Annotated in this window: 95 protein-coding genes and 3 pseudogenes (1 of these 98 running past the window's edge); 65 read left to right on the forward strand and 33 right to left on the reverse strand. The window is 71.4% G+C overall.

Annotation, left to right across the window (positions count from 1 at the left end; translation table 11 throughout):
* The first annotated feature begins 224 nt into the window (after nt 1–224).
* Both ACFWBB_RS07935 and ACFWBB_RS07940 read left to right on the forward strand, forming a co-directional pair.
* On the forward strand, nt 225–1,148 hold the full coding sequence (locus tag ACFWBB_RS07935; protein ID WP_385268474.1) for a HipA family kinase: 924 nt from the start codon (nt 225–227) through the stop codon (nt 1,146–1,148).
* Nucleotides 1,149–1,198: 50 nt separating this feature from the next.
* Nucleotides 1,199–1,513 carry a SelT/SelW/SelH family protein gene (locus tag ACFWBB_RS07940; protein WP_385268476.1) on the forward strand — a complete coding sequence of 105 codons (315 nt, stop codon included), beginning with the start codon at nt 1,199–1,201 and terminating at the stop codon, nt 1,511–1,513.
* Nucleotides 1,514–1,535: 22 nt separating this feature from the next.
* Here ACFWBB_RS07940 and aceB read toward each other — a convergent pair whose 3' ends face one another.
* Nucleotides 1,536–3,170 carry a malate synthase A gene (gene aceB, locus ACFWBB_RS07945; protein WP_385268270.1) on the reverse strand — a complete coding sequence of 545 codons (1,635 nt, stop codon included), beginning with the start codon at nt 3,168–3,170 and terminating at the stop codon, nt 1,536–1,538.
* Between the two features lie 183 nt (nt 3,171–3,353).
* Nucleotides 3,354–3,965, reverse strand: coding sequence for an NTP transferase domain-containing protein (locus ACFWBB_RS07950; protein WP_385268272.1), 612 nt, complete (start codon nt 3,963–3,965; stop codon nt 3,354–3,356).
* Between the two features lie 191 nt (nt 3,966–4,156).
* Here ACFWBB_RS07950 and ACFWBB_RS07955 point away from each other — a divergent pair, with 191 nt between their 5' ends.
* A complete protein-coding gene (locus tag ACFWBB_RS07955) occupies nt 4,157–4,471 on the forward strand; it encodes a DUF5955 family protein (protein ID WP_385268274.1) in 315 nt (104 codons plus the stop codon).
* A gap of 62 nt (nt 4,472–4,533) precedes the next feature.
* Here ACFWBB_RS07955 and ACFWBB_RS07960 read toward each other — a convergent pair whose 3' ends face one another.
* Complete coding sequence (locus ACFWBB_RS07960) at nt 4,534–5,331, reverse strand: IclR family transcriptional regulator (RefSeq protein WP_385268276.1); 798 nt, start codon at nt 5,329–5,331, stop codon at nt 4,534–4,536.
* 258 nt (nt 5,332–5,589) lie between these two features.
* Here ACFWBB_RS07960 and allB point away from each other — a divergent pair, with 258 nt between their 5' ends.
* The gene (gene allB, locus ACFWBB_RS07965; protein WP_385268278.1) at nt 5,590–6,927 is read left to right on the forward strand and encodes an allantoinase AllB; all 1,338 of its coding nucleotides are present in this window, start codon (nt 5,590–5,592) and stop codon (nt 6,925–6,927) included.
* Between the two features lie 77 nt (nt 6,928–7,004).
* Complete coding sequence (gene alc / locus ACFWBB_RS07970; protein WP_385268280.1) at nt 7,005–8,120, forward strand: allantoicase; 1,116 nt, start codon at nt 7,005–7,007, stop codon at nt 8,118–8,120.
* A gap of 103 nt (nt 8,121–8,223) precedes the next feature.
* Here the strand turns inward: alc and ACFWBB_RS07975 are convergent, their stop codons facing one another.
* Nucleotides 8,224–8,970, reverse strand: a complete 747-nt coding sequence (locus ACFWBB_RS07975; RefSeq protein WP_385268282.1) for an SDR family oxidoreductase — start codon at nt 8,968–8,970, stop codon at nt 8,224–8,226.
* 97 nt (nt 8,971–9,067) lie between these two features.
* On the opposite strand from ACFWBB_RS07975, the gene ACFWBB_RS07980 reads away from it, so the two are divergent.
* Nucleotides 9,068–9,877: an AIM24 family protein gene (locus ACFWBB_RS07980; protein ID WP_385268284.1), complete on the forward strand. Its 810-nt coding sequence runs from the start codon at nt 9,068–9,070 to the stop codon at nt 9,875–9,877.
* Between the two features lie 211 nt (nt 9,878–10,088).
* On the opposite strand, the gene ACFWBB_RS07985 is transcribed toward ACFWBB_RS07980, so the two are convergent.
* Both ACFWBB_RS07985 and ACFWBB_RS07990 read right to left on the reverse strand, forming a co-directional pair.
* Nucleotides 10,089–10,475, reverse strand: coding sequence for a ribonuclease domain-containing protein (locus ACFWBB_RS07985; protein WP_385268286.1), 387 nt, complete (start codon nt 10,473–10,475; stop codon nt 10,089–10,091).
* 110 nt (nt 10,476–10,585) lie between these two features.
* Complete coding sequence (locus tag ACFWBB_RS07990; protein WP_385268288.1) at nt 10,586–10,786, reverse strand: hypothetical protein; 201 nt, start codon at nt 10,784–10,786, stop codon at nt 10,586–10,588.
* Nucleotides 10,787–10,986: 200 nt separating this feature from the next.
* Here ACFWBB_RS07990 and ACFWBB_RS07995 point away from each other — a divergent pair, with 200 nt between their 5' ends.
* From ACFWBB_RS07995 to ACFWBB_RS08005, 3 genes are all read left to right on the forward strand, one after another.
* Nucleotides 10,987–12,249, forward strand: a complete 1,263-nt coding sequence (locus ACFWBB_RS07995; protein ID WP_385268290.1) for a histidine kinase — start codon at nt 10,987–10,989, stop codon at nt 12,247–12,249.
* A 116-nt stretch (nt 12,250–12,365) separates the two neighbouring features.
* Nucleotides 12,366–13,103, forward strand: coding sequence for a response regulator (locus tag ACFWBB_RS08000; RefSeq protein WP_385268293.1), 738 nt, complete (start codon nt 12,366–12,368; stop codon nt 13,101–13,103).
* Nucleotides 13,104–13,169: 66 nt separating this feature from the next.
* Nucleotides 13,170–14,354: a cytochrome P450 gene (locus ACFWBB_RS08005; protein ID WP_385268295.1), complete on the forward strand. Its 1,185-nt coding sequence runs from the start codon at nt 13,170–13,172 to the stop codon at nt 14,352–14,354.
* Between the two features lie 253 nt (nt 14,355–14,607).
* Here ACFWBB_RS08005 and ACFWBB_RS08010 read toward each other — a convergent pair whose 3' ends face one another.
* The gene (locus tag ACFWBB_RS08010; protein ID WP_385268297.1) at nt 14,608–15,624 is read right to left on the reverse strand and encodes a Gfo/Idh/MocA family oxidoreductase; all 1,017 of its coding nucleotides are present in this window, start codon (nt 15,622–15,624) and stop codon (nt 14,608–14,610) included.
* A 129-nt stretch (nt 15,625–15,753) separates the two neighbouring features.
* Between ACFWBB_RS08010 and ACFWBB_RS08015 the strand changes: the two genes are divergently transcribed.
* The 6 genes from ACFWBB_RS08015 (at nt 15,754) to ACFWBB_RS08040 (ending at nt 25,636) form a co-directional block, all read left to right on the forward strand.
* Nucleotides 15,754–16,491: a GntR family transcriptional regulator gene (locus ACFWBB_RS08015; protein WP_385268478.1), complete on the forward strand. Its 738-nt coding sequence runs from the start codon at nt 15,754–15,756 to the stop codon at nt 16,489–16,491.
* Nucleotides 16,492–16,726: 235 nt separating this feature from the next.
* Entirely contained in the window at nt 16,727–17,875 is a 1,149-nt protein-coding gene (locus ACFWBB_RS08020; RefSeq protein ID WP_385268299.1) for an ROK family glucokinase, read from the forward strand.
* A gap of 69 nt (nt 17,876–17,944) precedes the next feature.
* Nucleotides 17,945–18,538, forward strand: coding sequence for a sugar kinase (locus tag ACFWBB_RS08025; RefSeq protein ID WP_385268480.1), 594 nt, complete (start codon nt 17,945–17,947; stop codon nt 18,536–18,538).
* Nucleotides 18,539–18,677: 139 nt separating this feature from the next.
* Nucleotides 18,678–21,512, forward strand: a complete 2,835-nt coding sequence (locus ACFWBB_RS08030) for a DEAD/DEAH box helicase (protein WP_385268482.1) — start codon at nt 18,678–18,680, stop codon at nt 21,510–21,512.
* Nucleotides 21,512–24,055: an SWIM zinc finger family protein gene (locus ACFWBB_RS08035; RefSeq protein ID WP_385268301.1), complete on the forward strand. Its 2,544-nt coding sequence runs from the start codon at nt 21,512–21,514 to the stop codon at nt 24,053–24,055. The genes ACFWBB_RS08030 and ACFWBB_RS08035 overlap by 1 nt, the downstream gene beginning before the upstream one ends.
* A 318-nt stretch (nt 24,056–24,373) precedes the next feature.
* Entirely contained in the window at nt 24,374–25,636 is a 1,263-nt protein-coding gene (locus ACFWBB_RS08040) for a sulfite oxidase (RefSeq protein ID WP_385268303.1), read from the forward strand.
* Nucleotides 25,637–26,325: 689 nt separating this feature from the next.
* Here the strand turns inward: ACFWBB_RS08040 and ACFWBB_RS08045 are convergent.
* Nucleotides 26,326–27,207, reverse strand: a complete 882-nt coding sequence (locus tag ACFWBB_RS08045) for a helix-turn-helix domain-containing protein (protein WP_385268305.1) — start codon at nt 27,205–27,207, stop codon at nt 26,326–26,328.
* 184 nt (nt 27,208–27,391) lie between these two features.
* Here ACFWBB_RS08045 and ACFWBB_RS08050 point away from each other — a divergent pair, with 184 nt between their 5' ends.
* From ACFWBB_RS08050 to ACFWBB_RS08110, 13 genes are all read left to right on the forward strand, one after another.
* On the forward strand, nt 27,392–28,408 hold the full coding sequence (locus tag ACFWBB_RS08050) for a zinc-dependent alcohol dehydrogenase family protein (RefSeq protein WP_385268307.1): 1,017 nt from the start codon (nt 27,392–27,394) through the stop codon (nt 28,406–28,408).
* Nucleotides 28,409–28,460: 52 nt separating this feature from the next.
* On the forward strand, nt 28,461–29,414 hold the full coding sequence (locus ACFWBB_RS08055; RefSeq protein ID WP_385268309.1) for an alpha/beta hydrolase: 954 nt from the start codon (nt 28,461–28,463) through the stop codon (nt 29,412–29,414).
* 488 nt (nt 29,415–29,902) lie between these two features.
* Nucleotides 29,903–30,568 carry an SDR family NAD(P)-dependent oxidoreductase gene (locus tag ACFWBB_RS08060; RefSeq protein WP_385268311.1) on the forward strand — a complete coding sequence of 222 codons (666 nt, stop codon included), beginning with the start codon at nt 29,903–29,905 and terminating at the stop codon, nt 30,566–30,568.
* Nucleotides 30,569–30,763: 195 nt separating this feature from the next.
* Entirely contained in the window at nt 30,764–31,111 is a 348-nt protein-coding gene (locus tag ACFWBB_RS08065; protein WP_385268313.1) for a cyclophilin-like fold protein, read from the forward strand.
* Nucleotides 31,112–31,294: 183 nt separating this feature from the next.
* Nucleotides 31,295–32,551 carry an MFS transporter gene (locus ACFWBB_RS08070; protein ID WP_385268315.1) on the forward strand — a complete coding sequence of 419 codons (1,257 nt, stop codon included), beginning with the start codon at nt 31,295–31,297 and terminating at the stop codon, nt 32,549–32,551.
* A 69-nt stretch (nt 32,552–32,620) separates the two neighbouring features.
* Nucleotides 32,621–33,388, forward strand: coding sequence for an SDR family oxidoreductase (locus ACFWBB_RS08075; protein WP_385268317.1), 768 nt, complete (start codon nt 32,621–32,623; stop codon nt 33,386–33,388).
* Nucleotides 33,389–33,487: 99 nt separating this feature from the next.
* Complete coding sequence (locus ACFWBB_RS08080) at nt 33,488–34,255, forward strand: SDR family NAD(P)-dependent oxidoreductase (RefSeq protein WP_385268319.1); 768 nt, start codon at nt 33,488–33,490, stop codon at nt 34,253–34,255.
* 36 nt (nt 34,256–34,291) lie between these two features.
* Nucleotides 34,292–34,705, forward strand: a complete 414-nt coding sequence (locus tag ACFWBB_RS08085) for a cupin domain-containing protein (RefSeq protein ID WP_385268321.1) — start codon at nt 34,292–34,294, stop codon at nt 34,703–34,705.
* Nucleotides 34,706–35,100: 395 nt separating this feature from the next.
* A complete protein-coding gene (locus ACFWBB_RS08090; protein WP_385268323.1) occupies nt 35,101–35,751 on the forward strand; it encodes a (2Fe-2S)-binding protein in 651 nt (216 codons plus the stop codon).
* A gap of 12 nt (nt 35,752–35,763) precedes the next feature.
* Complete coding sequence (locus ACFWBB_RS08095) at nt 35,764–36,744, forward strand: FAD binding domain-containing protein (RefSeq protein WP_385268325.1); 981 nt, start codon at nt 35,764–35,766, stop codon at nt 36,742–36,744.
* Nucleotides 36,741–38,936 (forward strand): xanthine dehydrogenase family protein molybdopterin-binding subunit, encoded by a 2,196-nt coding sequence (locus ACFWBB_RS08100; protein WP_385268327.1) that lies wholly within the window; start codon nt 36,741–36,743, stop codon nt 38,934–38,936. The genes ACFWBB_RS08095 and ACFWBB_RS08100 overlap by 4 nt, the downstream gene beginning before the upstream one ends.
* Before the next feature lie 160 nt (nt 38,937–39,096).
* Nucleotides 39,097–40,227, forward strand: a complete 1,131-nt coding sequence (locus tag ACFWBB_RS08105) for an XdhC family protein (protein ID WP_385268329.1) — start codon at nt 39,097–39,099, stop codon at nt 40,225–40,227.
* 9 nt (nt 40,228–40,236) lie between these two features.
* A complete protein-coding gene (locus ACFWBB_RS08110; protein ID WP_385268331.1) occupies nt 40,237–40,521 on the forward strand; it encodes a hypothetical protein in 285 nt (94 codons plus the stop codon).
* Between the two features lie 232 nt (nt 40,522–40,753).
* Here the strand turns inward: ACFWBB_RS08110 and ACFWBB_RS08115 are convergent, their stop codons facing one another.
* The 3 genes from ACFWBB_RS08115 to ACFWBB_RS08125 all read right to left on the reverse strand — a co-directional run bounded on the left by ACFWBB_RS08115 (nt 40,754) and on the right by ACFWBB_RS08125 (nt 44,381).
* Nucleotides 40,754–43,066 carry an ABC transporter permease gene (locus ACFWBB_RS08115; RefSeq protein WP_385268333.1) on the reverse strand — a complete coding sequence of 771 codons (2,313 nt, stop codon included), beginning with the start codon at nt 43,064–43,066 and terminating at the stop codon, nt 40,754–40,756.
* Between the two features lie 101 nt (nt 43,067–43,167).
* Nucleotides 43,168–43,860 (reverse strand): ABC transporter ATP-binding protein, encoded by a 693-nt coding sequence (locus ACFWBB_RS08120; protein ID WP_385268335.1) that lies wholly within the window; start codon nt 43,858–43,860, stop codon nt 43,168–43,170.
* Nucleotides 43,857–44,381 carry a PadR family transcriptional regulator gene (locus tag ACFWBB_RS08125; RefSeq protein WP_385268337.1) on the reverse strand — a complete coding sequence of 175 codons (525 nt, stop codon included), beginning with the start codon at nt 44,379–44,381 and terminating at the stop codon, nt 43,857–43,859. The genes ACFWBB_RS08120 and ACFWBB_RS08125 overlap by 4 nt, the downstream gene beginning before the upstream one ends.
* 1,054 nt (nt 44,382–45,435) lie before the next feature.
* Between ACFWBB_RS08125 and ACFWBB_RS08130 the strand changes: the two genes are divergently transcribed.
* From ACFWBB_RS08130 to ACFWBB_RS08140, 3 genes and pseudogenes are all read left to right on the forward strand, one after another.
* Nucleotides 45,436–46,932: an N-acetylmuramoyl-L-alanine amidase gene (locus tag ACFWBB_RS08130; protein WP_385268339.1), complete on the forward strand. Its 1,497-nt coding sequence runs from the start codon at nt 45,436–45,438 to the stop codon at nt 46,930–46,932.
* 83 nt (nt 46,933–47,015) lie between these two features.
* A complete protein-coding gene (locus tag ACFWBB_RS08135; protein WP_385268341.1) occupies nt 47,016–47,225 on the forward strand; it encodes a hypothetical protein in 210 nt (69 codons plus the stop codon).
* A gap of 9 nt (nt 47,226–47,234) precedes the next feature.
* Nucleotides 47,235–47,558, forward strand: a pseudogene (locus ACFWBB_RS08140) (L-dopachrome tautomerase-related protein); the annotation flags it as partial.
* 26 nt (nt 47,559–47,584) lie between these two features.
* Here the strand turns inward: ACFWBB_RS08140 and ACFWBB_RS08145 are convergent.
* Nucleotides 47,585–48,055, reverse strand: a pseudogene (locus tag ACFWBB_RS08145) (MFS transporter); the annotation flags it as partial.
* A gap of 856 nt (nt 48,056–48,911) precedes the next feature.
* On the opposite strand from ACFWBB_RS08145, the gene ACFWBB_RS08150 reads away from it, so the two are divergent.
* Together ACFWBB_RS08150 and ACFWBB_RS08155 are read left to right on the forward strand one after the other, a co-directional pair.
* Complete coding sequence (locus ACFWBB_RS08150) at nt 48,912–49,163, forward strand: hypothetical protein (RefSeq protein WP_385268343.1); 252 nt, start codon at nt 48,912–48,914, stop codon at nt 49,161–49,163.
* A gap of 124 nt (nt 49,164–49,287) precedes the next feature.
* Complete coding sequence (locus ACFWBB_RS08155; protein ID WP_385268345.1) at nt 49,288–49,950, forward strand: TetR family transcriptional regulator; 663 nt, start codon at nt 49,288–49,290, stop codon at nt 49,948–49,950.
* Between the two features lie 48 nt (nt 49,951–49,998).
* Here ACFWBB_RS08155 and ACFWBB_RS08160 read toward each other — a convergent pair whose 3' ends face one another.
* Nucleotides 49,999–50,142, reverse strand: a complete 144-nt coding sequence (locus tag ACFWBB_RS08160; protein WP_385268347.1) for a hypothetical protein — start codon at nt 50,140–50,142, stop codon at nt 49,999–50,001.
* A 628-nt stretch (nt 50,143–50,770) separates the two neighbouring features.
* Here ACFWBB_RS08160 and ACFWBB_RS08165 point away from each other — a divergent pair.
* Nucleotides 50,771–51,754: an aldo/keto reductase gene (locus ACFWBB_RS08165; RefSeq protein WP_385268349.1), complete on the forward strand. Its 984-nt coding sequence runs from the start codon at nt 50,771–50,773 to the stop codon at nt 51,752–51,754.
* A gap of 69 nt (nt 51,755–51,823) precedes the next feature.
* Here the strand turns inward: ACFWBB_RS08165 and ACFWBB_RS08170 are convergent, their stop codons facing one another.
* Nucleotides 51,824–52,015 (reverse strand): helix-turn-helix domain-containing protein, encoded by a 192-nt coding sequence (locus ACFWBB_RS08170; protein ID WP_385268351.1) that lies wholly within the window; start codon nt 52,013–52,015, stop codon nt 51,824–51,826.
* 706 nt (nt 52,016–52,721) lie between these two features.
* On the opposite strand from ACFWBB_RS08170, the gene pcaC reads away from it, so the two are divergent.
* The 5 genes from pcaC (at nt 52,722) to ACFWBB_RS08195 (ending at nt 57,199) form a co-directional block, all read left to right on the forward strand.
* Entirely contained in the window at nt 52,722–54,032 is a 1,311-nt protein-coding gene (gene pcaC / locus ACFWBB_RS08175) for a 4-carboxymuconolactone decarboxylase (protein WP_385268353.1), read from the forward strand.
* Nucleotides 54,033–54,218: 186 nt separating this feature from the next.
* Nucleotides 54,219–54,854: an MBL fold metallo-hydrolase gene (locus ACFWBB_RS08180; protein ID WP_385268484.1), complete on the forward strand. Its 636-nt coding sequence runs from the start codon at nt 54,219–54,221 to the stop codon at nt 54,852–54,854.
* A 38-nt stretch (nt 54,855–54,892) separates the two neighbouring features.
* Nucleotides 54,893–55,678, forward strand: coding sequence for an exodeoxyribonuclease III (locus tag ACFWBB_RS08185; RefSeq protein ID WP_385268355.1), 786 nt, complete (start codon nt 54,893–54,895; stop codon nt 55,676–55,678).
* A gap of 228 nt (nt 55,679–55,906) precedes the next feature.
* Nucleotides 55,907–56,329 carry a DUF6278 family protein gene (locus ACFWBB_RS08190; protein WP_385268357.1) on the forward strand — a complete coding sequence of 141 codons (423 nt, stop codon included), beginning with the start codon at nt 55,907–55,909 and terminating at the stop codon, nt 56,327–56,329.
* Nucleotides 56,330–56,455: 126 nt separating this feature from the next.
* On the forward strand, nt 56,456–57,199 hold the full coding sequence (locus tag ACFWBB_RS08195) for an amino acid ABC transporter ATP-binding protein (RefSeq protein WP_385268359.1): 744 nt from the start codon (nt 56,456–56,458) through the stop codon (nt 57,197–57,199).
* 48 nt (nt 57,200–57,247) lie between these two features.
* On the opposite strand, the gene ACFWBB_RS08200 is transcribed toward ACFWBB_RS08195, so the two are convergent.
* Both ACFWBB_RS08200 and ACFWBB_RS08205 read right to left on the reverse strand, forming a co-directional pair.
* Nucleotides 57,248–58,795, reverse strand: coding sequence for an alpha/beta fold hydrolase (locus ACFWBB_RS08200; protein ID WP_385268486.1), 1,548 nt, complete (start codon nt 58,793–58,795; stop codon nt 57,248–57,250).
* A 98-nt stretch (nt 58,796–58,893) separates the two neighbouring features.
* Nucleotides 58,894–59,640 (reverse strand): hypothetical protein, encoded by a 747-nt coding sequence (locus ACFWBB_RS08205; RefSeq protein WP_385268361.1) that lies wholly within the window; start codon nt 59,638–59,640, stop codon nt 58,894–58,896.
* 143 nt (nt 59,641–59,783) lie between these two features.
* Between ACFWBB_RS08205 and ggt the strand changes: the two genes are divergently transcribed.
* Nucleotides 59,784–61,595 carry a gamma-glutamyltransferase gene (gene ggt, locus ACFWBB_RS08210; protein WP_385268363.1) on the forward strand — a complete coding sequence of 604 codons (1,812 nt, stop codon included), beginning with the start codon at nt 59,784–59,786 and terminating at the stop codon, nt 61,593–61,595.
* Between the two features lie 23 nt (nt 61,596–61,618).
* Here ggt and ACFWBB_RS08215 read toward each other — a convergent pair whose 3' ends face one another.
* On the reverse strand, nt 61,619–64,171 hold the full coding sequence (locus ACFWBB_RS08215; protein WP_385268365.1) for an ATP-dependent Clp protease ATP-binding subunit: 2,553 nt from the start codon (nt 64,169–64,171) through the stop codon (nt 61,619–61,621).
* A gap of 260 nt (nt 64,172–64,431) precedes the next feature.
* Entirely contained in the window at nt 64,432–65,202 is a 771-nt protein-coding gene (map, locus tag ACFWBB_RS08220; RefSeq protein WP_385268367.1) for a type I methionyl aminopeptidase, read from the reverse strand.
* A 32-nt stretch (nt 65,203–65,234) separates the two neighbouring features.
* On the opposite strand from map, the gene ACFWBB_RS08225 reads away from it, so the two are divergent.
* From ACFWBB_RS08225 to ACFWBB_RS08265, 9 genes are all read left to right on the forward strand, one after another.
* Nucleotides 65,235–65,486 carry a helix-turn-helix domain-containing protein gene (locus ACFWBB_RS08225; protein ID WP_385268369.1) on the forward strand — a complete coding sequence of 84 codons (252 nt, stop codon included), beginning with the start codon at nt 65,235–65,237 and terminating at the stop codon, nt 65,484–65,486.
* A gap of 146 nt (nt 65,487–65,632) precedes the next feature.
* Nucleotides 65,633–67,357, forward strand: a complete 1,725-nt coding sequence (locus ACFWBB_RS08230; RefSeq protein ID WP_385268371.1) for a hypothetical protein — start codon at nt 65,633–65,635, stop codon at nt 67,355–67,357.
* A gap of 179 nt (nt 67,358–67,536) precedes the next feature.
* Nucleotides 67,537–68,379, forward strand: a complete 843-nt coding sequence (locus ACFWBB_RS08235; protein WP_385268373.1) for a nitrilase-related carbon-nitrogen hydrolase — start codon at nt 67,537–67,539, stop codon at nt 68,377–68,379.
* Complete coding sequence (locus ACFWBB_RS08240; RefSeq protein ID WP_385268375.1) at nt 68,376–69,659, forward strand: aspartate aminotransferase family protein; 1,284 nt, start codon at nt 68,376–68,378, stop codon at nt 69,657–69,659. Before ACFWBB_RS08235 ends, ACFWBB_RS08240 begins: the two co-directional genes overlap by 4 nt.
* Nucleotides 69,660–69,688: 29 nt before the next feature.
* Nucleotides 69,689–71,272: a PucR family transcriptional regulator gene (locus ACFWBB_RS08245; RefSeq protein ID WP_385268377.1), complete on the forward strand. Its 1,584-nt coding sequence runs from the start codon at nt 69,689–69,691 to the stop codon at nt 71,270–71,272.
* Nucleotides 71,273–71,451: 179 nt separating this feature from the next.
* Nucleotides 71,452–72,294: a nitrilase-related carbon-nitrogen hydrolase gene (locus tag ACFWBB_RS08250; RefSeq protein WP_385268379.1), complete on the forward strand. Its 843-nt coding sequence runs from the start codon at nt 71,452–71,454 to the stop codon at nt 72,292–72,294.
* Between the two features lie 94 nt (nt 72,295–72,388).
* Entirely contained in the window at nt 72,389–73,792 is a 1,404-nt protein-coding gene (gene hydA / locus ACFWBB_RS08255) for a dihydropyrimidinase (RefSeq protein ID WP_385268381.1), read from the forward strand.
* Nucleotides 73,793–73,803: 11 nt separating this feature from the next.
* Nucleotides 73,804–74,823 (forward strand): TIGR03842 family LLM class F420-dependent oxidoreductase, encoded by a 1,020-nt coding sequence (locus ACFWBB_RS08260; protein ID WP_385268383.1) that lies wholly within the window; start codon nt 73,804–73,806, stop codon nt 74,821–74,823.
* A gap of 160 nt (nt 74,824–74,983) precedes the next feature.
* Nucleotides 74,984–76,522 carry an NCS1 family nucleobase:cation symporter-1 gene (locus ACFWBB_RS08265; protein ID WP_385268385.1) on the forward strand — a complete coding sequence of 513 codons (1,539 nt, stop codon included), beginning with the start codon at nt 74,984–74,986 and terminating at the stop codon, nt 76,520–76,522.
* A gap of 109 nt (nt 76,523–76,631) precedes the next feature.
* Here ACFWBB_RS08265 and ACFWBB_RS08270 read toward each other — a convergent pair whose 3' ends face one another.
* Nucleotides 76,632–77,300 carry a hypothetical protein gene (locus ACFWBB_RS08270; protein WP_385268387.1) on the reverse strand — a complete coding sequence of 223 codons (669 nt, stop codon included), beginning with the start codon at nt 77,298–77,300 and terminating at the stop codon, nt 76,632–76,634.
* Between the two features lie 239 nt (nt 77,301–77,539).
* Here ACFWBB_RS08270 and ACFWBB_RS08275 point away from each other — a divergent pair, with 239 nt between their 5' ends.
* The 4 genes from ACFWBB_RS08275 to ACFWBB_RS08290 all read left to right on the forward strand — a co-directional run bounded on the left by ACFWBB_RS08275 (nt 77,540) and on the right by ACFWBB_RS08290 (nt 82,507).
* Nucleotides 77,540–79,366, forward strand: coding sequence for a gamma-glutamyltransferase family protein (locus tag ACFWBB_RS08275; RefSeq protein WP_385268389.1), 1,827 nt, complete (start codon nt 77,540–77,542; stop codon nt 79,364–79,366).
* Nucleotides 79,367–79,466: 100 nt separating this feature from the next.
* Nucleotides 79,467–80,324 (forward strand): inositol monophosphatase family protein, encoded by an 858-nt coding sequence (locus ACFWBB_RS08280; RefSeq protein WP_385268391.1) that lies wholly within the window; start codon nt 79,467–79,469, stop codon nt 80,322–80,324.
* Between the two features lie 225 nt (nt 80,325–80,549).
* Entirely contained in the window at nt 80,550–81,962 is a 1,413-nt protein-coding gene (locus ACFWBB_RS08285) for a phytoene desaturase family protein (RefSeq protein WP_385268393.1), read from the forward strand.
* A gap of 35 nt (nt 81,963–81,997) precedes the next feature.
* Nucleotides 81,998–82,507 (forward strand): O-acetyl-ADP-ribose deacetylase, encoded by a 510-nt coding sequence (locus ACFWBB_RS08290; RefSeq protein ID WP_385268395.1) that lies wholly within the window; start codon nt 81,998–82,000, stop codon nt 82,505–82,507.
* A gap of 90 nt (nt 82,508–82,597) precedes the next feature.
* On the opposite strand, the gene ACFWBB_RS08295 is transcribed toward ACFWBB_RS08290, so the two are convergent.
* Nucleotides 82,598–84,490 (reverse strand): M1 family aminopeptidase, encoded by a 1,893-nt coding sequence (locus ACFWBB_RS08295; protein ID WP_385268397.1) that lies wholly within the window; start codon nt 84,488–84,490, stop codon nt 82,598–82,600.
* 539 nt (nt 84,491–85,029) lie between these two features.
* On the opposite strand from ACFWBB_RS08295, the gene ACFWBB_RS08300 reads away from it, so the two are divergent.
* Both ACFWBB_RS08300 and ACFWBB_RS08305 read left to right on the forward strand, forming a co-directional pair.
* On the forward strand, nt 85,030–89,196 hold the full coding sequence (locus ACFWBB_RS08300; protein ID WP_385268488.1) for a molybdopterin-dependent oxidoreductase: 4,167 nt from the start codon (nt 85,030–85,032) through the stop codon (nt 89,194–89,196).
* 179 nt (nt 89,197–89,375) lie between these two features.
* Nucleotides 89,376–93,308, forward strand: coding sequence for a glycoside hydrolase family 2 TIM barrel-domain containing protein (locus tag ACFWBB_RS08305; protein ID WP_385268399.1), 3,933 nt, complete (start codon nt 89,376–89,378; stop codon nt 93,306–93,308).
* 81 nt (nt 93,309–93,389) lie between these two features.
* Here ACFWBB_RS08305 and ACFWBB_RS08310 read toward each other — a convergent pair whose 3' ends face one another.
* Nucleotides 93,390–93,740 (reverse strand): DUF6980 family protein, encoded by a 351-nt coding sequence (locus ACFWBB_RS08310; RefSeq protein WP_385268401.1) that lies wholly within the window; start codon nt 93,738–93,740, stop codon nt 93,390–93,392.
* A gap of 87 nt (nt 93,741–93,827) precedes the next feature.
* Here ACFWBB_RS08310 and lpdA point away from each other — a divergent pair, with 87 nt between their 5' ends.
* The 8 genes from lpdA to ACFWBB_RS08350 all read left to right on the forward strand — a co-directional run bounded on the left by lpdA (nt 93,828) and on the right by ACFWBB_RS08350 (nt 102,656).
* A complete protein-coding gene (gene lpdA / locus ACFWBB_RS08315; RefSeq protein ID WP_385268403.1) occupies nt 93,828–95,240 on the forward strand; it encodes a dihydrolipoyl dehydrogenase in 1,413 nt (470 codons plus the stop codon).
* A 132-nt stretch (nt 95,241–95,372) separates the two neighbouring features.
* On the forward strand, nt 95,373–96,659 hold the full coding sequence (locus ACFWBB_RS08320) for a hypothetical protein (RefSeq protein WP_385268405.1): 1,287 nt from the start codon (nt 95,373–95,375) through the stop codon (nt 96,657–96,659).
* Entirely contained in the window at nt 96,656–97,138 is a 483-nt protein-coding gene (locus ACFWBB_RS08325; protein ID WP_385268407.1) for a hypothetical protein, read from the forward strand. The genes ACFWBB_RS08320 and ACFWBB_RS08325 overlap by 4 nt, the downstream gene beginning before the upstream one ends.
* Nucleotides 97,139–97,269: 131 nt before the next feature.
* Nucleotides 97,270–98,760, forward strand: a complete 1,491-nt coding sequence (locus ACFWBB_RS08330) for an AlkA N-terminal domain-containing protein (RefSeq protein WP_385268409.1) — start codon at nt 97,270–97,272, stop codon at nt 98,758–98,760.
* A gap of 9 nt (nt 98,761–98,769) precedes the next feature.
* On the forward strand, nt 98,770–99,294 hold the full coding sequence (locus ACFWBB_RS08335) for a methylated-DNA--[protein]-cysteine S-methyltransferase (protein WP_385268411.1): 525 nt from the start codon (nt 98,770–98,772) through the stop codon (nt 99,292–99,294).
* A 178-nt stretch (nt 99,295–99,472) separates the two neighbouring features.
* Complete coding sequence (locus tag ACFWBB_RS08340) at nt 99,473–100,363, forward strand: alkaline phosphatase family protein (protein ID WP_385268413.1); 891 nt, start codon at nt 99,473–99,475, stop codon at nt 100,361–100,363.
* 5 nt (nt 100,364–100,368) lie between these two features.
* Nucleotides 100,369–101,637: an MFS transporter gene (locus ACFWBB_RS08345; RefSeq protein ID WP_385268415.1), complete on the forward strand. Its 1,269-nt coding sequence runs from the start codon at nt 100,369–100,371 to the stop codon at nt 101,635–101,637.
* Nucleotides 101,634–102,656 (forward strand): TolB family protein, encoded by a 1,023-nt coding sequence (locus ACFWBB_RS08350; RefSeq protein WP_385268417.1) that lies wholly within the window; start codon nt 101,634–101,636, stop codon nt 102,654–102,656. The genes ACFWBB_RS08345 and ACFWBB_RS08350 overlap by 4 nt, the downstream gene beginning before the upstream one ends.
* A gap of 43 nt (nt 102,657–102,699) precedes the next feature.
* Here the strand turns inward: ACFWBB_RS08350 and ACFWBB_RS08355 are convergent, their stop codons facing one another.
* From ACFWBB_RS08355 to ACFWBB_RS08365, 3 genes are read right to left on the reverse strand one after another with little or no spacing between them, the layout of a single operon-like run.
* On the reverse strand, nt 102,700–103,434 hold the full coding sequence (locus tag ACFWBB_RS08355) for an NAD-dependent deacetylase (protein WP_385268419.1): 735 nt from the start codon (nt 103,432–103,434) through the stop codon (nt 102,700–102,702).
* Between the two features lie 43 nt (nt 103,435–103,477).
* Nucleotides 103,478–104,644 (reverse strand): RNA polymerase sigma factor, encoded by a 1,167-nt coding sequence (locus ACFWBB_RS08360; RefSeq protein WP_385268490.1) that lies wholly within the window; start codon nt 104,642–104,644, stop codon nt 103,478–103,480.
* Between the two features lie 8 nt (nt 104,645–104,652).
* On the reverse strand, nt 104,653–105,060 hold the full coding sequence (locus ACFWBB_RS08365; protein ID WP_385268421.1) for a YciI family protein: 408 nt from the start codon (nt 105,058–105,060) through the stop codon (nt 104,653–104,655).
* 151 nt (nt 105,061–105,211) lie between these two features.
* On the opposite strand from ACFWBB_RS08365, the pseudogene ACFWBB_RS08370 reads away from it, so the two are divergent.
* A pseudogene (locus ACFWBB_RS08370) lies at nt 105,212–105,283 on the forward strand (DUF2191 domain-containing protein); the annotation flags it as partial.
* Nucleotides 105,284–105,543: 260 nt separating this feature from the next.
* Here ACFWBB_RS08370 and ACFWBB_RS08375 read toward each other — a convergent pair.
* On the reverse strand, nt 105,544–105,873 hold the full coding sequence (locus ACFWBB_RS08375; protein WP_385268423.1) for a hypothetical protein: 330 nt from the start codon (nt 105,871–105,873) through the stop codon (nt 105,544–105,546).
* A gap of 238 nt (nt 105,874–106,111) precedes the next feature.
* Between ACFWBB_RS08375 and ACFWBB_RS08380 the strand changes: the two genes are divergently transcribed.
* The gene (locus ACFWBB_RS08380; RefSeq protein ID WP_385268492.1) at nt 106,112–107,230 is read left to right on the forward strand and encodes a glycerate kinase; all 1,119 of its coding nucleotides are present in this window, start codon (nt 106,112–106,114) and stop codon (nt 107,228–107,230) included.
* A 19-nt stretch (nt 107,231–107,249) separates the two neighbouring features.
* Here the strand turns inward: ACFWBB_RS08380 and ACFWBB_RS08385 are convergent, their stop codons facing one another.
* The 8 genes from ACFWBB_RS08385 to ccrA form a co-directional block, all read right to left on the reverse strand.
* Complete coding sequence (locus tag ACFWBB_RS08385) at nt 107,250–108,476, reverse strand: alpha/beta fold hydrolase (RefSeq protein WP_385268425.1); 1,227 nt, start codon at nt 108,474–108,476, stop codon at nt 107,250–107,252.
* 204 nt (nt 108,477–108,680) lie between these two features.
* Nucleotides 108,681–109,499 carry a CDP-diacylglycerol--serine O-phosphatidyltransferase gene (pssA, locus tag ACFWBB_RS08390; RefSeq protein WP_385268494.1) on the reverse strand — a complete coding sequence of 273 codons (819 nt, stop codon included), beginning with the start codon at nt 109,497–109,499 and terminating at the stop codon, nt 108,681–108,683.
* A gap of 22 nt (nt 109,500–109,521) precedes the next feature.
* A complete protein-coding gene (locus tag ACFWBB_RS08395) occupies nt 109,522–110,178 on the reverse strand; it encodes a phosphatidylserine decarboxylase (RefSeq protein ID WP_383466421.1) in 657 nt (218 codons plus the stop codon).
* 169 nt (nt 110,179–110,347) lie between these two features.
* Nucleotides 110,348–111,553: an acyl-CoA dehydrogenase family protein gene (locus ACFWBB_RS08400; RefSeq protein WP_385268427.1), complete on the reverse strand. Its 1,206-nt coding sequence runs from the start codon at nt 111,551–111,553 to the stop codon at nt 110,348–110,350.
* 2 nt (nt 111,554–111,555) lie between these two features.
* The gene (locus ACFWBB_RS08405; protein ID WP_385268429.1) at nt 111,556–112,068 is read right to left on the reverse strand and encodes a MaoC family dehydratase; all 513 of its coding nucleotides are present in this window, start codon (nt 112,066–112,068) and stop codon (nt 111,556–111,558) included.
* A gap of 14 nt (nt 112,069–112,082) precedes the next feature.
* A complete protein-coding gene (locus ACFWBB_RS08410; RefSeq protein WP_385268431.1) occupies nt 112,083–113,042 on the reverse strand; it encodes an HpcH/HpaI aldolase/citrate lyase family protein in 960 nt (319 codons plus the stop codon).
* Nucleotides 113,039–115,087 (reverse strand): protein meaA, encoded by a 2,049-nt coding sequence (locus ACFWBB_RS08415; RefSeq protein WP_385268433.1) that lies wholly within the window; start codon nt 115,085–115,087, stop codon nt 113,039–113,041. Before ACFWBB_RS08415 ends, ACFWBB_RS08410 begins: the two co-directional genes overlap by 4 nt.
* Before the next feature lie 17 nt (nt 115,088–115,104).
* Nucleotides 115,105–115,343: the 3' end of a crotonyl-CoA carboxylase/reductase gene (gene ccrA, locus ACFWBB_RS08420; RefSeq protein ID WP_385268496.1), read on the reverse strand. It continues 1,099 nt past the right edge of the window; only the last 239 of its 1,338 coding nucleotides appear in the window; the start codon falls outside the window, past its right edge — the gene reads right to left on this strand; its stop codon occupies nt 115,105–115,107.

The raw sequence follows: 115,343 nt of genomic DNA on the forward strand, positions 1-115,343 counted from the left end.
GCGCAAGGCGCTGCTCGGGGCTCTTCATCGGGATCATCCTAGGCGGAGCCTGTGACAAGGGCTCATCGACGGTGTCCGTGAGGGGTACGGGCGTGGTCGTGCCCGTGTTCACCCCGCTCCCCGCCCGAACGCGACGGTGGCTCGGTCACTCCTGGTCGGCTGTCCCGCCTGGTTACTATGTTCACTTCGTGCCGGAGGCTGGAAGCGACAGTGGGGCCTTGGAAATGCTGAGAGAGGTCACCGCAACCCGCTACGTCGAGCCCCTGCGGTCCGGCGGCTCCGTCCCCGGCATCGTCGAGGCCGACGACCTGGGCACCTACGTCGTGAAGTTCACGGGCTCCGCGCAGGGCCGCAAGGCGCTCGTCGCCGAGGTGATCGTCGGTGAGCTGGCACGCGCCCTCGGACTGCGCTTCCCCGAACTGGTCCTCGTGCACTTCGACCCGGCGATCGCGGAGCACGAACCGCACCAGGAGGTACGGGACCTGCACACCGCCAGCGCGGGGCTCAACCTCGGGATGGACTTCCTGCCGGGCGCCGAGGACTTCACCCCGGAGGTCGCCGCGTCCTGGCCGGTGGAGCCGCTGGAGGCCGGGCGGATCGTCTGGCTGGACGCCCTGACCGTGAACGTCGACCGTACGGTCCACAGCTCCAACCTGATGGTCTGGCCGACGTTCGGCACCGTCCCGCCGCGGCTGTGGCTGATCGATCACGGCGCCGCCCTCGTCTTCCACCACCGCTGGGAGGGCGCCGACCCCGGGAAGGCGTACGACTTCCGTCACCACGCGCTCGGGCACTCCGCCCCGGACACCCGAGCCGCCGACGCCGAACTGGCGCCCCTGGTGACCGAGGAGCTGCTGCGCCGGATCGTGGCGGAAGTACCGGACGCCTGGCTGGCCGACGAAGAGGGGTTCGCGTCCCCGGACGCGGTCCGGGAGGCGTATGTGCGGTACCTCCACGCGCGTGTGGAGGCCTCCGCGGCCTGGCTGCCCACCGACTTCCCCGCGCCGGAGGAGCTCGCCGCCGACGAGGCCCGTCGCGCGGCGAGGACGCGGCAAGGACGGCCCGACTGGCTCAAGCGGGTCCCCGACCTGCACGGCAAGCCGGCCGCGGAACAGGATTGGTCGGTACACCTCGGACGAGCGAACTGAGCGACGTGAGCGATGTGGGCGACATGAGTGACCTGAGTGACACGAGCGGCCTGAGTCAGCCGAGTGATTCCAGTGAGCCGGGTCGGTCGAGTCAGCCGAGTCGGCGTGTCGAGATCGAGTACTGCACCCAGTGCCGTTGGCTGCCCCGCGCGGCCTGGCTGGGGCAGGAACTGCTCACGACCTTCGAGACCGAGCTGACGGAGCTGGCCCTCAAACCCGGCAGTGGCGGGGTCTTCGTCGTCCGGGTCGACGACGAGGTGGTCTGGGACCGCCGCGAACAGGGCTTCCCGGAACCGACGGCGGTGAAGAGGCTCGTACGCGACCGAGTGGCCCCGGGAAGGTCCCTGGGCCACTCGGACAGGTGAGCGTTCGGGTCCGGGCCGGCGCTCAGCCCTTGAGCTGCTCGTACGCCGGCAGGGTGAGGAAGTCCGCGTAGTCGTCGTCGAGCGAGACCGTCAGCAGCAGGTCGTGGGCCTGCTGCCAGTGGCCGGCCGCGAAGGCCTCCTCGCCGATCTCCTCGCGGATCGCCGCCAGTTCCCGGGCGGCGACCTCGCGGGCCAGCTCGGGCGTGGCCCTGACCGTGTCGCCGGCGTGCTCGAACTCCACCCCCGCGTTGATCCACTGCCAGATCTGCGAGCGGGAGATCTCGGCGGTGGCCGCGTCCTCCATCAGGTTGAAGATGGCGACCGCGCCGAGGCCGCGCAGCCAGGCCTCGATGTAACGGATGCCGACCTGCACGGCGTTGACCAGGCCCTGGTAGGTCGGCCTGGCCTCCAGCGAGTCGACGGCGATCAGATCGGCCGCCTTGACGTCGACGTCCTCGCGGAGCCGGTCCTTCTGGTTCGGCCGGTCGCCGAGCACGGCGTCGAAGGAGGCCATGGCGATCGGCACCAGGTCCGGATGGGCCACCCACGACCCGTCGAAACCGTCGTTCGCCTCGCGGTCCTTGTCGGCCTTCACCTTCTCGAAGGCGACCTTGTTGACCTCCTCGTCGCGGCGGGACGGGATGAAGGCCGCCATGCCGCCGATGGCGTGCGCGCCGCGCTTGTGACAGGTGCGGACGAGGAGTTCGGTGTACGCCCGCATGAACGGGGCGGTCATGGTGACCGCGTTGCGGTCCGGCAGGACGAACCTGGGCCCGCCGTCACGGAAGTTCTTGACGATGGAGAACAGGTAGTCCCAGCGGCCGGCGTTCAACCCCGAGGCGTGGTCGCGGAGTTCGTAGAGGATCTCCTCCATCTCGTACGCGGCCGTGATCGTCTCGATGAGCACGGTGGCGCGGACGGTGCCCTGTGGGATGCCGACATGATCCTGCGCGAAGACGAACACCTCGTTCCAGAGGCGGGCCTCCAGGTGCGACTCCGTCTTCGGGAGGTAGAAGTACGGGCCCTTGCCGAGGTCGAGGAGGCGCTGGGCGTTGTGGAAGAAGTAGAGGCCGAAGTCGACGAGGGCGCCGGGGACCTGACGGCCGTCCGCGTCGACGAGATGACGCTCGTTCAGATGCCAGCCGCGCGGGCGCATGACGACCGTGGCGAGTTCGCCGTCGGCCTTCAGGGCATACGCCTTGCCGGATCCCGGGTCGGTGAAGTCGATGTTCCGGGTGTAGGCGTCGGCCAGGTTGACCTGACCGAGGACGACGTTCTCCCAGGTCGGCGCCGAGGCGTCCTCGAAGTCCGCGAGCCAGACCCGGGCGCCCGAGTTGAGGGCGTTGACGGTCATCTTGCGGTCGGTCGGGCCGGTGATCTCGACCCTGCGGTCGTTCAGGGCCGCGGGGGAGGGGGCCACCTTCCAGGAGTCGTCCGCGCGGATCGCGGCGGTCTCCGGGAGGAAGTCGAGCGAGGAGGTGCGGGCGATCTCGGCCCGCCGCCGCGCGCGACGGGCCAGGAGCTCGTCACGGCGCGGGGTGAACCGCCGGTGCAGTTCGGCCACGAAGGCGAGCGCCGCCTCGGTGAGGACCTCCTCCTGCCGTGGCAGGGGCTCGGCGTCGACGATGGCCAGCGGGGACGGCGCTGGTGCGGACATGAGCGGTCACTTCCTTCAGCGTTGGCACCGGGTGCCAGTCGAACCGGGTACGGCGGGCGCGGCCCCGGACGGGCCGGGTCCTTCTGAACGGTGGATACTAGTTTCCTCATCGTGGAAGTTCAATGATTTGTTGATGTCGGGACTCTCCGCGTCGAGGCAAGGTGGCGCTCGGTGCCAGGTCCCTCACTCGAGGTGGGCGAGATCCTGCGGGGTGTCGATGTCGAACGGGCGGGCCACGTCCGCGCACTCGACGAGCGTGAGCGCCTCCCCGTGCTCCTTCAGATAGGCACGTGCCCCCCGGTCGCCGGTGGCAGTCACCGCGATGCCCGCCCAGTGGGCGGCCCCGAACAGGACGGGATGGCCCCGTACGCCGTCGTAGGCGGCGCAGACGAGCGAGGACTCGTCCTCGTACGCGGCGAGCACCCGGGCCACGGCCTCCGGCCCGATTCCGGGCTGATCGACGAGGAAGGCCAGCGCGGCACGCGCCCCCGTCCCGGCGAGTGAGCCGAGCCCGGCCCGCAGCGACGTGCCCATGCCCCGCTCCCACTCGGGATTCGTCACGATCACGCACCCCTCCAGCCGCGCCCGCTCCCGTACGGCGTCGGCGGCGGCCCCGAGGACCACGTGCACCCGCGCGCAGCCCGCCGCGCGCAGTACCCCGACCGCGTGTTCGACGAGTGGCCGCCCCCGGTGTTCGAGCAGTGCCTTGGGGTGCCCGCCGAGCCGCCGGCCCCCGCCCGCCGCGAGAAGCAGGCCGACCACCTGGTCCGCGGCCCGTTCTTCCTTTTGCGTCATACGTCCTGCATACCTGACCCGGCGGCGACGGCACGGTTTCCAGGGGCTGAATTTCGGTACGCGCAGTGGCGCACGCCGCATCGGGTGGCGTTTACTGACCCGCGCGTCCTGCGGTGGCCGGTCGGCGCCAAGGGAACGCGGGTCGGGTGAAGCGCGCACTCGCGCTCAGCGGAGCGCGAGGGGGGAGAGCTGTGTTGCGGAGCTTGGGGCAGAGGGCAGTGACCAGCAGCGGCGAGGACCAGAGGGTGGTGGAACTGCGGACCGCGGTGTCCCGGTTACGCCGCGAACTGGCCACGCACCCGGCCGAGTTCCCGGACCGGGTCATCGCCGAGGACGAACTCGCCGCGCTCGCCGCGATGGTGACCCACGGCACCCCCGAAGTCCCCCGGCTGCGCCGGTCGTTGCTGCTGATCGCGGGCGCCATCGGCTCGGTGAGCGCACTGTCCCGGAGCCTGTCGGACGTGCGCCGTGCCGTGGATCTGTTCGGGGATGCGCCCCGCGGTTGAGCGGTGGCCGGGGCCGCGCTCGGACCTGACCCACCGGCCCCGGGCCGGGCCGGGAGGCGGCTCTAGACCGCCGGCCCCGGGGTCGTCAGCGCCTGCGACAGTTCCACCGCCACCTGCTGCAGCACCGGCACGATCCTCTCCGTGGCCGACTCCGTGACGCGGCCCGCCGGGCCGGAGATCGAGATGGCCGCGGCGGTGGGGGAGTCCGGCACCTGCACCGCCAGGCAGCGGACACCGATCTCCTGCTCGTTGTCGTCGACCGCGTAACCGGCGTGCCGCACGTCCGCGAGGGCCGCGAGGAAGCCCTCGGGGGTGGTGATCGTCTTGTCGGTGGCGGCGGGCATGCCGGTGCGGGCGAGCAGGGCGCGCACCTCGGCGTCCGGGAAACCGGCGAGCAGTGCCTTGCCGACGCCCGTGGAGTGCGGCAGGACCCGGCGGCCGACCTCGGTGAACATCCGCATCGAGTGCTTGGACGGCACCTGCGCCACGTACACGATCTCGTCGCCGTCGAGCAGCGCCATGTTCGCCGTCTCGCCGGTCTCCTCGACCAGGCGGGCCAGGTAGGGGCGGGCCCACGTGCCCAGCAGCCGGGCGGCGGATTCGCCGAGCCGGATCAGCCGGGGGCCCAGCGCGTAGCGGCGGTTGGGCTGCTGGCGGACGTAGCCGCAGGCCACCAGGGTGCGCATCAGGCGGTGAATGGTGGGCAGGGGCAGCCCGCTGCTCGCGGACAGCTCGCTCAGACCGACCTCGCCGCCCGCGTCCGCCATCCGCTCGAGCAGATCGAAGGCGCGCTCGAGGGACTGGACCCCTCCGCCGGTGGACTTGGCGGAGTCGGTGGTGCTGGCGCTGGACGTCGGCACGGCGCGTTCCTTTCGAAACTGGCGGGAAGGGCTGAAGCCTACCCGGCGGTCGGTTGACTCCTCGTTTGTGCGTAGCTGCGTTCTGCTGGGCGGAATATTAATTCCATTATATGGAAACGTCTAGGGTGGCGGCAGTGGGTGCATTGAGAGGGGGCGCGCCCTTGACGACGTGGAGGAGGGAGGGAAGACTCCTTCAACAGAACGTTGAATTCCGTTGCGCGGAAGTTTCCGCCAAGTAAACGGAAGAGAGGGGTCCGGGTGTCCGACGCCGAACTGGTGCTGCGCTCGACGCGCGTCATCACTCCCGAAGGGTCACGGCCCGCCGCGGTCGCGGTCGCCGACGGCCGGATCAGGGCCGTCCTGCCCTACGACGCGCCCGTCCCCGAGGGCGCCCGCCTGGAGGACTTCGGCGACGACGTCCTGCTGCCCGGACTGGTCGACACCCACGTCCACGTCAACGACCCCGGTCGCACCCACTGGGAGGGCTTCTGGACCGCCACGCGCGCGGCGGCGGCCGGCGGCATCACCACCCTCGTCGACATGCCCCTCAACTCCCTGCCGCCGACCACGACGGTCGACCACCTCCGGATCAAGCAGGAGGTCGCCGCCGACAAGGCGCACATCGACGTCGGCTTCTGGGGCGGCGCCCTGCCCGGCAACGTCAAGGACCTGCGCCCGCTGCATGATTCCGGCGTCTTCGGGTTCAAGGCGTTCCTCTCCCCCTCGGGCGTGGACGAGTTCCCGCACCTCGACCAGGACCGGCTCGCCCGCTCCCTCGCCGAGATCTCCGGATTCGGCGGCCTGCTGATCGTGCACGCCGAGGACCCCCACCACCTCGACGCCGCCCCCCAGCAGGGCGGCCCCCGGTACGCCGACTTCCTCGCCAGCCGTCCCCGTGACGCCGAGGACACCGCCATCGCGAACCTGATCGCGCAGGCGAAGCGCCTCCACGCGCGCGTGCACGTGCTGCACCTCTCCTCCGGCGACGCGCTGCCGCTGATCGCCGCGGCCAAGGCGGACGGCGTGCGCATCACGGTCGAGACCTGCCCGCACTACCTGACCCTGACCGCCGAGGAAGTCCCCGACGGCGCCAGCGAGTTCAAGTGCTGTCCGCCGATCCGCGAGTCCGCCAACCAGGACCTGCTCTGGCAGGCCCTGGCGGACGGCACGATCGACTGTGTGGTCACCGACCACTCACCGTCCACGGCCGACCTCAAGACGGACGACTTCGCGACGGCGTGGGGCGGCATCTCCGGGCTTCAGCTGAGCCTGGCGGCCGTGTGGACAGAGGCCCGGCGGCGGGGCCACGGACTGGACGACGTCGTCCGGTGGATGTCCACGCGCACGGCCGCCCTGGTGGGCCTCTCCCGCAAGGGCGCGATCGAAGCGGGCCGTGACGCCGACTTCGCCGTCCTCGCCCCCGACGAGACCTTCACCGTCGACCCGTCATCCCTCCAGCACCGCAACCGCGTCACGGCGTACGCCGGCAAGACGCTGCACGGCGTCGTGAAGTCGACCTGGCTGCGCGGCGAACGGATCGTCGCCGACGGCGAGTTCACCGAGCCGAGAGGACGGCTCCTCACCCGCACCCCCTGAGCCGGACGAGCGCCCGAACGCCCTCCTGGTTCCCCCGCACCCGCACCGGCCGACCCCGAAAGGCAGACCAGATCACCGTGACGGCGACAGAGAACTTCACCGGCGACGCGAACCCCTACGGCGGCGGCGACCCGTACGCGGACTACCGCACCGCAGACTTCCCCTTCACCCGGCACGTCAACCTCGCCGACCGGCGGCTCGGAGCCGGCGTCGTCGCCGCCAACGACGAGTTCTTCGCCCAGCGCGAGAACCTGCTGGTGCCCGGGCCCGCCGAGTTCGACCCGGAGCACTTCGGCCACAAGGGCAAGATCATGGACGGCTGGGAGACGCGCCGCCGCCGGGGTGCCTCCGCCGGCCATCCGTGGCCGACCGACGAGGACCACGACTGGGCGCTCGTCCGCCTCGGCGCGCCCGGGGTGATCCGGGGCATCGTCGTCGACACGGCCCACTTCCGCGGCAACTACCCGCAGGCGGTGTCGGTCGAGGGCGCCTCGGTGCCGGGCTCCCCGTCCCCCGGGGAACTCCTCGGCGACCATGTGAAGTGGACGACGCTGGTCCCGCGCACGCCGGTCGGCGGCCACGCGGCGAACGGTTTCGCCGTGTCCGTGGAGCAGCGCTTCACCCACCTGCGGGTCAACCAGCACCCCGACGGCGGCATCGCCCGCCTGCGCGTCCACGGGGAGGTCGTGCCCGATCCGCAGTGGCTGACGGTGCTCGGCACCTTCGACGTCGTCGCCCTGGAGAACGGCGGCCGGGCCGAGGACGCCTCCGACCTCTTCTACTCACCGGCGAGCAACACCATCCAGCCGGGCCGCTCCCGCAAGATGGACGACGGCTGGGAGACCCGGCGCCGCCGCGACCGGGGCAACGACTGGATCCGCTACCGCCTGACGGCCCAGGCGCTGATCCGCGCGCTGGAGATCGACACGGCGTACCTGAAGGGCAACAGCGCCGGCTGGGCCTCGGTGTCGGTCAAGGACGGCGAGAGCGGCGAGTGGACCGAGATCCTCCCGCGCACCCGCCTCCAGCCCGACACCAACCACCGCTTCGTCCTGCCGGCCCCGGCGGTCGGCACCCACGCGCGCGTGGACATCTACCCCGACGGCGGCATCTCCCGCCTCCGCCTGTTCGGCTCCCTCACGGAGGCGGGCACGGCGGCGCTGACCGCCCGCCACCAGGAACTCGGCGGCTGAGCCGGCCGCCGCTCCCGGGCACCCCACGGCGGGGGCGGGGTGTGCCCGGGAGCGGCGAGGGCGGTTCCGCGCTGCCGGAGAGGCCTGGCCCGAGGCCCGAACCTCAGGCCGCGTGCCCGCCGTCCACGGCGAACTCGGCGCCCGTGACGTACGCGGCCCCCGCCAGGTGGGCGACCGTCGCGGCCACCTCCTGCGCCGTGCCGAACCGGCCCAGTGCGGTCATCGTCGCCTGGCCGGCCGCGTGCGGTCCGTCCGCAGGGTTCATGTCCGTGTCGATCGGGCCGGGGTGGACGAGGTTCGCCGTGATCCCGCGCGGGCCCAGTTCCCGGGCGAGAGCCTTGGTCAGACCGATCAGGGCCGCCTTGCTCATCGCGTACAGCGTGCCGCCGGGACCGGGCACCCGCTGGGTCATACAGGTGCCGATGGTGATGATCCGCCCGCCGCCCGCCATCCGCGCGGCGGCCGCCTGCGAGACCAGGAACACCCCGCGCACGTTGACGGCGAGCACCCGGTCGACGTCGGAGAGGGCGAGCCCCTCCAGCGGACCGAGGACGCCGACACCCGCGTTGTTCACCAGCACATCGAGACCGCCCAGCGCCCGGACCGTACGGTCCACCGCCCCGGCCGCCTCCTCCGGGTCCGCCGAGTCCGCGCGCAGGGCCACCGCCCGCCGTCCCAGCGCCTCCACGGTCCTTACGACGTCCTCGGCCGCCTCCTTGCCGTTCACGTATGTCACCGCCACGTCCGCGCCTTCGCCCGCGAGCCGCAGGGCGGTGGCCGCCCCGATGCCACGGCTGCCGCCGGTCACGAGGGCCACCTTGCCGTTCAGTGTCCTGTCGGTCGTTGTCATGGGTCCATCCCAGCGGCCGGCGTCCCGCGGCGCTGGCGGCGAACGGACGTCGACATGCCCCCGGAACTCTTTCCTCCGCCTCCCGCGTTCTCCCTCTGTGACTCTTCAGCAAGAAATCGTCGGCAACGCCATGCAGATGGCGGTCGTCAGCCTGTCTCCCGGCCAGACCGTGTACTGCGAAGCCGGGAAGTTCCTCTTCAAGACGACGAACGTGACCATGGAGACCCGCCTGGGCGGCCCCTCCGGCGGCGGTCAGCAGCCGCAGGGCGGCGGTGGCATGGGTGGCATGCTGCGCCAGGCCATGGGCACGGCCATGCAGGCCGGCCAGCGCGCCCTCGCGGGCGAGTCGCTGGCGTTCCAGTACTTCACCTCCCAGGGCGGCGAGGGCACGGTCGGCTTCGCGGGCGTGCTCCCCGGCGAGATGCGCGCCCTGGAGCTGGACGGCACGCGCGCGTGGTTCGCCGAGAAGGACGCGTTCGTGGCCGCCGAGTCCACCGTCGACTTCGGTATCGCCTTCCAGGGCGGCCGCACCGGCATGAAGGGCGGCGAGGGCTTCGTCCTGGAGAAGTTCACCGGCCGGGGCACGGTGATCATCGCGGGGGCCGGTAACTTCATCGACCTCGACCCGGCCGACTTCGGTGGCCGCATCGAGGTCGACACCGGTTGCGTGGTGGCCTTCGAGGAGGGCATCCGGTACGGCGTCCAGCGGGTCGGCGGCCTCAACCGCCAGGGGATCATGAACGCCGTGTTCGGCGGCGAGGGCCTGTCCCTGGCCACCCTGGAGGGCAGCGGCCGCGTCATCCTCCAGTCCCTCACCATCGAGAGCCTCGCCAACGCCCTGAAGAAGGCACAGGGCGGCGACAAGCAGGGCCCGACCGGCGGCCTCTTCTCGACGAACGCGGGCTGAACAGCTCCAAGTGCAGTGCAGGTAGTGCAGTGCAGTGCACTCCCGGACGACGGTTGGCCGTGCGGGGCGCTACCGCCGACCCGGCCGGACGTGCCTCGCCCCGCGGCCGAAGGCTGTGGGGGGACCGCGGGGCGAGGGTCTCAGGAGCGGTCGAGCGGTCGAGCGGCGAAGCGGCGAAGCGGTTGTGCGGTGAAACGGTCGAAGGTGTCGCTCAGCAGCCGTAGTTGATCAGGTTGAAGGTGACGTAGTGGTCCGCGGTGTAGTAGTCCTCGTCGGTCTTCTTCCCGGTCACGACGCGGCGTGCTCCGCGGGTCGAGGAGCCGGGTGTCTTCACCGTGTACTCGTGGTAGTAGCTGGAGCTCTGGCTGGGCAGGACGCCTTCCCGGTTCTGGAAGACGGCCCCGTCCTGCGAGTACGGGAACGGCCCGCCCTGCTCGATCAGTTCGAGCGTGTCGTACGCCTGGGAGGGCAGTTTCGTGTAGCAGACGCTGCCGACGGCGGCGTGGGCGGTGGTGGCGGAGACGGTACCGCCGACGAGGAGGGCGGTCAGGGCGGCGGCCGAGACGCCGGTACGAGTGATCCGTGGGGGGAATCTCATGAGCTCATGATGACGCGCGTAGACCGTGTCATGTCAATGACAAGGTGACGGAATTTGCCGTCGGGTCCAAGAAGTTCTCACGGTGTTAACCGGAGGTCCGGGACCTCCGCTCAGCCCGGCTTCCGGCTCTCCGCGGCGGCGAACAGGGCGAATGCCGGCACGAGGAGCGCGACGCTCGGGTGCACCTCGTGGCCGTCGAGGAAGCCGAGGCGCTGCACCAGGCCCACGTGCCATCGGGTGAACTCGTGCGGCAGGCCCGGGACGCCCTGCGACAGAGCGAGGAAACCGACTACTCCCAGCAGTTCCCTCACGCCCGGGACTCTCGCCCCGCGGCTGCCCGTGCGCCATCGGCCGCGGGTCGGGACCTGTCCGACGGAAGACTGCGGGCCGGCGGTCCGGCCGCGCCGAAAGTAGGCGGCTGCACGACCTCGGTCGGTTGTTCCCGCGCTGCGGCAGGGAATCCCGTCCACGGAGAGGTGTCGCACCCCTCCGCTGCGTAGATTTGTCGACCATGAGGGCAGACGACAGCGCGGCACCGGTGGCGCCGGGGTTCACCGAACGCCGATGGCTGCTGCCGTCGGCCGTGGTCGCGGAACTCGCCCCGGACACCGACCGCCCCGGCCGGCCGCACCGGCGCACCGCACGTGACTGGGTCGTCGACTTCTGCTGTTTCCTCCTGGCCGTCGCCGTCGGGCTGGCGGTCGCGGACTCCTTCCCCGGCGAACGGGACCTCCCCGACGTCGTCGCCGCCGCCGACCAGCTGCTCGGCGCCCTCGCCTGCGCGGCGGTCTGGCTGCGCAGGCGGTGGCCCCTGGGCCTGGCGATCGCGATGGTCCCCCTCGGCTTCCTGTCGACCACCTCCGCCGGTGCCTGCACGGTCGCCCTCTTCACCCTCGCCGTGCACCGGCCGTTCCGGTACGTGGCCTGGGTGGGCGGCGCCCAGATCGCCGTGATCCCGCTGCTGGCCTGGGCCCGCCCCGACCCCACCCTGGCGTACGGGCCCTCGGTGGCGTGGAGCGTGCTGTTCACCGTCACGGCCATCGGCTGGGGCATGTTCGTACGGTCCAAGCGGCAGCTGATGCTGAGCCTGCGCGATCGCGCCCGGCGCGCCGAGACGGAGGCCCGGCTGCGCGCCGAGCAGGCGCAGCGGCTGGCCCGTGAGGCCATCGCCCGGGAGATGCACGACGTCCTTGCCCACCGGCTGACCCTGCTCAGCGTGCACGCGGGCGGGCTGGAGTTCCGCCCGGACGCACCCCGCGAGGAGATCGCGAGGGCGGCCGGTGTCATCCGCGAGAGTGCCCACGAGGCCCTCCAGGACCTGCGGGAGATCATCGGCGTCCTGCGGGCCGCCGAACCCGACGACGCGGGCCGCCCCCAGCCGACGCTGGCCGCCCTGGACACACTGGTCGCCGAGTCCCGCGAGGCCGGCATGAAGGTCACCCTCGACCAGCGCGTCAGCGACGCCGGAGCCGTCCCCGCGTCCGTCGGCCGCACCGCCTACCGCATCGCCCAGGAGTGCCTCACCAACGCCCGTAAACACGCCCCGGGCGCCGAGGTCGCGGTCACCGTCACCGGCGGCCCCGGCGAGGGACTCGCCGTGACCGTGCGCAGCCCGGCCCCCGAGGGTGACGTACCGCCCGTCCCCGGCTCCGGCCAGGGCCTGATCGGCCTGACCGAACGAGCCACCCTGACCGGAGGCCGGCTGGAGCACGGGACATGGGGGCACGGGGGGTTCGAGGTACGGGCGTGGCTGCCGTGGCCTGCGGCGCCTTGAGGCGGCCGTGCCCGCAGCCGCCGGCCCTGTCCGGGGCGGCACCCGTCCGCCGCCGCTCGGCCGGACTGCCGCGAACCGTGAACTCGGCCGCCCGCAACCGTGATTACGTAAGGCCCATGACTGCGATCAGACTCCTCCTCGTCGATGACGATCCCCTGGTGCGGGCCGGTCTGGCTTTCATGATGGGGGGTGCCGACGACATCGAGATCGTCGGTGAGGCCGCCGACGGCGGCGAGGTCGAGGGGCTCGTGGAGCGCACCCGCCCCGACGTGGTCCTGATGGACATCCGGATGCCGGCCATGGACGGACTCGCCGCCACGGAACGGCTGCGCGGGCGCGCGGACGCCCCGCAGGTCGTGGTGCTCACGACCTTCCACGCCGACGAGCAGGTGCTGCGCGCGCTGCGCGCGGGTGCCGCCGGGTTCGTCCTCAAGGACACCCCGCCCGCCGAGATCCTCGACGCCGTGCGCCGGGTGGCGGCCGGCGATCCCGTCCTGTCGCCCACGGTCACCCGGCAGTTGATGGACCACGCGGCCGGGACGGCGGCCGGGACCGCGGCCGACAGCCGGCGCTCTCACGCGCGCGTGCGCCTCGCGGCCCTGGGGGAGCGCGAACGCGAGGTGGCCGTCGCGGTCGGCCGGGGACTGTCCAACGCGGACATCGCCGCCGATCTGTTCATGAGCGTCGCCACCGTGAAGGCCCATGTCTCCCGGCTCCTGGCCAAGCTCGGCCTCAACAACCGGGTGCAGATCGCCCTGCTGGCCTACGACGCGGGGCTGCTGGAAGACACGGGGGAAGGCACCGGAGGGGCGGAACGGGCGAGCGGCGAAGAGGGGCGGCGCGGCGGGCACTAGGCGGGAGCCCCGCTCGTTGGATGCGTGACGGGATCGTCGCGGGGTGTGACCGGAGGGGGAGAGGCAATGGCCGAGGTGGTCGATCTGGGGGAGTTCGGCGACGGCTTCCGGAGGGACCCGCATCCGGTCTACGCGCGACTGCGCGAGCGCGGCCCGGTGCACCGGGTACGGCTGCCCGCGCCCGACGCGCACCACGAGACCTGGCTCGTCGTGGGTCACGAGGAGGCGCGCGCGGCGCTCACCGATCCCCGGCTGGCCAAGGACTCCGCACGGATCGGCACCACGTTCCTCGACGAACAGCTGATCGGCAGGCATCTCCTGACCGCCGACCCGCCGCAGCACACGCGCCTGCGCGCGCTGGTCTCCCGCGCCTTCACCCTGCGCCGCGTGGAGGAACTGCGGCCGAGGATCCAGCGGATCACCGACGACCTGCTCGACGCGATGCTGCCGCACGGCCGCGCCGACCTCGTGGAATCGCTGGCCTATCCGCTGCCCCTGACGGTCATCTGCGAGCTCCTCGGCGTCCCGGAGACGGACCGCACGGCGTTCCGTGAGCTGTCGGGCGAGGCTGTCGCGCCCACCAGCGCGGAGACCGAGCACGACGCGTTCGTACGGCTCGGCATGTATCTCACCGAGCTGATCGAGGACAAGCGGTGCGCCGGGCCGAGCGGCGACCTGCTGGACGACCTGATCCGCACCACCGGGCAGGACGGCGACCGGCTCTCACCCGGCGAGCTGCGCGGCATGGCGTTCATCCTCCTCGTCGCCGGACACGAGACCACCGTCAACCTGATCGGCAACGCCGTCCACGCCCTGCTCACCCACCCGGATCAGCTGGCCGCCCTGCGTGCCGACATGTCCCTTCTCGACGGCACGATCGAGGAGGCCCTGCGCTACGAGGGGCCGGTGGAGAACGCCACGTTCCGGTTCGCCGCCGAACCGCTGGAGATCGCCGGCGTGTCCGTCGCGCGGGGCGAGCCGGTGATGATCGGCCTGACCGCGGCCGGCCGTGACCCGGCGCGCTATCCGGCCCCCGACGACTTCGACATCCGCCGCGAGAGCCGGGGCCACCTGGGATTCGGTCACGGGGTGCACTACTGCCTGGGCGCCCCGCTGGCCCGCCTGGAGGCACGCACGGCGATACGGTCCCTGCTCGACCGCACCCCTGCCCTGGCTCTCGACGGCCCGCCCGGCGAGTGGCTGCCCGGCCCGCTGATGCGCGGCATGCGCAGCCTCCCGGTGCGCTGGTAGGCACGGCCGCCCGCAACCACCGGCGGACCGGCGGCAGGCAAACACGCGCCCCGGGCGGCGGGCGTTGTGCCGGGTTCCTGTTCCCGGAGTCGGGCGTTGTGCCGGGTGCCTGCTCCGGATCTGGGTGCCTTGCCGGGTGCCCGAGTCGGGGCTTTGCCCGGTGCCTGGCGCCCGAGGTCGGGCGCCGTGCCGGGTGCCTGCCCGGAGCCGGGTACCTTGCCGGGTGCCCGGGCGCCGTCCGCGCAGGCACTGCTCAGCGCGTCTCCGCGGTCGCCGGAATCTCCGTGAGCCACACCGCCCTGCGGTCCCGGCGGGACACCTCACAGGCCTCGGCGATCCGCAGGGCCTGGAGCGCCTGGCGGCCGTCGCAGGGGTTGACCCGCTCGCCCCGCACGACGTCGACGAAGGCGTTCAGCTCCGCCTCGTAGGCAGGCTCGAACCGCTCCAGGAACCCCGTCCACGGTTTGTCCGCGGCCGGTGGACCGGTCGGCTCCGTGGACGCGATCGGGGTGCGGTCGTCCAGGCCCACGACGATCTGGTCGAGCTCCCCGGCCAGCTCCATGCGGACGTCGTAGCCCGCCCCGTTCAGCCGCGTCGCCGTCGCCGTGGCGAGGGTGCCGTCGTCGAGGGTGAGGACCGCGGCCGCCGTGTCCACGTCCCCCGCCTCGCGGAACATCGCGGGCCCGGCGTCGGACCCGGCGGCGTACACCTCCGTCACCTCGCGTCCGGTCACCCAGCGCAGACAGTCGAAGTCGTGGAGAAGTGCGTCCCGGTAGATCCCGCCGGACACCGGCAGCCAGTCGGCGGGCGGCGCCGACTGGTCGGAGGTCAGCGACCGCACGGTGTGCAGACGTCCCAGCCGCCCCGAACGCACGGCTTCCCGGGCCCCGGTGTACCCCGCGTCGAAGCGGCGCTGGAAGCCCATGTGCAGGATCGTTCCGGCGGTCTCCACCTCGGCTATCGCCTGTAAGGTGCCCGCCAGATCCAGGGCGATCGGCTTCTCGCAGAAGACCGGGAGGCCGGAGCGTGCTGCCCGACCGATCAGTTCGGCGTGGGCCGAGGTCGCCGTCGTGATCACCACGGCGTCCACGCCCCAGCGGAAGATCTCGTCCACCCCTGGGGCGGCCGTCTCGCCCAGCCGATACGCGAGCTCCTGAGCCCGTCCGTGGTCCGCGTCCGTCAGGATCAGGGATCCGACCTCGCGGTGACGGCTGAGTGTGTTCGCATGAATGGTGCCTATGCGGCCCGTCCCGATGACCCCGATGCGCATGAAACAAAAGTGACGTCGCAGGCCGCATGCTGTCAATGCGCATGTCCGGACAATCGAACTGCACAACTTCCCGTCAACCGGCCACGGAGCTACGCTCGGCCCGTGCCGAAACCAGAAGTGGACCCGACCGTGCAGCTCGAACTCCGTGTGGACCGAAGCTCGCCGGTGCCGTTGTACTTCCAGCTGGCCCAGCAGTTGGAGGCGGCCATCGAGCACGGAGCGCTCACCCCCGGCAGTCTGCTGGGCAACGAGATCGAGCTCGCGGCACGGCTCGGCCTGTCCCGGCCGACCGTCCGCCAGGCGATCCAGTCGCTCGTCGACAAGGGCCTCCTGGTCCGCCGCCGGGGTGTCGGTACGCAGGTCGTGCACAGCCAGGTCAAGCGCCCGCTGGAGCTCAGCAGCCTCTACGACGACCTGGAGGCCGCAGGCCAGCGTCCGGCGACGACGGTCCTGATCAACACCGTGGTCCCGGCGTCCGCCGAAGTCGCGGCGGCGCTCGCGGTGGCCGAGGGCGGCGACGTCCACCGGGTGGAGCGGCTGCGGCTGGCGCACGGGGAGCCGATGGCGTACCTGTGCAACCACATCCCCTCCGGCCTGCTGGACCTGGACACCGAACAGCTCCAGGCCACCGGCCTGTACCGCCTGATGAGGGCCGCCGGGATCACCCTGCACAGCGCCCGCCAGTCCATCGGCGCCCGCGCCGCCACCACCGCCGAGGCCGAGCGGCTCGCCGAGACGGAGGGCGCCCCGCTGCTGACCATGCAGCGCACCACCTACGACGACACCGGCCGGGCGGTGGAGTTCGGCGACCACATCTACCGGCCGACCCGCTACTCCTTCGAGTTCCAGCTGCTCGTACGTCCCTGAGGGCCGTGCGGACCGGGCGCCGGTCCTGGTCGCATTGTCCGGACAATGTGCTCGCATGTCCGGACAAGGTGAGTGATGGGTGTTCCGGGGTGAGCGACAGGTCTTCCCCGGCCGGGGACGTGCGTTCGCATGCGGACGCGACCGGCCACTACACGCCCGCGTGCGGGCGAGGCCGCGCGCCCCCTCCGCCGCCCGGCTCGGCACCCGGCGGGAGGGTGAGGCAGAATCGGCGACGATGAGCACCTACGGCAACTTCACCGCCCCCATCGGCTCCCGCCGCGCCACCGCACTCCGCACCGTGGGCACGAGGGAGCGCCGTTCGCACCTCACCGCACCCCGAGTGCCGACGGTCGGCATCGACATCGGCGGTACCAAGGTGATGGCGGGGGTCGTCGACGCCGACGGCAACATCCTGGAGAAGGTCCGCACGGAGACCCCGGACAAGTCCAAGAGCCCGAAGGTCGTCGAGGACACCATCGTCGAGCTCGTCCTGGACCTGTCCGACCGCCACGACGTGCACGCGGTCGGCGTCGGCGCGGCCGGCTGGGTGGACGCCGACCGCAACCGCGTCCTGTTCGCGCCCCACCTGTCCTGGCGCAACGAGCCCCTCAGGGACCGTCTGTCCGACCGTCTGGCGGTTCCCGTCCTCGTCGACAATGACGCCAACACCGCCGCCTGGGCCGAGTGGCGCTTCGGCGCGGGCCGCGGTGAGGACCACCTCGTCATGATCACTCTCGGCACCGGCATCGGCGGCGCGATCCTGGAGGACGGCCAGGTCAAGCGTGGCAAGTACGGCGTCGCCGGCGAGTTCGGTCATATGCAGGCGGTGCCCGGCGGCCACCGTTGCCCGTGTGGCAACCGCGGCTGCTGGGAGCAGTACAGCTCGGGCAACGCGCTGGTCCGGGAGGCCCGCGAACTGGCCGCCGCCGACTCCCCGGTCGCCTACGGGATCATCGAGCACGTCAAGGGCAACATCGCCGACATCACCGGCCCGATGATCACCGAGCTGGCCCGCGAGGGCGACGCCATGTGCATCGAGCTGCTCCAGGACATCGGCCAGTGGCTCGGCGTCGGCATCGCCAACCTGGCCGCCGCCCTCGACCCGTCCTGCTTCGTGATCGGCGGCGGCGTCTCGGCCGCCGACGACCTGCTGATCAGCCCCGCGCGCGACGCGTTCAAGCGCCAGCTCACCGGCCGCGGCTACCGCCCCGAGGCCCGCATCGTCCGCGCCCAACTGGGCCCCGAGGCCGGCATGGTCGGCGCCGCCGACCTGGCCCGTCTGGTCGCCCGCCGTTTTCGGCGCGCCAAGCGCCGCCGCGTGGAGCGCTTCGAGCGCTTCGAACGGTTCACGGAGGCGGCCCGCCGGACCCAGGACACGGTATGACCCATGTACCGCCCCGTCGCCAGGACACCGCATGACCGCCGCACCACCCCGCACGACCCGGGACACCGCATGACAGCATCGCTGCCCCGCCAGGCCGCGCCCCCCGACGAGCCGCCCCGCCCGCCGGAGGACCGCCGGCACGTGATCCGCCGCAGGGCGCTCACCCTGCTGATCATCGTGCTGCTCATCGGCGTCCCGGCCGGCTACCTGGTGATCTCCGCCAACCAGAGCCGTGACAGCGGAAAGGACAAGGAGGCCAAGTACTCGGCCACCGGCCTCACCGAGGGCTGGCCCTCGAAGGTCCAGCGCCGCCTGTACCAGGTGCCGATCCCGCACCCCTCGAACCAGGTCGCCTACTACGAGACGAACAACTGGAAGACCAGCCGTCTCTACGCGCAGTTCCAGACCACGCAGGCCGGCCTCGCACAGTTCCTCGCGGAGATCGGCGTCAGCAGGGCCGATCTGAAGAAGGGCGACATCACGATCAGCGCCCGCGACCAGGAGGTCACCGGCTGGAAGTTCACGGGTCCCGGCTCCCGCCCCGGCGACGACTTCGGGATCGTCCACGAACAGAAGAAACCCATGCCGACGCTGGACGTCGTGGTGAACACCGGCAACGCGATCTACCCCTTCGTCTACGTGGTCTCGCGCACGGTCCCCTGACCGGTCCCCGCCCGGTCCCCGCACGGCCGGGACGCGGCGTCCCGGCCGGCCGCCGGAGCCGATTGTCAGACCCCGCCCGTAGAGTCGAAGACGACTGATCCGACACACGGGCGGGAGGTGGACACAAGGCATGAGCGTCATGACCCAGGGCACGGCAGCGGCCGGGCCCGGTTCCGTCTCCGTGCGACTCGCCGCCGTCTTCCTGCCCGCGCCCCTCCCGCGCGAGGGCCGCGTCGCCTTCTGGGACCCGGCGGACGGCGCCCTGCCCGGCGCGGCGGACGCGGAGCGCACCGAGCTCACCGTCGTCCGGCGGCACGGCTCCTCCATCCGCCGCGATCAGGCTCCCGCCCTGTCCCTGCCGCTCGACAAGGCGCTCCCGCTGCTCGTAAGGGCCCGCCGCGACCCCGCCGCCCACCCGGCGACCGCCTGCTGGGGCGCGGCGGCGCTGCACGCGCTGCGGCTCACCGCCCGCGGCCGCCTGCTGCCCGGCCTGACGCCCGCCGGACACGACGCCTGGCGGGCGGGCCCGCTGGACCCGGAGGACATCGCGCACCTGCGCGCGGTCGCCGCCGCGCTCCCGTACGAGGGACACGCGGTACCGCTGCCCGGCGCCGGGCCGCTCCGGCTGCCCCGGCCCGAGGCCCTGATGCGGGCCTTCCTGGACGCCGTGGCGGACACCCTGCCCCGCACCCCGGCCGCGCCGTACGCGTGCGGGAGGCCCTTCGCGGACCGCCGGCCCCAACGGCTGCCCGGCGCGCACGACTGGGCCGCGGAGGTCGCCGCCGGCATGGACGCGGGCGTGCGGGTCTCGCTCCGTCTCGACCTGTCCGCCTACGACATGTTCGACCGGTTCGACGACGGCGAGCGGGCGCGCAGGGCGGGCGCCGCGATCGTCCAGGTGCACAGCCTCGCCGACCCCACCCTGATGACCGACGCGGCGGCCCTGTGGGCGGGCGAGGCGGACGCCGCCTTCGGAGCACGCGCCCGTGTGGACGCGGCCCTCGCCGTACGGCGCGCGGCCCGCGTCTGGCCGCCCCTGGCCCGGCTCGCCGAACAGGACACGCCGGACGTCCTGGCCCTGTCCGAGGACGAGCTGAACGATCTGCTCGGGGTGGCGGCCACCCGTCTCGCGGCGGCCGGGGTCGCCGTGCACTGGCCGAGGGACCTGGCGCAGGACCTCAGCGCGGCCGCGGTGGTGCGGCCCGCGCCCGGCTCGGCGACCGACGGCACCGGCTTCTTCGAGAGCGAGGAACTGCTCCAGTTCCGCTGGCAGCTGGCGCTCGGCGGCGACCCGCTCAGCGAGGCCGAGATGGACACGCTGGCCGAGGCCCACCGCCCGGTGGTCCGGCTCCGCGACCAGTGGGTCCTGGTCGACCCGGCGCTCGTGCGCAAGGCCCGCAAGCGGGAACTGGGCCTGCTGGACCCGGTGGACGCCCTGTCCGTCGCCCTGAGCGGCACCGTGGAGGTCGACGGCGAGAGCGTCGAGGCCGTCCCCGTCGGCGCCCTGGCCGCCCTGCGGGACCGCCTCACCACCGGAGTGCGGCCCGCGCAGCCGCCCGCCGGCCTGGACGCCACCCTGCGCGACTACCAGCTGCGCGGCCTGGCCTGGCTGGACCTCATGACCTCGCTCGGCCTCGGCGGCTGTCTCGCCGACGACATGGGCCTCGGCAAGACGATCACGGTCATCGCCCTGCACCTGAAGCGGGCCCGCACCGAACCGACCCTGGTGGTCTGCCCGGCCTCCCTCCTGGGCAACTGGCAGCGCGAGATCAACCGCTTCGCACCGGGTGTCCCCGTCCGCCGCTTCCACGGCCCCGACCGCAGCCTGGCGGACCTCTCCGGCGGCTTCGTCCTCACCACGTACGGCACGATGCGCTCGGCGGCGACCGCCCTGGCCGGACAGCCCTGGGGGATGGTCGTCGCGGACGAGGCCCAGCACGTGAAGAACCCCTTCTCGGCGACCGCGAAGGCACTGCGCACGATCCCCACCCCCGCGCGCGTGGCCCTGACCGGCACCCCCGTCGAGAACAACCTCTCCGAGCTCTGGGCCCTGCTCGACTGGACGACACCGGGACTCCTCGGCCCCCTGAAGTCCTTCCGCGCCCGGCACGCGCGCGCGGTCGAGAACGGCGAGGACGACTCTGCGGTGGAGCGCCTCGCCCGGCTGGTACGCCCGTTCCTCCTGCGCCGCAAGAAGTCCGACCCCGGCATCGTGCCCGAGCTGCCGCCGAAGACCGAGACCGACCACCCGGTGCCGCTCACCCGTGAACAGGCCGCGCTGTACGAGGCGGTGGTACGGGAGTCCCTGCTGGCCATCGAGACGGCGGACGGCATCGCCCGGCGCGGCCTGGTGCTGAAGCTCCTGGGCGCGCTCAAGCAGATCTGCGACCACCCGGCCCTGTACCTCAAGGAGGAGGCCGCCTCCGTCGGCGACGCCCTGGCCGCCCGCTCCGGCAAACTCGCCCTGCTGGACGAACTGCTGGACACGCTGCTCGCCGAGGACGGCTCCGCCCTCGTCTTCACGCAGTACGTCGGCATGGCCCGCCTCATCACCGCCCACCTCGGCGCCCGCGCGGTCCCGGTCGAGCTGCTGCACGGCGGTACTCCGGTACCGGAGCGGGAGCGGATGGTGGACCGTTTCCAGGACGGCGTGACCCCGGTGCTCGTCCTCTCCCTCAAGGCCGCGGGCACCGGCCTCAACCTCACCCGCGCGGGCCATGTCGTGCACTTCGACCGCTGGTGGAACCCCGCGGTGGAGGAACAGGCCACCGACCGCGCCTACCGCATCGGCCAGACCCAGCCGGTCCAGGTGCACCGGCTCATCACCGAGGGCACGGTCGAGGACCGCATCGCCGAGATGCTCCAGGCGAAGCGCGCCCTTGCCGACGCGATCCTGGGCTCCGGCGAGTCGGCCCTCACCGAACTCACGGACCGTGATCTGTCCGACCTGGTCAGGCTGCGGAGGGAGGCGTGATGGGCGAGACGGAGAAGGACAGGACCGCGACGGAGGACGCCGTCCCGGCCGAGGCACCTCAGGAGGAGGCCACCAGCCCGGCCGACGAGGCACGCCGTGCGCTGCGGGCGGCTCGGGAGCGGTCGCAGGAACAGGAGCCGGCCCGCGAGTCGTCGGAACAGCCCGGATACCCCACCCCCAGACCAGCAGACGCGGCCCGCGCCGCCCTGCGCCGTACGGCGGGCATCGCGCGCACGCCGGGCATCGCGCCCGCGCCGGACCCCACCTCCACGCCGGAATCCGTACCCGAGTCCAACCCGACCCCCATGCCGGGATCCATCCCTGCGCCGGGTTCCGTGCCCGAGGCGGGGTCCGCGCGTACGGCGGGGTCCGCGTCCACGCCGGGCACACAGCCCGTGCCGGACTCCATCCCCACGTCGGGTTCCGTGCCTACGGCGGGCAGCGCGCCCGCGTCAGACTCCACCCCCACGCCGGAACCCGCGTCCACGGCGGACACCGTCACCGTGCCGGACCCCACCGCCGTGGAGCCCGCCCCCGCAGCGTCCGCCGACCCCGCAGGGGCCTCCACACCACGGGAGGACGCCTCATCGGGGGACGCCCCGCCCAAGGACTTCCCACCGGCAGACGCCGAGTCGCTGGCGCCACAGGCCGCTCCCGGCTCGCGGCCCGGGGACATCGCCCGGGAGGCCCTGCGTGCCGCACGCGCGCAGGTGCGGCAGGGCGCGGCCGAAGGCCGGGTGCCGACAGGCCACAAGTCGGCGCGCGGCGGCCACCGCCCCCGCACCGACGCACATCCCCCCGAAGCCCGGCGGCCCAACCGCACACGTGACCCTGTCGCCGAAGAACGGGCGCGAGTCGTAAGGGAGTTGCTCGCGGGCGCCTTCCAAATGCCGTCGGAGGACTCGTCCGAGCCCGAGGCGGCCCCCGGTAACGCGGCGGCACCCGAGGCGGCCCCCGGTAACGCGTCGGCACCCGAGGCGGCCCCCGGTAACGCGTCGGCACCCGAAGCTGCCTCCGGTAACGCGTCGGCACCCGAGGCGGCTTCCCGTGACGCGGTGGAGGCCGAAGCGGCCCCCAGTACCCCCGGTATCGCGGCGGCGCCCGAGGCGGCCGCCCGCAACGCGGCCCCGCCGGCCACTCGTAACGCGGCGGCGACCGAGGCGGCCCCCCGCAACGTGACCGCGCCGGAGGCGAGTTCGACCTCCTCCGTCGCTCCGGGCGGCGCGGCTTCCGCGCATTTCCTGGCTTCCGAACCGCACCACGAACCGCACCACGCCCCCCGTTCCATGGCCGCCCCCGCACGCGACGGCGACCATCGTCGTACCTTTCCCGCCTTCCCCCCGCGCGCCGGCGGGTCGTTCGCCGGGACCTGGTGGGGCAATGCCTGGGTGACCGCTCTCGAGGAGGGTGCCCTCGACCCCCAGCGTCTGGTCCGCGGACGCGGCTACGCGGAGCAGGGAAACGTGGACGCGATCACCGTCACCCCCGGGCTCGTCCTGGCGTACGTGCAGGGCAGCCGCCCGCGCCCCTACCGGGTACAGGTGCGACTGCGCACCCTCGGCAACGAGGACTGGGAGCGTTTCCTGGAGGCGGCTGTCGAGCGCCCCGGGCACATCGCCGCGCTGCTCGACAAGGAGATGCCCGAGTCCCTCGCCGAGTGCGGGGTGCCGCTGCTGCCCGGGCCCGGCGACCTCGAGCCGCAGTGCAGCTGCCCCGACCGCGGTCACCCCTGCAAGCACGCGGCCGCCCTCTGCTACCAGACCGCGCGGCTACTCGACGCCGACCCGTTCGTACTCCTCCTGCTGCGCGGCCGGGGCGAACGCGAGGTGCTCGACGCGCTGTCCCGCCGTAACGCCACCCGTGCGGCCCGTGCCGCACAGGAGCAGGAACCGGAACCCCTGCCGAGCGTGCGGGCCGCCGAAGCCCTCGCCGAACGCCGGCTGCCGCCGCTGCCCGCCCCGTTGCCCGTGCCCCCGCACCCCGAGCAGCCCCCGGCCTACCCGTCCGCTCCGAACGGCCCCGACTCCTTCGCGCTGGACCACCTCGCCACCGACGCGGCCGCCCGCGCCCACGCCCTGCTGGCCACCGGCCACGACGAGATCGGCGAACTGGACCTCTGGCGGGACGCCGTACGGCTGGCCGCGTCCCGCCCCGGTTCCGGACTCACCGTCTCCACCCGCGCCCTCTACGCCGCGCTCGCCTCCGCCGTCGGGCGCACCCCTTCCGAACTGGCACGCGCGGTGGCCGCCTGGCGGCAGGGCGGGCCGGACGGGCTCACCGTCCTGGAGGAGACCTGGGATCCGCCGGCCGGACGCTTCGACCGGGCCCGACCGCTCCTCCTCGCCGCCGACCTGCCCGCCTTCCGCCCGAGCCGCAACCACCTCACCCACCCCCGCGGCCACGTCCAACTCCGCTTCGGCCGCAATGGGTTGTGGTACGCGTACGAGTCGGAACCGGGCCACGACGACTGGTGGCCACGCGGCACCCCGGACCCGGATCCGGTCGGCGCGCTGACCGGCCTGGGCGGCTCGGACGAGTTCTGAACCCAGCCCCGCGACGAACTCTGACCCGGCGTCGCGAAGAGTGCCCCGCCCCGCCCCGCACCGCCCTGATCGCCGCTCGCTGCCCGCCCTACTCCCAACTCGCCCGTTCCACGCCCCCTTTCGCCTGCCGCCTCGTAGCATGGCGCCCGTGACCCTCGATGACCACCGCCCCGCCCCGCGGTACCGCGCGCTGCTCTCGCGCGGCTGTTGTTGATCCTCACCTCACCCCTCTCCGCCCTCCCGCCGTGGACGCGCGGCGCCTTCTGACGCCCTGATCGCGCCCCGGCCCAGGCACCCCGCCCCCGGAAAGGCAGGCCCATGTCCATGTCTCCCACGCCCGAATCCGCCTACGACCGCCGCAGACTGCACCAGTGGCTGGCCGGCGAAGCCCGCGCCGACGGCGTCGCGCGGCGCGATCTGCTCCGCCTCACCGCCGCCGCCGGACTCACCACCACCGCCGTGGCCGCCTTCTCCGCCCAGGCGGCGGCAGCGACGTCGCCCGGCATCGTCAAGGCGCTCCCCGACGACTGGTTCACCATCCGGGGCACCAACGCCGAGACGAAGTTCGCCTCCCTCGCAGACAGCGGCTACCACACCCCTGTCGACCACTTCTTCGTCCGCAACCACACCTCCACCCCCGTCCTCGACGCCGCCGACTGGACCCTCACCGTCCACGGTGACGGCCTCACCCGCCCCACCCCCGTCGCGTTCACCCTCGCCGACCTGAAGAAGCTCCCCGCGGTCACCCGCACGGCGTTCGTCGAGTGCGCGGGCAACGGCCGCAGCTTCTTCACCTCCCAGCAGGACCAGACCGTCGCCGGCACGGCGTGGACGCTGGGCGCGATCGGCATCGCCCGCTGGCGCGGAGCCCGCCTCGCCGACGTCCTGCGACGGGCGGGGCTCGCCCGCGACGCCGTCGACGTGATGCCCCGCGGCCTCGACCCCGACTACGTCACCGCCGACGGCACGAACCTCGGCCGGGTCCGCCGCCCCCTGCCGGTGTCCAAGGCGCTCGACGACGTCCTCCTCGTCTACGAGATGAACGGCGAACCGCTGCCCTACGACCACGGCTTCCCCGTACGCGTCCTGGTCCCGAACTGGATCGGCATCGCGTCGATCAAGTGGGTCGGCGACATCGAGGTGTCCGCGCGACCTCTCTACTCGCCCTGGAACACCGACTTCTACCGGCTGTTCGGCAGTGCCCACCCCGACGGCGGCAGCGCCCCGCTGACGGGGCAGACCGTCAAGAGCGCCTGGGAGCTTCCCTGGGACGCGAGCCTCGAGGCGGGTGTCGCACACCGCCTGACCGGGCGTTCCTGGTCCGGTGCGGGTGGCGTCGTACGCGTCGACGTCAGCACCGACGGAGGCACCCACTGGCGGCGCGCCCGGCTGCACGACGCCCCGCGCCGCGCGGGCTGGGTGCGCTGGTCAACCGACTGGCGCCCGTCGGCCCCGGGCGCGTACACCCTGCTGGCCCGGGCCACCGACAGCGCCGGCCTTACCCAGCCGGACACCACCGTCCCGAACACCCAGGGCTATCTGTTCGACGCCGTCGTCAGGCATCCCGTACGGGCGGTGTGAGGGGAACGGACGAGCGTACGGCAGGACGGTGTTCCGGAGGCCTCTGGGGCGTGCGGGCCGCGTCTGTACGATGCTCGAGGCCGTGGAGCGGCATACGGGGTCCGTCCCGAGGATCTTCGCGATGCCGCCACAACGTGGGAGGGACCGCGCAGCGGTTCCACAACCAGAGGGAGTTCTCGTCCTGCGGCGCGGCCCGCTGGCCCGCGTCGTCCTCTGACGCACACGTCGGCCTTCCTCTGGGCAGAGGGCGTCAGTCGGCCGGTCATGGGGCGATGGCCCAGGTGACGGCTCGACGGCCATGGCCTGTGCCGGGCGCGACTTGCGCGCCAGAGCGTTCGGCGACGTCCAGGTCCGCGTCGGCCGAGTCGGGTACGGGCTGGCGACGTCGGTGCCGCACAGAGCCCGGCGGGGGGCCGGTCCCACAGACGGCACGTGTTCGAGGGGCGCGACCCCGCCAGGAACCAGTGACTGCACGCACACCTGCTGAGTGCGGATGCCGACGACGTCATGCCGACGGTGAGGAGGTCAAGGACTGCGGCTATGCCAGCCTCCGTATTCGGCAAGGGAGAAATTCCTGTCAGGCGACCGGCGCGATCCACAGGCCTGGGCGGCGTGTCGTGTCCTACTTCGAGGGCAACGAGTCGGCCCGCACCCCCGACCTGGTCTCCCGCAGCGGCGGCCCGTCGCGGTCAGCCGACGGGGGAGGAGGCCGGCAGGTCCTGGTCGGCTGCCCAGGAGGCCAGGATGCGCAGCCGTTCGTGGGTGGGGGAGCCGGGGGCGGCGGTCCAGACGGTGAGGTGCTGGTCGGGGTCGGTGCTTGCGGTGAGGGTGTCCCAGTCGAGGACGAGTTCGCCGACGACGGGATGGTTGAGGGTTTTGGTGCCCACGGTGCGGGCGGCGACGTGGTGATCGCCCCACCAGCGGGCGAACTGCTTGTCGCGCAGGGACAGTTCACCCACCAGCTCGATCAGGCGGGGGTCCTCCGGATACTTCGCGGCCTCCATGCGCAGCTGTGCCACGGAGATCTGTGCTGAAGCCTCCCAGTCGGCGTACAGGGTGCGCATCGCCGGATCGGTGAACTGGATCCGGGGATAGTTGCGGTGCTTTTCCGGGACGCGGGAGAAGTCGGTGACCAGAGCGGCGGCCAACGCGTTCCAGGCGAGGATGTCCCCGCGCCTGCCCTGTACGACGGCCGGGGTGGCGGTGAGGTCGTCCAGGACTCGTTGCAGCTGCGGCTGGACCTTCTGCCGACCGCGTCGCCGGGTGCGGCCGGTGGTCTTGCCCGCCAGCTGGAACAGATAGCCCCGCTCGTCGTCATCCAGATGGAGTACGCGGGCGAGAACGTCCAGCACGGGCGCCGACGCCTGCATGCGTCCCTGCTCGAGCCGGGTGTAGTAGTCGGTGCTGATGCTGGCCAGCTGGGCGACTTCCTCGCGGCGCAGTCCGTCCACCCGCCGGGGCCTGTCGGTCTCGGGCAGGCCGACCGTGCGCGGGCTCAGCTCCGAGCGGCGCTTCTTGAGGAATTCTCCCAGCTCATTGAGGGGGATGTTGGCGGTCATGCTTCCCAGCATGGCACCGATTCCATCAGGGAAAGGGGGGAGAATTCACTCCCAGGATGTTCCCGTCCCGGGATGGTTCTCTCCTCTTTTCGCGCTCGCCCTCGCGTATGAGGCTCGATATCGAGCAGCCGATCCCGACCCCGACCCCGACCCCGGCTGCGCGCTCACCGATCCCCGCACCGAAGGAAGCCCCCCAATGCGCGGAGCAGTCATCTACGCCCCCGGCGACGTGCGCTTCGAGAACCTCGTCGACCCGAAGATCATCCAACCGACAGACGCGGTGATCCGCACCGTCGCCACCTGTGTGTGCGGCTCGGACCTGTGGCCCTACCGCGGTGCGGAACCCATCGGCGACCCGCACCCGATGGGGCACGAGTACGTCGGCGTCGTCGAGGAGGTGGGCAGCGAGGTCGCCAACGTCAAGCCGGGCCAGTTCGTGGTCGGCTCCTTCGCCACCTCGGACAACACCTGTGCGAACTGTCGTAACGGCTGGCAGTCCAACTGCCTGCACCGCGAGTTCATGAGCACCTGCCAGGCCGACTACGTACGCATCCCCAACGCCCACGGCACCCTGGTCGCCACCGACGAGCACCCTGCCGGCGAGTTGGTGCCGAGCCTGCTCGCCGTCTCCGACGTGATGGGCACCGGCTGGTACGCCGCCCTCGCCGCCGAAGTGAAACCCGGCTCCACCGCGGTCGTGGTCGGTGACGGAGCGGTCGGCCTGTGCGGCGTCATCGCCGCCAGGGAACTCGGCGCCGAGCGGATCATCGCCATGAGCCGCCACGCGTCCCGCCAGGAACTCGCCCTCGAATTCGGCGCCACCGACATCGTCACCGAACGCGGCGACGAAGGCATCGCCCGCGTCAAGGACCTCACGGGCGGCATCGGCGCGGACTCCGTCCTGGAGTGCGTCGGCACCGCCGAGTCGATGCGGCAGGCCCTGCACTCCGCCCGGCCCGGCGGCAACGTCGGCTTCGTCGGCGTACCCCACGACGTGCAGGTCGACGGCCAGGAACTCTTCTTCTCCCACGTCGGCCTGCGCGGCGGCCCCGCCCCCGTACGCCGCTACCTGCCCGACCTGATCGACCGGGTCCTTTCCGGACGGATCAACCCGGGCAAGGTCTTCGACCTCACCCTGCCCCTGGAGCAGGTCGCCGAGGGCTACAAGGCGATGGACGAGCGCCGCGCCATCAAGGCCCTCCTCAAGCCCTGACCAGCCCGGTGACCGGCTGCCCCTGGCGAGCACCACAGGAATGAGACAAGAAATGCCTGCAGTGGACAACTACATCTTCGACCTGGACGAGAACGTCACCCGGAAGCCGGTGTCGTACGAGAACAGGTACGGGATCACCATCTCCGCGGACCTCTACCAGCCGAAGGACTTCGACGCCTCCCGGGAACACCCCGCGATCATCGTCGGCGCACCGTACGGCGGCGTGAAGGAGCAGGGCCCGGGCATCCACGCCCAGAACCTGGCCCGGCGAGGCTTCGTGGCCCTCGCCTTCGACCCCTCCTACAACGGCTACAGCGGAGGCGACCCGCGACACGTCTCCTCCGCCGACGTCTTCACCGAGGACTTCAGCGCGGCCGTCGACTACCTGGGCACCCGTGACTTCGTGAACCGGGACCGCATCGGCGTCGTAGGCATGTGCGGCAGCGGCGGCTTCGCGCTCAGCGCGGCCCAGGTCGACCGGCGCATCAAGGCGGTCGCCACGGTCGTCATGTACGACATCGCCCGGATCGCCTCGGAGGGCTGGCAGGGCTCCCTCACCGCGGAGGAGCGAGGCGCCATGCTCGACGCGATCGCCGAGCAGCGGTACGCGGACTTCGAGGCCCACGCCCCCGCCCTGACCCCGCGCGGCGCGCCCATCGGGTTCGACGAGAACACCAACCCGGTCGGCCGTGAGTTCGGCGAGTTCTACTCCACTCCTCGTGGCTACCACCCGAACTCCATCACCCAGTTCACGATGTCGAGCGGCATGTCGTTGATGAACTTTCCGCTGCTGTCGAAGATCGAGTGGATCTCGCCGCGGCCCATCCTGTTCGTCGTCGGCGAGAACGCCCACTCGCGGTACTTCAGCGAGGACGCCTACGAACTCGCGGCTGAACCGAAGGAGTTCCACGTCGTCCCGAACGCCGGCCACGTCGATCTGTACGACAGGACGGACCTGATCCCGTTCGACAAGCTGGAGGAGTTCTTCAGCAAGAGTCTGGCCTGATCGCACGCCGCGCATCGCGTAGGGCCGCACCGGACGGCGCCAGGCGCACATTGCCCTCGGCCTTCGGCCCTCGGCCACCGGCCACCGGTCTTCGGCCCTCGGCCACCGGCCACCGGCCTTCGGCCCTCGGCCACCGGCCACCGGTCTTCGGCCCTCGGCCACCGGCCACCGGTCTTCGGCCCTCGGCCACCGGCCACCGGTCTTCGGTCACCGGTCACCGGCCACCGGTCTTCGGTCACCGGTCACCGGCCACCGGTCTTCGGCCCTCGGCCACCGGCCACCGGTCTTCGGTCACCGGTCACCGGTCTTCGGCCACCGGCCACCGGCCAGTCTTCGGCCACCGGCCACCGGTCTTCGGTCTTCGGCCACCGGCCACCGGTCCTCGGCCCTCGGCCACCTCCCGCCCGGCACCCCCACTGCAGGGCCGCATCAACGGCAGCGCGGATGCGGGCGGGAGCCACCGCCTCACACAAGGAACGAGAAACCCCATGACGACCTTCGCGCTCATCGGCGCCGGCCCCGGTCTCGGGCTGGCCACCGCCCGCCGATTCGGCGTCGCCGGCCACACCGTCGCCCTCATCGCACGCAACGCCGAGCGCCTGGAGGAGATGACCGCCGAGCTGGCCCGCGACGGCATCCGGGCCCGCGGCTTCACCGCCGACGTGCTCGACATCGAGTCCCTGACCACGGCTCTGCACGCGGCGGGGACCGCCCTGGGGCCCATCGAGATCCTGCAGTACAGTCCGGTGCCCCGCGCCGACTTCATGAAGCCGGTCCTCGACACCGGCGCCGACGAGCTCGACGCACCCCTGGCCTTCTCCGTCAAGGGCCCTGTCACCTGCGTGAACGCCGTCCTGCCCGGCATGCGCGCCCTCGGCCGCGGCACCCTGCTGTTCGTCAACGGCTCCAGCGCCGTACGCCCCACCCCCAACGTCGCCGGCACCTCGATCGCCTTCGCCGCCGAAAGCGCCTACGCCGGCATGCTGCACGACGCGCTCACCCCGGAGAACATTTACACCGCCCAGCTGATCGTCCCGGGCGCGATCCGGCCCGACGCCGAGCACAGCAGCCCCGACGTCCTGGCCCAGCGTCTGTACGACATCCACCAGCAGCGGGACGGCTTCCGCCACTACGCCGAGCCCCTGCCCGACTAGCCCCTGGACGACGCCGTGAATCCCGCGCCCCTTCGCGCTTTCGCCCGTGTGATCCCGGCCGCCGCCCTGCTGCTGGTCGCCACCGCCTGCACCAACGATTCCCCTTCCCCTTCCTCCTCCTCTCCTTCCGAGCCCGTGTCGCCGCAGGCTTCGACAGCTCCGGCCGCCACCGCACCGACCGGCAGGACAACCGCCATGAACATTCGGCTCACGCTCAACGGCCACCGCATCGCGGCCACCCTGAACGACAGCGCTGCCGCCCGCGACTTCGCCGCCCAGCTCCCCCTCACCCTGTCACTGCGCGACTTCAACCAGGTCGAGAAGACCGCCGGCCTGCCGCGAAAGCTGTCCACCTCCGGTGCCCCGGAAGGCGCCGACCCCAAGGCCGGTGACCTGGCGTACTACGCACCCTGGGGCACCCTGGCCACCTACTACCGCGACGCCCCCTACGCGGCCGGCCTGGTCCCCCTCGGGCGCATGGCCGACGGCGGCGCCGAGCAGCTCGCCACCGCCGACGAGATCACCATCGAAGCCGCGCCCTGACCCGCCCCCCACCGCTCGCCCCGCACGGGAGGCCCCGCAAGAAGGGGGGAGGGGATCCTCCCCTTTTCGTCCGGTTCGGTTCATGGAACCGTCGAAGACCTGGCCGCGCAGTCCGCCGGCCGCCGTGACGGCTTCAGCCGCCACCTTGATTCGCCGTCTTCTACGCAAGGAGAGAGCACACGTATGCCTTCCGCGTCCGGGACCACCCCCGGCAAGCTTCCCTTCGTTGTCTGGGTGCTCGCCGCCGGCACGTTTCTGATGGGGACCACCGAGTTCGTCGTCGCCGGGCTGCTGCCGGAGCTGGCCGGTGACCTCGGAGTCAGCGTCTCCCACGCCGGCCTGCTGATCACCGCCTTCGCCATCGGCATGATCGTCGGTGCGCCGACGATGGCCATGGCGACCCTGCGCCTGCCTCAGCGCCAGACGCTGATCCTGGCCCTGGCCGTGTTCTGCCTCGGACATCTGGTCGCCGCCCTCAGCGCGTCCTTCACGGTCGTCCTCATCGCCCGCGTCGTCACGGCCCTGGCCACCGGAGCGTTCTGGTCCGTCGGCTTCGTCGTCGCCACCACCGCCGCGGGACCGAGCAACGCCACCCGCGCCACGGGCGTCATGATCGGCGGCCTGACCCTGGCCAACGTCGTCGGCGTGCCGATCGGCTCCTTCGCCGGACAGTTCACCGGCTGGCGCGGCCCCTTCTGGGCCCTGGCCGTCCTCTCCGGGCTCGCCGCCGTGTTCATCGGCCGCTTCATCCCGGCCCAGGGGCAGCGCGCCGAGGTGTCCCTCCGGGCCGAGGTCCGGGCTCTGCGGCACGGCCGGCTGTGGCTGGCGCTCGGCGCCGCGATGCTGATCATGGGCGGTGTGCTGGCGACGTACACGTACATCACACCGCTGCTGACCGACCGCGCCGGCATCCCCGCAGGCGCCGTACCGCTCGTCCTCATCGCCTTCGGCGTCGGCGCCCTGGGCGGAACCACCATCGGAGGCCGCCTGGGAGACCGACGTCCGATGGTCACCACCATCACGGCCGCAGCGGCCACCACTCTGGTCCTGCTCCTGATGATCCCGCTGTCCGGCAACCCGGTGACAGCCACCCTCCTCGTCTTCCTCATGGGCCTGACCGGCTTCACCGTCAACCCGGTCGTCACGGCCCTCGCCATGCGCTTCGCGGGCGACGCGCCCACCCTCACCTCGGCGCTGACCACCTCCGCCTTCAACACAGGCATCGCCGCCGGCTCGCTGATCGCCGGTACGGCCCTGGACTCCTCCCTCGGCCTGACCGGCCCGCCCCTGGTCGGCACCGTCATCGCCGCCCTCACGCTGCTGCCCCTGATCGCCCTCGCCGTCCACGGCTCGTCCCGCAAGGGCCGGATCGTGGCCCGGAGCAGCGCTCCCACGCACACGCGACACGACGAACCCGCGCAGGTGCCCTCGCAGCACTGACTCAAGCCCCGTTCCGCGTACTGCCGACACGTACCCGACGACGTACCAGCAAGCGAGAGGACTCTTCCCATGACCGTGAGCAACGCGACCTTCACCGGCAAGGCGGCCTTCGTGACCGGAGCCGGCTCCGGCATCGGCCGCGCCACCGCCGTCGCCTTCGCCCGCGCGGGCGCCCACGTCGCCCTCGCCGACCGGTCCCCGGACGGCCTGCGGGAGACCGCACGGCTCATCGAGGAAGCGGGCGGGCAGGCTCTGACCCTCGCCTGTGACGTCACCAGCGAAGACGACGTACGGTCCGCGCTGGACGACACCATTCAGGCGTTCGGACGGCTGGACGTCGCCTTCAACAACGCCGGCGTCGAACAGCCGGTCAAGCCGGCCGCGGACATCGAGAGGGACGAGTGGGACCGCGTCATCGGCGTCAGCCTGACCGGGATGTTCCTGTGCCTGAAGCACCAGATCCCCCTGATGCTCCAGCAGGGGGGCGGCGCCATCGTCAACGCCTCGTCGGGCGCCGGCGTCAAGGGCTTCAAGGGACAGGCCGCCTACGCCGCCGCGAAGCACGGTGTCATCGGCCTGACCCGCTCGACCGCCCTCGACTACGCGTCCTCCAACATCCGGGTCAACGCCGTCTGCCCCGGCATCATCGACACCGAGATGATCCAACGCTTCGCCGAAAGCACCCCCGGCGGACGGGACGCCCTGATCGCGGACGAGCCGATCGGACGCCTCGGCACACCGGACGAGATCGCGGCCGCCGTGCTCTGGCTCTCCTCGGACGCCGCTTCCTTCGCCACCGGGCACGCCCTGGTAGTCGACGGGGGCCAGACGGTCTGACGGGGTTCATGGCAAGGCGTCGTGCCGCCGCAAGCCCATCCGGGCAGCCCGGAGGCCACGCGCGCCGCCACACATCCGCTCTCGAACGGAGACCACGACGTGAACCCCACCTACGACTTCACCGGCCAGGTCGCCCTCGTCACCGGGGCCGGCGCCGGTATGGGCCTGGCGACCGCCCGCGCGTTCGCCACGTCCGGAGCCGCCGTCGCCCTGACCGACATCGACGAAGCTGCCCTGAACGCAACCGCGAAGGAACTCACCGACGCCGGCCACCACGTCCTCGCCCTCACCTGTGACGTCAGCGACGAGGACCAGGTCGCCGCCGCGGTCGACCGCACCGTGGAGACCTTCGGCCGCCTGGACATGGCCTACAACAACGCCGGCATCCAGATCCCGACCAGCGACGCCGCCGACGAACCCGCCGAACGGTTCGACCGCGTCAACGCCATCAACCTCCGCGGCGTGTGGGCCTGCATGAAACACGAGCTGCGGCACATGCGCACTCATGGCAGCGGCGTTATCGTCAACTGCTCCTCCCTCGGCGGCCTGGTCGGCCTCCCCGGCCGCGCCTCGTACCACGCCTCCAAGCACGGCGTCATCGGCCTGACGAGCAGCGCCGCCCTCGAATACGCCCCGCGCGGCATCCGGATCAACGCCGTCTGCCCCGGCACCATCGACACCCCCATGGTCAGTGACATGATCGCCAAGGGGGAGCTCGACCGTGCGGAGGCCGAGGCGAACCAGCCCGTCAACCGGCTCGGCACCGCCGAGGAAATCGCCCAGGCAGTCCTGTGGCTGTGCAGCCCCGGAGCGAGTTTCGTCGTCGGCGTCGCCCTCCCCGTGGACGGCGGTTACGTCGCCCGCTAGAGACGACCCACGCTCGAAGGAGACAGGAGAGACACCATGGAATTCATCAAGCAGCAGCCCACCAGCAAGGCCCCGGCGGACTGGTTCACCGGCGACGTCTGGTGGGACGTGATCGTGGCCGGCCAGGAGCCGTCCCGGTTGCGCGCCAACCTGGTGCGCTTCTCACCGGGCGCCCGCACCAACTGGCACTCCCACGCCCTGGGCCAGACCCTGCACATCGTTTCCGGCATCGCGCTGATCGGCACCCGGGACGGCACCGTCCTCGAGGCCCACCCCGGCGAGACCGTCGCGTGCCCGCCGAACGAGGAACACTGGCACGGCGCCGCCCCCGACCGGTTCATGGAGCACATCGCCATGTGGGAGGGCACAGGCGACGGCACCCCCGAGACCGCCTGGGCCGAGCCGGTCACCGACCAGCAGCACGACGGCCCTCGCACCCGCAACCGGTAGCCCCGCCCGTCGAGCACGCAACGCAGGCGCACACAGAACGGCACGGTGTCCTGGGGAGGACCGTGTCGGCGACCTGCTCGGAGCGGACGATCAGTCCGCCACGCACAACGACGTGGAGCGACGCTGACGCACCCGCACGCGGGGAGGCGACGCGGCTCTGTTCCGCCTCTTCCCGCGCGAAAGTGCCCCCGATGAGGTCGGCCAGTCGCTCCTGATGGAGCGTAGAGGGGGGGAGGAAAGTCTCCCTGCCACGAGCGTTGCCGGTGGTGCAAGACTTCCCGCGAGACCAGCTCCCTGTCGAGGTGAGCGGTCACCGATGCCCGTGGTGGCGACGATCCCGCCTGCTGTCCCTCTGTCGTGCACGACGGATCCGTCCGTGATGCGAAGGCGTACGTATGTCTGCTGAACTTTCTGAATTCGACGTTCCTCCCCCCACCGGAGCCGGCGAGCCCTCATCGGCGCCGACTCGGCGTACGTTCATCGCCACCAGCACCGCGGTCGGCGGTGCCGTGGTCGCGGGCGGTGTGATCGGCGGGACGATCCTCGCCGACGCGCAGGAGGTGAGCGCTGCGGAGGGGCCGCCCTCCAGTCGCGTCTCCCTGACGGTCAACGGCGCCCGCAGGACCGTGACGGTCGACAACCGCACCTCACTGCTGGATCTGCTGCGCGAGCACTTCGGCCTGACCGGCTCGAAGAAGGGCTGCAACGCCGGGGCCTGCGGGGCGTGCACGGTACTGGTCGACGGGCAGCGGCACAACGCCTGTCTGACGCTGGCCGTCCGTCTGGAGGGCGCCGAGGTCACCACGATCGAGGGCCTGGCCGACGGCGGCGAGCTCCACCCGTTGCAGCAGGCGTTCATCGATCAGGACGCCTTCCAGTGCGGCTACTGCACCCCGGGCCAGATCGTCTCCGGTGTGGGGTGCATCCAGGAGGGTCACACCGGTTCGCCGGAGGAGATCCGGGAGTGGATGAGCGGCAACATCTGCCGCTGCGGCTGCTACGTGAAGATCGTGCGCGCGGTGGAGCAGACCGCGGGCCGGAAGTAAGGAGCGGCCGCCATGCATCCCTTCACCTACACCCGGGTCTCCGACACCCGTGAAGCTCTCGAAGCCGGTCACGCGGGCGGTCGTTACATCGCCGGGGGCACCACCCTGGTCGACCTCATGCGCGAGACCGTCGAACGCCCCGAGTCCCTTGTCGACATCAGCGGCCTGCCGCTGGGCGAGATCACCGTCACCGAGCGCGGGGGCTTGCGCGTCGGCGCCCTGGTGACCATGTCCGAGGCCGCCGCCCACGCCAAGGTGCGCACCCTGTATCCCGTCGTCTCCGAGGCGCTGGAGCTGAGTGCTTCGGCGCAGCTGCGGAACATGGCGACCATCGGCGGCAACATCCTGCAGCGCACCCGGTGCACGTACTTCCGGGAAGTGACCGCCGACTGCAACAAGCGTGAGCCCGGCTCCGGTTGTGCCGCGCTGCACGGCGTCAACCGCACGCACGCCATCCTCGGGACCTCCGACGCCTGCGTGGCCACGCACCCGTCCGATGCCGCCGTGGCCTTCGCCGCCCTGGAGGCCCGGGTGCACCTGCTGGGCCCGGACGGGGCACGCCAAGTCCCCTTTGCCGACTTTCTGTTGCGGCCCGGCCATACCCCACACCGCGAACAGGTCCTGCGTAAAGGCGAGTTGATTACCGCCGTCGAGATCCCCGCTCTGTCGCGCCCGCTCAGGTCCGGCTATCTGAAGGTGCGTGACCGTCAGTCGTACGAGTTCGCCCTGATTTCGGCGGCCGTGGCGCTGCACGTACGCGGCGGGGTGATCCGCGAGGCCAGGGTCGCCGCGGGGGGAGTGGGAACCGTGCCCTGGAAGCTGCCCGCCGTCGAGCGGCACCTCGTCGGTGAACGCCCCTCGCCGGCCCTCTGGTCGGCCGCTGCCGCGAAGGCGGCGGACGGCGCCCGTCCCCTTCGGCACAACCGGTTCAAGGTCGAGTTGCTCAAGCGCGCCGTGGAACGTCAGCTGCGCGTCGTAGGAGGTACCAAGTGAGCCCCCAGCCGCAGGCAGCCGTGGGTGCGCCGCTGTCCCGGGTGGACGGCCGGCTGAAGGTCACGGGTCAGGCGTTGTACGCCGCCGAGCACGACGTCGACGGAGCCGTGCACGCCGTCATCGTCGACGCCGCAGTAGGCCGAGGCCGTATCACCGGCATCGACACCCGCGCCGCGGAAGCCCAGCAGGGCGTACTGAAGGTGATCCACCACCGCAACGCGCCGAAGCTGCCGTACCGCGACAACCCGGGGTCGAACAACCCGCCAGGCCGACGGCTTCGCGTCTTCCAGGACGACCGTGTCCGCTTCCACGGCCAGCCGGTCGCCGTCGTTGTGGCCACCACCCTGGAGGCCGCACAGCACGGTGCGAGCCTGGTCAAGGTCGGCTACGACGCCGAACAGCCCTCGACCGACCTCACCGCGGCCGAACCGGACGAGCCGACCCGCTACGCGCGCGGTGACGCCGAGGCCGCCCTGCGCACGGCGGCCGTACGGCTGGACCTGACCTACCGCACGGCGCGCAACCACCACAATCCGATGGAGCCGCACGCCACCATCGCCCGCTGGGACGGCGACAAGCTCACCGTGTGGGACAAGACCCAGTGGGTGGTGGGCACGCAGACAGAACTGGCCGCGGTGTTCGGCCTGGAGATGGACGCGGTGCGTGTCATCTCGCCGTTCGTCGGCGGCGGTTTCGGCACGGCACTGCGCTGCTGGCCGCACGTGGTCGTCGCCGCGCTGGCCGCCCGCGAGACGAAGCGGCCGGTCAAGCTCGCGCTGAGCCGCAAACAGATGTACCTCGGCACCGGGTTCCGGCCCTCGTACGCATACCGCCTGCGCCTGGGCAGCGACCGGCGCGGCCGTCTGTCCGCCGCGGTGCACGAGCTGGACGCCGAGACGTCGTCGTACGAGACGTTCACCGAGTCCATCCTGGCGGCCGGGCAGATGCTCTACAGCATGCCCAACGTGAGCCAGGCGCACCGGACGGTGCCGCTGGATCTGCCCACGCCGCTGTACATGCGCGGCCCCGGCTTCCAGACGGCGTCCTTCGTCATCGAGTCGGCCATGGACGAACTCGCCCACGAGCTCGGAGTCGACCCGATCGAGCTGCGCCGGCGCAACGAACCGAACGAGGACGAGTCGTCCGGGCTGCCGTTCTCCACCCGCCGGCTGCGCGAGTGCTACACCGTCGGCGCCCGCGAGTTCGGCTGGCACCGCCGCAACCCCGAGCCCCGCTCGACGCGGGACGGCGACTGGCTGATCGGCAGGGGGATGGCCGCCGGCGTCTACGACACCGCCCGCATGCCCGCCCAGGCCCGGGCCCGCCTGGACGCCGACGGCACCGCCCTGGTCGAGGCCGCCGCCACCGACATGGGCCCAGGCACCTACACCTCCCAGACCCAGGTCGCCGCCGACGCCCTCGGACTCACCGTGCGCACGGTCACCTTTCGCCTCGGCGACTCCCTCTACCCGCCGACCCCACCGCACGGCGGCTCCATGACCATGGCCAGCGTCGGCTCCGCCACTCTCGACGCCTGCGACAAGGTCCGCCGTCAGGCGATCAAGCTGGCCGTCGAGGACCGCGAGTCGCCGCTGTACGGGGTGGCGGCCGACGATGTCGTGGTCCGGGGCGGCCGACTGCACGTGAAGGACAATCCCACGCGCGGGGAGACATACCGGCTGCTACTGGCCCGCAACGACCGCACCCACCTGGAAGCGGAGGGCTCCTTCGCGCCGCCGTCGGGGCCGGAGCGGCACTCCTTCTACGCCTACAACGCGACCTTCGCCGAGGTGGCGGTGGATGCGACCCTGGGTCTGGTGCGGGTGCGGCGGGTGCTCGGCGTGTACGACGCGGGCCGCATCATCAGCCCCAAGCTCGCCGACAGCCAGGCCCTCGGCGGCATGGTCGGCGGCATCGGCACGGCCCTGCTCGAGCACACGGTCACCGACCACCGCGACGGCCGGATCGTCAACGCCAACCTCGCCGACTACCTCGTGCCCGTCAACGCCGACATCCCCGACCTCAAGGCGATCTACCTGGACGGCGAGGACCGCGAGGCCGACCCGCTCGGCGTCAAGGGACTCGGAGAGCTCGTGATGATCGGGGTGGCGCCCGCCATCGCCAACGCGGTCTTCAACGCCACCGGCCGCCGCATCCGCGAACTGCCCATCACCGCCGAGGCGTTGCTCTGATCCGCGGACTTCGGTCCGGCGCAGCACACACCGCTCGTCCGGCAGCCTGCCCCCCGTCCGGCTGCCGGACTTCCCAGGGCCGCCGCCGCGTGACGCCCCCCGCGCGTCGTGGCGGCGGCCCGCTCACCTTCCGACCCTGGTCCCGCCGTGGAGAACTGCCATGCTGAACATCGCGGACACACTGCACCGCTGGTGCCGCGAGGCACGCCCCTTCGCCCTGGCCACCGTCGTCGGTGTGCGCGGCAGCGCCCCTCTGCCGGTCGGTACGTCGGTCGCGGTGGACGAGGACGGCCACGCGGTCGGCAGCATCTCCGGCGGCTGCGTCGAAGCAGCGGTCTACGAACTGTGCCGACAGGTGCTCCGTGACCGGGGCGCTCCGCAGCGCGCCTGGTTCGGCTACTCCGACGACGACGCCTTCGCCGTCGGCCTGACCTGCGGCGGCGAACTCGACGTCTTCGTCCAGCGCATCGACCCCGCGGCCCAGCCGCACCTGCCCACGGCCCTCGCCGAGATCACTCAAGGGCGTCCGGCCGCCGTGGCACAGGTCGTGGACGGCCCGGAGCGACTCCTCGGCTCCACGCTGAGCGTGCTCGGCGGTGACCATGCCGCCCACGGGCGCGTGGACGGCGGGCCGACGGACCGGGCGGTGGCCGACCAGGCCAGGGCCCTGCTGCGGGCCGGCCGCACCGCCCGCGCCGACATCGGCGGGGCAGGGGACGGGTGCCCGGAGCACCTGTCCGTCCTCGTCCACGTCCATGCGTCCCGGCCGCGCCTGCTGGTCTTCGGCGCCGTCGACTTCGCCGCCGCCCTCAGCCAGGCCGGCCGCCTCCTCGGCTACCACGTCACCGTCTGCGACGCCCGCCCCGTCTTCGCCACCCCCGCGCGCTTCCCGCACGCGGACGAGGTGGTGGTCGACTGGCCCCACCGCTACCTGGAGCGCACGACCGTGGACGAGCGCACCGCCGTATGCGTCCTCACGCACGACGCCAAGTTCGACATCCCTCTGCTGCGCCTGGCACTCGACCTGCCCGTCGCCTACGTGGGGGCCATGGGCTCCAGGCGCACCCACGAGGAGCGCCTGCGGCTCCTGCGCGAGGAGGGCGTCGCGGAAGACGGGTTGGCCCGGCTGCGTTCCCCGATCGGCCTCGACCTCGGAGCCCGCACGCCCGAGGAGACGGCCGTGTCCATCACCGCGGAGATCATCGCCCAGGCCAACCAGGGCACGGGCCGGCCCCTGACCCAGGTCACCGGCCCGATCCACCGGCCCCCGAGGCTGACGAGCCACCGGTAGGCCGGCCTCATGAACTCTGCACTCGTTCACATCGAGCCTTGGTTCTGCCTCAACGTCCGTTGGAGACCTGTCGACTTCGTCAGTCCGTCCGGCAAGCACCGGGTGCCCGCGAAGGAACCTGGCGCGCTCGCCCACGATCTCCCTGGCGTCGGGACCTTCTCGCAGCAGGTCCACGGTCTCGGTGAGGTAGTCGTCCAGCGGCATGGACCTCTCGTCGTCCTGCTGGCCGAGGAGGGTGGTCCGCACGCCTGGGAGGATCGCGAACGTACCGAGTTCAGTGACCCACGGACGTGAGCGGCACCGCGAACAAGGTGCGGATGGCACATCGTCCCGCTCGCGGAAGCCTGGCGTTCCGGCGCCGACACCTGGACCGCGGACCAGCGCCGCGACTGCGGCGAACGACCTGTGCTCGACACCTGCCCTGTTCGCCCTGACGGTGACTGTGCCGACGCCGACCGGGCTTGCCCGCATGCAGGGGTGGGCTCCCCCTGGCAGGAGGAGCCCACTTCATGGGATGTGTGAGGGGTTATTCCGTGCGCAGGCCCGCAGGGCGCAACATGCGCAGGAGCGGCGGCAGGCTGAGCAGCGTGACCATGCCGACCACGGCCGCGCCCACGCCGGTCATGGTGAGCACGCTCGCCCAGTCCATGGTCACCGGTGTACGGGTCATCTTCAGCAGTAGTGCGCCGAGGGTGACGCCCACCGTCGTGGCCAGTACGAGGCCGAGTCCGACCGGGAGGGCTGTCTGCCACAGGACGGACAGGCTGAGTGTGTGGCGCCGGGTGCCGAGGGCGACCAGCGCGGAGAGCAGCTTCTTGCGTTCGCGCAGCTGTTCCAGCTGGGAGACCAGCAGGCTCGCTCCGATCAGTGCCAGCACGAAGGCGGAGCCGACGAACAGGCCGGTGCGGATGGAGGTGTACTTGGCGTCCTCCTGGGCCGCCGACCAGCCGAAGGTTTGTGCCAGGGGGTCGATGCGGGCGGCGACGTTGCGTATGTACTCCCGTGAGTCCGGCACCGAGGGGTCCAGACGCAGGTAGACACCGTCCGAGAACACCGCGGGCGCGGCCTCGTGGGGCAGGGCGGCGGGGGTGACCAGCAGACTGGTGTAGTCCTGCAGTGAGTCCTTACGCGCGTTCACCTCCCGAACGTTCGCCGGAACGGTCCAGGGCACCTCGAGGCCGCGTTCGGGGCCGTCGTAGGACGGGTCGATGTAGAGCTGCCGACCGGGCTTCACCAGGGCGATTTCGGATGCGTTGCTGGGGTCCGAGTAGCCGCTCCGCGTTCGCGTGATGAACACGTCACCGTCCTTGCAGGAGGGCAATGTGGCGAGTTCGCGCAGGGCGGCGCAGTTACCCACGGTCAGGCCGTCGCTGTTCTCCGGGTTGCGACGTGCGTCCCCGTACTGGGAGCGGGCCAGGGCCACCGCGGCCCGGACGCCCTTGGTGCCGGTGAACTCGCGCTCGATGCCGGACAGCGGCTTGGGGCCGCTGAAGTCGACCTGCATCTGGACCCGGCTCGGGTCCTTGCCGGTGTTCTCGGTGTACTGGCTCTGCGTTCCCGTGAAGAGCATCTGCAGCGCGATGGCCCCGGCCACCGCCACGGCGATGCCGTTGACCATCCGGGCGGCAGTGCCGCTACTCAGCTGCAGCCGTCGCACGGCCAGTTGCCAGGACAGCGGGCCCTTGCCGAGCCGGACGACGGCCGCCTCCACGACCCAGGGCAGCAGGGCGGTGATGCCGATCAGCAACATCAGGACGCCGCCGATGACGAGGTACTGGCTGAAGTTTCCGTTCTTGTGGCCTTGGCCGATCATCGGGTAGAGCATCGCGAGGCCGGCCAGAGGCGGCAGCAGCCGCCACCACAGCCGGCGGCGGCTCTGCTTGGCCGCGCGCACGACACCGAGGGGTTCGACGACCACGCCGCGCATCGCGAGCAGCGTGACCAGCACCGCGGCGACCGGCACCGCCACCGCCACCAGCGCGGCAAGCGCGGGAGTGGGGTCGAGGTAGCCGGGCCAGACGCTCACGCCCAGCAACTCGCCGGTGCCCAGCTTCTGGCGGCCGAGCAGGAAGAACCCGGTGCCCACGATCAGGCCGAGCAGGGCTCCGGCCAGCGCCTCGCCCGCCGCGATCCGCCGGGTCATCCCCCGGTCGGAGCCGACCAGGCGCAGCGCGGCGAGGCGGCGGTCGCGGCGTTCGCCGCCGAAGCGGACGGCGGCGGCGATGAACACGGCGACCGGCGTCAGCAGCACCACGAACACGACCAGGACCATGAGCAGCAGCACCGGGTCGGTCTTCTCGGGCGTCGCGTCCGGTTTGCCGAACTTGGCCAGCCGCGTCACCAGCGAGGAGTCCGTGAGCTTCAACCCCGAGGCGCCCGCGTAGTAAGCCAGTTCGTGCGAGCCGATCAGCCCGCTCTCGCCGATCGTGCCGGTGATCTTGTACGGCAGACGCTCCCGCAACAGTTTCGCGTCGTCCGAGTCCAGCAAATCCTCGAGCGCGGGGGAGACCACCATCTCGCCCTTACCCGGGAAGCGGTCGACCCCCGGAGGCAGCGGCGCCCGCCTGCCCTCGGGTTCGACGAACCGGCCCTGGATGTCGTCGTCGTGCCAGGTGGTGTCGGCGTGGGCGATCAGGAGAGTGTTGTCGGCCTTGGGCGGGACCGTCCGGGAGTACACGTCGGCGTAGCGGGCGTCCTCCACCTTGCTGCGGGAGGCGAACACGTTGGGCATCGCGGTGCACAACAGGAGCAGGGCCACGCCGAGGCCGACGCCGACCGCTGTCAGCGTCATTCGGACCCAGCCCTCGCGGCCGCCGGTGACGGCGAACCGGGCTCCCATGGCCAGGTCTCTGGACCTCCCCCACGCTCGGTTTCTCCCCCACTCCCGGCTTCGCTCGAGCGGGGGGACCCCCATGTGCGGGAGGTGCAACCTGCGCGGACTCATATGGCGCGCTCCATGTCCCGGGACTTGCCGTCGCGTACGACGATCTCGCGGTCGGAGTAGGCGGCCACCCGTGTCTCGTGGGTGACGAGGACGACGGCGGCGTTGGTGGAGCGGGCCGCGTCGGTGAGCAGTTCCATCACGCGCTCGCCGTTGTTGGAGTCGAGCGCGCCGGTCGGTTCGTCGGCGAACAGTACCCGGGGGCCGGTGACCAGCGCGCGTGCCACGGCGACGCGCTGGCCCTGGCCGCCGGAGACCGTGCCGGGCCGCTTGGCCTTCAGGTCGTCGACCTCCAGGCGTTCCATCCAGCCGAGCGCCGCACGCTCGGCCTGCTTGCGGGAAGTGCCGTTCAGCCTGAGCGGCAGGGCGACGTTCTCCACGCAGGTCAGTTCCGGCACGAGCTGCCCGAACTGGAACACGAAGCCGAACTCGGAGCGGCGCAGCGCGCTGCGCTGGGCGTCGCTCATCGTCGTCACCTCACGCCCGTTGTAGGTGATCGACCCGGAGTCGGGCGGCAGGATGCCCGCGAGGCAGTGCAGCAGCGTCGACTTGCCGGAGCCGGAGGGGCCCATGACGGCGACGACCTCGCCGGGATGGATGGAGAACCCGGCGCCGTCGAGGGCGTGGGTGTGCCCGTAGGTCTTGCGCAGGTCCTGCGCGGTGAGCAGGGAACCAGGGGGAGAAGTGGTCATCGGGTCACAGCCTCACGGAGTTTGTCGAGTCGGGCGGCGGTCAGTTCCAGCCAGCGCAGGTCGGCCTCGAGGTGGAAGAGGGCGTGGTCGCAGATCAGCTGGTCCGCAAGATCGCCGCCCCGCTTGCGGTCGGTCAGGATGCGCATGCTGCGCAGGTGCTCGGAGCGTTGCGTGTCCAGGACGTCGGCGGCGTCCCGGTGGGTGAGCAGCGCGAGGACGACTTTGGTGTAGAGGGCCGACTGGAGGTACTCCTCCGGCTTCTGCGGGGTCGCGAGCCACTGCTCTACGTCGGTGATGCCGGCGTCGGTGATCGCGTAGCGCTTGCGCTCCGGGCCGCCGCCGGCCTCGATCCCGTCGACCTCGACGAGGCCGTTCTTCAGCAGCCGGGACATCGTCGAGTAGACCTGGCCGTAGTGCAGCGGCCGGTCGTGACCGAACGTCTCGTCGAAGGCCCGCTTCAGGTCGTAACCGTGTCGCGGGCCGGACTCCAGGAGCCCCAAAAGGGTGTGACCGATGGACATGAGCACACTATACACACCGTGTATACGCCGCGTGTATACGCCGCGTGTGTAGCTCGTGGCGGGGTGCTCACATCCGTGGCCTCGGCCTCGACGAGCTCCTGCAGGATGCGCTCGCACGACACTCTGATTGCTTCAAGACTTGCGCGATGGCCTGCCAGAGTGGCCGGCAGCAACCCCTGCCCCAAGGGGGCGAGTTGGCCGTGTAGATTCCCTTCCCGGACCCAGGCGACTGAGATACGCGCTGCCTTCTGTGGGTCCGCCGTCTGTTGATCCGACTGTGCATGGGGTGGGCTGCGTGAAGCGGCGTGTGGTGTGGGGTGCGGTCGCTGTGGCGACCGCGGTGTCAGCAGGAGTGGTTGTCGTCCAGATGAGGGACGCTCCTGACTCGCAGTCGGAGGCGAAGGGGCTGGGCGAGCCGGTCGTGACACATGTGCGGTCGACCGCTCTGGGTGCCGATGACGCCGGCCGGGTATCGCTGAGCCGGCATGATGTCGAACCGTTCAGCATGTTGCGGCTGTCGTGGGACGACCCGCGGTCGCGTCTTCAAAGTCCGGTCGAGGCCCGGGTCCATACGGTGGAGACTCAGAAGTGGTCCTCCTGGGTGACGCTGGAGTCGGACGGCGGAGGCGGGGAGGACGCTCCGCGCCAGGGGATGCGCGGGGCCACGGACCCGGCTTGGTTCGGCCCGTCGGACGGAGTGGAGATAAAGGTCGCCGCCGGCGGCACGTTGCCCGACGGGCTGCGGTTGGACGTGGTCGATCCCGGCGCCTCCCCCCACACGGGAATGGAGGCAGCGGCCTACGTGATGGCGGGGGAGAGCCCCGAGCCCGATGACACGCCCACCGACCCTGTCGCATCCTCAACCTCCCCGGTGGAGACGCTCGAGCCCTCAGCGACACCGTCCACACCTGAGGACGAAACGTCGGCCACCCCAGCACCCACTGCCTCGGAGGCTTCCCCTCAGGCCAGTTCGTCTCTCCCGACATCGGCAGCGCCCTCGACGTCGCAGACGCCCGCAGCGTCGCCGAGCACGACGGCCGGACCTACGTCCACCGTGCCGCAGCCCCCCATCGTGAACCGGGCGGAGTGGGGAGCGGACGAGTCCCTCAACGACGACGCCCCCGAGTACGGCACGACCATCAACGCCGTGTTCATTCACCACACCGCCCAGACCAACACCTATTCCTGCGCCGATTCCCCGGCCATCGTGCGGGGCCTGCGGGCCCTGCATCTGAACCAGGGCTGGAAGGACATCGGCTACAACTTCGTCGTCGACAAGTGCGGCACGATCTTCGAGGGCCGCAAAGGCGGCATCGACCGGCCGGTGATCGGTGCGCAGGCCGAGGGATTCAACACCAACACCACGGGTATCGCCGTCATCGGCACCTACACGGCTGAGGACGCCCCCGGCGCGGCGAAGGCCTCTTTGGCCCGTCTGGCGGCGTGGAAGCTCGGCCAGTACAAGGTGGATCCCCTGGGGAAGGTGACGCTGACGGCCGGCAAGGCCAACGGCAAGTTCGCACTCGGGCAGTCCGCGGTCTTCAACCGGATCTCCGGCCACCGCGACGCCTACGCGACAGAATGCCCGGGTACGGCCCTGTACAACCAGTTGCCGACCCTGCGTGCCTGGGCCGCCGGCCCCGTTGCCGGGCTCGCCATCAAGTCAGTCACCGGCGCGACCCTGTCGGGGAGCACCTATCTGACCAAGGGATCCATCAGCGTCAACTGGGCTGCCACCACGCCGACCTCCCTCATCACGAAGTACGAGGTCCTCGTCGACGGCAAGAGTGCCGCCGCCAAGACCGGGACCGCGACCTCCGCAGCCGTCACCCTCGCGGCCGGCAGCCACACCGTGCAGGTCCGCGCGACCCACCAGTCCGGCAAGACCACCACCACCTCCGGCATCGCGGTGACGGCGGAGACCACCCCGCCGGTGTTCAGCACCAAGCCGACACTGTCCCTTCGTACGGGAACCGTCGACACCACCGCCGTCCCGGTCACCCTCGCCTGGAAGGCCACCGACGCCGCGGGCCTGAAGGAGGTCCGCCTGACCACCCCCGCAGCGAAGACATACGGTCCCACCACGGCGAGCGCCCCTCTCACCGCCAAGTCCGGTGCGGCCACCTCCTTCAGCCTCACCGCCCAGGACCTGGCGGGCAACACCGCCGCTGCTACGACATCGGGCACTGCGGTGATCGTCCAGGAGACGGCCGCCACGAAGACCGGCACCTGGACCAAGAAGGCTTCCAGCAGCTACCTCGGCGGCGCCTCGCTCAGCAGTTCTGCGAAGAACGCCTCGCTGAGCTGGACGTTCACCGGCCGCTCGGTGGCCTGGATCGTCTCGCGCGCCGCCACCTCGGGACAGGCCGTCATCTACGTCGACGGAACCAAGAGCGCGACCGTCGACCTGAAGTCGAGCACCACGGCCTACCGCAACGCCCTCTGGACCAAGAGCTGGTCCTCCGCCGGCAAGCACACCGTCAAGATCGTTGTCTCCGCGACGAGCGGGCGTCCCGCCGTCACCACCGACGGCATCGCCTACCTGCGGTAGGAGCCTGAAGAACGCAACCGCACCCTCGGCGAAACCGAAAGGGCTCGTGCCCGACCCCGGTCGGACACGAGCCCTTTCGGTTCGTGGCGATCTCCCGCCGCTCAGCGCACGAACGGCACGCCGATTTCCCGAGGACACCACTGCGGGTGGTCGGCTTTCTCGTCACGGCCGCGCTGAGCCTGTGTGCCGCCCTCCTGGCCCTGCGCATCGGCGACCGCCACGTCCGGAAGGCGTACGAGGCCGACGCCGCGCACCACGAGTCCGTACCAGTGGGCCCCGCCGAGGATCCCTGACGGCTCCGTATGTTGGGTGTCCGGTGGCTGGACTTCGAGGTCCGAGGACTGGCCGGGCACTTCCAGGCGGTGCGGTGCGTCGTCGTCGACCCCGCCGACCGCCTGTGGATGCCCGACACCGGGAGCCCGCTGTTCGCCGCATCCTCGTACGGCGGTCCGAAATTGGTCGCGGTCGACCCGCGCACCAACCGGATCGTCCGGAAGATCCTGTTCCCGTCCGACGTGGTGACGTCCGACAGCCACCCCAACGACGTGCGCTTCGACCCGCGGCGAGGGGCCGAGGGCACGGCGTTCATCACCGACTCGGGCGGGACCGACGGCATTGTCGTCGTCGACCTCACCAGCCACATTCCGAGCAGCACGGCGACGGAGACCAACTGGAGGGCGGCGTTGGCGAGGACCGTGGCGTACCGGGCGGTCGAGGTGCCGGCCGCGATGGCGGCTCCGGCCAGCGCGGCGCCGCCGAGGAAGCCCAGGTTGAACAGGCTGCGCATCTGCGCGCTCACCCTGACCCGTTCCGCCTCGCCCACCAGCGCGTCGGTGAGCGACGCCTGGAGCGTGCCCGCCGAGGTCTCCAGGACCGCGACGGCGCAGGCGACCGCGAGGAACGCGGCGAAGCCGTCCACCAGGCAGTACGCGGTGAAGCCGGCGGCCGCGAGCAGGAAGTTGACGGTGAGTACCCGGGCCGCGCCGAGCCGGTCCGCGAGTCGGCCGATGGGCACGGTGCAGACCAGACCGCAGAGCCCGGCGACCGACAGGGCGAGGCCCACGCGCTGGACGGGGATGCCGATGGTCCGGGTGAAGAACACGGCGCTGGACGTGAGGAACACCCCGACCGGCTGAGCCGGCTGCTCAGCGTCACCGGGATGGACACCTTCCTGCCCGCCTACCCCAGCGGCGAGGCCGCGCTCGCCGCCCGCCAGGGCGATCGCACCACCGCCTGAAAACCCTCGCTCGCAGGAGTGGCATCAGCGGGCTTGCCTGGCACAGCCCAGCCCTACAGCCAGGCGCGCGGGGGCATGGCGAAGCGCGCGTCGGGGCCGACCACTGGTCGCGACGCGCGCTCGTCCGCTCCGTGAAGCAGGCCGGGCCGGCTGCAACAGCGGGTCGGGGGTTAGCCGTTCATGGCGGATGAGGGCACCGGCCGTGTCGCCGTATGGCAGCAGTAGATGGACCGGGCCATCCCCGGGTTCGTGGGCCTCCCGGCACCCGCCGTGACCTGCTGGACCACCGCCCACGCCGACCTGCACTGGGCCAACCTCACCGCGCTGAGGCTGCTGGACTGGGAGGGACGGGGGCAAGCTCCGGAGGGTTCGACTCCGCCACTCGCTGCTGCAGCCGGACGCCTCCGCCCGCGTCCATGACGCGTTCCCTGTGCTGGGCAGCCCGGCTGGCCTCGCCGCCGAAACGACCGTGTGCGCCGAGCTGCTCCAGACTATGGCCCGCGGCGACAACCTCAATTTCGAAGACCCACTCTGGAACTGGGCTGATGAGTTACGCCACCGCTGTCCGTCTTCCTGTTCCTGAGGCACGTGACCTGATTCGGTCACGCCGTGGGCCCGGGGGAACCATGGCATTCCCTGGGCCCGGCATATGGAGTTGTGCTGTGGTTACGTCCAGGGAAGTGGTGTACGGGTTCGACCTGATCCGGGGGTTCGCTCCGGCATCGGGATGGTGCCCGCATAGATGAACGGCCACCGGCTGATCTTCGAAGTGTCGAAGCCTCGAAGGGGTCAGCACGATGACCGCATCCGACAGTCTGCCCTTGCACGCCTCGCGGAGGAGAACCTCGCCGCGGTGAGTCCCGATCTGCTGCGCGCGATGGTCAAGACGTTCGCCGACGCGCTCATGTGTGCGGAAGCCGACGCCTTCTGCAACGCCGAATACGGGCAGGTCAAGGGCACCGACTTCAAGCCCTTCCGCAGTGTCAGCCGCTGATACCCGGGCCGCCGCCCATCGCCACGAACCCGCCGCAGAACCGGTCCGAACAGGCCGTCGGCGCCGGGTTCGTGGCCGTTCTGCGTTCCGGATCGCCCGACCCCCGGAGAGAAGATCTGACTGCATGGCTGACAAACCGAACTGTTTGGTCGCCTATCGTGTCCCTATGCCTCGCTCCGCCGTCTCCCGTAAGACCTCGAACTCCTCTACCGCCGATACCCGGCAGCGGATCCTCGCCGCGGCGAAGGATGAGTTTGCCCGGTACGGCATCGCCGGCGCCCGAGTGGACCGCCTCGCCAAGCAGGCGCGGACCAGCAAGGAACGGGTCTACGCTTATTTCAGCAGCAAAGAGGCCCTCTACCACCACATCGCCGAGAACGAGACGGCCGCGCTCATCGAGGCCACCCGCATGGACCCGGCGGACCTGCCCGGCTACGCCGGCATCCTCTTCGATCACTTCACAGCCCACCCGGACCACTATCGGCTCATCACCTGGGGCCGCCTCGAACTCGCCGACGGCGAAGCCGACAGCGAGACGGTTGACCCCATGCTGAGCACCATCACCGGCAAGGTCGAACAGCTCCGCGACGCGCAGCGCGCCGGCCTGATCGATCCCGCCTGGGACCCGGTCGACGTGCTCGCCCTGATCAACCAGATCGCCACAACCTGGGCAGGTCAGCCGGAGATCGGCGCCGCCGCGGCCAAGCTGGCCGCGGACACCTCCGTCGGCGCACGCCGCGCGGCCCTGGTCACCGCCGTCGAGCGCCTGTTCCCCCGCCCACGCTGAGCCTCGGACCGCCGAACTCCGAAAAATCTGGATCGTGCCCCAGCACCACTACAGCAGCCCCGCGAGCCAGGCGCCACCACCGAGGGTGAGTGCGGCGCAGGTGGCCGCTCCCATGAAGACGATCAGCGGCAGCGTGCCGTCCCCGGCCTTTCCGTGCCTCCTCGACGATGCGCAGCGTGCGCGCTTGAGCATTGCGCCTCCCCAATCAATTCACGGTGCCGGGTCACCCTTGGCGGGTGGAGTTCCCCGTGCCGCTCGCCCTCGGCGCACCCGTCCGGACCCCGCCGCGCGGCGCCGACGCGAGCTGGGGCCGCGCTGACCCCCGGCGGGCCCGAACATCCGTTGACGGGAATGCAGATCAGCGCTGCATCTGGAGGGCGCCACCGTCACCCGCTGTTCGATATTGACGAGATGCGACAGCGCTCGGTCACTCGCCCGAGTCTCCCGGGCGTCAATGAGGGTGATGCGCCACTTCGAGTGCTCGGGGCGCGGCCAGTTCGTCGTCGCGGGAAACAGGCGCTCGACGGCCGCGACGATCGCAGCTCGGCGCGCCGCCAGGTACGTGGCGCGACCCTCGCCGTGCGGGGGCAGCAGGTCAGGCTGTGCAACCCAGGCTGTGCGGCCCAGGCGGTGGCGATCTGGTGGATGCGGACGAGGATGACTCGGGCCCAGTGGGCGTCCAGATGGCCGGCTTCCTGGGCGTCGCGGATCTGCTCGATCAGGCTTCCACGCTACCCGACCAAACCGTTTGGTTTGACGCCGGGCAGTGGTCGGCATAGGCTTCAAACCGAACTGTTTGGTTTCACGTCAGGAGATCCTCATGCAGCACAGGACACTCGGCACACAGGGCCTGACCGTCTCGGCGATCGGCTACGGCTCGATGGGTCTGACCATGGCCTACGGCCCCGGAGACGAGGAGGCGGGTATCGCCGCCATCCGCCGGGCCCACGACCTGGGCGTCACCTTCTTCGACACCGCCGAGCTCTACGGCTTGGGCACCGGCTCCAACGAGATCCTGGTCGGCAAGGCGGTCAAGGACTTCCGCGACGAGGTGGTCCTGGCCACGAAGTTCGGCTTCGACCTGTCCGACCTGTCCCAGGGGTTCGGCCTCAACAGCCGCCCCGACAACATCCGCAAGGTCGCCGACAACAGCCTGCGCTACCTGGGCGTCGACCAGATCGACGTCTTCTACCAGCACCGCGTCGACCCGGACGTGCCGATCGAGGACGTCGCGGGGACGGTGAAGGAGCTGATCGACGCGGGCAAGGTGAAGTACTTCGGCCTGAGCGAGGCGGGCCCGGAGACCATCCGCAAGGCGCACGCCGTCCAGCCGGTCTCGGTCCTGCAGACCGAGTACTCGCTGTTCGAGCGCGAGGTCGAGCAGCTCTTCCCGCTCCTGAAGGAGCTCGGCATCGGCTTCGTCCCCTACTCGCCCCTCGGCCGCGGCTTCATCACCGGTACCGCGAAGCCCGCGGGCCAGTACGACGCCACCGACATGCGCAACACTGACCCGCGCTGGCAGCCCGGCAACTTCGAGAAGAACGTCGAAGCCGTGGACCGACTTGACAAGCTGGCCACCGCCAAGGGCATCACCGTCTCCCAGCTGGCCCTGGCCTGGCTGCTCGCCCAGGGCGAGCACATCGTCCCGATCCCGGGCACCCGGAGCGCGGCCCGCATGGAGGAGAACGCCCACGCGGCCGACGTCGCTCTCACCGAGGCCGATCTCGCCGCGATCCACGAGATCCTCCCGACCGGCGGATTCGGCGCCCGCTACTCCGCAGAGCACGCCCCCAACTGGGTCTGACCCCCACACGAGCGGACCTGCGAATCGACAACCGGTCCCGCCGCATGAACATCCGGAGCCCGGCCGCCGTCACGGGTGGGTCGTGGTGTCGCGGGCCGCGAAGGCGGCCGGGGTGAGACCGGTGCGGTCGCGGAAGAACCGGCCGAAGTTCGCGGGATCGGTGAAGCCGAGATGGTCGGCCACGGACCGGGCGTCCCATCGGGCGCTTCCCAGCAGGCGCCGGGCTTCGAGCAGGCGCCGCTCGTCGATGAGCTCACGCACTCCCTTGCCGGCGCGTCCCGGGCGGCGCGGCTGAGGGTGCGGACGGAGCAGCCGAGCAACTCGGCATAGTCCGCCGCCCGGTGCGGTTCGCGGAAGTCCAGCTCCAGGGCGTCCGTGAACCGTCCGTAGGTGTCACCACGGCTTCTGCCGGCACTCGTGTGGCGCGGCCCGCACGTGGCGGGTTCCACGGCCAGTCGTCGTGCTGGGCGAAGAAGTCCTCGACGGTGCTCACCTCAAGGCCGTACGGGGTGCCGACCGGGGGCTGGAACCCGTACAACGGGACCGCGGCCGGTCCGGTCTGTCCGCTCGGGCTGCGGTGTCGCTTGTCGACCATCACGCGTCCGCAGCCTACTGCCCTTTTTGTCGGCTTCGAAGGAAGGATGGGGTGTGCCGTCGCGACCACCTTGTAAGAAGGGCAACGTGCGGGAGCAGTACAGCCACATCACCCCCGGCTACCACAGCGGACCCGACGGGCTCAGTGCTGGGCATACGAACGTAAAGACAACCAAGCGGTGGTATGTCAAGCCGGACGTAGAGGATCTTCGCGGAGCCGCCACCACATGGGATGGCCTGCATGGGGTTGCGGAGGAGGAGAAGGCGTGACCCATGAGGACTAGTAACCGGGCGACTTGGCGAGAGTGGGACGAGGCCCGCTAGATTCACCCCGGCGATGTGACATCTTGTGACAGATGAGAGGGTCGGACGGGTGAGCGAGACACCACCGAACACCCTGCAATACCGCTTCGACGGGCCAGAAGAGGCTCCCGTACTGATCCTGGGGCCCTCCCTGGGTACCACATGGCACATGTGGGACCGTCAGGTTCCCGAGCTCGCCCAGCAGTGGCGGGTGTTCCGGTTCGACCTGCCCGGCCACGGTGGCGCCCCGGCCTACCCGGCGGGTTCGGTTTCGGACCTCGCCGGGCGGCTGCTCGCCACCCTCGACGCGCTCGGTGTGCAGCGCTTCGGCTACGCGGGCTGCGCGTTCGGCGGCGCGGTCGGCGTGGAGCTGGCACTGCGGCACCCGGAGCGGGTCGCCTCGCTCGCGCTGATCGCTGCCTCGCCGAGGTTCGGCACCGCCGACGAGTTCCGGCAGCGTGGCGTGATAGTCCGCACGAACGGCCTCGACCCGATCGCCCGCAGCTCGCCCGACCGTTGGTTCACCAGCGGCTTCGCGGCCGCGCAGCCCGCGATCACCGAGTGGGCCGTGCAGATGGTGCGCACCACCGACCCCGGCTGCTACATAGCCGCCTGCGAGGCGCTCGCCGCGTTCGACGTGCGGGCCGAGATCGGTCTGATCGGCGTGCCGACACTGGTCCTCGTCGGTTCGGACGACCAGGTCACCGGGCCCGCCGAGGCGCGCACCCTGGTGGCCGGCATCCCGGACGCCCGGCTGGCCGTCGTACCGGGCGCCTCGCACCTGGTCCCGGTGGAGCAGCCCGCCGCCGTCACCGACCTGCTGGTCCGCCACTTCTCCACGGCCTGGCAGCCCGCGTACGACTCCGGCACCGGGCAGACGGCCGTCCCGGGCATCCCCGTCCGAGCGGTCCTGGCCACGCCCCAGCAGCCTCCGCAGCCCGTGGCCATCGCGGAGATCGCGCCTGCCCCCGTCCTCGAACCGGTGCAGGCCATGGGTCGCCCCGATCCGTACGACGCCGGTCTGAAGGTGCGCAGGGAGGTCCTCGGGGACGCCCATGTCGACCGGGAGCTGTCACAGGCCGACGACTTCTCCGGCGACTTCCAGGAGTTCGTCACCCGCTACGCCTGGGGCGAGATCTGGGACCGGCCCGGTCTCGACCGGCGCTCCCGCTCCTGCGTCACGCTCACCGCGCTGGTCGCCGGCGGCCACCTCGAGGAGCTCGCCTTCCACGTCCGTGCCGCACTGCGCAACGGCCTCACCCCCGACGAGATCAGGGAAGTGCTGCTCCAGGCGGCCGTCTACTGCGGTGTGCCCGCGGCGAACAGCGCGTTCAAGGTGGCCCAGCAGGTGATCCGTGAGGAGACCACTCCGCCCGAGTGAGCCCCCGCCGAACCAGCGCCCGCCGAGTGAGCCCCGCCGGCTGAGCCCCAGCCGAGTGGCCCCGCCGAGTGAGCCCCGCCGGCTGAGCCCCAGCCGAGTGGCCCCGCCGAGTGAGCCCCGCCGGCTGAGCCCCAGCCGGCTGAGCCCCGCGCCGGACACGCAGGCAGGATGGACTCCATGACGGCTCTGACACTCACCAAGAAGTCGCACGCGTGCGTACGCCTGGACAAGGGCGGGCGCACGCTCGTCCTCGACCCCGGCGCGTTCAGCGAGGCGGACGCCGCGCTCGGCGCGGACGCGATCCTGGTCACCCACGAGCACCCCGACCACTTCGACGAGAACCGGCTGCGGGCGGCCCTGGAGGCCGACCCGGCCACGGAGATCTGGACCCTGAGGTCCGTCGCGGAGAAGCTCTCCGCCGCCTTCCCGGGCCGCGTGCACACCGTCGGCCACGGCGACACGTTCACCGCCGCGGGCTTCGACGTCCAGGTGCACGGGGAGCTGCACGCGGTCATCCACCCCGACCTCCCGCGCGTCACCAACGTCGGCTTCCTCGTCGACGGCGGCCGCGTCTTCCATCCCGGCGACGCGCTGACCGTCCCCGAGCACCCGGTGGAAACCCTGCTGGCCCCGGTCCAGGCCCCCTGGAACAAGATCTCCGAGGTCATCGACTACGTCCGCGAGGTCCGGCCGCAGCGCGTCTACGACATCCACGACGCCCTCCTCACCGACCTCGCCCGACCGATCTACGACACACACCTGGGCAACCTCGGCGGCGCCGAGCACGGCCGACTGGCGCCTGGAGCCTCCGCGGAGCTCTGAGATCGGCGTTGTCGGACCCGCCGGGTAGGTTGTGGGACATGCGCATCGCGACCTGGAACGTGAACTCGATCACCGCTCGCCTGCCGAGGCTCCTTGCCTGGCTGGAGAGCAGCGGCACCGACGTGCTCTGCCTCCAGGAGGCCAAGGTCGCCGAGGAGCAGTTCCCGCTCGAGCAGTTGCGCGAACTGGGTTACGAGGCTGCGGTGCACGCCACGGGCCGGTGGAACGGCGTGGCGGTCCTCTCCCGCGTCGGCCTGGAGGACGTCGTCAAGGGCCTGCCCGGCGACCCCGGCTACGAGGGCGCGCAGGAGCCCCGCGCCGTCTCGGCGACCTGCGGCCCGGTCCGCGTCTGGTCGGTGTACGTGCCGAACGGCCGGGAGGTCGACCACCCGCACTACGCGTACAAGCTCCAGTGGTTCGAGGCCCTCAAGGCGGCCGTCGCCGGTGACGCGGCGGGCAGCCGCCCGTTCGCGGTGCTGGGCGACTACAACGTGGCGCCGACCGACGACGACGTGCACGACCCGGCCGCCTTCGTGGGCTCCACCCATGTCACCCCAGCCGAGCGCGCCGCCCTGGCGTCCCTGCGCGAGGCCGGCCTGTCGGACGTCGTCCCGCGCCCCCTGAAGTACGACCACCCCTTCACGTACTGGGACTACCGCCAGCTCTGCTTCCCCAAGAACCGGGGCATGCGCATCGACCTGGTGTACGGCAACGAGTCGTTCGCCAAGGCGGTCAAGGACTCCTACGTCGACCGCGAGGAGCGCAAGGGCAAGGGGGCCTCCGACCACGCCCCGGTCGTGGTCGACCTCGACGTACAGCCGTAGCCGGTGGCCGGTGGCCGGTAGCCGGTAGCCGTAGCCCGTAGCCCGTAGCCCGTAGCCCGTAGCCCGTAGCCCGTAGCGCGTGACCTGTACCGTGACCCGTCGCCGGGTCCCGTACGCAGCCGGGCCCGTCCGCCGGCGCGCCATGCCCGCCCCGGTCGGGCGTCCGGCCCTGAGCCGGTGCCAGCGCGCCTGTGGTGCGCACGCCGGTGCGAATGTCACGCTGGGCTTATGAACATCCCTTTCCTGGGCAACAGGAGCAAGAAGCACCGTGCGGCGGTGCCGGCCGAGGATGACCCCGAGGGGATCGCCGAAATCCTCTCCGAATGTGAGCTGTTGCGATCCCACGCGGCCGGGGAGGGGATCGGACTCGACGACACGGCCGTCTCGTTGGAGGCGCTGGACCAGCTCCCGCCGCGCTGGCGCGAGGACGAGGAGACCCTGCCCTGGTTCGGTCACGACGCCGGGCTGTACCTGGGGACGGTCGTCGTGCGCACGGTCCCCGGTGCGGTGTGGGCGATCCGGCCCGACGGGGAGCCGGTCGTCCGGTTGGCGTCAGGACGGGAGATCGACGTGGTCACCGTCGGCCGTGACTGGGCCGCGAACGGAACTCCCGAACTCTCCCAGCTGTACGCCGAGGTGGCCGAGAACTGAGGCCGGGCACGGAGGGAGAGCGTAAATACGGCTAATGACGGAAAGGCGCGTGTCATCCCTTAACGCCGTCCTTATATCGATAGTTTGCGGCAACCACGACACGGCTGAGAGTGAGTAGGGCTGCGCATGGCCGTCGATCCGTTGATCGAGCTGCGTGACGTCAACAAGTACTTCGGGGAGCTGCATGTCCTTCAGGACGTCAACCTCACCGTCGGCAGGGGGGAGGTGGTCGTGGTCATCGGCCCCTCGGGGTCGGGGAAGTCGACGCTGTGCCGCGCGATCAACCGGCTGGAGCCCATCCAGTCCGGCTCGATCTCGCTCGACGGGCAGCCACTGCCCGCGGAGGGCAAGGCGCTGTCGACCCTGCGTTCCGAGGTCGGCATGGTCTTCCAGTCCTTCAACCTCTTCGCCCACAAGACGGTCCTGCAGAACATCTCGCTGGGCCAGGTGAAGGTACGCAAACGCAAGAAGGACGAGGCCGACCGGCGCTCCCGCGAGCTGCTCGACCGCGTGGGCCTCGCCGACCAGGCCGACAAGTTCCCGGCGCAGCTCTCCGGCGGCCAGCAGCAGCGCGTGGCCATCGCCCGCGCCCTCGCCATGGACCCCAAGGCGCTCCTGTTCGACGAGCCCACCTCCGCCCTCGACCCCGAGATGATCAACGAGGTCCTCGAGGTCATGCAGCAGCTCGCCCGCGAGGGCATGACCATGGTCGTGGTCACCCACGAGATGGGCTTCGCGCGCTCGGCCGCCAACCGCGTGGTCTTCATGGACGACGGTCGCATCGTCGAGGACCGTGCTCCCGAGGAATTCTTCACCGCCCCGCGCAGCGACCGCGCCAAGGACTTCCTCTCCAAGATCCTCAAGCACTGAACGCCGGCGCCGGCCGCCGAGCCCACCGGCCCCGGCGGCGGCCGGAGATCACTTTTCGCGCAGCGGAACCGACACGTACGACGGGTCGTTCGCCGGCGAGGAGAAGGTCAGCCGCGCGCCGGACGGGTTGTGCTCGATGTAGAGCGGGTCGACCGTGTCGACGACCAGAGCGAGCCGGTGCCCTGCCGGGACGTCGTAGGCCGTGGAGAACAGGTCCAGGTCGAGACCGAACGGCTTGCCGGGCGGGCGCCCGTGGAAGGTGTACGGCGCGTTGGCGACCAGCTTGCCGAGGCCGAGCGGCCCCACGTCGTAGAGATAGGCGACGAGGGTGCCGCTCTCCTCGGTCGGGGTGACGGTGGTGTGCAGCTTCGCGTTCCCGCGCACCTGACGGCCGGTGGCGTACTTGCCGGACTGCCACACGGCGGCCCAGCGGCGGGGGAGCAGGGGGACGGCCGCCACCGGGGGCAGTTTCGCCACCTGGTCGAGGATGCTGGACAGGAAGACGATCCCGCCGTCCGCGCCCGAGTCCACGTTGGTGTGGATCGTGGCGGAGCCCGCGAGGGCGAACTTCTCGCGGTCGGCGTTCACCGACTTCCAGTCCGGATAGCCCTCGTAACCGCCGGTGGAACGGGACTTCAGCCGGACGGGCTGTTCGCGGTCGACGCCGTTGTCCTCGCCCTTGAGGTAGTGGTCGAACCAGCGCTCGGTGTCGGTCCACACGTCGTTGGGCAGCCCGAACAGTCCGGTGAGCTCGGCGGTCGCGTGGTCGCCGGGGCGGAACTCCAGCCGCTTGGGGCCGGTCAGCTTCTCGTAGAAGGCGGCCGACTGGTTGGGCGGGAAGATCGTGTCGCCCCAGGAGCCGGCGAGCATGATCGCCGCCCCGTTCTTGTTGAGCTGGTCCAGGTAGGTAGCGGGGGAACGTTTCTTCCCCCAGGCGACGACGTCCTGCTCCTTCGACAGGTCGGAGGAGTAGAAGGCCGAGAAGATCTGCCGGGACTCGGCGCTCTGGTGGCCGGCCACGGTGCCCACGGTGTCGAGCACGGCGGCGGCCTGGACGTGCTGGGTGCGGCCGGAGTAGATCGAGTCGATCAGGTCGCCCCAGCCGCTGAGCGAGGCGACGGCCTTGACACGCGGGTCGTGGGCGGCGGCCAGCAGGCTGATCCCGGCACCGTAGGAGACGCCCGCCATGCCGATGTGCTCCGGGTCGCTGGGGGTGTTGGCGAGTGCCCAGTCGACGACCTTGGCGGCGTCGGCGACATCGTGCGGCCCGGCCACGTCGATGTCGCCGCCGGACTGCCAGAAGCCGCGCACGTTGTAACTCAGCACGACATAACCGGAGTCGGCGAGCCGCTGGGCCTGGACGAGGTACTCGACCTGCGGGAAGCCCCAGCTCGTCGGCAGCACGATCAGCGGGTGGCGGCGCGTGCCGTCGGCGGGGGTGACCACGTTGGCCTTGAGGACCGTACCGCCGTCCCCGGCGATGTCGACGTACCGGACGCCGCCGGCGGATGCCTGTGCGGCCGGGGCGAGGCCCAGCACTCCGCCCGCGACCAGGGTCGCGGAGACGGCGCCCATGGCGGTCGTACGAAGGGTCATGCGGTGCGGTCGTCCCACGGGTGACTCCTCTTGCCTGCGCCATCGCAAAGTGACCCGACGGTAACCTCCCCGCCCAACCGAGGGTAACCTTCAATAAGTTACGTGGGAGTAACGATTGTCGCGGGCGGCAGGGAAGCCTGCGCCGCCCGGGTTACGTCGTCGACCAGTTCGACCACGTCGGGGCCGTACGCCTGGGAGTTGATCACCTTCAGGAGCAGGACGAAGGAGCCGGACCCGTGTTTGCGGGCCAGTCGCTCGTGGTTGCGGACGAGATAGCGGGTGGCGGCCTGGTTGTTGATCGCGCGCTGGCCGCAGAACAGGAACACCGGCCGTCCGCCGCGTCGTTGACCGGCGGTGAGCCGGGCCAGCAGGACGTACTCGGTGACGCCCGGGTCCATCCGGTAGTGCTCGGCGCCGATCTGGAACGCCAGCCGGTCCGGACCCGGTTCCCGGTCGGTGTTGACGCGCACCCCGGGCAGCATGGCCCGGATGTGGGCAGCCATCCGGCGGTTCGACCCCGGGCCGCCGACGCAGAACTCCGTCCGCTCGCCGAAACCCTGCCGGGCCGCGTCCTGGGTGACCACCTCGGCGCCCGCACCGCAGTCCTTGATGAGCGCGGCCAGTTCCAGCAGTGCGAACACGTCGTGGCGGTGCACCGCGAGGTCGGGGCTGCCGGCGTCGCGGTTGACGACGAGCAGCGACTCCGAGTTCTCCGGAAGCCCGAAGAACGCCTGCTTGCGCCGGAGCCTGCGCTTCCACAGGTAGGTGCGGGCCAGCCAGCCGAGCGCGGCGCTGACGCCGGCGGCGACCACGCCCAGGACGATGTTGCGCACGTCGTCGTTCATGGGCGCGCATGCTAGCGGGCGGGCGCGGCGAGGGCGTACCCGTGTTCGAGGTGTGGCGTTCGTATGACAGTGCCCGGAAGGAGGCTGTCGGGGCCCCAGGATTCTGGTTACGCTGCGCGGACGTTCCTGGACTGGAGGTACGGATGCGTCGCCCTGTCGCGCGGAAACTGTCGGTCCTGGCGGTCTCGGCCGCCGTGGTCACGGTGGGGGCCGCGGCGCCACCCGCCGCTGAGAGAACCACTGTCGCGAAGGTGCCGGTCGCCGTCGGCTACGGCGGTGCCGTCGCCAGCGTCGACGCGGACGCCTCCGCGGCCGGCATCGAGGTGCTGCGCAAGGGGGGCAACGCCGTCGACGCGGCCGTCGCCACCGCCGCCGCCCTCGGCGTCACCGAGCCCTACTCCTCCGGCATCGGCGGAGGCGGCTACTTCGTCTACTACGACGCCAAGTCCCGTACGGTGCACACCATCGACGGCCGCGAGACCGCCCCGCTGACGGCGGACTCCGGGCTCTTCCTGGAGAACGGCAAGCCGCTCGCCTTCAACGACGCCGTGAGCAGCGGTCTGGCCGTCGGCACGCCCGGGACACCCGCCACCTGGGCGACCGCGCTGAACGAGTGGGGCAGCGAGAAGCTCGGCACGGTCCTGAAGCCCGCCCAGCGCATCGCGCGCGACGGCTTCACGGTCGACGACACCTTCCGCACCCAGACCGCGACCAACGAGACCCGCTTCCGGTTCTTCCCGGACACGGCGAAGCTGTTCCTGCCGGGCGGCCGACTCCCGGTCGTGGGCTCCACGTTCAAGAACCCCGACCTCGCCCGCACCTACGAGGAGCTGGCCCGCAAGGGCGTCGGCGCGATCTACCGGGGCGACCTCGGCAAGGACATCGTCGCCACGGTGAACAAGCCGCCGGTGGACCCGGGTTCGGGCTGGAACGCCCGGCCGGGCGAGCTGTCCGCCAAGGACCTCGCGGCCTACCGCGCCAAGCTCCAGGCGCCCACCAAGACCTCGTACCGCGGCCTGGGCGTGTACTCCATCGCGCCCTCCTCCTCGGGCGGCACGACGGTCGGCGAGGCTCTCAACATTCTTGAGAAGACCGACCTTTCGAAGGCGAGCAAGGTCCAGTACCTGCACCGCTATCTCGAAGCGAGCCGGATCGCGTTCGCCGACCGCGGGCGCTGGGTCGGCGACCCCGCCTTCGAGGACGTACCCACCAAGCAGCTGCTGTCGCAGAAGTACGCCGACTCACGCGCCTGCCTCATCAAGGACGACGCGGTGCTCACCAGCCCGGTGGCGCCGGGTGACCCCCGCGACCCGGCCGCCTGCGGCACGGGCGGTACGGCGGCCCCGACGACGTACGAGGGTGAGAACACCACGCACCTGACCGTCGCCGACAAGTGGGGCAACGTCGTCTCCTACACGCTCACCATCGAGCAGACCGGCGGCAGCGGCATCACGGTGCCCGGCCGCGGCTTCCTCCTCAACAACGAGCTGACGGACTTCTCCTTCGCCCCCGCCAGCCCGGCAGTCCACGACCCGAACCTGCCGGGCCCGGGCAAGCGGCCGCGCTCGTCGATCTCACCGACGATCGTGCTCGACCGGAACGACAGGCCGGTGGTGGCGCTGGGTTCGCCCGGCGGCGCGACCATCATCACCACCGTGCTGCAGACCCTGACCGGGTTCCTCGACCGCGGACTGCCGCTCGTCGACGCGATCGCCGCCCCGCGCGCCAGTCAGCGCAACGCCGCCCAGACCGAGTTGGAGCCCGCGCTCTACAACGACACCGGCCCCGACGGGCTGCGGGCCCGGCTGGAGGCCATCGGGCACTCCTTCAAACTCAACCCCGAGATCGGCGCGGCGACCGCCGTGCAGCGGCTGCCGAACGGCAAGTGGCTGGCCGCCGCCGAGACCGTACGGCGCGGCGGCGGCTCGGCGCAGGTGGTCCGTCCGGCGCCGTGACGCCCTGAGCGCACAGGGACAGGTCAGAGTACGGGGGCGGGTGGTTCGCCGGTACGCGTACGGAACGCGAGCCGCCCGTCCTCGACCTCCACCGTCACCCGGTCGCCCTCCTTGACCCGCCCGTCGAGGAGCAGCCGCGACAACTGGTTGTCGACCTCGCGCTGGATGGTGCGCCGCAGCGGGCGGGCGCCGTACTCGGGCTGGTAGCCGCGCTCGGCGAGCCAGCCCGTGGCCGCGTCGGTGAACTCGACCGCGATGCCCTGCGCGTGCACCAGCCGACGCGTCCTGTCCAGCAACAGATCGGTGATCTGCCGCAGTTGCTCACCCGTGAGCTGCCGGAACACGACGATCTCGTCGATCCGGTTGAGGAACTCGGGCCGGAAGTGCTCGCGCAGCGGCCGCAGGATCTGTTCGCGCCGCGCCTCCTCGTCGGCGTCCGCGCCTCCCGACCCGAAACCGATGCCGGCGCCGCGCCGGGTGATCGCCTCCGAACCCAGGTTGCTGGTCATCACGATGACCGTGTTGGTGAAGTCGACCGTGCGGCCCTGGGAGTCGGTGAGCCGGCCGTCGTCGAGAACCTGGAGCAGGATGTTGAAGACATCCGGGTGCGCCTTCTCCACCTCGTCGAGCAGGAGCAGGGAGTACGGGTGCCGCCGGACGACCTCCGTCAGCTGTCCGGCCTCCTCGTGGCCGACGTAGCCGGGCGGGGCGCCGATCAGACGGCTGACGGTGTGCCGCTCCTGGTACTCGCTCATGTCGAGCCGGACCATGCGCTCCTCGCTGCCGAACAGCGACTCGGCGAGCGCGCGGGCCAGTTCGGTCTTGCCGACCCCGGTCGGGCCGAGGAACAGGAAGCTGCCGATCGGCCGGTCCGGGCTGGCGAGCCCCGCCCGTGAGCGCAGCACCGCGTCCGCGACGACCCGTACGGCCTCCTCCTGGCCGACCACCCGCTCGTGCAGGTGCTCCTCCAGGGCGAGCAGACGGTCCTTCTCCTCCTGGGTGAGGCTGGCGACGGGGATGCCGGTCTGCCGGGACACCACCTCGGCGATCGCCTCCGCGGTGACCTCCAGATGCCGGCCCTCGTCGGAGGTGTTCTCCCCGCTCGCGTCCGCGATGCGCTGCCGCAACTCGGCGATGCGGTCCCGCAGCCGGGTGGCCTGCTCGTACTGTTCGTCCGACACCGCCTGGTCCTTGTCGCGGGCCAGCTCCTCGGCCTCGCGCTCCATGGCCCGTACGTCCGTGCCCTTCGTGCGGGCGCCGAGCCGCACCCGGGCGCCGGCCTGGTCGATCAGGTCGATCGCCTTGTCGGGCAGCCGGCGGTCGGTGAGATAGCGGTCGGACAGCTCCACGGCCGCGACGAGCGCCTCGTCGGTGTAACGGACCTGGTGGTGGGCCTCGTAGCGGTCGCGCAGCCCGCGCAGGATCTCCAGCGCGTCCGCGACGGACGGCTCCGGGACGAGGATCGGCTGGAAACGCCGGGCCAGCGCCGCGTCCTTCTCGATCCGCCGGTACTCCTCCAGCGTCGTCGCGCCCACGATGTGCAGCTCGCCGCGGGCCAGGGCCGGCTTGAGGATGTTGCCGGCGTCCATCGACCCGCCCTCGCCGCCACCGCCCGCGCCGACGACGGTGTGCAGCTCGTCGATGAAGACGATCAGCTGGTCGGAGTGCGCCCGGATCTCGTCGACGATGCCGGTCAGCCGTTCCTCGAAGTCGCCGCGGTAGCGGGTGCCCGCGACCACTCCCGTCAGGTCCAGCGCGACCACGCGTCGCGCGACGAGGACATCCGGCACGTCTCCGTCCGCGATCCGCTGGGCCAGCCCCTCCACGATGGCGGTCTTGCCGACGCCGGCGTCTCCGATCAGCACCGGGTTGTTCTTGCCGCGCCGGGAGAGCACCTCGATGGTCTGCTCGATCTCGTCGTCCCGGCCGATCACCGGGTCGATCCGGCCCTCGCGGGCCAGCTCGGTGAGGTCGCTGCCGTACTTGTCCAGGGTGGGTGTGCCGGTGGGCCGCTGCCGCTCACCGGTGCGGGCCGTCTGCGCGGTGTCCGGGGAGTCGGGCGGCAGACCCGTGGCGGCGAAGCGGGCCGCGTTGAGGATGTGCCCGGCCGCCGAGTCCGGGTTCGCGGCGAGGGCGCCGAGCACGTGCTCCGGGCCGATGTAGCCCGCGCCGCGGGAGCGGGCCAGGTCGTGCGCGTCGAGCAGGGCGCGTTTGGCGGCCGGGGTCAGCGACAGCGACGTGGGCGGTGGTGCCTCGCCCGGCGGGTGCTGGACGGGGCCCGACCGCTCGTCGATCTCCGTCGCGAGGACGTCGGGGTCGGCGCCGGCCCGGCTGAGCAGAGTGCGGGTCGGCTCCGCGGTGAGGGCCGCGCGCAGCAGGTGCTCGGTGTCCAGGTCGCGGCTGCCGTGCTCGGCGGCGTACTGGGCCGCGCCGCGGACGAGATCCCTCGCGGGCCGGCTGAGTAGCTGGCCGATGTTGATCTGACGGGGGCCGGGGCGGGGTCCGCCGAAGAAGCGGGCCAGGAACTCGCCGAAGGGGTCGCCGTAGCCCTCCGGGCCGGTGAAGCCGCTGGTCATGGCGTTCCGTTCGATCGACGTGCGATGCCGGTGCCGGGTGCCCTCGGCTGGGGGCGATTACACCCACTTTCGCACGATCGTTCACCGTGGGCATGCGCAGCAAGGCCCACCGGTCGGGGGTCGGGCGCGCTGTCCGGCGCCCAGGTCGGTGGGCCTTCCCGCGCAGCTGCCGTCCGGCGGCCGCGGGTCGTGCGGGGGGCTCGCGCCCGCGCGGCGCAGCCGCCGGTCGACGCCGGCCCCGCGCCCTCGGCGGAACGGTCCTACCGTCGCTCGGTGAGGATCCTGGGGCCCGCGTCGGTGATCGCCACCGTGTGTTCCGCGTGGGCCGCCCTCGAGCCGTCGTTCGTCCGCAGGGTCCAGCCGTCCGGCGCCTCGTGGTAGCCGTCCGTGCCGCCGGCGATCAGCATCGGTTCGATCGCGATGGCCATGCCGTGGCGCAGCGGGTAGCCGCGCCCCGGGCGGCCCTCGTTGGGGACCCCGGGGTCCTCGTGCATGTGGCGGCCGATTCCGTGGCCTCCGAAGCCGTCCGGGATGCCGTAGCCCGCGGCCCGGCACACCGTGCCGATGGCGTGCGCGATGTCGCCGATGCGGTTGCCGACGACCGCCGCCTCGATGCCGGCCGCCAGGGCGCGTTCGGCGGTCTCGATCAGCCGGACGTCCGCGGGGCGCGCCGTGCCCACGGTGAAGCTGACCGCGGAGTCGCCGACCCAGCCGTTCAGCGCGGCGCCGAAGTCCGCCGAGAGGAGGTCGCCGTCGCGCAGCCGGTAGCCGGTGGGGATGCCGTGCACGATCGCGTCGTTCACGGACGCGCAGAGCACCGCCGGGAAGGGTGTCGCGGCGAAGGACGGGCGGTAGCCGAGGAAGGGGGACGTGGCCCCGGCCTCCCGCAGCACCCCATGTGCCAGCTCGTCCAGTTCCAGCAGGGAGACGCCCACGTCCGCGGCCTCGCGCACGGCTGTGAGGGCCCGGGCGACGACCTGTCCCGCCTCGTACATGGCCTCGATCGACGTGTCTGTCTTCAGCTCCACCATGCCAATTACTATACCGGTATTAGAATGGGTGCATGGTGCGCACCCCACTGACTCCTGAAGAGCGTGAACGCGGCGAGCGGCTCGGGCGGCTGCTGCGTGAGGCCCGCGGCGGCCACAGCATGACCGCGATCGCGGCGAGCGCCGGCATCTCCGCCGAGACCCTTCGCAAGATCGAGACCGGCCGCGCGCCCACCCCGGCGTTCTTCACCGTCGCCGCGATCGCCCGCGTGCTCGGTCTGTCGATGGACGAGATCGCGGGGCTGTGCGTGCCCGCCCCCGCGTGACACCCCTGGGGCCGCTGCCCGCGCATGGTCTGGATCGCGCAAAAACCCGCCGTCGCGTCGACTTCGCAAACTGGCCGTAGCCGCGCTGTAACACAGCTGGTGTTTTCTACGAACTGGAGCGTTCCGGTCTGGGCGGGAGTCGAGCGATGGCAGTGGATCAACTCCCGCGCAGCGTACGGGAGTTCACGAACCACCTGAGCGGACTGCTGTCGCGCCTCGACCAGGGCGCCGGCTGGTGCGCGGTGTTCTGGCAACGCGATCCCGACGGCATGCGGGCCTGCCTGGAAGGACGCGAGGTGCCGCCCTGGGACGTGGTGGAGGCGGTGCTCCAGGACCTCGCAGCCGAGTACGGAAGCGCGGTCGCCGCACAACAGGCGGAACACGTAAGGCCCTTGCACGCCGCCGCACTCGTCGCCCACGACGCCCGGCCCGGCGGCCGCGACGCCCTCGGGGACCGCCTCGACGTGATGCTCCGCGAACAGCGCTACGCCGTCGAACGGCTGGCCGAACTGGGCTGCCGGCTCTCGTCCGCGGCCACGCGGGAAGAGGCTGACGCCATCCGTCTGGACCTGGCCTGGGCTCAGGACGACCACGAGCGGGCCACCGCCCGGTGCGCCGAACTCCGGCACCGGATGGCCGAGTCGGACCGGCTCCCGGCACCCGGCACGAACCGGGCACACGCCCCGCGCACCAACCCGGGCCCCGCCCGGCATCCCACCGCCGACCCCGCATACGACGCCCCCGCCGGTCACGGCGCTGCCGAGGCCTCGGCCGGTCCTACGGTCGGTGCGTACGACGCCGCCGCGGGTTACAGCGCCGCCGACTCCACGGAAGGCCCCACGGCCGGCGCATACGACGCCCCGGCCGGTCACGACGCCGCCGAGTCCACGGAAGGCCCCACGGCCGGCGCATACGGCCCCCCGTCCGGCTACGGCAACCCCGAGCCCACGGTCGGTGCGTACGGCGGTGCCGAGCCTGCGGCCGGTCCTACGGGCGGTGCGTACGGCGGTGCCGGGCCTGCGGCCGGTCCCACGGGCGGTGCGTACGGCGGTGCCGAGGCATCGGCGGCTCGAGGCTCCGCGTCCCGGCCGGTGCCCGCCGAGGACACCCCCGCCCCGGCCGCCGTCCCCAAGCAGCGCAAGCGCCGCCGGGGCAGCGCCCGCTTCGCCGGCCTGGCCGAGGACGAGGACGTCGCCTCCGTCGCCGTACCGTCCGACGACCGGCCCGCGGCACCCGCGCCCGCCCCGGCCGGGCGCCGCACCCCGCGCGGCGCCCGCTTCGCCGGAGCCGCCGTGGAGAAGCCCGAGCGGCAGCCCGATCCGCAGCGCGAGCCGCTGGACGCGGCGGCCCGGCGGGAGACCGTCGAGACGGTGGAGCGGCTGGTGCGGCTGCGCGGCGAAGGCCGCAGCGGCGAGGCACACGCCCTGCTCGTCGAGCTCGCGTACTGGCCGGCCGCCCGCATCCCGCTGCTCGCGGCCGAACTCCAGCGCGCCGGGCTCAGCGCCGACTGGACCACCCTGCTCTGGGAGGCCGCCTCCCTCCCCGCCGACCGGCTCGTCGCCGCGGCCGACGCGCTGGTCGCGGTGGGGCGTACGGCCGACGGCGAACAGATCCTGCGCCAGGGCGTCGCCCGGCCGGCCACCGAGATCGGCCAGGCCGTCCTCGGCCTGGCCGAGGACGGCCGGCGGCGCGAGGTCCGCGCACTCCTCGACGCCTACGTACGGGTCCGCACCCCCGAGGAGGCCGCCCGCAGCGTCGCCCCGGCCCCGCAGACCCTCGTCCCGCTCCTGCTGGAGGCCGCCCGGAGCGTCTCGGAAGAACGCCACTGGGACCTGGTGCACGCCCTGCGGGTGGCAGGCTTCACCGCCTGACCCGGGCCGCCCCTTACGCCGTACGCCCCGCGACTGCCCCACCGGAGTGTGAAACGCGATCGACTCGGCGGGTTAACGACGATGGTCTTGGCAAGCCCGTCCCGGAGGCTTACGTTCGTCCCTCTACGACCTTCGTCTACGGGCGTAGAGGCTCTGACGTCCCGTCGAAGGAGCAGCTCATGGCCAACGTCGTACGTGCCGCACTCGTCCAGGCCACCTGGACCGGCGACACCGAGTCCATGGTGGCGAAACACGAGGAGCACGCCCGCGAGGCGGCCCGCCTGGGCGCGAAGATCATCGGGTTCCAGGAGGTCTTCAACGCTCCCTACTTCTGTCAGGTCCAGGAGCCGGAGCACTACCGCTGGGCCGAGCCGGTGCCCGACGGGCCGACCGTGCGTCGTATGCAGGAGCTCGCGCGCGAGACGGGCATGGTCGTCGTCGTGCCGGTCTTCGAGATCGAGCAGTCCGGTTTCTACTACAACACCGCTGCCGTGATCGACGCCGACGGCTCCTACCTCGGCAAATACCGCAAGCACCACATCCCGCAGGTGAAGGGCTTCTGGGAGAAGTACTACTTCAAGCCCGGCAACATCGGCTGGCCCGTCTTCGACACGGCCGTCGGCAAGGTCGGCGTCTACATCTGCTACGACCGGCACTTCCCGGAGGGCTGGCGGCAGCTCGGTCTCAACGGCGCCCAACTGGTCTACAACCCGTCCGCCACCCACCGCGGCCTCTCCTCCCACCTCTGGCAGCTGGAGCAGCCCGCGGCCGCGGTCGCCAACGAGTACTTCGTCGCCGCGATCAACCGGGTCGGCGTCGAGGAGTACGGGGACAACGACTTCTACGGGACGTCGTACTTCGTCGACCCGCGAGGGAAGTTCGTCGGCGAGGTCGCGAGCGACAAGGACGAGGAACTCGTGGTCCGCGACCTCGACTTCGACCTGGTCGAGGAGGTCCGGCAGCAGTGGGCCTTCTACCGCGACCGCCGTCCCGACGCCTACGACGGGCTGGTACGGCCATGAGCGAACTCCACGCCCGTCACCGGCGCGTCCTGCCCGACTGGCTCGCCCTCTACTACGAGGACCCGCTGGAGATCACCCACGGCGAGGGCCGGCACGTCTGGGACGCGGAGGGCAACAAGTACCTCGACTTCTTCGGCGGCATCCTCACCACCATGACCGCGCACGCGCTGCCCGAGGTCACCAAGGCGGTGAGCGAGCAGGCCGGGCGGATCATCCACTCGTCGACGCTCTACCTCAGCCGGCCCATGGTCGAACTCGCCGAGCGCATCGCCCACGTCAGCGGCATCCCCGACGCCCGGGTCTTCTTCACCACCTCGGGCACCGAGGCCAACGACACGGCACTGCTGCTCGCCACCACCCTCCGGCGCAGCAACACCGTCCTCGCGATGCGCAACAGCTACCACGGCCGTTCCTTCAGCGCGGTCGGCATCACCGGCAACCGCGGCTGGTCGCCGACCTCGCTGTCCCCCCTGCAGACGCTGTACGTGCACGGCGGCGTGCGTGGCCGGGGTCCCTTCGCCGGGCTCAGCGACGCGGAGTTCATCGACGCCTGCGTCGCGGACCTGAAGGACCTGCTCGGGCACACCCGCGCGCCCGCGGCCCTGATCGCCGAGCCCATCCAGGGCGTCGGCGGGTTCACCTCACCGCCGGACGGGCTGTACGCGGCCTTCCGTGAGGTGCTGGACGCCCACGGCATCCTGTGGATCGCCGACGAGGTGCAGACGGGCTGGGGCCGCACCGGCGAGCACTTCTGGGGCTGGCAGGCACACGGCCGCAGCGGCCCGCCGGACATCGTCACCTTCGCCAAGGGCATCGGCAACGGCATGTCCATCGGCGGTGTCATCGCCCGTGCCGAGATCATGAACTGTCTGGACGCCAACAGCATCTCCACGTTCGGCGGCACCCAGGTCACCATGGCGGCGGGCCTCGCCAACCTCTCCTACCTGCTGGAACACGACCTCCAGGGCAACGCCCGGCGGGTCGGCGGCCTGCTCATCGAGCGGCTGCGGGCCGTTGCCGCGCAGGACCCGGGGGTACGGGAGGTGCGCGGGCGCGGGCTGATGATCGGCGTCGAGCTGACCAGGCCCGGCACCGACCGGGCGGACCCCGACCGGGCGGCCGCGGTGCTGGAGGCGGCTCGCGCGGGAGGGCTGCTGATCGGCAAGGGCGGCGGCCACGACACCAGCGCCCTGCGCCTCGCCCCGCCGCTGTCCCTGACCGTGGCGGAGGCCGAGGAAGGCGCCACGATCCTCGAAGGCGCGCTGAGGAGCACGCAGTAGCGCAGGTCTGAGCAAGGGAACACGACACCATGACCCTCACCCTGGAGTCCTGGGGGCCCGTAGAGCCCCTGGAACCCGCCCTGTCGGTCCGTCAGGTCCTGGCCCTGGAAAGGGTGCTGGCCGGGGAGCCCGAGGTGGTGGCCGGCGCGGGGCAGCTCGACCGGCCGGTGCGCTGGGTGCACGTCGCCGAGGCCGCGGACGTCGGCGTGATGCTCAGCGGCGGCGAGATGGTCCTCACCACCGGAGTGCTGCTCGCCGGTGACGAGAACGCGCAGACCGAGTACATCCAGTCCCTGCACCGCGCGGAGGCCGCGGCCGTGGTGCTGGGCCTGGGACGGGCGTTCCCCGCCCCGCCGGACGTGATGCGGCGCGCCGCCGAGCGGTGCGGGCTGCCCATGGTCGTGCTCCACCGGCCCTTCCCCTTCGCCGAGTTGACGGAGGAGGTGCAGTCCCGGCTGGTCCGGCGGAAGTTCGCCGCCGTCAGCCTGTCGGAGGCCGTACGGACCGCCCTCACGGGACTGATCACCGCGGGCGCCCCGCTCCAGCTGCTGCTCGACGTGATCGCCCAGCACGCCGCCTGTCCCGTCGTCGTCACCAACCTCGCCCACCGGGTGCTCGCCACGGCGGGGGAGCGGTCGGCGGTCGACGACGTGCTGCGGGACTGGGAGCGCATCGCCCGCCAGGCCGGCGGCAGCGAGGGCGACGGCTGGATCCGCGCCGAGCTGGGCGGACGCGGCGAACGGTGGGGACAGATCATGCTCTGCGGCCACCGCGGCGACACCGCCGGCGGACGGCTGCTCGCCGACCGGGCGGCCGAGGCCCTCGTCCTGCACCGCATGCTCGGCGGCACGTCCGCCCACACCTGGGAGGAGCAGTCCGCGCAGAGCCTGCTCACCGACCTGGTCTCCGGCGTCGTACCGGCGCGGCAACTGCTGCCCCGGGCCCGGGCGGCCGGACTCCCCGTCAACCGGCGCACCTTCGTCCCGCTGGTCGTCCGTGACGGCGATCCCGTCCAACTCGAGCGGATGCTGCGCCTGCTGGGCCTTCCCGGGCTGGTCGCCGAGCTCGCCGACGGGGCCACCGCCGTACTGCTCAGCCTCGCCCGCGACCAGGACGCCGGGGCCCTCGCCGCGCACTTCGCCGCCCGGCTGCGGACCGAGTCCGGGGAGAGCCGTACGGTCGTCGCGGCGGCCGACCCGCGCATCGTCTGGGACGACGTGTCCGCCGGGCTGCGCGAGGCCCAGCATGTCGCGGACGCCGTGGCCGACTCCTCGGCAGCCCTGGACCTCCCGGCCGTGGTCCGACTGAAGGACGTACATCTGCGCGGGCTGGTCCGGCTGCTGCGGGACGACCCGCATGTGCAGTCCTTCGCCGAGCGGGAGCTGGACGGGCTGCTCTGCGCGGCCGGGGAGGACCTGCTCGCCGTGCTGCGGACCTATCTGGCGACCGGCCGCAACAAGTCCCGCACCGCCCAGCTCCACCATGTCTCCCGGCCCGCGCTGTACCGCCGGCTGGAGGCGATAGAGGGACGGCTCGGCGTGGACCTCGACGACTTCGAACAGGCCGCCTCGGTGCACATCGCGCTGCTCGCGCACGACGCGCAGCAGAGCTGACCGCGCGCCGGGCAACACCCTCGAAACACTGAACGACCAGGGAAAACGGTGGTGAAACATGGGCCCGGGAAGACGTGACACGGTGGCACGCCGGACGCCCGTAGGCGTGACACCGTGCAACTCAAAGCGGGCTCGCCGGGTTCCTAGGCTCCTCGTACACCGAGCGACCGGAGGTCCCGATGAGCAGAGTGATCCGTGCCGCCGTCTTCCAGACGGCCTGGACCGGCGACAAGGAATCGATGATCCAGGTACACGAGCAGGCGGTCCGCGACGCGGCCGCGCAGGGTGCTCAGGTCCTGTGTTTCCAGGAGCTGTTCTACGGACCGTACTTCTGCCAGGTCCAGGACCCGCAGTTCTACGAGTACGCCGAGCAGATCCCGGACGGCCCCGTAGTCAGGCGCTTCCAGGCCCTCGCCGAGGAGCACGGCATCGTCCTGGTGCTGCCGATGTACGAGGAGGAGCAGCCGGGCGTCCTCTACAACACCGCCGCCGTGATCGACGCGGACGGCTCGTACCTCGGCAAGTACCGCAAGCACCACATCCCGCAGGTGAAGGGCTTCTGGGAGAAGTTCTACTTCCGGCCCGGGAACGTGGGCTGGCCGGTCTTCGAGACGGCCGTCGGCAAGGTCGGCGTCTACATCTGCTACGACCGCCACTTCCCGGAGGGCTGGCGCGCGCTGGGACTGGAGGGCGCCGAGATCGTCTTCAACCCGTCGGCGACCTCGCGCGGTCTGTCCGCGTACCTGTGGCAGCTGGAGCAGCCGGCGGCGGCCGTCGCCAACGAGTACTTCGTCGGCGCGATCAACCGGGTCGGCGTCGAGGAACTCGGCGACAACGACTTCTACGGGACCTCGTACTTCGTGGACCCGGAGGCCCAGTTCGTCGGGGAGGTGGCGAGCGACAAGGAGACCGAACTCGTCGTCCGCGACCTCGACATGGCCAAGCTGCGCGAAGTACGCGACCGCTGGCAGTTCTACCGGGACCGCCGTCCCGACGCCTACCCCCCGCTGACCGCACCGTAGTCGGCCGCGGCCGCCGCCGGTCCGGTGCACGGGGGCCGGACCGGCGGCACCGACCAGGCACGACACCAGTGTTGAACACGGCAGGAGAGGGAGCATGAGCAGCCGAACCGTCATCCGGGGTGGTCTTGTCATCACCGCGTCCGACGAGATCCACGCCGACGTCCTGATCGAGGACGGCCGTATCGCCGCCCTCGCCGCCTCCGGCACCCCGGCCGCCGGGGCCTGGACCGCCGAGAGGGTCATCGACGCCACCGGGAAGTACGTGATCCCGGGCGGGGTCGACGCCCACACCCACATGGAGCTGCCGTTCGGCGGCACCTTCGCCTCCGACACCTTCGAGACCGGTACCCGGGCCGCCGCCTGGGGCGGCACGACGACGATCGTCGACTTCGCCGTGCAGAGCGTCGGGCACAGCCTGCGCGAGGGCCTCGACGCCTGGCACGCCAAGGCCGAGGGCAACTGCGCGATCGACTACGCCTTCCACATGATCGTCTCCGACGTGAACCAGGACACGCTCAAGGAGATGGACCACCTGGTGGAGGAGGGTGTCACCTCCTTCAAGCAGTTCATGGCCTATCCCGGCGTCTTCTACAGCGACGACGGTCAGATCCTGCGCGCCATGCAGCGCTCCGCCGAGAACGGCGGACTGATCATGATGCACGCGGAGAACGGCATCGCCATCGACGTCCTGGTCGAGCAGGCCCTGGCGCGCGGCGAGACGGATCCGAGGTACCACGGCGAGGTCCGCAAGGCGCTCCTGGAGGCCGAGGCCACCCACCGCGCCATCAGGCTCGCCCAGGTCGCCGGGGCCCCGCTGTACGTGGTGCACGTGTCGGCGATGGAGGCGGTCGCGGAACTGGCCCGCGCACGCGACGAGGGGCTGAACGTCTTCGGCGAGACCTGCCCGCAGTACCTGTTCCTGTCGACGGACAACCTCGCGGAGCCCGACTTCGAGGGCTCGAAGTACGTCTGCTCGACGCCGCTGCGGCCCAGGGAGCACCAGGCCAAGCTGTGGCAGGGCCTCAGGACGAACGATCTCCAGGTCGTCTCCACCGACCACTGCCCCTTCTGCTTCGTGGGCCAGAAGGAGCTCGGCCGGGGCGACTTCTCGAAGATCCCCAACGGTCTGCCGGGCGTCGAGAACCGGATGGACCTGCTGCACCAGGCCGTCGTCGACGGGCAGATCAGCCGCCGCCGCTGGATCGAGATCGCCTGCGCCACCCCGGCCCGTATGTTCGGCATGTACCCGAAGAAGGGCACCATCGCTCCGGGCGCCGACGCCGACGTCGTCATCTACGACCCGCACGCCGAGCAGATCGTCTCCGCCGACACCCACCACATGAACGTCGACTACTCGGCGTACGAGGGCAAGCGGCTCACCGGCCGCGTCGAGACGGTCCTGTCGCGGGGCGAACCCGTCATCACCGAGCGGGAGTACACCGGACACGCCGGTCACGGCGTCTACACCCCGCGCTCCACCTGTCAGTACCTCAACTAGGAGCAGCGCACATGGACTTCGGACTCGTCCTGCAGACCGACCCGCCGGCCTCGAAGGTCGTCGAGCTGATGAAGCGTGCCGAGAACAACGGCTTCACCTACGGCTGGACCTTCGACTCCGCCGTGCTCTGGCAGGAACCGTTCGTGATCTACAGCCAGATCCTGGCGAACACCAGCAGGCTGACGGTGGGCCCGATGGTGACGAACCCGGGCACCCGCACCTGGGAGGTCACCGCCTCCACCTTCGCCACCCTCAACGACATGTTCGGCAACCGCACGGTGTGCGGCATCGGCCGCGGCGACTCCGCGATGCGTGTCGCGGGCCGCGCCCCGAACACGCTCGCCCGGATCAGCCAGGCCATGAAGGTCATCAGGGCGCTCGGCTCGGGCCAGGAGGCCGACCTCGGCGGCACGGTCGTCAGGTTCCCCTGGATCAAGGAGGACGCGCGACTCCCCGTCTGGATGGCCGCGTACGGCCCCAAGGCGCTGAAGATGACCGGCGAGGAGGCGGACGGCTTCATCCTGCAGCTCGCCGATCTCTACCTCACCGAGTACATGGTGAAGGCCGTCAAGGACGCCGCAGCCGCCGTGGGCCGCGACCCCGACGAGGTGAAGATCTGCGTCGCCGCCCCGGCGTACGTCACCGAGGACGACTCGCCCGAGGCGCTCGCCCACGCGCGTGAACAGTGCCGCTGGTTCGGCGGGATGGTCGGCAACCACGTGGCGGACCTCGTCTCCAAGTACGGCGAGCACTCCGCCGCCGTCCCCGACGAACTCACCGACTACATCAAGTCCCGTGAGGGGTACGACTACTCGCACCACGGGCGGGCCGACAACCCCGACACGGCGTTCGTGCCCGACGAGATCGTGGACCGGTTCTGCCTGATCGGGCCGGCCGAGAAGCACATCGAGAAGCTGACCGCGCTGCGTGAGCTGGGCGTCGACCAGTTCGCCGTCTACGACATGCACGACGCGCAGGAGGCCACCATCGACGCGTACGGCACGACGGTGATCCCGGCCGTCAACGGCTGACCCGCGCATCCGGACCGCCGTACGGCGCACGAAGAACCCAGCGACCGCTCGAACTCCCCATCCCCCCACTCCAGTTCTCCCCTCCTCCGGCATCCGGGAGGAGGGGGCCGGAGACCCGCACGGCCTTTCCGGATCCGCCCCTCGTTTGATTGGCCTGCCCATGACCGACACCGCTCCCACGGCCATACCGCCGACCTCTCAAGTCACCCTCGCCGACGGCCGGGTGGAGATCGCCCCTGGTTCGCCGCAGCCCAGCGGCCCCTACGCCAACGAGGACCTGCTTCCGGTCCCGGTGGAGAAGCGCACCTGGACCACGTACAACTTCTCCGCGCTGTGGGTCGGCATGGCCCACAACACGGCGTCGTGGACGCTGGCCTCAGGTCTGATCGCCGTCGGCATGGACTGGAAGCAGGCGGTGTTCACCATCGCCCTGGCCAACCTCATCGTGCTGGTGCCGATGCTGCTCACCGGGCACGCGGGACCGAAGTACGGCATCCCCTTCCCGGTCTTCGCCCGCGCCTCCTTCGGCGTCCGCGGCGCCAACCTCCCCGCCGTCGTACGGGCGCTGGTGGCGTGCGGCTGGTTCGGCATCCAGACCTGGATCGGCGGTGAGGCGATCTACTTCCTCGCCGGGAAGCTGATCGGCAACGGCTGGAGCGACGCCGGGAAGATCGGTGGCTACGCCTGGACGATGTGGCTGTCCTTCGCGATCTTCTGGGCGCTCCAGGTCGCGATCATCTACCGGGGCATGGAGACGATCCGCCGCTTCGAGAACTGGGCGGCGCCCTTCGTCCTCGTCGGCGCGCTGGTGATGCTGATCTGGATGAGCAACAAGGCAGGCGGTTTCGGCCCGTTGCTCGACCAGCCGTCCAAGCTCGGCTGGGGCGGCGACTTCTGGAAGCTCTTCTGGCCGTCCCTGATGGGCATGATCGGTTTCTGGTCGACGCTGTCGCTGAACATCCCCGACTTCACGCGGTACGGGAAGTCGCAGAAGGCGCAGACATGGGGGCAGGCTCTCGGCCTTCCCACGACCATGACGCTGTTCGCGCTGCTGTCGGTGATGGTCACCTCCGGTTCCCAGGCGGTGTACGGCGAGACGATCTGGGATCCGGTACAGCTCGCCGCCAAGACGGACAACGTCTTCGGCCTGCTGTTCGCGCTGGTGACCGTGCTGGTGGCGACCCTGTCCGTGAACGTCGCGGCCAACCTGGTCTCGCCGGCCTTCGACTTCTCCAACATCGCGCCCCGGAAGATCAGTTTCCGCACCGGCGCCCTCGCCACCTGTGTCCTCGGGGTGCTGATCTTCCCGTGGAAGCTGTACTCCGACCCGCAGGGCTACATCTTCACCTGGCTCGGGCTGGTCGGCGGTCTGCTGGGCACGGTCGCCGGCATCCTCATCGCCGACTACTGGATCCTGCGCCGAGGCAAGCTCGACCTGACCGATCTGTACCGCACGGGAGGCCGTTACTGGTACGACGGCGGCTGGAACTGGCGGGCCGTGGCGGCCTTCGTGACCGGCGGAGTGCTCGCCGTCGGCGGCGCCAGCTTCAAGCCGCTGATCGACGGCCGGCCGGTCCCGGCGCTGGAAACCCTCGCCGACTACGGCTGGGCGGTCGGGCTCGGCACCTCGATGGTGCTGTACCTCGCCCTGATGCTGCTGCTGCCCGCACGGCAGGAGCAGGAGCGGGACGCCGTCTGACCCGCGGTGCCAGAACAGGAGCGGGACGCCGTCTGACCCGCGGTGCCAGAACAGGAACGGGAACGGCCGGAAGAGCGACTGGGCTCTTCCGGCCGTTCCCGTACGGCGTTCAGCTCTTCTTGCCGTTCTGCAGGGCGGCGACCACTTCCTTCGCCGCCTTGATGGCACCCTTGTTGATCTCGTCGGTGCTCGGCGCCTTCCTCGTCTCGAAGTCGCTGCCGTTGTAGTTGACGATCACCAGGGCGTTGGACACCTGGGCGATGACGATGCCCTCACGGGTCTGCTGCTTGTCCTGAGTGGTGAGGTTCACCACCGAGTAGGCCGCGTCACCGAGCCCAGGAACCGCTCCGCCGCCGCTCTTCTCGCCGATGCGCTCCTTGTACGAACTCCGTGCCGCCTCATCGGAGTCCGTGATCTCGAAGGAGACGTCGAGCCACCGGTAGTCGAACCCCTTGAGCGCGTTCCAGGAACAGGTGCGGCGCAGGGCGGTGTCCGTCGACGGGATCTCCTTGCCCGCGGTCTTCGCGCCCGGCACGAGTGCGGTGACCGTCTTCGTGGTCACGCCGGTGCAGGGGGCGGGCGCCGCGGAGTACGTCTTGGACACGGCCGTGGAGGAGGGGCCGGACGACTTCTCGGACTGGGTCTTCTGCGTGTCCTTGGCCGCGGTGTCCTGCGTTTCGGTGAGCGGGCCGGACGACATCGCCCAGCCCGCACAGGCGAGCACGGCCACGGGGGTCAGGCGTGCGGTGAGGGCGAGCGGCAGTGGGAGTGAGCGCACAGCGCACTTTCGTGGGGGACGGTGCGGACGGAGTCCGCAGTGCGGACAAGGACGCCAGTGTCACACGACTCCCTGTGGGGCGGAAGCGAAAACTCGCTGTGTGCACGGCTGGTGACGAAGGGCCGTGCCACTTCTGCGGCATTGCCGACTCATTGGTGTGTAAGCGGAGAAAAGGGGCCTTCGGTGCCGGCCGTACGATCGGCGGACCGGCTGTCGCCACCCAGCGAGGAGCGTTTTCCGTGTTCACCACCCGCCCGACCCTCCAGGGAACCTTCGGCATGGTGTCCTCCACGCACTGGCTGGCCTCGCAGTCGGCGATGGCCGTTCTGGAGGGCGGCGGCAACGCCTACGACGCGGCCGTGGCGGGCGCGTTCGTGCTGCACGTCGTCGAACCGCATCTCAACGGGCCCGCGGGCGAGGTGCCCATCCTCCTCGCCCCGGCCGAGGGCGAGGTGCGGGTGCTCTGCGGACAGGGAGTGGCGCCTGCGGGCGCGACGGTCTCCCACTACCGGGCACTCGGCCTGGACCTCGTCCCCGGCACCGGACCGCTGGCCGCGGCCGTCCCCGGCGCGTTCGACGCCTGGATGCTCCTCCTGCGCGACCACGGCACCAAGTCTTTGGACGACGTACTGAAGTACGCGATCGGATACGCCGAACACGGGCACGCGCCCGTGGAGAACGTCGGCGCGACCGTCGAGACCGTACGGCAGCTGTTCGAGCGGGAGTGGACCTCGTCGGCGGAGGTGTACCTGCCCGGCGGGAAGTCGCCGCGCCCCGGCACGCTGCTGCGCAACCCCGCCCTGGCCGCCACCTGGAAGCGGCTGCTCGCCGAGACCGCCGGGGCGGGCGACCGGGAGGCGCGGATTGAGGCGGCGCGAGAGGTGTGGCGGACCGGGTTCGTCGCCGAGGCGTTCGTCCGGCAGGCCGCCCGGCCCACCCTGGACACCAGCGGGGAACGTCACACCGGCACCCTCACGGCCGCCGACCTCGCCGCCTGGTCCGCGTCCTACGAGGCGCCGGCGACCTATGACTGGAACGGCTGGACCGTGTGCAAGGCCGGCCCGTGGAGCCAGGGTCCGGCCCTCCTCCAGCAGCTCGCCCTGCTGCCACCCGAGCTGCCCGCGTACGGCTCCGCCGACTACGTCCATCTCCTGATCGAGGGCTGCAAGCTCGCGATGGCCGACCGCGAGGCCTGGTACGGCGACGCGGCCGACGTCCCGCTGGGCGAGCTGCTCGCCGCCGGCTACAACGCGGAACGGCGGCGGCTGATCGGCGACAAGGCCTCCTACGAGCTGCGGCCCGGCGGCCCCGGCGGGCGTACCCCGCGGCTGAGCACGCACGCGTACGTGGTCGCCACCGACGACCCCGGCTTCAGCCCCATGGGCGCCGGCGAGCCGACGGTCGCCAAGGGCCCGGCGTCCCCCGTGCCCGGCGAACCGGAGGTCGGGCCGGAGGGAGTCACGCGCGGGGACACCTGCCACCTCGACGTCGTCGACCGCTGGGGCAACATGGTCGCGGCCACGCCCAGCGGCGGCTGGCTGCAGTCCAACCCGGTCGTGCCCGAGCTGGGCTTCCCGCTCGGCACCCGGCTCCAGATGACCTGGCTGGAGGACGGCCTGCCGAACTCGCTGACGCCCGGCCGCCGCCCACGCACCACCCTGACCCCCTCGATCGCGCTGCGCGACGGGGTGCCGGTGCTGGCGTTCGGTACGCCCGGCGGCGACCAGCAGGACCAGTGGCAGCTGCACTTCCTGCTGGCCGTCGCCCTGCGCGCACGGGTGCGCGGCGGCCTCGACCTCCAGGGCGCGATCGATGCCCCGAACTGGCACAACGACGGCTTCCCCGGTTCCTTCCATCCGCGCGGCATGCGGCCGGGCAGCGTCACCGTGGAGTCCCGGATGCCGGCGGAGGTGGTGGAGGAGCTGAGGCGGCGCGGACATGACGTCACCGTCGGCGACCCGTGGTCCGAGGGCCGGTTGTGTGCGGTCGCCCGCGACCCGGGCACCGGGATCCTGCTGGCGGCCGCGAACCCGCGCGGGATGCAGGGCTACGCGGTGGGTCGCTGAGGCGCCTGCGAGGCGGGCGCCCTCCCGCTCTTCATCCCGATTCCACCCGGGATGCACCGGGCAGGTGGGGATTGTCAGTGGGGCGTGCTCTCATGGAGGCATGATCGAAGACACGGAAACCATCGACGAGTTTCTCGCCCGCCACTCGGCCGACGTGGAGGAGGCGGTCCGCAAGGCCGCCGCGGCCGAGATCATGCCCCGCTTCCGGCAGCTCGCCGCGCACGAGGTCGACCAGAAGAGCGGACCGCACGACCTGGTGACGGACGCCGACCGCAACGCCGAGCTCTATCTCACCCAGGCCCTCGGCGCCCTCCTGCCCGGCTCGGTGGTCGTCGGCGAGGAGGCGGTGCACGCCAACCCCGCCACGTACGAGGCGATACAGGGCGACGCGCCCGTCTGGATCGTCGACCCCGTCGACGGAACACGGCAGTTCGTGCACGGCGACGACGGCTTCTGCACCCTGGTCGCGCTCGTCCGGCGCGGCGTCCTGCACGCCTCCTGGACCTACGCTCCGGCCCGCGACCAGCTGGCCACGGCCGTCCGCGGCGGCGGCGCCTTCCTGGACGGCGAGCGGCTGTTCGCCGGCCCGCCCGAGCCGGGCCGGGACCTGAGGGTGGCCACCTCCCACCCCGACTACACGACCGACGAGCAGAAGCGTGCCCTGCTGGCGCTGTGGACGGACGGGGTGGCACCGCGCGCGTGCGGATCGGCCGGGCTCGAGTATCTCGCGTTGGCCCGGGGCGAGTTGGACGCCACGGCGTTCTCCTGGGAGGCGGCCTGGGACCACGCGGCCGGACTGCTGCTGGTCGAGGAGGCGGGCGGCGCCCACCTCACCCTCACCGGCGAGCCGTTCCGCGTCACGGGCGGCAACGCCCTGCCGTTCACGGCGGCCCGGGACGCGGCGACGGCCCGGCAGGTCGTGGAACTGCTCTCGGGCACCGGCTCCCTGACGCGGTGATCCGGCCCGCGGAGGCTCCGGATCAGGCGCGGACACGACCGCGGACATCACCGTGGACCTCCTCGCAGGCACCCCCGCGGACACCCCCTGGCACGGTCCGCCCGAGGCATTCGGAGACGTTTCGGGGGCGCGCCGCCGATGTTGTCGTACCCCCGGCATATCCTGCTTGCGGGGGCCACCGGTCTACGGAGGTCACCGGCTGACGAAGGGGTCGAAGTGCCGTCGATGCTCGATGCGGTCGTGGTGGGAGCGGGGCCCAACGGGCTGACCGCGGCGGTGGAGCTGGCCAGGCGCGGCTTCTCCGTGGCGCTCTTCGAGGCGCGGGACACCGTGGGCGGGGGAGCCCGCACCGAGGAACTGACCCTGCCGGGCTTCCGTCACGACCCCTGCTCGGCCGCGCACCCCCTCGGGATCAACTCACCCGCGTTCCGTGCGCTCCCCCTGGAGCGCTACGGCCTGGAGTGGCTGCACGCCGAGCTGCCCATGGCCCACCCCTTCCTCGACGGCAGTGCCGCCGTGCTGTCGAGGTCGGTCGCCGGGACGGCCGCCTCCTTCGGGCCGCGCGACGCGGGCGCGTACCGCCGCCTGGTCGAGCCCTTCCTGCCCAAGTGGGACGCGCTGGTTCGCGACTTCATGTCCCTGCCGCTGACCGCGCTCCCGCGCGACCCGGTCACGCTGGCCCGCTTCGGCCTGGCCGGTCTGCCCCCGTCCACGTGGCTCACCCGCCGCTTCCGCGACGAGCGGGCGAAGACCCTCTTCGCCGGTCTCGTCGGGCATGTCATGGCCCCGCTGAGCGGCTTTGCCACCGGCGCCATCGGACTGGTCTTCGCCCTCGCCGCGCACGCCCGCGGCTGGCCGGTGGCCCGCGGCGGCTCCCAGTCCCTCTCGAACGCCCTCGCCGCGTACCTCGAGGACCTCGGCGGCGCCGTCCACACCGACTACGAGGTCAAGCGCCTCGACGACCTGCCCCCGGCCCGCGCCTACGTCTTCGACACCTCGCCCACCGCGCTCGGCCGCATCGCCGGCTTCGGCAACTACTACGAGGGGTACCGGTACGGACCCGGCGTCTTCAAGATCGACTACGCGCTCGACGGTCCGGTGCCGTGGACCGCGAAAGAGGCCCGCGCCGCCGGCACCGTGCAGATCGGCGCGGACAGCGCGGAGATCGGCGCAGCTCTGCGAGCGGTCTCCCGGGAGGGCCGGGCGCCCGACAGGCCCTTCATGATCACGGTGCAGCCCAGTGTCGTCGACCCGACCCGCGCCCCGGCCGGCAAGCACGTCTTCTGGGCGTACGGCCATGTGCCCAACGGCTGGACCGGTGACCTCACCGAGGCCATGGAACGCCAACTGGAGCGCTTCGCCCCGGGATTCCGCGACCGGGTCCTCGCCCGTGCGAGCGCGGGCCCCGCCGAACTCGCCGCCCGCAACGCCAACTACGTCGGCGGAGACATCGCCACGGGCGCGGTCTCCGGACTCCAGATCCTGTTGCGTCCCAAGCTGACGGCGTTCCCGTACGCCACTCCGCACCCGGCCGTCTTCCTCTGCTCCTCGGCCACCCCGCCCGGCCCGGGCGTGCACGGCATGTCCGGCCACAACGCGGCGAAGGCCGTATGGCGCAGGCTGCGGCAGCAAAGATGAGCGGACGGGCGGTTCCCGTTGGTATACACACGGTCATGACCACGATCACCCTCGTCCAGGGGGACATCACCCGGCAGTCCGTGGACGCCGTCGTCAACGCGGCCAACTCCTCACTGCTCGGCGGCGGTGGCGTCGACGGCGCGATCCATCGCCGGGGCGGCCCCGAGATCCTCGCGGACTGCCGTAGGCTGCGCGCGTCGCACTACGGCAAGGGCCTCCCCACCGGCCGGGCCGTCGCCACGACCGCGGGTGCGCTGGACGCCCGCTGGGTGATCCACACCGTGGGCCCGGTGTACAGCGCCACCGAGGACCGGTCGGAGCTGCTGGCCTCGTGTTACCGCGAATCGCTGCGGGTCGCGGACGAGAACGGCGCCCTCACCGTCGCCTTCCCCGCGGTCTCCGCGGGCATCTACGGCTGGCCGATGGACGACGCGGCCCGGATCGCCGTGGAGACGGTCCGGGCCACGCCGACGAACGTCCAGGAGGTCAGGTTCGTCCTCTTCGACGAGCGGGCCTACGAGGCGTTCGCCCGACAGGCCGGGTGACGGCCCCGCCCCCGTCCGCCCGTTGGGCCGGGTCGGCCGCGCGGGTGACGCCGGACGGCGTCCCCCACGCGGCCGGTGGCCGGGGCCGGATCAGCCCTCGATGCGGTGGGTGGTCCAGAACGACGTCAGGTCCGTGGTCGTGGCGGCCTGGGCGGCCGCCTTGAACTCGGCCGTGGTCGAGACGCCGTACCAGTGCGCAGTGGCGTAGTCCTTCAGCAACGTGGCCATCGCGGTGTCGCCGATGAGCCGTCGCAGGTCGTGCAGGGCGCACTTGCCGTAGCCGTAGACGACGGTGGAGTACCGGGAGGAGTGGGTGTCCCAGTAGGCCATCGAGTTGGTGATCTTCTCCGCCGACGAGGCCCACGAGACACTGCTCCAGCAGCTGGTACCCGTCTTGCCCTGTGCCAGGTCGGTGGCGTAGTCGGTGAACGACTCGTCCAGCCAGGGGCTGTTGTACTCGTCGTCGCCGACGATCCCGTACCACCACTGGTGGCCGATCTCGTGGGTCAGCGCCGTGGTGCTGACCAGGTCGAGGACGAAGCCGGGGTACTCCATGCCGCCGAACCAGAAGTTGTTGTCGAGGACCGCGTCCAACTCGCCGTACGGGTAGGCGCCGAAGCGGGCGGCGTGGGCGTCCACGGCGGTCTTGGCGGTGGTGAGCATCGACTGGGCGTTGGCCGAACTGATGCCGGAGACGGAGTAGACGTTGATCGGGGTTCCGGCGGTCGAGGTGCCGGAGATCTTGCTGAACGGGCCGGCCGCCCAGGCGAAGTCACGCACCTTGGAAGCGGTCGCCGTGGTCACGGTGCGGCCGCTGGAACCGGCGGCGTCGACCGAGGTGCCGGTGGCCGGCACCAGCAGTGTGGTCGGGTGGTCGAGCGTCACCTTGAAGTCGGCGGCCAGGGAGTAGAACGACTCGCCGTTGTTGGTGTACGGGTCCAGGTGCCAGCCCGCTCCGTCCTTCACCGCCAGCACGGGCAGCGCGTTGCCGATGAAGCTGAACGACCCGTCGTAGCCGAACCGGTCGGCGCCGCTGGGCACGGTGATGCCCAGGTCGAAGCCGATCGTGGCGCTCTGCCCCTGGGTGAGGGGCGTGGCGAGGGTGACCTGCAGGGCCGTGCAGCCCACCGAGAGGGCGCCCGCGGTGCCGCCGGTCACGTTGCTGACCGCGATCGGCATCGAGGTGCAGGTGCCGTGGTAGTTGTCCCACAGCCGCAGATACACCTCGGTGAGCGCGGTCGCCGAGGCGTTGGTGAAGGTCGCGCTCTCGTGACCGGTCCAGACCGTGCCTGCCGTGTTGCCGGTCAGGCTGACGGTGTACGACGGTGCCGCCGGGGTGCGGGTGGAGTCGGCGGGCGGTGCGGTGTCGCCGGAGGTGTTGAGCGCGACGTCGTCGAGGACGAAGCTCGACTGGAGGCTGGAGTCCTCGGTTCCGGTGAAGGCGAGGCTCACGGTCTGGCCCGCGAACGCCGACACGTCGAACGACTTCTGGACGTAGCCGGTGTTCTTGTCGAGGTTCGAGTACGTGGCCAGGGTCGTCGTGCCGATCTTGGCCGTCAGCTTGTCGTACGCGGTGGACGAGGTCGTCTCGGCGGTGTCGATGTGCAGCCAGAACGTGAGGGTGGCGGCGGCGCACCCGGAGGGGATCGTGACGCTCTGGGAGAGCGTGTCGGTGTGGGTGCCGCCCACGCCGTCCAGCCAGGCGAAGGCGGTGCCGCCGTGGGCGCTCTGTCCGGTGCGGCTGGTGATCACGCTCGTCGAGGACTGGGTCCACGGCGAGGTGCCGTTCTCGAAGCCACCGTTGGTGACCACCTGGGCGGGGGTGCAGGCGTCGGCCGCGGCGGCTGCCTTCGCGGTCGAGGCCTGCGCCGGGGCGGTCTTCGCCGGCGCGGCTGTCGCGGGCGTGGCGGGGAGCGAGACGGCGGCCAGCGCGGCGAGGGCGAGTGCGCTCGTGGCGAGGGCCTTGCGGGGGGTGGGTCTCACGCGTGGCTCCTTTGCGGCGGCCGGGTTTCCGGCCTGCTCGGTGGCTGTCCCTGACGGCGTGGGTGTGCCGGAGGGCGGTGCGCGACGGCTGCCGGAAGCCTGACAGATTTGACGCGGCCATGCCATCAGTGATTGGCAAAGGGTCCGCCCCGGAACCGGACGCAACGCCCCCGCTCACAGCCCCGGCACCCGCCTCGTGCGGACCCGGTGTGCCCCTGTGCGGAGACGGAACATGCCCCGCGTGGACACGAAAGTGCCCGTTCGCGGCCCCGCGCAGCCTGCCCTCACGCAGGGCGGCGGCCGCCCGCTCACACCCGCCCGCCCCCCGCTGTGCGCCGGGCTTAACTCCTGGCGGCCGGTCCGGGAGACACCTGTGTAATGCACGGTTCGTACCGTCGCTAAGGCTTGCAGAAGAGGCTCTCACCAGGCCGATCGTCAGAAGGAAAGGGGCGCCCGTGGCCGCGTTGGACCCGCGGACCGACAGCGCGACCACGACCAAGGTGCGCACGGTCTGCTCGTACTGCGGTGTGGGCTGCGGCATGGTCCTCGACATCGGCAGCGGACCGGACGGCCGCCGTACGGTCCTGAAGGCGTCCGGTGACAAGCAGCACCCGGCGAACTCCGGCCGGCTCTGCACCAAGGGCGCGACCACCGCCGACATGCTCGCCGCGCCCGGCCGGCTGACCGGTGCCCTCGTCCGCCCGGACCGCGGCGAGGAACCGGAGCCCGCCCCCGTGGACGCGGCGATCGCCGAGACGGCACGGCGGCTGCGCGCGATCGTCGACGAACACGGCCCCGACGCGGTCGCCCTCTATGTGTCCGGTCAGATGAGCCTCGAAGCGCAGTACCTGGCCAACAAGCTGGCCAAGGGCTATCTGCGCACCAACCAGATCGAGTCGAACTCCCGGCTGTGCATGGCGAGCGCCGGAACCGGTTACAAGCTCTCCCTCGGCGCCGACGGCCCGCCCGGCTCGTACGACGACCTCGACAAGGCGGACGTCTTCCTCGTCATCGGCTCCAACATGGCCGACTGTCACCCGATCCTGTTCCTGCGGATGATGGAGCGGGTGAAGGCGGGCGCCAAGCTGATCGTGGTCGACCCGCGCCGCACCGCCACCGCCGCGAAGGCCGATCTGTTCCTCCAGGTCAGGCCGGGTACCGACCTCGCCCTCCTGAACGGCCTGCTCCGCCTCCTGCACGACGGCGGCCACACCGACCCCGACTTCGTCGCCGCGTACACCGAGGGCTGGGAGGCAATGCCGGAGTTCCTCGCCGACTACCCGCCCGCGACCGTCGCGGAGATCACCGGCATACCGGAGGACGACCTGCGCGAGGCCGCCCGGCTGATCGGCGAGGCGGGGGAGTGGACCAGCTGCTGGACCATGGGCCTCAACCAGTCCACCCACGGCACCTGGAACACCAACGCGCTCATCAACCTCCACCTGGCGACCGGTGCGATCTGCCGCCCGGGCAGCGGTCCCTTCTCCCTCACCGGCCAGCCCAACGCCATGGGCGGCCGGGAGATGGGCTACATGGGCCCGGGGCTGCCCGGCCAGCGTTCCGTCCTGGTCGACGGCGACCGCGCCTTCGTCGAGGAGCTGTGGGGGCTCGCGCCCGGCACGATCAGGGCCGACGGCGTCGGCAAGGGCACCGTCGAGATGTTCCGGAAGATGGCCGACGGCGACATCAGGGCCTGCTGGATCATCTGCACCAACCCGGTCGCCTCCGTCGCCAACCGCAGGACGGTCATCGAGGGGCTGGAGGCCGCCGAGTTCGTCGTCGCACAGGACGTCTTCGCCGACACCGAGACGAACGCCTACGCCGACATCGTCCTGCCCGGCGCGCTGTGGACCGAGACCGAGGGCGTCCTCATCAACAGCGAGCGCAACCTCACCCTCGCCCGGCCGGCCGCGGACCCGCCGGGCGAGGCCATGGCCGACTGGCGGCTCATCGCGGCCGTCGCCCGCGCGATGGGGTACGAGAGCGGGTTCACGTACGACAGCGCCGAGCAGATCTTCGAGGAGATCAAGCGCGCCCACAACCCGCAGACCGGCTACGACCTGCGCGGAGTGACATACGACCGGCTGCGCGCCACCCCCGTGCAGTGGCCGGCCGGCACCGCCGACGGCCCCGACCGCAACCCGATCCGGTACGTGAACGACGACGGCTCGCTCACCTTTCCCACGGCTTCCGGCCGTGCGGTCTTCCACCCGCGTCCGCACGTCCCGCCCGCCGAGATGCCGGACGACGACTACCCGTTCTTCCTGAACACCGGCCGCCTCCAGCACCAGTGGCACACCCTGACCAAGACCGCGAAGGTGGCCAAGCTCAACAAGCTCGACCCCGGCCCGTTCGTCGAGGTGCACCCCGAGGACGCGGCCGCGCTGGGCCTCGGCGACGGCGACTCCGTCGAGGTCGCCTCGCGGCGCGGACGGGCCGTGCTGCCGGCCGTCGTCACCGACCGTGTGCTGCAGGGCTCCTGCTTCGCGCCGTTCCACTGGAACGACCTGTTCGGCGAGTACCTCAGCGTCAACGCGGTCACCAGCGACGCCGTCGACCCGCTGTCCTTCCAGCCCGAGCTGAAGGTGTGCGCGGTGTCCCTGACGAAGGTGTCGACACCGGTCACCGTGCAGCCGCCGACGGCGCGGACCCCGGCGCCCGAGGACCCGCTCGGGAACGCGCCGTCCATGCGAGCGCCGGTGCCGGAGGCGTCCGGGGCGGTCCTCGTCCCGAGCGCCGTGCTGCCCTCCGCGGCCGCGGTCTTCGGTCTGCGGCCGGCCCCGCCGCCGGTCCTGACCGAGCGCGAGCGGCAGTACCTGGTCGGGTTCCTCGCCGGTATCCCGGCCGGCGCCCCCGGCGTGCCGGTGCTGCCGGCGGACGCGCCCTTCAGCCCCGAACACGCGCTGTGGGTCAACGGCACCCTCGCCGGCCTGTACTCCCGCACCGCCGCCGAGCCCCCGCGGACCCCGGCGCGCCGGGTGGTGATCCTGTGGGCCTCCCAGACCGGCACCGCCGAGGACTTCGCCGTCACCACCGCCGAGCGGCTCACCGAGGGCGGTCACACGGCCTCCCTCGTCGCCATGGACGAGGCCGACCCCGCCTCCCTGCCCTCCGACGCCGATCTGCTGCTGATCACCAGCACCTTCGGCGACGGCGACGCCCCCGACAACGGCGCCGGGTTCTGGGACGGCCTCGACGCGCTGGACACCGGCCGCCTCGAAGGCCACCGCTACGCCGTCCTCGCCTTCGGTGACTCCTCGTACGACGACTTCTGCGGGCACGGCCGGCGTCTGGACCGCCGGATGGACGAGCTCGGCGCGGTCCGGCTGGCCCCGCGCACCGACTGCGAGCCGGACTACGGGACGGAGGCGGAGGCCTGGCTGGACCTGGTGGCCACCGCCCTGAAGCAGGCCACGGAGGCCACGGGACCGGTGTCCTCGGCCCCCGCCGGCGCCCCTTCGCCCGCTCAGGCACGGCTGACGGTCATGGAACCCGCCCCTGCCCCCGCCACGCAGACCCCCGCCAGGCAGACTCCCGCCGCGACGGCCCCCGTCACCAGGGCCCCGGCGCCTCCCCGCACCAGGCGCCCCGCCCCCGTCACCGCCCGCCTGACCGGCAACCGGCTGCTGAGCCTGCCGGGTTCCGGCAAGGAGGTCCGCCGCTTCACCTTCGACACCCGCGACAGCGAGACCCCGCTCGTCCACGAGGCGGGCGACGCCCTGGCCGTGCGGCCGGTCAACTCGCCGCACCTGGTCGCGGAGTGGCTGAGCGTCACCGGCCTCGACGCGCACGCGCGCGTGCAGGTGAACGCCGTCGGTGAGGTCGCTCTCGGTGAGGCCTTCCTGCGCCACCTCGACATCACCCGGATCACCCCGGCCCTGCTGCGCTTCACCGCCGACCGCACCCGCGACCCGCGTGAACTGCGCAAACTGCTGCGCCCCGACAACAAGGACGAGCTGGCGAAGTGGTCCTGGGGCCGCCAGGCCGTCGACGTGGCCGCCGAGTTCGGGGTTCGCGCCGACGCGCAGGAGTGGGCCGAGCTGCTGGGAAGGCTGCAACCGCGCCTGTACTCCATCTCGTCCAGCCCGCTTACCGACCCCCACCTCGTCTCGCTCACCGTCTCCGTGGTGCGGTACGAGAACCTCGCCGGCCGCCCCCGGCAGGGCGTCTGCTCGCCCTTCCTCGCCGACGCCGAGCCGGGCACCGAGGTCGCGGTCCATGTGCAGCGTTCCCCGCACTTCCGCCCGCCGGCCGACCCGGCGACCCCCATGGTCATGGTCGGCCCCGGCACGGGAGTGGCCCCGTTCGTCGGGTTCCTCGAGGAGCGCCGGGCCCGCGGGCACCGGGCCCCCAACTGGCTGTTCTTCGGCGAGCAGCACCGGGCGACGGACCACTACTACGAACAGGAGCTGGCCGCCCTGCGCGAGGACGGCACCCTCGCCCGTCTGGACACCGCCTTCTCCCGCGACCAGCGAGCCAAGGTCTACGTCCAGGACCGGATCCGCGAGCACGGTTCCCAGCTGTGGTCCTGGCTCCAGGACGGCGCCCACTTCTACGTCTGCGGTGACGCCTCCCGGATGGCCAAGGACGTCGACCTGGCCCTGCGCGATGTCGCCGTTCAGCACGGCGGCCTGAGCGAGGCGGAGGCGGCGGCCCACCTGAAGCAGCTCGCCTCCGACAAGCGGTACGTGCGGGACGTCTACTGACGGGAGTCACCAAAAATGCCCGCGGGGGCCATGGGTGCCAAGTGGCGTTGCGCCGAAGAGAGTTGATATTCGGACATCGCGGCGCGTCTATGTTCGTTTTCCCAACAGGAGTGGACAAGATCTGACGCACCCTCCGTCCGTGCGAAGCCGCACGGTTCGTCCTGAGGAAGGTCGTGGTCATGTCGCACCCGCACGTGTCGTCCATGGACCGGCCGGACCGCCCCCAGCGGGTGGAACCGGACCACCCCCTGCGGACGGCCGTCAGCCGTCGTCGTCTGCTCGAAGGGTCGGCGGCCGTCCTCGGCGCGCTCGCCCTGTCCGCGCCGTCCACCGTCCACCGGGCCGTCGCGGCGGACGGCACCCCGGAGTGGAACGGCTCCATCGACGTCTTCCGGATCGGTACCGAAGCCCCGCACACCACCCTCATGCCGTACGCGGACCTCGCCCAGGCCCTCGCCGCCGACCGGACCCGCTCGCCCTACCGGCTGAGCCTCGACGGCACCTGGAGGTTCGCCCACGCCGACCGCCCCGACGACCGGGACCCCGACTTCCACCGGACCGACGTCGACGACAGCGGCTGGGACACCATCCCCGTTCCCTCCGCCTGGCAACTGCACGGCTACGACCGCCCGATCTACATCAACATCACCTACCCCTGGTGGGGCGCCAACGGACTGGGCGAGGAGGCGCAGCCGCCGGCCGCCCCCACCCGCCACAACCCCGTGGGCCAGTACCGCCGCACCTTCACGGTCCCGCGCGGCTGGGCGGGACGGCGGACGTTCCTCCACTTCGAGGGGGTCAAGTCCGCGCACTACGTATGGATCAACGGCGAGTTGGCCGGCTATCACGAGAGTTCCTACGACCCCGCCGAGTACGACATCACCCCGCACCTCAGGCCGGGCACCAACCAGATCGCGGTGGAGGTCTACCGCTACTCGGACGGCGACTGGCTGGAGGACCAGGACATGATCCGGCTGAGCGGGATCTTCCGCTCGGTCTACCTGTACTCCACACCGGCAGTGCACCTGCGTGACTTCAGGCTGGACACCCCGCTGAGCGACGACTACGGCGCGGCCGAGCTGTCGGTCACCGCGAACGTGCGGGACTACGGCGGACAGGGCGCCGGCCGGTACTCCGTCGAGACCCAGCTGTACGACGCGAGCGGGCACCCGGTGTGGTCCCGGCCGCTGCAACAGGCCGTCACGCTCGGCTCCGGGGAGGAGACGGCCGTGCAGGCCGCGAAGGCCGTGCCCGCGCCACGCCTGTGGTCGGCCGAACACCCGTATCTCTACACCGCCGTGCTGCGCCTGCGCGACCCGGCCGGAAAGGTGATCGAAACCCTCTCCCACCGCGTCGGCCTGCGCGAGTTCGCCCTCAAGGACGGGCTGATGCGCATCAACGGCAAGCCCGTCTCCTTGCGGGGCACCAACCGGCACGAGATGCACCCGGCCCGCGGCTCGGCCCTCACCCGCGCCGACCTCGTCGAGGACATCGGGATCATCAAGCGGCTGAACATCAACTCCGTCCGCACCTCGCACTACCCCAACAACCCGCTGTGGCTGGAACTCGCCGACGAGTACGGCCTGTACCTCGTGGACGAGACCAACCTAGAGACCCACGGCATCCGGAACGAGTACCCGGGCAACCACGCCGAGTGGACGACGGCTTGCGTCGCCCGCGCCCAGAACATGGTCCACCGCGACAAGAACCACGCCTCGGCCGTCATCTGGTCCCTCGGCAACGAGGCCGGCGGCGGCAGCACCTTCAACGCCATGCACGACTGGATCCGCTCCTACGACACCACCCGCGTCATCCAGTACGAGGGCGACGACCGCCCGGGGATCAGCGACATCCGCTCCGAGATGTACGACAGCCCCGCGCGCGTCGAGCAGCGGGCGAAGGACGCCGCCGACACCCGGCCGTACGTGATGATCGAGTACTCCCACGCGATGGGGAACTCCAGCGGCAACTTCAAGAAGTACTGGGACCTGGTCCGCCGTCACGACGTGCTCCAGGGCGGCTGGATCTGGGACTTCGTCGACCAGGCCCTCGACTGGCCCACCCCTGTCCGCGAGCTGTTCACCGAGGCCGGACCCGCCGCGCTCAAGGGCGAACTCATCGCCTCCAGCGGCACCTTCACCCGTGACAAGGGCGTCTCGGGCGGAACCGTGTTCGCCCGGGACACAGCGCTGGACCTCACCGGCTCCCTCACGCTGGAAGCCTGGATCACCCCGCACGTGACCGGCTACCACCAGCCGATCCTCGCCAAGGGCGACACCCAGTACGCCCTGAAGCAGACCGGCCGGACCCTCGAGTTCTTCATCCACGGCAGCGGCCAGTGGATCACCGCGAGCTGGGCGCTGCCGGACGACTGGGCCGGCACCGAGCACCATGTCGCGGGCGTCTTCGACGCGACGACCGGAACGCTGACCCTCCATGCCGACGGCGCGGTCCGGGCCACCCGGACCACCACATCGCGTCCCGCGAACAACACCGCGCCGCTGTCCCTGGCAACCGACGTCGACAACCCGACCCGGGAGTTCAGCGGCACCGTCCGGCGGGCCCGCGTGTACGCCCGGGCACTGAGCGCCGCCGAACTGGCCCTGCCGGGCCGCGGCCCCGGCGACGACGGCGTACGGTTCTGGTTCGACGCCGCCACCGTCGGCCACACCCGGAAACGGCCCCGCGAGAAGTCGTTCCGTGCCTACGGCGGCGACTGGGGCGACAACCCCAACGACGGCGCCTTCTCCGGCGACGGCATCGTCACCGCCGACCGCGGACTCACCGGCAAGTCCGCCGAGGTCAAGCGGATCTACCAGGCCGTCCACGCCGCGCCCGCCAAGGGCGGATTGCTCGCCCCGGGCGCCGCCCTCACCCTGACCAACGAATACCTCTTCACCAACCTCCGTGATTTCGAGGGGCGTTGGGAACTCGTTCTCGACGGAGAAGTGGTCCGGCGCGGAAAGCTGAGCCGTGCCCAGCTGGACGTGCCCGCGCTGTCGAGCAAGGACATCACCGTGCCGTTCGAGCTCCCGGGCCGGCCGGCGCCGGGCGCGGAGTACTTCCTCCAACTGTCGTTCACCACCCGGGAGAAGACGAAGTGGGCGAAGGCCGGCTTCGAGGTGGCGAGGCAGCAACTCGCCGTGGACGCCGGGAGCCCCGCCGTCACCCCCGAGCCGCTGGACCGCGTCCCGGCGCTCGGGTACCAGGACGGCGCCGGCTCGGTCACCGTCACGGGGAAGGACTTCTCGGTCACCGTCGACAAGAAGACCGGCGTCATCACCTCCTACGAGGCCGACGGCGCCCGGCTGATCTCCTCGGGCCCGGCCCCCAACTTCTGGCGTGCCCCCACCGACAACGACCGGGGGAACGGCCAGCACACCCGCAACCAGACCTGGCGGGACGCCGGCCCGCGCCGCACGGTGACCGGCGTCGGCGTGCGGGCGCTGCGCGACCGGGCCGTCGAGATCGAGGTCGCCGGCACCCTGCCCACCTCGACGGAGTCGACGTACACCACCACCTACACCGTGTTCGGGAACGGCGAGATCAAGGTCGACAACACCCTGCACCCGGGCGCCGCCTCGCTGCCGTACATCCCGGAGGTCGGCACGCTGCTGCTCCTGCCCGCCCGCCTGGAGCAGCTGCACTACTACGGCCGCGGCCCCGAGGAGAACCACTGGGACCGCAACGACGCCACCGACGTGGGCCGCTACTCCGGCACCGTCACCGGGCAGGGGACCTCCTATCTGCGACCCCAGGAGAACGGCAACAGGACCGACGTCCGCTGGGTCGCCCTCACCGACCGCGACGGCACCGGTCTGCTGGTCTCCGGCGAGCCGCTGCTGGAGTTCAACGCCTCGCACTTCACGCCCGAGGACCTGTCCGTCGGCGCCCGCCACGACTACCAGCTCACGCCCCGCAAGGAGGTCGTACTGCGCCTGAACCACCGGCAGATGGGCGTCGGCGGTGACAACAGCTGGGGCGCGCACACACACGACGAGTACAAGCTCTTCGCCGACCGCGACTACGCGTACACCTACCGGCTCCGGCCGCTGACCGGCATCGACAGGGCGACAGCCGCGTCACGCCGTCCGACGTCGACCTCCGGATAACCGCTCCCACCGCCGCCGGCGACACGGGTACGGGCACGGCCTTGGCGGCCGGACCGTACCCGTACCGCCGGGGGCGCGGCCTCAGCGGGCGCGCGGGGCGTCCTCCCCGGTTGACGCCAGGCCGGTCGGGTCCTCCCGCAGCCACCGGCCGTCCTCGAACTCCGGTGGCACATCGTCCTCCCAGGGGTCGATACCGCGCGCCTCGAGAGTGTCGAACCACCGGTCCCGCCGCGACTCCGGCAGACGTGCGCCGCACCACGGGCAGAAGGCGATCTCGCGGCAGGCGGACCCTCCGTCGTGGACGATCAGTCCGTACTCCAGGAACTTCGGTTCGAACCGCACCAGCGCGTCCGGGCAGGCGAAGACGTCGGGGTGCGCCCCGCACCTCCGGTCCGCCTGGAGGGTCATCTCCGCACAGCAGTGTTCGATCACTCACGCATTCTCCCCGTCGGCGCGCGAGAATCGACAACGCCAGCACGCATCACCCGTAACGCACTCGACGGAAAAGGAAACGAACCCATGACCGAGCAGGACGAACGCTTCGACGTCGTGGTCCTCGGCGCCGGTCCGGGCGGCTACGTCGCCGCGGTCCGGGCCGCCCAGTTGGGCAAGCGCGTAGCCGTCGTCGAGGAGAAGTACTGGGGCGGCGTCTGTCTCAACGTGGGCTGCATCCCCACCAAGGCCCTGCTGCGCAACGCCGAACTCGCCCACATCTTCACCCACGAGGCGAAGACCTTCGGCATCAAGGTCGACGGACAGGTCTCCTTCGACTACGGAGCGGCGTACAGCCGCAGCCGCAAGGTCGCCGACGGCCGGGTCAAGGGCGTCCACTACCTGATGAAGAAGAACAAGATCACCGAGATCGACGGCCGAGGCACCTTCGTCGACGACCACACCCTCCAGGTCGCCGGTTACGAAGGGGACACCCGCACCATCGGCTTCGACCAGTGCATCATCGCCACCGGCGCCACCCCCAAGCTGCTCCCCGGCACCAAGCGCAGCGCCCGTGTGGTGACGTACGAGGAGCAGATCCTCGCCGACGACCTTCCCCGCTCGATCGTCATCGCGGGCGCCGGCGCCATCGGTATCGAGTTCGCGTACGTCCTGCACAACTACGGCGTGAAGGTCACGATCGTCGAGTTCCTGGACCGGGTCGCGCCCCTGGAAGACGCCGAGGTCTCCGCCGAACTGGCCAAGCAGTACCGCAAGCTGGGCATCGACGTGCTCACCTCCACCCGGGTGGAATCCATCGACGAGTCCGGCCCGCAGGTCCGCGTCACGGTCACCGGCAAGGACGGCGCCCAGCGGGTCCTGGAGTCCGACAAGGTGCTCCAGGCGATCGGCTTCGCCCCGAACGTGACCGGCTACGGCCTGGAGAACACGGGCGTCAAGGTCACCGAGCGCGGCGCGATCGACGTCGACGGCCGCTGCCGGACCTCCGTCCCGCACATCTACGCCATCGGCGACGTCACCGCGAAGCTCATGCTCGCGCACGCCGCCGAGGCCATGGGCGTCATCGCCGCCGAGACCCTCGCCGACGCGGAGACCATGGAGCTGGACTACGCCATGATCCCGCGCGCCACCTACTGCCAGCCCCAGATCGCCAGCTTCGGCTACACCGAGGCCCAGGCGCGGGAGAAGGGGTACGACGTCAAGGTGGCGAAGTTCCCGTTCACCGCGAACGGCAAGTCGCACGGCCTCGGCGACACCACCGGCTTCGTGAAGCTGATCAGCGACGCCAGGTACGGCGAGCTCATCGGCGGCCATCTGATCGGTCCCGACGTGACCGAACTCCTCCCCGAACTGACCCTCGCCCAGCAGTGGGACCTCACCGTCCACGAGGTCGCCCGCAACGTCCACGCCCACCCGACGCTGGGCGAGGCCGTCAAGGAGGCCGTCCACGGACTGGCCGGTCACATGATCAACATGTAGTTCCCCGCACGGGGCGGGTTCGTTCACCCGGACGGACCCGCCTCGCTCGCCGCCGCCACGTGTCCGGGATGAGCTGGTACCCCACCGGACCGGCCCCTGGCCGGAACCGGACCGACGGCGAGGGAGTCCGCCATGCCGGAAAGCGGTGTACCCGACGACGCGGAGCTGGAGGCACTCAGGGGCCGCATCGCGGCCCTGGAGGCCGAGCGAGCCCGTCGCCCGACGCACCACCGGGTCCGCTCGATCGTCGCGGTCGTCCTCATCGTCCTCGGCTGCGTCCTCGCCCCGCTGGGCCTGGTCGCGGCCTGGACCTCCAGCATCGTGGGCGACACCGACCGCTACGTCGACACCGTCAGCCCGCTGGCCTCGGACAAGGACATCCAGAACGCTGCCGCCAACCGCGTCACGAACGCGCTGATGGAGCGGCTCGACCTCACCGCACTCCTCCAGGACGCCGCCCCGGCCCAGCGCCCTCTGCTGGAGAAGGCCCTGGGCAAGCTCGGCCCCTCGCTCGAAGGCGCCGTCCGCAGCTTCGTGCACGACAAGGCGCAGGCGGTCATGGCCTCCGACGCCTTCCAGACGATCTGGACCGACGCCAACCGCAGAATCCACAGTGCTGTCGACAAGGCCCTGACCGGCAGCGGCGGCGGCGCGGTGAAGATCAAGAACGACACGGTGACACTCGACCTCGCCCCGGTCGTCGACCAGGTCAAGCAACGCCTCGTCGACTCCGGAATGACGGTCGCGGGGAAGATCCCCGAGATCCACACCGACTTCACGATCGTCGAGTCCAAGGACATCGGCAAGGTCAAGACCTACTTCCGGGTGCTCGAACTGGTCGGCTTCTGGCTGCCCGTCGTCGCGGTCCTGCTGGTGGCGGCCGGCGTCCTGATCTCGGCCCACCGCCGCCGCGTCCTGATCGTCGCCGCGCTCTGCTTCGCCTTCGCCACCCTTCTCCTGGGCGTGGCGCTGACCGTCTTCCGGGTCGTCTACCTGGACGCTCTCCCGGCCGGCGTCTCCCAGCCCGCCGCCGGTTCCCTGTACGACACGCTCATCCGCTTCCTGCGCACCTCCGTGCGGTCGGTGGTCGCCCTAGGCGTGGTGATCGCCCTCGCCGCCTGGCTGACCGGCCCCGGCCGCCATGCCGCCCTGGTGCGGCGGCTGTGGCACTCGGGCATCGGCGCCGTGCGCGCGACCGCCGATCACGCCGGACTGCGCACCGGCCCCGTCGGCCCGTTCGTCGACCGCTACCGCCGCTGGATCACCTGGATCCTGGCCGCGGGAGCCGTCCTGGCCTTTCTCCTGTGGCCGTACCCGACCGGCTGGGTCGTGGTCGGCCTCGCCCTCGCCCTGCTCTTCGCGCTCGGCGTCGTCGACTTCCTCGCGACCCGGCCCCGCCGAAAGGACAGCCCCGCATGACCTCGCACTCCCCGACCGGAGAGCCGCACGGCGAGATCGGCACCGCCTGGTCCACTCCGCGCGGCGGTCCGCCCCGGCCCACCGCGTACGACAGCAGGACCGACGGCGTCGCCTTCGCCGGCGTCCTGATGCTGTGCAGCGGGGTGCTCGCCGTCCTCCAGGGCATCGCGGCCCTCGCCGGAGACGACATCTACGCACGCGTCGGCAGTTACGTCTACGAACTCGACCTCACCGGCTGGGGCTGGATCCATCTCGTCCTCGGCATCCTCGCGGCCGCGACCGGCGCGGCCCTCCTCAAGAGCCTGGCCTGGGCGCGCTTCACGGGCATCTTCCTCGCCGCGCTGAGCCTGGTCACCCAGTTCCTCTTCCTGCCCTACGAGCCGCTCTGGTCGATCGTCGTCATGGCGATCGACGTGTTCGTGATCTGGTCGCTGGTGACATGGCAGGAGGGGGCGGGCCGGACGGCGGAAGGAGGGTGAACCCGGCGTCGCGGAGGGCCGCCCGGCGGTACCGGCGTCGCTGAGGCCGAGCCGGTGAGCGGTGCGTGGCCCACGAGGGCGATGTCGGATTCTCGCCAGCGAAGCCTCGGCCACGAGGCGATGCTGGACGTATGCAGAACGGGATGTACACCGATCGCGAGCGTTGTGTGCGCGCCGTGCAGTCGAAGGACGCGCGGTTCGACGGCTGGTTCTTCACGGCGGTCCTGACCACCGGCATCTACTGCCGGCCCAGCTGCCCGGTCGTGCCGCCCAAGCCGCAGAACATGGTCTTCCACCCGAGCGCCGCCGCCTGCCAGCAGGCCGGCTTCCGCGCCTGCAAGCGTTGCCGGCCCGACACCACACCGGGCTCCCCGGAGTGGAACCAGCGCGCCGACCTGGTCGCCCGCGCCATGCGGCTGATCGCCGACGGCGTCGTCGACCGCGAGGGCGTGCCCGGACTCGCCGCCCGCCTCGGCTACAGCACCCGCCAGGTCGAACGCCAGCTCCTCGCCGAACTCGGCGCGGGCCCGCTGGCGCTGGCCCGCGCCCAACGGGCCCAGACCGCGCGCCTCCTCATCGAGACGACCGAACTGCCCATGGCGCAGGCGGCGTTCGCGTCCGGCTTCTCCTCCATCCGCACCTTCAACGACACCGTGCGCGAGGTCTTCGCGCTCTCCCCGAGCGAACTGCGCGCCCGGGTCCCGAGGAAGAACCCCTCGGCCCGTCCGGCCACGCCCGGCACGCTCGCCCTCCGCCTCCCCTTCCGCGCCCCGCTCAACCCCGACAACCTCTTCGGACACCTGGCCGCGACCGGCGTCCCGGGGGTCGAGGAATGGCGGGACGGCGCGTTCCGGCGCACGCTGCGGCTGCCGTACGGGCACGGCATCGTGACACTCACCCCGCACCCCGACCACATCGGCTGCCGCCTCACCCTCAGCGACCCGCGCGACCTCACGGTCGCGATCAGCCGCTGCCGGCGCATGCTCGACCTGGACGCCGACCCGGTCGCCGTCGACGACCAGCTGCGCACGGACCCGCTGCTCGCGCCCCTGGTGGACAAGGCCCCCGGCCGCCGGGTGCCCCGTACGGTCGACGAGGCGGAGTTCGCCGTACGAGCAGTGCTGGGGCAGCAGGTCTCCACGGCGGCGGCCCGCACCCACGCGGCCCGTCTGGTCACCGCGCACGGCGAGCCGGTCGACGACCCGGAGGGTGGCCTCACCCACCTCTTCCCGACCGCCGAGGCGCTCGCCGCCGTCGATCCCGGGACGCTGGCCATGCCCCGCACCCGCCGCACCACCTTCACCACCCTCGTCGGACAGCTGGCCGACGGAACACTGCACCTGGGAGTGGAGAGCGACTGGCCGCAGACGCGTGCCCGGCTGCTCGCCCTGCCCGGCTTCGGACCGTGGACGGTCGACGTCATCGCGATGCGCGCCCTCGGCGACCCCGACGCCTTCCTGCCCACCGATCTCGGAGTCCGGCGCGCCGCACGGGAGTTGGGCCTGCCCTCCACCCCGGCGGCGCTCACGGCCCGCGCCGCGGGCTGGCGCCCCTGGCGGGCGTACGCCGTCCAGTACCTGTGGGCGACCGACAGCCATCCGATCAACTTCCTGCCCGCGTGAGGACCTTCAGTGAAACAGCACACGATCACCGACAGCCCGTACGGCCCCCTCACCCTCGTCGCCGACGACGGCGTCCTGTGCGGCCTCTACATGAGCGGGCAGCGCCACCGTCCGACCGAGGAGAACTTCGGCCCCCGCGACGACACCCTCTTCGGGCACGCGGAGGAACAGCTGAAAGCCTACTTCGCGGGCGAGCTGAAGGAGTTCGGCCTCGAACTGCGCCTGGACGGCACACCGTTCCAGCGCTCCGTATGGGCCGAACTGCGCGGGATCCCGTACGGCGAGACCCGCACCTACGGCGAACTGGCCGCAGCGCTCGGCAGTCCGGCCGCCTCCCGCGCGGTGGGCCTCGCCAACGGCAGGAACCCCATCGGCATCATCGTGCCCTGCCATCGCGTGATCGGTGCCGGCGGCGGCCTCACCGGCTACGGCGGCGGACTGGACCGCAAGCAGCGCCTGCTGGAGTTCGAGGGCGGCACCGCTCCGGGCGAAGGGACCCTCTTCCAGCTCGAGTTGCCAGGACCCCCTGTCTAGACGGGGGCGGGCGGCGGCGTGCGACCTCGGGCTTTCCCTGCGCGTGACCTGTGCCTGGTGTGAACTTTGCCCGGCGGGGCCGGCCGTTCGTCCGGGCTTCACCCAGGACCGGTCCAGGGGTCCTAGGGTGGCGGCGCCGCTTCCCCGCACGTCCGTCACTTCTGTCCGGAGGACAGTCATGGCCGCCGTCAAGGCTTCCCAGCGCAACAGGCGCCCCCTCGCCGCACTCACCGGGGCCGTCGCCCTCACCGCCGCCTCGATCGGCGTGTGGGCCGCGACGGCCCCCGCCGCTCAGGCCGCGGCCCTCCCGACCCCCGACCACGTGGTGGTCGTGGTGATGGAGAACCACGCCTACTCACAGGTGATAGGCAGCTCCAGCGCCCCCTACCTCAACAACACCCTCAAGGCGGGTGGCGCCGACCTCACCCAGTCCTACGGCCTCACCCACCCCAGCGAGCCGAACTACTACATGCTGTTCTCGGGCTCCAACCAGGGCCGCACCGACGACAGCTGCGTCCCGGTCGGTTCCCTCTCCGCGCCCAATCTCGCCTCGGAGCTGATCGCCGCCGGCAAGACCTGGGCCAGCTACAACGAGTCGCTGCCCAGCCAGGGTTCCACGACCTGCAGCAGCGGCAACTACGCGCAGAAGCACAACCCGTGGTTCGGCTTCTCCAACGTGCCGACGAGCACCGCCAAGACCATGACGCAGTTCCCGACCGACTACACCACCCTGCCCAAGGTCTCCTTCGTCGTCCCGAACCTGTGCAGCGACATGCACGACTGCTCGGTCTCCACGGGCGACACCTGGATCAAGAACAACCTGGGCGCCTACGCCACCTGGGCCAAGACGCACAACAGCATCCTCGCCGTCACCTTCGACGAGGACAACAAGCTGTCCGGCAACCGCATCCCCACCGTCCTCTACGGGCAGCACGTCACTCCCGGCAGCTCCAGCTCGACCACCTACAACCACTACAACGTCCTGCGGACCGTGGAGGACCTGGCCGGTCTGAGCGCGCACGCGGGCAACGCCGCCTCGGCGTCCGACATCACCGGCATCTGGAACTGACGCCGGTGTATCTCGCGGACTCCCGCGGCACCGACGCCCCCGCCGCCCCGGACTCCCGTCCGGGGCGGCGGTCGGCCGCCGTGCCCGGCACCGTACTGGCCCTGGGCGCCGTCAGCCTGATCACGGACGTCTCCTCGGAGATGGTGACGGCCGTGCTGCCGCTCTACGTCGTCGCGGGGCTCGGACTGTCGCCGCTGGGGTTCGGGGTCCTCGACGGCATCAACAACGGCGTCGGGGCCCTGGTCCGGCTGGCCGGAGGCCATCTCGCCGACCGGGGAGGCCGCCGTCACAAGGTGGTGGCGGGCCTCGGCTACGGCCTGTCGGCGCTGTGCAAGCCGTTGCTGCTGCTCGCCCACACCCTCCCCGTGATCAGCGCCGTGCTCGCGGCCGACCGCACCGGCAAAGGGCTGCGCACCGCTCCCCGGGACGCGATGATCTCGCTGGCCACCGAACCCCGGAACCGGGGACGGGCGTTCGGGGTGCACCGTGCCATGGACACCACCGGCGCGCTGCTCGGCCCGCTCGTCGCCTTCGCCGTGCTCCGGGCCACCGTCGACGGCTACGACGCGGTGTTCGCGGTCAGCGGCTGCTTCGCCGTGCTCGGGGTCCTGGTACTGGTGCTCTTCGTGCCCCGCCAGATCACCCCCGCCCGCCCCGTACACCTGCCCGAACCGGCCCGGCCGGGGCTGCGGGACGCGCTCGGGCTGCTGCGCCGCCCGGAGCTGCGCAGGCTCACCGGGTGCGCGACCCTGCTCGGCCTGACCACCGTCAGCGACTCCTTCCTCTATCTGCTGCTCCAGCGCGAAGGGGACCTGCCCGCCCATCTCTTCCCGCTGCTGCCGCTGGGCACCGCCGCCGTCTTCCTGCTGCTCGCCCTTCCGCTCGGCGCACTCGCCGACCGCGCCGGCAGCCGTCGGCTCTTCCTGGCCGGTCACGGCGTCCTGCTGCTCGGCTACGGCCTGGTGCTCTCCCCCTGGCACGGTGCCCCGGCCGTCATCGCCGTCCTCGTCCTGCACGGGACCTTCTACGCCGCCACCGACGGAGTCCTCGCGGCCGCCACCGCCGACGCCGTACCGGACCGGCACCAGGGCGCCGGTCAGGCGCTGGTCGGCACCGGCCAGGCGCTGGCCCGGTTCGCCTGCTCGCTGGCCTTCGGAGCGGCCTGGAGCCTGTGGGGCGGACGGACGGCCCTCGCCGTCACCGCCGGCGCGCTGGCCGTCAGCGCCGTCGTGGCCGCGTTCGTCCTCCGTCCCGCCGATGAGGTGCCCACATGACCAGAACCACGCGCCTGGTGATCCTGACACTCGCCGTGCTGCTGCTGGGGAGTGTCGGCACCGGGGCGGTGCTGTACGCCGCCCACCGGTCGGGACTGCGGGACGAGCAGCAGGCGAACGGTCCGACGGTGCGGACCGGTACCGTCTCCCTCCGGCCGACGACCGGCCGCCGGCTGGTGGTGCGCAACCTGGCCTGGGGCCCGCACCGCGACGAGATCGCCACCGTGCCCGCCGACGATCCGCAGGGGCCGCGCACGGCGTCGGGCGTCAAGTGCCTGCGTTTCCACGCGGCGGCCGGAACCGGCATCTGCCTGCAGGCCGTGCACGGCGCACTGCAGGACACCTACCGAGCCGTGGTACTCGACTCCCACCTGCGCGAGCTGCACCGTTTCCCGGCCGCGGGCATCCCCACCCGCGCCCGCGTCTCGCCCTCCGGCCACCTGGTGGCCTGGACGGTCTTCGTCAGCGGCGACTCCTACGCGGGCACGAACTTCTCCACCCGCACCGCCGTCGTCGACACCCGGACCTGGGCGATCGACGACAACCTGGAAACCTTCCGCATCCTCAGGGACGGCCGCGCCTACCGTGCCGCGGACATCAACATCTGGGGTGTCACCTTCGCCGACGACAACCGCTTCTACGCCACGCTGGCGACCGGCGGCCGGACCCACCTGGTACGGGGCGACGTCGCGGCCCGCACCCTCACCACCCTGCACGCCAACGTCGAATGCCCCTCGCTGTCGCCCGACGGCACCCGGATCGCATACAAGAAACGCGTCGAGGGAGCCTCGCCCGACGCCCCCTGGCGGCTGTACGTCCTCGACCTGCGCACCATGAAGGAGACCGCGACCGCCGAGCGGCGCAACATCGACGACCAGGCACTGTGGGCCGACGACTCCACCCTCGTCTACGCCCTCCCCGGCGACTACGGCTCGGACCTGTGGACCGTCCCCGCCGACGGCAGCGGCACCGCCCGCACACTCATGACCTCCGCCGTCGCCCCCGCCTACCTGGGGTGACGGGCCGGGGCGCCGACCGCACGGCCGCAGGCAGGACGTGCGCTCAGCGCGCCGGCCCGGTGAGCCCGAGCAGCACCCTCGGCAGCGCCGTCCCGATCGGCTCCCGGACGACCTCGTCGGCGATCTCGTCGTACGGCGTCGGTTCGGCGTTGACGATGACGAGCCGGGCCCCGTGGTCGGCGGCGACCCCGGCCAGCCCGGCGGCGGGCTGCACCTGGAGGCTGGTGCCGACGGCGACGAACACCTGGCAGGCCTTGGCGATGGCGAGGGCTTCGCCCAGCACCACCGGGTCGAGGCGCTGGCCGAACATCACCGTGGCCGACTTGAGGACGCCGCCGCACTCCGGGCACGGCGGGTCCTCCTCGCCGGCCTCGAGGCGGGTGAGGACGTCCTCCATCGGGCCGCGCGCATGGCATCGCGTGCACACGAAACTCCGTGCGGTGCCGTGGAGTTCCAGGACCTTGCGGGCGGGCATCCCGGCGAGCTGGTGCAGCCCGTCCACGTTCTGCGTGATCACCCGCACCGGCACCCCGGACCGCTCCAGGTCGGCCACGGCCCGGTGCGCCGCGTTCGGCTCGGCCTTCAGGGCGTGGTTCGCGCGCCGCAGCTGCCAGGACCGCCGCCGGATCTCCGGATCGCGCATGTAGTACTCGTACGTGACGAGCTTCTCGGCCTCGGGGTCCTGGCGCCACAGACCGTTCGGACCGCGGTAGTCGGGGATTCCGGAATCGGTGGAGACACCGGCACCGCTGAGGATGGCGACGAGAGGCTTGCCCATGGGCCAAAGGGTAGGAGGCCCCTCGCCGGGAGGCGAACGCTTTCTACGGCGGCTGGTGCGTTCCCCGGCCGCTCCCACGGGAATTGAGGCGGGCGGCCTGGCGGGTCAGGTGGTCGCGCTCGGCCAGGTTGGGGGCCTTTCGGGCCGCCTCGGCATAGAGCCGTGCCGCCGTCGCCGGATCCCCGTCGCGCTCGTGGAGGTACGCCGCCACCGCGGTGTGCCGGGGCAGTGAGTCGTCGAGGGCCGCGAGCGCCGCGAGACCGGCGCGCGCTCCGTCGGCCTCGCCGACGGCCACCGCGCGGTTGAGCCGGACGACCGGATTGTCGGTCAGGCCCACGAGTTCGTCGTACCACTCGACGATCTGCACCCAGTCGGTCTCCCCGGCGGTGGGCGCGTCGGCGTGGAGCGCCGCGATGGCGGCCTGGGCCTGGAACTCACCCAGCCGATCGCGGGCGAGGGCCGCCTGAAGGATCCCGACCCCCTCGGCGATCGACCCGGTGTCCCACCGGCCGCGGTCCTGCTCGGCGAGCGGTACGAGGCCCCCGTCGGGCGCGGTCCGGGTGGTGCGCCGGGCATGGTGGAGCAGCATGAGGGCGAGCAGTCCCGCCACCTCGGGGTGGTCGATCGCGGCCGCCAGCTGCCGGGTGAGCCGGATGGCCTCGGCGGCGAGGTCGACGTCGCCGGAGTACCCCTCGTTGAAGACCAGGTAGAGGACGCGCAGCACGGTGGCGACGTCCCCGGGCCGGTCGAAGCGCACGCAGGAGACGGTGCGCTTGGCCCGGCTGATGCGCTGCGCCATGGTCGCCTCGGGCACCAGGTAGGCCTGGGCGATCTGGCGGGTGGTGAGTCCGCCGACGGCGCGCAGCGTGAGCGCGACCGCCGACGACGGCGTGAGTGACGGATGGGCGCACAGGAAGTACAGCTGGAGCGTGTCGTCCGCCGCGGGCGCGGGACCGGGCGCCGGCTCCTCGTCGACGCGGTCCTCGCGCCGACGGCGGGCGGTGTCCGCCCGGGTCGCGTCGAGGAACCGGCGCCAGGCCACGGTGACCAGCCAGCCCTTCGCATCCCGCGGCGGGTCGGCCGGCCAGACGCGGACCGCCTCCACCAGCGCGTCCTGCACGGCGTCCTCGGCCGCCGCGAAGTCGGCTCCGCGGCGGACGAGGATCCCGAGCACGCTCGGTGTGAGGCTCCGGAGCAGGGCCTCGTTCATCTCAGGGGTCACTCCGTGATGGTGGGCGGCGCCGCCAGGAACGGGCGCAGCTCGAGCCACTCGTGGATCGGCTTCCCGCCGGCCCCGGGGGCGGCCGACAGCTCCCCGGCCAGCTCGACGGCACGCTCGTAGCTGTCGACGTCGATCACCATCCAGCCGGCGATGAGGTCCTTGGTCTCGGCGAACGGCCCGTCGGTGACCGGCGGGCGCCCCTCGCCGTCGTACCGGACCCACGTCCCCTCGGGGGCGAGCGCCAGGCCGTCGACGAACTCTCCGGTCCCCTCGAGCCGGGCCGCGAAGTCCTGCATGTACCGCACGTGGTCCGAGATCTCCTCCGGCGTCCACTGGTCCATGGGGATGCAGTTGAGCGCGGCCGGGGCGCCGCGGTAGTGCTTGAGCAGCAGGTACTTGGCCATGGTGGTTCTCCTCGGTCCTGGTGCGACCCATTGTGGCCGCGTTCACTGCGGGGACGGAGCGGACCACGGGTTCTCGACATCGCCGTCCGGATTATCTTCTGCGGCTTTCCCGGTCCTCTCGGACCTGCCGTGCCGGTGCTACGGTCCCGGCATGGCCAAGGCCGCTGTCTCGCTGGACGCCGAACTCGTCGTCGAGGTCATGGTGCTCACCGGTGTGGGCAACCGTTCCTGAAGACTGAGCGGGAGTGAGTCCGTTCAGCCGCGCGGCCCGAACGCTCCTGGGTGAACTGGTCTCCGGCGTACTCGACCCCGAGGCGACGACACGCATCCTGTACGTGGTCCGGGCCCGGGAGGGCGGTTCCCCGTGCGACCCGGCCAGGTGGGTACGGCCAGAGACGACGGGGAGGCCCTGAACCGTCCTCTGGTGGAGCGGGTGCCCCGCACGCTGACGCCGTACCCGGAGTCCCAGATCGCACAGCCACGTCAACCCAGACGGCCCAGAGCACCGCAAGCCCGGAAGCCGACCAGCACGCGATCGGGCCAATTCGGCCTCGTGCGCACTCCATGGCGAGCAGCTACTACTCCCCAGGACGCCGTCGAACCGGTCGTGCGCGACCACAGCAGCTCTGTCTCCTGCAGCCGGATCGCCTTGGGGTCGTCCGCGCCGAGGACCCCGCCGTCGTACACGTACGCCGCCAGCGGTGGCCGCTCCGGGCCGAGCACCCGGTCCACGGAACCGTCGCCCGCGGAACGCGAGAACCCGTCGGCGGAACGCCTGCGTGCCCCTCGAGCCGGGCCCACGGGTACCCGCACCTGTGCCCCGGGGCCTCCTCGTCCCTGCCATTTCGGGGCCGGCCCCAGCCGACGGGCCTCCAAGGGCCGGCGGCCCCACAGGAGCCGCTCGGGGTTGTTCCAGGAGCCGGGCACCGCATGACGCCGGGGGCGCCATGCGGTTAAGGTCACAGCGGCGCGACTGGCCCTGACGTGCGCGGGGCCCGGCAAGCAAGGGGATGGCAAGGTGACGGACGCTCCAGCGCGGGGCACCCGACGGGTGCTCGTGGCCGCGGACAAGTTCAAGGGCTCGCTGACGGCCGTGGAGGTCGCCGAGCGGGTGACGGCGGGCCTGCGCCGGGTCGTGGCGGACATCGAGGTGGAGGCCCTGCCCGTCGCCGACGGCGGTGACGGGACCGTCGCCGCGGCGGTCGCGGCCGGGTTCGAACGCCGGGAGGTCCGGGTCGCCGGGCCCCTCGGGCAGGAGGTGACCGCCGCGTTCGCAGTACGCGGCGACACCGCGGTCGTGGAGATGGCGGAGGCGAGCGGCCTGCAACGGCTCCCGGCCGGTGTCTTCGCCCCCCTCACGGCGTCGACGTACGGCTCGGGCGAGCTGCTGCGGGCCGCACTGGACGCGGGCGTGCGGACGATCGTGTTCGGGGTCGGCGGCAGCGCCACCACGGACGGCGGCGCGGGCATGCTGTCGGCGCTCGGCGCGCGGTTCCTGGACGTGGACGGCGAGCCGGTGGCCCCGGGTGGCGGCGGCCTCGCGGAGCTGGCCCGCGCCGACCTGTCGGAGCTGGACCCCCGGCTGGCCTCCGTGGCACTGGTCCTGGCCAGCGACGTGGACAACCCGCTGACCGGCCCCAAGGGCGCACCGGCGGTGTACGGGCCGCAGAAGGGCGCCTCGCCGGACGACGTCGAGACGCTGGACGCGGCGCTCGCGCACTACGTGCGGGTGCTGGAGACGGAGGTCGGGTCGAAGGCGGCGGAGTGCGCCGCCGCACCGGGCGCGGGCGCCGCGGGCGGCATCGGCTACGGCGCGCTGCTGATCGGCGCCCGGTTCCGCGCCGGTATCGAGGTCATGCTCGACGTGCTGGGCTTCGCGTCGGCCCTCGAGCGGGCCGAGCTGGTGATCACCGGTGAGGGGTCGCTCGACGAGCAGACCCTGCACGGCAAGGCCCCGGCGGGCGTGGCCGCGGCCGCCCGGGCGGCCGGTAAGGAGGTCGTCGCCGTCTGCGGCCGTCTCGCCCTGCCGCCGGTGTCGCTGGGCCGGGCCGGAATCCGCCGTGCGTATCCGCTGACCGACGTCGAACCGGACATCGGCAAGTGCATCTCGGACGCAGGCCCGATCCTGGAACGGGTCGCGGAACGGATCGGCCGGGACTTCCTGCTGTGAGGCGGGGCCGGTCCCGGCATCAGGGCAGCGGGACCAGTTCGCCGTCCGCGGTCCGGTAGAAGCTGCCGCTGCTGTGGCCCCACACCTTGTTCTTGTTCTGGAGCCAGTGCTTCGAGATCTCGTGCACGACCTCGGCGGCGTGCTCCCACACCACGGAGTGGCCGGCGCCCTCCAGCTGGAACATCAGCTTCTTCGGGCCTTTGACGGCCGCGTAGAGGGCCGGGACGGAGAAGCGCAGGACCGGCGGCACCGGTGACGTCTCCGGGGTGTTGACCGTCCTGTCCAGGTCACCGTGGACGATGACGAGGGGCACCCGGTCACCGAGGACGTAGGTGCCCGGTGGGTTCTGGAACGGCGCGGTCTGGTTGTTCCAGCCCCACCAGTAGGAGTTGCGGTAGCGGTGGATGCCCTCGAAGACGCCCGGTGACAGCTCGTGACCCCACGTGCTGCCGACGGGGTCGTTGGCCATCATCTCGGCCCACGCCCTGTCCACCATGTCGGGATCCCGCTGGAACGGGCTGCCCTGCTCGCGGTCCCACGCGGACTTGAAGACGGCCTTGCTGTTGACGTGCATGGGGAAGCCGAACGTGGCGGCAGGCAGGGACACGGGCAGTGTGGCGGCCTCCGTCGGGCGCCCGAAGGGCTTCGTGGCGTCCTCCGACCACCGCCCCAGTGGGGGATAGATCGGGGCGAGCAGGAACAGGCTCTTGACGTTCTCGGGGTGCTGGAGGGTGTAGGGCCCCATGACCGGCCCGGCCGCGGACCAGCCGATGAAGTCGATCGGGGTGGTCATCCGGGGGCGCGTCTTGATGAAGCCGACCACCGTGGCCAGCTCGGCCCACTCGCTCTGCGAGTTGCCCAGCTGGTGGGGGTACAGGGGTGAGCCCAGGTACGGGGTCGGCAGGGGGTTGGGGGACAGCACGTCCCGCTGCGCGGGGTTGGCGTTGCGGGGTTCGTCCATCTTCGGACGTGGCGACCGTCCGTTGCCCTGGAGGTCCATCAGGAACACGTCGTAGTGATGCGAGGCGAGCTTCTTCGCCCAGCTGTACGCGAGGTCCGGGCCGGGGAGGTCGTACCCGGCGAGCACCGGCACGCTTCTGCCGTGCAGCATCAGCACCGGTGAGCGGGGCTGGTTGCCGTGGGTGCCGTCGTACTCCCGGACGAAGAGGTTCACGGTGTCGCCCTCGTTCGCCGGAATCGTCGAGATGTGCGGGACCAGGTGGTCCACGGGCGCGGGTACGGACATGGTCTTCCTCCATCCATAAGGCGGGACGAATCACCGTCAATACCCCTTTATCCACCCTCCTCTTTGTTCTCACTCACTGCAACTGGCCCGGAGCGAGGAGTAGTTGACCGGTCAAGGGCCAAACGAGGAGGCCCTTGAACGTGAAACGGGTGTGGCCCGAACCTCGTAGGGTTCGGGCCACACCCGGTGACGCGGGGGCGAGGATCAGGGCAGCTGCGCCGCCCGGGCCTCGCGTCGGTTGTCGCGGAAGTTGTTCACCCGGCGGGCCGTGGCGAACAGCGGGATGACCGCGCCCATGACCAGCTGAAGGGCACAGCCGGTCTGGAGCAGCAGCTGACCGCTCGGGGCGTCGAACGCCCAGGCCGCCAGCAGACCCATCGACAGCACGATCCAGGAGAGCATCGCGCCGGCGAGGCGGCCCCGCGGCTTCGGGTACTCGACCCGGCTCACCATCAGCCAGGCGGTGCCCAGGATGGCCATCAGGGTCGCCACGAACGGGAGCTCGAGGAGCACGATCGAGACGACCGTCAGCGCGCCGAACGGCGACGGCATGCCCTGGAAGGTGCCGTCCTTGACGGTGACGCACGAGAATCTCGCGAGCCTCAGCACCACCGCGAGCAGCACCACGATCCCGCCGACCGCCGCGACCCGCTGGTGGGCGTCGTCGGCGACCATGCCGTAGACCAGGACGAAGTACGCCGGGGCCAGACCGAAGCTGACCAGGTCCGAGAGGTTGTCCAGTTCCGCGCCCATCGGGGAGGAGCGCAGCTTGCGTGCGACCAGGCCGTCGAACAGGTCGAACACCGCCGCGCACAGCATCAGGATGACCGCCGTGGCCGCGCTGTGGCGGGCCATGCCGGATTCCTGGCTGCCGGTGAGGTGCGGGATCAGGATGCCCGTGGTGGTGAAGTACACGGCCATGAAGCCGCACGTCGCGTTGCCGAGGGTGAGGGTGTCCGCTATCGACAGACGCAGAGAGAGGGGCATCTCCTCTTCCTCGTCCACCTCGTCGGCCTCGGGCACCCAGCCCGCCTGGGTCTCCGGGTCAATCACGGTCAATGCGAGTCACCCCTGCCACCGTCTTCTGCCCCACCTCGACCGCGACGTCCACGCCCTCGGGCAGGTAGATGTCGACGCGCGAGCCGAAGCGGATCAGGCCGATCCGCTCGCCCTGCTCGACCTTCGTGCCCTCGGGGATGTAGGGGACGATGCGGCGGGCCACGGCTCCGGCGATCTGGATCATCTCGATGTCACCGAGCTCGGTGTCGAAGTGCCAGACGACGCGCTCGTTGTTCTCGCTCTCCTTGTTGAACGCCGGCACGAACCCGCCGGGGATGTGCTCGACCGACGTCACGGTGCCGGCCAGCGGCGCGCGGTTGACGTGGACGTTGAGCGGGCTCATGAAGATCGCGACCCGGGTGCGTCCGTCCTTCCACGGCATGATGCTCTGCACCACACCGTCGGCGGGGGAGATGACCCGGCCCGAGGCGATCTCGCGCTCGGGGTCGCGGAAGAACCACAGCATGCCCGCCGCGAGAGCGGTGGCGGGCACGGCGACGGCCTTGGCGGCACCCGAGCGGCGGGCGCGCAGCAGGCTGACGGCTGCGGTGGCGACGGTCGGCAGAAGCCACGGCGATGCTCCGCGCGCGAGGCGTGTGCCTACCAGGCTGTCGCGGTGTGCAGAGGTTTGGCTGTGGGGCATGGATGACCTTCGTAGCGGATGATGCCGCGCTTCGACGGGGGACGGCGGCTTTCCGCGATCGTAGCGGTTCGGGGCCACAACTGGGTAAGCAAGGAAGCCGAGTCGACGGCTGGGGGAAGTTCACGGGGTGTGATCTTCTTCTCGAAGAAAACACCCCCAACCCGGACAATCAGCCTTGGAGCCGATACTCCTCGAGCAACCTGCGCCCGATGATCATTTTCTGGATTTCTGCGGTGCCTTCACCGATCAGCAGCATCGGGGCCTCGCGGTAGAGGCGCTCGATCTCGTACTCCTTGGAGAAGCCGTACCCGCCGTGGATCCGGAACGCATCTTCCACGACCTCCTTGCAGTACTCGGAGGCGAGGTACTTCGCCATCCCGGCCTCGAGGTCGTTTCGCTCCCCGGAGTCCTTTTTGCGTGCGGCGTTCACCATCATGGCATGGGCGGCCTCGACCTTGGTAGCCATCTCGGCGAGCTTGAACTGAATCGCCTGGTGCTGGGCGATCGGCTTGCCGAACGTGTGGCGCTGCTGGGCGTACTCGACGCCGAGTTCGAAGGCACGCTGGGCGACGCCACAGCCACGGGCCGCTACGTTGACCCGCCCAACCTCGACTCCGTCCATCATTTGGTAAAAACCTCGGCCGGTGACCCCGCCGAGCACCCGATCGGCGGGAAGGCGCAGGCCATCCATGATCAGCTCGGTGGTGTCCACCCCCTTGTAGCCCATCTTGTCGATCTTGCCCGGGATGGTCAGACCGGGCAGGACCTGACCGAAGCCGGGCTCCTTCTCGATCAGGAAGGTCGTCATCGACTTGTGGGGGGCGGTGCCCTCGGGGTGTCCTTCGTCACTCTTGACCAGAACAGCCACCAGCGACGACGTGCCGCCGTTCGTCAGCCACATCTTCTGACCGTTGAGGACGTACTCGTCGCCGTCCTTCACCGCCTTCGACGTGATCGCGGACACGTCCGAGCCGAGGGCCGGCTCCGACATGGAGAAGGCGCCGCGGATGTCGCCGGCCGCCATTCTCGGCAGATAGTGGTCCTTCTGCTCCTGCGTGCCGTGCTGCTTGAGCATGTACGCCACGATGAAGTGCGTGTTGATGATGCCGGAGACCGACATCCAGCCGCGGGCGATCTCCTCGACGCAGAGGGCGTACGTCAGGAGCGACTCGCCCAGACCGCCGTACTCCTCGGGGATCATCAGGCCGAACAGGCCCAACTCCTTGAGGCCGTCGACGATCGCTTGCGGGTACTCGTCGCGGTGCTCCAGCCCGGTCGCGACCGGGATGATCTCCTTGTCCACGAAGTCGCGGACGGTGGCGAGGATCTCCTGCTGGATGTCGGTCAGACCGGCGGTCCGGGCGAGACGTGCCATGGCTACTTCTCCTGCTCCTTCAGCTGGGGCCGGCCGGGCTGCTCGCCGCCGCGCTCCTTGATGTACGTCTCGGTCGGCACCATCACCTTGCGGCGGAACACGCAGACCAGCGTGCCGTCCTGCTTGTAGCCCTTGGTCTCGACGTAGACGATCCCGCGGTCGTTCTTCGACTTCGACGGCCACTTGTCGAGCACGGTCGTCTGCCCGTAGATCGTGTCACCGTGGAAGGTCGGCGCCACGTGCTTGAGCGACTCGATCTCCAGGTTGGCGATCGCCTTGCCGGAGACGTCCGGCACGGACATGCCGAGCAGCAGGGAGTAGATGTAGTTGCCCACGACGACGTTCTTGCCGAAGTCGGTCGTCTGCTCCGCGTAGTTGGTGTCCATGTGGAGCGGGTGGTGGTTCATGGTGAGGAGACAGAACAGGTGGTCGTCGTACTCCGTGACCGTCTTGCCGGGCCAGTGCTTGTACGTCGCCCCGACCTCGAACTCCTCGTAGGTGCGTCCGAACTGCATCGCGTCAGGGCTCCTTAGTCGACAGGGATCTCGAACTTGCCGGTGCGCTGCATGCCGGCGGCGCGTCCCTTGCCCGAGATGACCAGGGCCATCTTGCGGCTGGCCTCGTCGATCATCTCGTCGCCGAGCATCGCCGAGCCCTTCTTGCCGCCCGCCTCGGACGTGTAGTAGTCGTACGCGTCGAGGATCAGCTCGGCGTGGTCGTAGTCCTCCTGCGACGGCGAGAAGATCTCGTTGGACGCCTCGACCTGGCCCGGGTGCAGCACCCACTTGCCGTCGAAACCGAGGGCCGCGGCGCGTCCGGCGACCTCGCGGTAGCCGTCGACGTTGCGGATCTGCAGATAGGGGCCGTCGATCGCCTGGAGGTCGTTGGCGCGGGCGGCCATCAGGATCTTCATCAGGATGTAGTGGTAGGCGTCCGCCGGGTAGCCGGGCGGCTGCTCGCCCACGACCAGCGACTTCATGTTGATCGACGCCATGAAGTCGGCCGGGCCGAAGATGATCGTCTCGATGCGCGGGGAGGCCTGCGCGATCTCGTTGACGTTGTTCAGGCCCTGCGCGTTCTCGATCTGCGCCTCGATGCCGATTTTGCCGACCTCGAAGCCCATGGTCTTCTCGATCTGCGTCAGGAGCAGGTCGAGCGCGACGATCTGCTGGGCGCTCTGCACCTTCGGCAGCATGATGCAGTCGAGGTTGGGGCCGGCGCCCTCGACCACCGTCACGACGTCGCGGTACGTCCACTCGGTCGTCCAGTCGTTGACCCGGACCACCCGCGTCTTGCCCGTCCAGTCGCCCTCGTTGAGGAACTTGACGATGGTGTGCCGCGCCTCGGGCTTGGCGAGCGGCGCGCACGCGTCCTCGAGGTCGAGGAAGACCTGGTCCGCCGGGAGGCCCTGCGCCTTCTCGAGGAAGCGGGGATTGCTGCCCGGAACGGCGAGACACGAGCGCCGCGGACGCAGACGGTTGACGGTCATGCGGGGACCTCCAGGGGGTCGAGCTTGTTCGCTTTCCGGATCTCGTCGACGATGCGGCCGATGATTCCGGTGATGTCGAAGTCCTTCGGGGTGAAGACCGCGGCCACGCCGGCAGCCCTGAGCTGTTCGGCGTCTCCATTCGGGATGATGCCACCGGCGATCACCGGGATGTCTGTGGCACCGGCCACACGGAGCCGTTCGAGGACGTCCGGCACCAGCTGGGCGTGCGAGCCGGAGAGGATGGACAGGCCCACGGCGTGCACGTCCTCCTCCAGCGCGGCGTCCACGATCTGCTCGGGCGTCAGCCGGATGCCCTGGTAGACCACCTCGAAGCCGGCGTCACGCGCGCGTACGGCTATCTGCTCGGCGCCGTTGGAGTGCCCGTCCAGGCCCGGCTTGCCGACCAGGAAGCGCAGCTTGCCCACGCCCATGTCCTTCGCGGTGGTGTCGACCCTGCGGCGGACGTCGGCCATGGCCGAGCCCTCCTCCGCCGGCACCGCCACCGGCGCCGACGAGACCCCGGTCGGGGCGCGGAACTCGCCGAACACCTCACGCAGCGCCCCGGACCACTCGCCGGTCGTGACCCCGGCTCGGGCGCACTCCAGGGTGGCCTCCATGAGGTTGGCGGTGCCCTTGGCGGCCTCCTTCAGCTTCTCCAGCGCCTTGCAGGGACGCGGGTGGTTGAAGGGCGGCTGGTAGCGGGTGTCGCGCCAGTTCTGCAGGGAGGCGATGACGCGGGCCTCGACGGCCGGATCGACCGTCTGGATGGCCGTGTCGAGATCCGCGGTCAGCGGGTTGGGCTCGGTCGTCTGGAAGATGTTGACACCGATGATCTTCTCCTGCCCGGACTCGATCCGGGCCCTGCGCTCGGCGTGCGAGGAGACGAGCTGGGACTTGAGGTAGCCGGACTCGACGGCGGCCATCGCGCCGCCCATCCCGTCGATCCGCTCGATCTCGGCGAGGGACTCCTCGACCAGCTCGGCGACCTTGGCCTCGATGACGTGCGAGCCCTCGAAGATGTCCTCGTACTCCAGCAGATCGCTCTCCAGGGCGAGAACCTGCTGGATGCGCAGCGACCACTGCTGGTCCCAGGGCCGGGGCAGCCCCAGCGCCTCGTTCCAGGCCGGCAGCTGCACGGCACGCGCGCGTGCGTCCTTCGACAGCGTCACGGCGAGCATCTCGAGGACGATCCGCTGGACGTTGTTCTCCGGCTGCGCCTCCGTCAGGCCCAGGGAGTTGACCTGGACGCCGTAGCGGAAGCGGCGCTGCTTGGCGTCCTGGATGCCGTAGCGCTCGCGGGTGACCTTGTCCCAGATGCGGCCGAAGGCGCGCATCTTGCACATCTCCTCGACGAAGCGGACGCCCGCGTTCACGAAGAAGGAGATACGGGCGACGACATCGCCGAACTTCTCGGCCGGCACCTGCCCGGAGTCACGGACGGCGTCCAGCACGGCGATCGCCGTGGACATCGCGTACGCGATCTCCTGGACCGGCGTGGCCCCCGCCTCCTGCAGGTGGTAGCTGCAGATGTTGATCGGGTTCCACTTCGGGATGTGGGAGACCGTGTACGCGATCATGTCCGTCGTCAGACGGAGCGAGGGCCCCGGCGGGAACACGTGGGTGCCCCGGGACAGGTACTCCTTGACGATGTCGTTCTGGGTCGTGCCCTGGAGCCGGGTGATGTCCGCGCCCTGCTCCTCGGCGACGACCTGATAGAGCGCCAGCAGCCACATGGCGGTGGCGTTGATCGTCATCGAGGTGTTCATCTGGTCCAGGGGGATGTCCTGGAACAGCCTGCGCATGTCACCGAGATGGGCCACCGGCACGCCGACCCGGCCGACCTCGCCGCGGGCGAGGACGTGGTCGGAGTCGTAGCCGGTCTGGGTGGGCAGGTCGAACGCGACCGACAGACCCGTCTGGCCCTTGGCGAGGTTGCGCCGGTACAGCTCGTTGGACGCCTCTGCCGTGGAGTGACCGGCGTACGTGCGCATGAGCCACGGCCGGTCCTTCTCCCGCTTTCCTGCGGCGGACTGACGCTCAGTCATCTATGACCTCGGGTGTCTCAGATGTTGCGGAAGCGGTTGATGGCGTCGATGTGCTGGGCGCGCTTCTCCTCGTCGCGCACGCCCAGACCCTCCTCGGGAGCCAGCGCGAGGACGCCGACCTTGCCCTGGTGGAGGTTGCGGTGCACGTCGTACGCGGCCTGGCCGGTCTCCTCCAGGGAGTAGACCTTCGACAGGGTCGGGTGGATCTTGCCCTTCGCGACCAGCCGGTTGGCCTCCCAGGCCTCGCGGTAGTTGG

Source organism: Streptomyces sp. NPDC060000, assembly GCF_042737375.1.
Taxonomy (GTDB): Bacteria; Actinomycetota; Actinomycetes; order Streptomycetales; family Streptomycetaceae; genus Streptomyces.

What these genes read in the sequence shown, in the direction of transcription:
- ACFWBB_RS07995 (WP_385268290.1), top strand. Translation starts at nt 10,987, where the DNA reads ATGAGGGCAGACGACAGCGCGGCACCGGTGGCGCCGGGGTTCACCGAA.
- ACFWBB_RS08260 (WP_385268383.1), top strand. Translation starts at nt 73,804, where the DNA reads ATGGACTTCGGACTCGTCCTGCAGACCGACCCGCCGGCCTCGAAGGTC.
- ACFWBB_RS08075 (WP_385268317.1), top strand. Translation starts at nt 32,621, where the DNA reads ATGACCGTGAGCAACGCGACCTTCACCGGCAAGGCGGCCTTCGTGACC.
- aceB (WP_385268270.1), bottom strand. Translation starts at nt 3,170, where the DNA reads ATGTCCGCACCAGCGCCGTCCCCGCTGGCCATCGTCGACGCCGAGCCC.
- ACFWBB_RS08025 (WP_385268480.1), top strand. Translation starts at nt 17,945, where the DNA reads ATGACAGCATCGCTGCCCCGCCAGGCCGCGCCCCCCGACGAGCCGCCC.
- ACFWBB_RS08405 (WP_385268429.1), bottom strand. Translation starts at nt 112,068, where the DNA reads ATGCAGTTCGGACGCACCTACGAGGAGTTCGAGGTCGGGGCGACGTAC.
- ACFWBB_RS08110 (WP_385268331.1), top strand. Translation starts at nt 40,237, where the DNA reads ATGAACTCTGCACTCGTTCACATCGAGCCTTGGTTCTGCCTCAACGTC.
- ACFWBB_RS08355 (WP_385268419.1), bottom strand. Translation starts at nt 103,434, where the DNA reads ATGGGCAAGCCTCTCGTCGCCATCCTCAGCGGTGCCGGTGTCTCCACC.
- ggt (WP_385268363.1), top strand. Translation starts at nt 59,784, where the DNA reads ATGCGTCGCCCTGTCGCGCGGAAACTGTCGGTCCTGGCGGTCTCGGCC.
- ACFWBB_RS08200 (WP_385268486.1), bottom strand. Translation starts at nt 58,795, where the DNA reads ATGACCCTTCGTACGACCGCCATGGGCGCCGTCTCCGCGACCCTGGTC.
- hydA (WP_385268381.1), top strand. Translation starts at nt 72,389, where the DNA reads ATGAGCAGCCGAACCGTCATCCGGGGTGGTCTTGTCATCACCGCGTCC.
- ACFWBB_RS08010 (WP_385268297.1), bottom strand. Translation starts at nt 15,624, where the DNA reads ATGCGCATCGGGGTCATCGGGACGGGCCGCATAGGCACCATTCATGCG.
- ACFWBB_RS08045 (WP_385268305.1), bottom strand. Translation starts at nt 27,207, where the DNA reads ATGCTGGGAAGCATGACCGCCAACATCCCCCTCAATGAGCTGGGAGAA.
- ACFWBB_RS08030 (WP_385268482.1), top strand. Translation starts at nt 18,678, where the DNA reads ATGACCCAGGGCACGGCAGCGGCCGGGCCCGGTTCCGTCTCCGTGCGA.
- ACFWBB_RS08215 (WP_385268365.1), bottom strand. Translation starts at nt 64,171, where the DNA reads ATGACCAGCGGCTTCACCGGCCCGGAGGGCTACGGCGACCCCTTCGGC.
- ACFWBB_RS08395 (WP_383466421.1), bottom strand. Translation starts at nt 110,178, where the DNA reads ATGCCCCACAGCCAAACCTCTGCACACCGCGACAGCCTGGTAGGCACA.
- ACFWBB_RS08400 (WP_385268427.1), bottom strand. Translation starts at nt 111,553, where the DNA reads ATGGCACGTCTCGCCCGGACCGCCGGTCTGACCGACATCCAGCAGGAG.
- ACFWBB_RS08195 (WP_385268359.1), top strand. Translation starts at nt 56,456, where the DNA reads ATGGCCGTCGATCCGTTGATCGAGCTGCGTGACGTCAACAAGTACTTC.
- ACFWBB_RS08240 (WP_385268375.1), top strand. Translation starts at nt 68,376, where the DNA reads ATGAGCGAACTCCACGCCCGTCACCGGCGCGTCCTGCCCGACTGGCTC.
- ACFWBB_RS08225 (WP_385268369.1), top strand. Translation starts at nt 65,235, where the DNA reads ATGGTGCGCACCCCACTGACTCCTGAAGAGCGTGAACGCGGCGAGCGG.
- ACFWBB_RS08000 (WP_385268293.1), top strand. Translation starts at nt 12,366, where the DNA reads ATGACTGCGATCAGACTCCTCCTCGTCGATGACGATCCCCTGGTGCGG.
- ACFWBB_RS08020 (WP_385268299.1), top strand. Translation starts at nt 16,727, where the DNA reads ATGAGCACCTACGGCAACTTCACCGCCCCCATCGGCTCCCGCCGCGCC.
- ACFWBB_RS08085 (WP_385268321.1), top strand. Translation starts at nt 34,292, where the DNA reads ATGGAATTCATCAAGCAGCAGCCCACCAGCAAGGCCCCGGCGGACTGG.
- ACFWBB_RS08280 (WP_385268391.1), top strand. Translation starts at nt 79,467, where the DNA reads ATGATCGAAGACACGGAAACCATCGACGAGTTTCTCGCCCGCCACTCG.
- ACFWBB_RS08385 (WP_385268425.1), bottom strand. Translation starts at nt 108,476, where the DNA reads ATGTCCGTACCCGCGCCCGTGGACCACCTGGTCCCGCACATCTCGACG.
- ACFWBB_RS08005 (WP_385268295.1), top strand. Translation starts at nt 13,170, where the DNA reads ATGGCCGAGGTGGTCGATCTGGGGGAGTTCGGCGACGGCTTCCGGAGG.
- ACFWBB_RS08205 (WP_385268361.1), bottom strand. Translation starts at nt 59,640, where the DNA reads ATGAACGACGACGTGCGCAACATCGTCCTGGGCGTGGTCGCCGCCGGC.
- ACFWBB_RS08190 (WP_385268357.1), top strand. Translation starts at nt 55,907, where the DNA reads ATGAACATCCCTTTCCTGGGCAACAGGAGCAAGAAGCACCGTGCGGCG.
- ACFWBB_RS08325 (WP_385268407.1), top strand. Translation starts at nt 96,656, where the DNA reads ATGACCTCGCACTCCCCGACCGGAGAGCCGCACGGCGAGATCGGCACC.
- ACFWBB_RS07950 (WP_385268272.1), bottom strand. Translation starts at nt 3,965, where the DNA reads ATGACGCAAAAGGAAGAACGGGCCGCGGACCAGGTGGTCGGCCTGCTT.
- ACFWBB_RS08095 (WP_385268325.1), top strand. Translation starts at nt 35,764, where the DNA reads ATGCATCCCTTCACCTACACCCGGGTCTCCGACACCCGTGAAGCTCTC.
- ACFWBB_RS08320 (WP_385268405.1), top strand. Translation starts at nt 95,373, where the DNA reads ATGCCGGAAAGCGGTGTACCCGACGACGCGGAGCTGGAGGCACTCAGG.
- ACFWBB_RS08040 (WP_385268303.1), top strand. Translation starts at nt 24,374, where the DNA reads ATGTCCATGTCTCCCACGCCCGAATCCGCCTACGACCGCCGCAGACTG.
- ACFWBB_RS08340 (WP_385268413.1), top strand. Translation starts at nt 99,473, where the DNA reads ATGGCCGCCGTCAAGGCTTCCCAGCGCAACAGGCGCCCCCTCGCCGCA.
- ACFWBB_RS08290 (WP_385268395.1), top strand. Translation starts at nt 81,998, where the DNA reads ATGACCACGATCACCCTCGTCCAGGGGGACATCACCCGGCAGTCCGTG.
- map (WP_385268367.1), bottom strand. Translation starts at nt 65,202, where the DNA reads ATGGTGGAGCTGAAGACAGACACGTCGATCGAGGCCATGTACGAGGCG.
- ACFWBB_RS08365 (WP_385268421.1), bottom strand. Translation starts at nt 105,060, where the DNA reads ATGGCCAAGTACCTGCTGCTCAAGCACTACCGCGGCGCCCCGGCCGCG.
- ACFWBB_RS08230 (WP_385268371.1), top strand. Translation starts at nt 65,633, where the DNA reads ATGGCAGTGGATCAACTCCCGCGCAGCGTACGGGAGTTCACGAACCAC.
- ACFWBB_RS08055 (WP_385268309.1), top strand. Translation starts at nt 28,461, where the DNA reads ATGCCTGCAGTGGACAACTACATCTTCGACCTGGACGAGAACGTCACC.
- ACFWBB_RS08410 (WP_385268431.1), bottom strand. Translation starts at nt 113,042, where the DNA reads ATGACCGTCAACCGTCTGCGTCCGCGGCGCTCGTGTCTCGCCGTTCCG.
- ACFWBB_RS08105 (WP_385268329.1), top strand. Translation starts at nt 39,097, where the DNA reads ATGCTGAACATCGCGGACACACTGCACCGCTGGTGCCGCGAGGCACGC.
- ACFWBB_RS08155 (WP_385268345.1), top strand. Translation starts at nt 49,288, where the DNA reads ATGGCTGACAAACCGAACTGTTTGGTCGCCTATCGTGTCCCTATGCCT.
- ACFWBB_RS08250 (WP_385268379.1), top strand. Translation starts at nt 71,452, where the DNA reads ATGAGCAGAGTGATCCGTGCCGCCGTCTTCCAGACGGCCTGGACCGGC.
- ACFWBB_RS08165 (WP_385268349.1), top strand. Translation starts at nt 50,771, where the DNA reads ATGCAGCACAGGACACTCGGCACACAGGGCCTGACCGTCTCGGCGATC.
- lpdA (WP_385268403.1), top strand. Translation starts at nt 93,828, where the DNA reads ATGACCGAGCAGGACGAACGCTTCGACGTCGTGGTCCTCGGCGCCGGT.
- ACFWBB_RS08245 (WP_385268377.1), top strand. Translation starts at nt 69,689, where the DNA reads ATGACCCTCACCCTGGAGTCCTGGGGGCCCGTAGAGCCCCTGGAACCC.
- ACFWBB_RS08065 (WP_385268313.1), top strand. Translation starts at nt 30,764, where the DNA reads ATGAACATTCGGCTCACGCTCAACGGCCACCGCATCGCGGCCACCCTG.
- ACFWBB_RS07935 (WP_385268474.1), top strand. Translation starts at nt 225, where the DNA reads ATGCTGAGAGAGGTCACCGCAACCCGCTACGTCGAGCCCCTGCGGTCC.
- ACFWBB_RS07975 (WP_385268282.1), bottom strand. Translation starts at nt 8,970, where the DNA reads ATGACAACGACCGACAGGACACTGAACGGCAAGGTGGCCCTCGTGACC.
- ACFWBB_RS08070 (WP_385268315.1), top strand. Translation starts at nt 31,295, where the DNA reads ATGCCTTCCGCGTCCGGGACCACCCCCGGCAAGCTTCCCTTCGTTGTC.
- ACFWBB_RS08360 (WP_385268490.1), bottom strand. Translation starts at nt 104,644, where the DNA reads ATGAACGAGGCCCTGCTCCGGAGCCTCACACCGAGCGTGCTCGGGATC.
- ACFWBB_RS08350 (WP_385268417.1), top strand. Translation starts at nt 101,634, where the DNA reads ATGACCAGAACCACGCGCCTGGTGATCCTGACACTCGCCGTGCTGCTG.
- ACFWBB_RS08035 (WP_385268301.1), top strand. Translation starts at nt 21,512, where the DNA reads ATGGGCGAGACGGAGAAGGACAGGACCGCGACGGAGGACGCCGTCCCG.
- ACFWBB_RS08185 (WP_385268355.1), top strand. Translation starts at nt 54,893, where the DNA reads ATGCGCATCGCGACCTGGAACGTGAACTCGATCACCGCTCGCCTGCCG.
- ACFWBB_RS08265 (WP_385268385.1), top strand. Translation starts at nt 74,984, where the DNA reads ATGACCGACACCGCTCCCACGGCCATACCGCCGACCTCTCAAGTCACC.
- ACFWBB_RS08050 (WP_385268307.1), top strand. Translation starts at nt 27,392, where the DNA reads ATGCGCGGAGCAGTCATCTACGCCCCCGGCGACGTGCGCTTCGAGAAC.
- ACFWBB_RS08160 (WP_385268347.1), bottom strand. Translation starts at nt 50,142, where the DNA reads ATGCTCAAGCGCGCACGCTGCGCATCGTCGAGGAGGCACGGAAAGGCC.
- ACFWBB_RS08235 (WP_385268373.1), top strand. Translation starts at nt 67,537, where the DNA reads ATGGCCAACGTCGTACGTGCCGCACTCGTCCAGGCCACCTGGACCGGC.
- ACFWBB_RS08125 (WP_385268337.1), bottom strand. Translation starts at nt 44,381, where the DNA reads ATGTCCATCGGTCACACCCTTTTGGGGCTCCTGGAGTCCGGCCCGCGA.
- ACFWBB_RS08150 (WP_385268343.1), top strand. Translation starts at nt 48,912, where the DNA reads ATGAACGGCCACCGGCTGATCTTCGAAGTGTCGAAGCCTCGAAGGGGT.
- ACFWBB_RS08090 (WP_385268323.1), top strand. Translation starts at nt 35,101, where the DNA reads ATGTCTGCTGAACTTTCTGAATTCGACGTTCCTCCCCCCACCGGAGCC.
- ACFWBB_RS08300 (WP_385268488.1), top strand. Translation starts at nt 85,030, where the DNA reads ATGGTCCTCGACATCGGCAGCGGACCGGACGGCCGCCGTACGGTCCTG.
- ACFWBB_RS08305 (WP_385268399.1), top strand. Translation starts at nt 89,376, where the DNA reads ATGTCGCACCCGCACGTGTCGTCCATGGACCGGCCGGACCGCCCCCAG.
- ACFWBB_RS08060 (WP_385268311.1), top strand. Translation starts at nt 29,903, where the DNA reads ATGACGACCTTCGCGCTCATCGGCGCCGGCCCCGGTCTCGGGCTGGCC.
- ACFWBB_RS07985 (WP_385268286.1), bottom strand. Translation starts at nt 10,475, where the DNA reads ATGAGATTCCCCCCACGGATCACTCGTACCGGCGTCTCGGCCGCCGCC.
- ACFWBB_RS08330 (WP_385268409.1), top strand. Translation starts at nt 97,270, where the DNA reads ATGCAGAACGGGATGTACACCGATCGCGAGCGTTGTGTGCGCGCCGTG.
- ACFWBB_RS08120 (WP_385268335.1), bottom strand. Translation starts at nt 43,860, where the DNA reads ATGACCACTTCTCCCCCTGGTTCCCTGCTCACCGCGCAGGACCTGCGC.
- ACFWBB_RS08415 (WP_385268433.1), bottom strand. Translation starts at nt 115,087, where the DNA reads ATGACTGAGCGTCAGTCCGCCGCAGGAAAGCGGGAGAAGGACCGGCCG.
- ACFWBB_RS08115 (WP_385268333.1), bottom strand. Translation starts at nt 43,066, where the DNA reads ATGGGAGCCCGGTTCGCCGTCACCGGCGGCCGCGAGGGCTGGGTCCGA.
- ACFWBB_RS08285 (WP_385268393.1), top strand. Translation starts at nt 80,550, where the DNA reads ATGCTCGATGCGGTCGTGGTGGGAGCGGGGCCCAACGGGCTGACCGCG.